Source organism: Paraburkholderia sp. (assembly GCF_050742655.1).
GTDB lineage: Bacteria > Pseudomonadota > Gammaproteobacteria > Burkholderiales > Burkholderiaceae > Paraburkholderia.
Genome location: NZ_JBOIGG010000009.1, coordinates 172,646 through 265,926 on the forward strand (window position 1 = coordinate 172,646; position 93,281 = coordinate 265,926).

General features: G+C 64.5%; 81 protein-coding genes and 2 pseudogenes (1 of these 83 cut by a window edge). 44 read left to right on the forward strand and 39 right to left on the reverse strand.

Translation table 11 applies throughout. The features are described from left to right. Positions 1 to 1,802, forward strand: the 3' portion of a protein-coding gene (locus ACREXZ_RS15070) for an adenosylcobalamin-dependent ribonucleoside-diphosphate reductase (protein WP_431764887.1). Its footprint begins 748 nt before the window's first position; the window shows 1,802 of its 2,550 coding nt (coding positions 749-2,550); its start codon lies beyond the left edge, outside the window; the stop codon is at positions 1,800 to 1,802. A gap of 15 nt (positions 1,803 to 1,817) precedes the next feature. On the opposite strand, the gene fdhA is transcribed toward ACREXZ_RS15070, so the two are convergent. Then, entirely contained in the window at positions 1,818 to 3,017 is a 1,200-nt protein-coding gene (gene fdhA, locus ACREXZ_RS15075) for a formaldehyde dehydrogenase, glutathione-independent (RefSeq protein WP_431764888.1), read from the reverse strand. Positions 3,018 to 3,275: 258 nt separating this feature from the next. On the opposite strand from fdhA, the gene betI reads away from it, so the two are divergent. The 4 genes from betI (at position 3,276) to ACREXZ_RS15095 (ending at position 8,706) form a co-directional block, all read left to right on the forward strand. Continuing rightward, the gene (gene betI / locus ACREXZ_RS15080) at positions 3,276 to 3,863 is read left to right on the forward strand and encodes a transcriptional regulator BetI (protein ID WP_431764889.1); all 588 of its coding nucleotides are present in this window, start codon (positions 3,276 to 3,278) and stop codon (positions 3,861 to 3,863) included. A 44-nt stretch (positions 3,864 to 3,907) separates the two neighbouring features. Next, positions 3,908 to 5,377, forward strand: a complete 1,470-nt coding sequence (gene betB, locus ACREXZ_RS15085; protein ID WP_431764890.1) for a betaine-aldehyde dehydrogenase — start codon at positions 3,908 to 3,910, stop codon at positions 5,375 to 5,377. 11 nt (positions 5,378 to 5,388) lie between these two features. Further along, entirely contained in the window at positions 5,389 to 7,110 is a 1,722-nt protein-coding gene (gene betA, locus ACREXZ_RS15090) for a choline dehydrogenase (protein ID WP_431764891.1), read from the forward strand. Between the two features lie 156 nt (positions 7,111 to 7,266). Further along, entirely contained in the window at positions 7,267 to 8,706 is a 1,440-nt protein-coding gene (locus ACREXZ_RS15095) for an MFS transporter (protein WP_431764892.1), read from the forward strand. A 75-nt stretch (positions 8,707 to 8,781) separates the two neighbouring features. Here ACREXZ_RS15095 and ACREXZ_RS15100 read toward each other — a convergent pair whose 3' ends face one another. Then, the gene (locus ACREXZ_RS15100) at positions 8,782 to 9,717 is read right to left on the reverse strand and encodes a 2-hydroxyacid dehydrogenase (protein ID WP_431764893.1); all 936 of its coding nucleotides are present in this window, start codon (positions 9,715 to 9,717) and stop codon (positions 8,782 to 8,784) included. Positions 9,718 to 9,904: 187 nt separating this feature from the next. Between ACREXZ_RS15100 and ACREXZ_RS15105 the strand changes: the two genes are divergently transcribed. Continuing rightward, a complete protein-coding gene (locus ACREXZ_RS15105; RefSeq protein ID WP_431764894.1) occupies positions 9,905 to 11,395 on the forward strand; it encodes a diguanylate cyclase domain-containing protein in 1,491 nt (496 codons plus the stop codon). 6 nt (positions 11,396 to 11,401) lie between these two features. Here ACREXZ_RS15105 and ACREXZ_RS15110 read toward each other — a convergent pair whose 3' ends face one another. Beyond that, complete coding sequence (locus ACREXZ_RS15110; protein ID WP_431764895.1) at positions 11,402 to 12,820, reverse strand: heavy metal sensor histidine kinase; 1,419 nt, start codon at positions 12,818 to 12,820, stop codon at positions 11,402 to 11,404. Beyond that, positions 12,817 to 13,488 carry a heavy metal response regulator transcription factor gene (locus ACREXZ_RS15115; RefSeq protein ID WP_431764896.1) on the reverse strand — a complete coding sequence of 224 codons (672 nt, stop codon included), beginning with the start codon at positions 13,486 to 13,488 and terminating at the stop codon, positions 12,817 to 12,819. The genes ACREXZ_RS15110 and ACREXZ_RS15115 overlap by 4 nt, the downstream gene beginning before the upstream one ends. Before the next feature lie 189 nt (positions 13,489 to 13,677). On the opposite strand from ACREXZ_RS15115, the gene ACREXZ_RS15120 reads away from it, so the two are divergent. From ACREXZ_RS15120 to ACREXZ_RS15130, 3 genes are read left to right on the forward strand one after another with little or no spacing between them, the layout of a single operon-like run. Beyond that, positions 13,678 to 14,307 carry a hypothetical protein gene (locus ACREXZ_RS15120; protein WP_431764897.1) on the forward strand — a complete coding sequence of 210 codons (630 nt, stop codon included), beginning with the start codon at positions 13,678 to 13,680 and terminating at the stop codon, positions 14,305 to 14,307. 53 nt (positions 14,308 to 14,360) lie between these two features. Then, on the forward strand, positions 14,361 to 15,011 hold the full coding sequence (locus ACREXZ_RS15125) for a cytochrome b/b6 domain-containing protein (protein ID WP_431764898.1): 651 nt from the start codon (positions 14,361 to 14,363) through the stop codon (positions 15,009 to 15,011). Then, a complete protein-coding gene (locus ACREXZ_RS15130) occupies positions 15,008 to 15,838 on the forward strand; it encodes a molybdopterin-dependent oxidoreductase (protein ID WP_431764899.1) in 831 nt (276 codons plus the stop codon). Before ACREXZ_RS15125 ends, ACREXZ_RS15130 begins: the two co-directional genes overlap by 4 nt. Before the next feature lie 31 nt (positions 15,839 to 15,869). On the opposite strand, the gene ACREXZ_RS15135 is transcribed toward ACREXZ_RS15130, so the two are convergent. Continuing rightward, on the reverse strand, positions 15,870 to 16,841 hold the full coding sequence (locus ACREXZ_RS15135; protein WP_431764900.1) for an AraC family transcriptional regulator N-terminal domain-containing protein: 972 nt from the start codon (positions 16,839 to 16,841) through the stop codon (positions 15,870 to 15,872). 294 nt (positions 16,842 to 17,135) lie between these two features. On the opposite strand from ACREXZ_RS15135, the gene ACREXZ_RS15140 reads away from it, so the two are divergent. Together ACREXZ_RS15140 and ACREXZ_RS15145 are read left to right on the forward strand one after the other, a co-directional pair. Next, a complete protein-coding gene (locus tag ACREXZ_RS15140) occupies positions 17,136 to 18,188 on the forward strand; it encodes an NAD(P)-dependent alcohol dehydrogenase (protein WP_431764901.1) in 1,053 nt (350 codons plus the stop codon). Between the two features lie 276 nt (positions 18,189 to 18,464). Next, positions 18,465 to 19,424 (forward strand): LysR family transcriptional regulator, encoded by a 960-nt coding sequence (locus tag ACREXZ_RS15145; RefSeq protein ID WP_431764902.1) that lies wholly within the window; start codon positions 18,465 to 18,467, stop codon positions 19,422 to 19,424. Between the two features lie 75 nt (positions 19,425 to 19,499). Here ACREXZ_RS15145 and ACREXZ_RS15150 read toward each other — a convergent pair whose 3' ends face one another. Together ACREXZ_RS15150 and ACREXZ_RS15155 are read right to left on the reverse strand one after the other, a co-directional pair. Next, entirely contained in the window at positions 19,500 to 20,585 is a 1,086-nt protein-coding gene (locus ACREXZ_RS15150; protein WP_431764972.1) for a nucleoside hydrolase, read from the reverse strand. Positions 20,586 to 20,925: 340 nt separating this feature from the next. After that, positions 20,926 to 21,894, reverse strand: coding sequence for a hypothetical protein (locus tag ACREXZ_RS15155; protein ID WP_431764903.1), 969 nt, complete (start codon positions 21,892 to 21,894; stop codon positions 20,926 to 20,928). Between the two features lie 139 nt (positions 21,895 to 22,033). Here ACREXZ_RS15155 and ACREXZ_RS15160 point away from each other — a divergent pair, with 139 nt between their 5' ends. The 4 genes from ACREXZ_RS15160 (at position 22,034) to ACREXZ_RS15175 (ending at position 29,103) form a co-directional block, all read left to right on the forward strand. Continuing rightward, a complete protein-coding gene (locus ACREXZ_RS15160) occupies positions 22,034 to 22,879 on the forward strand; it encodes a M15 family metallopeptidase (protein ID WP_431764904.1) in 846 nt (281 codons plus the stop codon). A gap of 446 nt (positions 22,880 to 23,325) precedes the next feature. Continuing rightward, positions 23,326 to 27,177, forward strand: a complete 3,852-nt coding sequence (tssM, locus tag ACREXZ_RS15165) for a type VI secretion system membrane subunit TssM (RefSeq protein WP_431764905.1) — start codon at positions 23,326 to 23,328, stop codon at positions 27,175 to 27,177. Then, a complete protein-coding gene (gene tagF / locus ACREXZ_RS15170; RefSeq protein ID WP_431764906.1) occupies positions 27,174 to 28,163 on the forward strand; it encodes a type VI secretion system-associated protein TagF in 990 nt (329 codons plus the stop codon). Before tssM ends, tagF begins: the two co-directional genes overlap by 4 nt. Positions 28,164 to 28,167: 4 nt before the next feature. Further along, positions 28,168 to 29,103 (forward strand): OmpA family protein, encoded by a 936-nt coding sequence (locus ACREXZ_RS15175; RefSeq protein ID WP_431764907.1) that lies wholly within the window; start codon positions 28,168 to 28,170, stop codon positions 29,101 to 29,103. Between the two features lie 24 nt (positions 29,104 to 29,127). Here the strand turns inward: ACREXZ_RS15175 and tssA are convergent, their stop codons facing one another. The 10 genes from tssA to ACREXZ_RS15225 form a co-directional block, all read right to left on the reverse strand. Further along, a complete protein-coding gene (tssA, locus tag ACREXZ_RS15180; protein ID WP_431764908.1) occupies positions 29,128 to 30,252 on the reverse strand; it encodes a type VI secretion system protein TssA in 1,125 nt (374 codons plus the stop codon). Between the two features lie 46 nt (positions 30,253 to 30,298). Further along, positions 30,299 to 32,980, reverse strand: a complete 2,682-nt coding sequence (tssH, locus tag ACREXZ_RS15185) for a type VI secretion system ATPase TssH (protein WP_431764909.1) — start codon at positions 32,978 to 32,980, stop codon at positions 30,299 to 30,301. 33 nt (positions 32,981 to 33,013) lie between these two features. Further along, complete coding sequence (gene tssG, locus ACREXZ_RS15190) at positions 33,014 to 34,099, reverse strand: type VI secretion system baseplate subunit TssG (RefSeq protein ID WP_431764910.1); 1,086 nt, start codon at positions 34,097 to 34,099, stop codon at positions 33,014 to 33,016. Then, entirely contained in the window at positions 34,063 to 35,901 is a 1,839-nt protein-coding gene (tssF, locus tag ACREXZ_RS15195) for a type VI secretion system baseplate subunit TssF (RefSeq protein WP_431764911.1), read from the reverse strand. The genes tssG and tssF overlap by 37 nt, the downstream gene beginning before the upstream one ends. A 76-nt stretch (positions 35,902 to 35,977) precedes the next feature. Further along, a complete protein-coding gene (gene tssE / locus ACREXZ_RS15200) occupies positions 35,978 to 36,457 on the reverse strand; it encodes a type VI secretion system baseplate subunit TssE (RefSeq protein ID WP_431764912.1) in 480 nt (159 codons plus the stop codon). A gap of 73 nt (positions 36,458 to 36,530) precedes the next feature. Beyond that, positions 36,531 to 37,034: an Hcp family type VI secretion system effector gene (locus ACREXZ_RS15205; protein WP_133645289.1), complete on the reverse strand. Its 504-nt coding sequence runs from the start codon at positions 37,032 to 37,034 to the stop codon at positions 36,531 to 36,533. An 82-nt stretch (positions 37,035 to 37,116) separates the two neighbouring features. Continuing rightward, complete coding sequence (gene tssC / locus ACREXZ_RS15210; RefSeq protein ID WP_431764913.1) at positions 37,117 to 38,610, reverse strand: type VI secretion system contractile sheath large subunit; 1,494 nt, start codon at positions 38,608 to 38,610, stop codon at positions 37,117 to 37,119. A 14-nt stretch (positions 38,611 to 38,624) separates the two neighbouring features. Beyond that, positions 38,625 to 39,173: a type VI secretion system contractile sheath small subunit gene (tssB, locus tag ACREXZ_RS15215; RefSeq protein ID WP_431764914.1), complete on the reverse strand. Its 549-nt coding sequence runs from the start codon at positions 39,171 to 39,173 to the stop codon at positions 38,625 to 38,627. Between the two features lie 48 nt (positions 39,174 to 39,221). After that, on the reverse strand, positions 39,222 to 39,923 hold the full coding sequence (locus ACREXZ_RS15220) for a tetratricopeptide repeat protein (RefSeq protein WP_431764915.1): 702 nt from the start codon (positions 39,921 to 39,923) through the stop codon (positions 39,222 to 39,224). Positions 39,924 to 39,947: 24 nt separating this feature from the next. Continuing rightward, entirely contained in the window at positions 39,948 to 40,241 is a 294-nt protein-coding gene (locus ACREXZ_RS15225) for a hypothetical protein (RefSeq protein WP_431764916.1), read from the reverse strand. Positions 40,242 to 40,290: 49 nt separating this feature from the next. Here ACREXZ_RS15225 and tssJ point away from each other — a divergent pair, with 49 nt between their 5' ends. The 4 genes from tssJ (at position 40,291) to ACREXZ_RS15245 (ending at position 44,020) form a co-directional block, all read left to right on the forward strand. Further along, on the forward strand, positions 40,291 to 40,920 hold the full coding sequence (gene tssJ, locus ACREXZ_RS15230) for a type VI secretion system lipoprotein TssJ (protein ID WP_431764917.1): 630 nt from the start codon (positions 40,291 to 40,293) through the stop codon (positions 40,918 to 40,920). Positions 40,921 to 41,018: 98 nt separating this feature from the next. After that, entirely contained in the window at positions 41,019 to 42,365 is a 1,347-nt protein-coding gene (gene tssK, locus ACREXZ_RS15235; protein WP_431764918.1) for a type VI secretion system baseplate subunit TssK, read from the forward strand. Continuing rightward, a complete protein-coding gene (gene icmH / locus ACREXZ_RS15240; RefSeq protein WP_431764919.1) occupies positions 42,362 to 43,150 on the forward strand; it encodes a type IVB secretion system protein IcmH/DotU in 789 nt (262 codons plus the stop codon). The genes tssK and icmH overlap by 4 nt, the downstream gene beginning before the upstream one ends. Before the next feature lie 177 nt (positions 43,151 to 43,327). Further along, positions 43,328 to 44,020, forward strand: a complete 693-nt coding sequence (locus ACREXZ_RS15245; RefSeq protein ID WP_431764920.1) for a glutathione binding-like protein — start codon at positions 43,328 to 43,330, stop codon at positions 44,018 to 44,020. Positions 44,021 to 44,219: 199 nt separating this feature from the next. On the opposite strand, the pseudogene ACREXZ_RS15250 reads toward ACREXZ_RS15245, so the two are convergent. From ACREXZ_RS15250 to ACREXZ_RS15280, 7 genes and pseudogenes are all read right to left on the reverse strand, one after another. After that, positions 44,220 to 44,465, reverse strand: a pseudogene (locus ACREXZ_RS15250) (hypothetical protein); the annotation flags it as partial. An 8-nt stretch (positions 44,466 to 44,473) separates the two neighbouring features. Further along, entirely contained in the window at positions 44,474 to 44,950 is a 477-nt protein-coding gene (locus ACREXZ_RS15255; RefSeq protein WP_431764921.1) for a dihydroneopterin aldolase, read from the reverse strand. Further along, on the reverse strand, positions 44,947 to 45,582 hold the full coding sequence (locus tag ACREXZ_RS15260) for a sarcosine oxidase subunit gamma (RefSeq protein WP_431764922.1): 636 nt from the start codon (positions 45,580 to 45,582) through the stop codon (positions 44,947 to 44,949). The genes ACREXZ_RS15255 and ACREXZ_RS15260 overlap by 4 nt, the downstream gene beginning before the upstream one ends. Beyond that, a complete protein-coding gene (locus ACREXZ_RS15265) occupies positions 45,572 to 48,583 on the reverse strand; it encodes a sarcosine oxidase subunit alpha family protein (RefSeq protein WP_431764923.1) in 3,012 nt (1,003 codons plus the stop codon). The genes ACREXZ_RS15260 and ACREXZ_RS15265 overlap by 11 nt, the downstream gene beginning before the upstream one ends. Continuing rightward, entirely contained in the window at positions 48,580 to 48,888 is a 309-nt protein-coding gene (locus ACREXZ_RS15270) for a sarcosine oxidase subunit delta (RefSeq protein WP_431764924.1), read from the reverse strand. Before ACREXZ_RS15270 ends, ACREXZ_RS15265 begins: the two co-directional genes overlap by 4 nt. A gap of 25 nt (positions 48,889 to 48,913) precedes the next feature. Further along, entirely contained in the window at positions 48,914 to 50,158 is a 1,245-nt protein-coding gene (locus ACREXZ_RS15275) for a sarcosine oxidase subunit beta family protein (protein ID WP_431764925.1), read from the reverse strand. Positions 50,159 to 50,174: 16 nt separating this feature from the next. Beyond that, complete coding sequence (locus ACREXZ_RS15280) at positions 50,175 to 51,560, reverse strand: L-serine ammonia-lyase (RefSeq protein WP_431764926.1); 1,386 nt, start codon at positions 51,558 to 51,560, stop codon at positions 50,175 to 50,177. 336 nt (positions 51,561 to 51,896) lie between these two features. Here ACREXZ_RS15280 and ACREXZ_RS15285 point away from each other — a divergent pair, with 336 nt between their 5' ends. After that, positions 51,897 to 52,976: a GlxA family transcriptional regulator gene (locus ACREXZ_RS15285; RefSeq protein WP_431764927.1), complete on the forward strand. Its 1,080-nt coding sequence runs from the start codon at positions 51,897 to 51,899 to the stop codon at positions 52,974 to 52,976. A 4-nt stretch (positions 52,977 to 52,980) separates the two neighbouring features. Here the strand turns inward: ACREXZ_RS15285 and ACREXZ_RS15290 are convergent, their stop codons facing one another. From ACREXZ_RS15290 to lhpH, 5 genes are all read right to left on the reverse strand, one after another. Continuing rightward, on the reverse strand, positions 52,981 to 55,899 hold the full coding sequence (locus ACREXZ_RS15290) for a putative bifunctional diguanylate cyclase/phosphodiesterase (protein WP_431764928.1): 2,919 nt from the start codon (positions 55,897 to 55,899) through the stop codon (positions 52,981 to 52,983). Positions 55,900 to 56,050: 151 nt separating this feature from the next. Then, a complete protein-coding gene (locus tag ACREXZ_RS15295) occupies positions 56,051 to 56,818 on the reverse strand; it encodes an N-acyl amino acid synthase FeeM domain-containing protein (protein WP_431764929.1) in 768 nt (255 codons plus the stop codon). 327 nt (positions 56,819 to 57,145) lie between these two features. Continuing rightward, a complete protein-coding gene (gene zwf / locus ACREXZ_RS15300) occupies positions 57,146 to 58,621 on the reverse strand; it encodes a glucose-6-phosphate dehydrogenase (protein ID WP_431764930.1) in 1,476 nt (491 codons plus the stop codon). 215 nt (positions 58,622 to 58,836) lie between these two features. Then, entirely contained in the window at positions 58,837 to 59,790 is a 954-nt protein-coding gene (lhpI, locus tag ACREXZ_RS15305) for a bifunctional Delta(1)-pyrroline-2-carboxylate/Delta(1)-piperideine-2-carboxylate reductase (protein ID WP_431764931.1), read from the reverse strand. Between the two features lie 90 nt (positions 59,791 to 59,880). Next, positions 59,881 to 60,888: a trans-3-hydroxy-L-proline dehydratase gene (gene lhpH, locus ACREXZ_RS15310; protein WP_431764932.1), complete on the reverse strand. Its 1,008-nt coding sequence runs from the start codon at positions 60,886 to 60,888 to the stop codon at positions 59,881 to 59,883. Between the two features lie 169 nt (positions 60,889 to 61,057). Here lhpH and ACREXZ_RS15315 point away from each other — a divergent pair, with 169 nt between their 5' ends. Continuing rightward, positions 61,058 to 61,795 (forward strand): FadR/GntR family transcriptional regulator, encoded by a 738-nt coding sequence (locus ACREXZ_RS15315; protein WP_431764933.1) that lies wholly within the window; start codon positions 61,058 to 61,060, stop codon positions 61,793 to 61,795. A 97-nt stretch (positions 61,796 to 61,892) separates the two neighbouring features. Continuing rightward, positions 61,893 to 62,084, forward strand: a complete 192-nt coding sequence (locus ACREXZ_RS15320; protein WP_431764934.1) for a hypothetical protein — start codon at positions 61,893 to 61,895, stop codon at positions 62,082 to 62,084. Between the two features lie 19 nt (positions 62,085 to 62,103). Here ACREXZ_RS15320 and ACREXZ_RS15325 read toward each other — a convergent pair whose 3' ends face one another. After that, a complete protein-coding gene (locus ACREXZ_RS15325; protein ID WP_431764935.1) occupies positions 62,104 to 62,766 on the reverse strand; it encodes a C39 family peptidase in 663 nt (220 codons plus the stop codon). Between the two features lie 524 nt (positions 62,767 to 63,290). Here ACREXZ_RS15325 and ACREXZ_RS15330 point away from each other — a divergent pair. Beyond that, a complete protein-coding gene (locus tag ACREXZ_RS15330; protein WP_431764936.1) occupies positions 63,291 to 64,145 on the forward strand; it encodes a helix-turn-helix domain-containing protein in 855 nt (284 codons plus the stop codon). Here ACREXZ_RS15330 and ACREXZ_RS15335 read toward each other — a convergent pair. Together ACREXZ_RS15335 and ACREXZ_RS15340 are read right to left on the reverse strand one after the other, a co-directional pair. Further along, positions 64,132 to 66,015, reverse strand: a complete 1,884-nt coding sequence (locus ACREXZ_RS15335) for an ATP-binding response regulator (RefSeq protein ID WP_431764937.1) — start codon at positions 66,013 to 66,015, stop codon at positions 64,132 to 64,134. The two genes, ACREXZ_RS15330 and ACREXZ_RS15335, sit on opposite strands and share 14 nt — an antisense overlap. After that, a complete protein-coding gene (locus ACREXZ_RS15340; RefSeq protein ID WP_431764938.1) occupies positions 65,985 to 66,482 on the reverse strand; it encodes a molybdopterin-dependent oxidoreductase in 498 nt (165 codons plus the stop codon). Before ACREXZ_RS15340 ends, ACREXZ_RS15335 begins: the two co-directional genes overlap by 31 nt. A 192-nt stretch (positions 66,483 to 66,674) precedes the next feature. Here ACREXZ_RS15340 and ACREXZ_RS15345 point away from each other — a divergent pair, with 192 nt between their 5' ends. Continuing rightward, positions 66,675 to 67,631 (forward strand): phosphoribosyltransferase family protein, encoded by a 957-nt coding sequence (locus ACREXZ_RS15345; protein WP_431764939.1) that lies wholly within the window; start codon positions 66,675 to 66,677, stop codon positions 67,629 to 67,631. 25 nt (positions 67,632 to 67,656) lie between these two features. Here ACREXZ_RS15345 and ACREXZ_RS15350 read toward each other — a convergent pair whose 3' ends face one another. Beyond that, a complete protein-coding gene (locus ACREXZ_RS15350) occupies positions 67,657 to 69,312 on the reverse strand; it encodes an ATP-binding domain-containing protein (protein WP_431764940.1) in 1,656 nt (551 codons plus the stop codon). Between the two features lie 185 nt (positions 69,313 to 69,497). On the opposite strand from ACREXZ_RS15350, the gene ACREXZ_RS15355 reads away from it, so the two are divergent. Genes ACREXZ_RS15355 through ACREXZ_RS15365 form a run of 3 tightly spaced genes read left to right on the forward strand, consistent with a single transcriptional unit; the run spans position 69,498 to position 71,414 of the window. Further along, on the forward strand, positions 69,498 to 70,124 hold the full coding sequence (locus ACREXZ_RS15355) for a glutathione S-transferase family protein (protein WP_431764941.1): 627 nt from the start codon (positions 69,498 to 69,500) through the stop codon (positions 70,122 to 70,124). Between the two features lie 21 nt (positions 70,125 to 70,145). Next, complete coding sequence (locus tag ACREXZ_RS15360) at positions 70,146 to 70,772, forward strand: glutathione S-transferase family protein (protein ID WP_431764942.1); 627 nt, start codon at positions 70,146 to 70,148, stop codon at positions 70,770 to 70,772. Positions 70,773 to 70,829: 57 nt separating this feature from the next. Next, the gene (locus ACREXZ_RS15365) at positions 70,830 to 71,414 is read left to right on the forward strand and encodes a Fur family transcriptional regulator (protein ID WP_431764943.1); all 585 of its coding nucleotides are present in this window, start codon (positions 70,830 to 70,832) and stop codon (positions 71,412 to 71,414) included. A 60-nt stretch (positions 71,415 to 71,474) separates the two neighbouring features. Here ACREXZ_RS15365 and ACREXZ_RS15370 read toward each other — a convergent pair whose 3' ends face one another. The 3 genes and pseudogenes from ACREXZ_RS15370 to ACREXZ_RS15380 all read right to left on the reverse strand — a co-directional run bounded on the left by ACREXZ_RS15370 (position 71,475) and on the right by ACREXZ_RS15380 (position 73,540). Next, positions 71,475 to 71,921, reverse strand: coding sequence for a response regulator (locus ACREXZ_RS15370; RefSeq protein WP_431764973.1), 447 nt, complete (start codon positions 71,919 to 71,921; stop codon positions 71,475 to 71,477). Positions 71,922 to 72,175: 254 nt separating this feature from the next. Continuing rightward, positions 72,176 to 72,578, reverse strand: a pseudogene (locus ACREXZ_RS15375) (IclR family transcriptional regulator domain-containing protein); the annotation flags it as partial. Further along, positions 72,566 to 73,540, reverse strand: coding sequence for an AraC family transcriptional regulator N-terminal domain-containing protein (locus ACREXZ_RS15380; protein WP_431764944.1), 975 nt, complete (start codon positions 73,538 to 73,540; stop codon positions 72,566 to 72,568). The pseudogene ACREXZ_RS15375 and the gene ACREXZ_RS15380, both read right to left, overlap by 13 nt. A 197-nt stretch (positions 73,541 to 73,737) precedes the next feature. Here ACREXZ_RS15380 and ACREXZ_RS15385 point away from each other — a divergent pair, with 197 nt between their 5' ends. From ACREXZ_RS15385 to ACREXZ_RS15400, 4 genes are all read left to right on the forward strand, one after another. Next, positions 73,738 to 74,577 carry an oxidoreductase gene (locus ACREXZ_RS15385; protein WP_431764945.1) on the forward strand — a complete coding sequence of 280 codons (840 nt, stop codon included), beginning with the start codon at positions 73,738 to 73,740 and terminating at the stop codon, positions 74,575 to 74,577. 181 nt (positions 74,578 to 74,758) lie between these two features. Further along, on the forward strand, positions 74,759 to 75,370 hold the full coding sequence (locus tag ACREXZ_RS15390; protein WP_431764946.1) for a ribosome-inactivating family protein: 612 nt from the start codon (positions 74,759 to 74,761) through the stop codon (positions 75,368 to 75,370). Positions 75,371 to 75,466: 96 nt separating this feature from the next. Further along, positions 75,467 to 76,645: a hypothetical protein gene (locus ACREXZ_RS15395; protein WP_431764947.1), complete on the forward strand. Its 1,179-nt coding sequence runs from the start codon at positions 75,467 to 75,469 to the stop codon at positions 76,643 to 76,645. Between the two features lie 70 nt (positions 76,646 to 76,715). Then, entirely contained in the window at positions 76,716 to 77,762 is a 1,047-nt protein-coding gene (locus tag ACREXZ_RS15400; protein ID WP_431764974.1) for a hypothetical protein, read from the forward strand. 198 nt (positions 77,763 to 77,960) lie between these two features. Here the strand turns inward: ACREXZ_RS15400 and ACREXZ_RS15405 are convergent, their stop codons facing one another. After that, a complete protein-coding gene (locus ACREXZ_RS15405; protein ID WP_431764948.1) occupies positions 77,961 to 78,647 on the reverse strand; it encodes a response regulator transcription factor in 687 nt (228 codons plus the stop codon). Positions 78,648 to 78,920: 273 nt separating this feature from the next. Here ACREXZ_RS15405 and ACREXZ_RS15410 point away from each other — a divergent pair, with 273 nt between their 5' ends. From ACREXZ_RS15410 to ACREXZ_RS15445, 8 genes are all read left to right on the forward strand, one after another. Next, positions 78,921 to 79,610, forward strand: coding sequence for a DUF2589 domain-containing protein (locus ACREXZ_RS15410; RefSeq protein WP_431764949.1), 690 nt, complete (start codon positions 78,921 to 78,923; stop codon positions 79,608 to 79,610). Positions 79,611 to 79,637: 27 nt separating this feature from the next. Next, positions 79,638 to 80,465 carry a DUF2589 domain-containing protein gene (locus ACREXZ_RS15415; RefSeq protein WP_431764950.1) on the forward strand — a complete coding sequence of 276 codons (828 nt, stop codon included), beginning with the start codon at positions 79,638 to 79,640 and terminating at the stop codon, positions 80,463 to 80,465. Further along, the gene (locus ACREXZ_RS15420; protein ID WP_431764951.1) at positions 80,458 to 80,904 is read left to right on the forward strand and encodes a lysozyme; all 447 of its coding nucleotides are present in this window, start codon (positions 80,458 to 80,460) and stop codon (positions 80,902 to 80,904) included. The genes ACREXZ_RS15415 and ACREXZ_RS15420 overlap by 8 nt, the downstream gene beginning before the upstream one ends. A 288-nt stretch (positions 80,905 to 81,192) precedes the next feature. Further along, complete coding sequence (locus ACREXZ_RS15425; RefSeq protein ID WP_431764975.1) at positions 81,193 to 82,272, forward strand: extracellular catalytic domain type 2 short-chain-length polyhydroxyalkanoate depolymerase; 1,080 nt, start codon at positions 81,193 to 81,195, stop codon at positions 82,270 to 82,272. A gap of 47 nt (positions 82,273 to 82,319) precedes the next feature. Then, positions 82,320 to 82,862, forward strand: a complete 543-nt coding sequence (locus ACREXZ_RS15430; RefSeq protein ID WP_431764952.1) for a hypothetical protein — start codon at positions 82,320 to 82,322, stop codon at positions 82,860 to 82,862. Beyond that, on the forward strand, positions 82,859 to 83,488 hold the full coding sequence (locus ACREXZ_RS15435; RefSeq protein ID WP_431764953.1) for a hypothetical protein: 630 nt from the start codon (positions 82,859 to 82,861) through the stop codon (positions 83,486 to 83,488). Before ACREXZ_RS15430 ends, ACREXZ_RS15435 begins: the two co-directional genes overlap by 4 nt. Positions 83,489 to 83,638: 150 nt before the next feature. Beyond that, complete coding sequence (locus ACREXZ_RS15440) at positions 83,639 to 84,256, forward strand: hypothetical protein (protein WP_431764954.1); 618 nt, start codon at positions 83,639 to 83,641, stop codon at positions 84,254 to 84,256. A 63-nt stretch (positions 84,257 to 84,319) separates the two neighbouring features. Continuing rightward, complete coding sequence (locus ACREXZ_RS15445; protein ID WP_431764955.1) at positions 84,320 to 84,937, forward strand: hypothetical protein; 618 nt, start codon at positions 84,320 to 84,322, stop codon at positions 84,935 to 84,937. A 421-nt stretch (positions 84,938 to 85,358) separates the two neighbouring features. Here the strand turns inward: ACREXZ_RS15445 and ACREXZ_RS15450 are convergent, their stop codons facing one another. Beyond that, a complete protein-coding gene (locus tag ACREXZ_RS15450; RefSeq protein WP_431764956.1) occupies positions 85,359 to 86,174 on the reverse strand; it encodes an IclR family transcriptional regulator in 816 nt (271 codons plus the stop codon). A 171-nt stretch (positions 86,175 to 86,345) separates the two neighbouring features. Here ACREXZ_RS15450 and ACREXZ_RS15455 point away from each other — a divergent pair, with 171 nt between their 5' ends. The 5 genes from ACREXZ_RS15455 to ACREXZ_RS15475 all read left to right on the forward strand — a co-directional run bounded on the left by ACREXZ_RS15455 (position 86,346) and on the right by ACREXZ_RS15475 (position 91,483). Next, entirely contained in the window at positions 86,346 to 87,116 is a 771-nt protein-coding gene (locus ACREXZ_RS15455) for an ABC transporter substrate-binding protein (protein ID WP_431764957.1), read from the forward strand. A 28-nt stretch (positions 87,117 to 87,144) separates the two neighbouring features. Next, positions 87,145 to 87,801, forward strand: a complete 657-nt coding sequence (locus ACREXZ_RS15460) for an amino acid ABC transporter permease (RefSeq protein WP_431764958.1) — start codon at positions 87,145 to 87,147, stop codon at positions 87,799 to 87,801. Beyond that, on the forward strand, positions 87,798 to 88,562 hold the full coding sequence (locus ACREXZ_RS15465) for an amino acid ABC transporter ATP-binding protein (protein ID WP_431764959.1): 765 nt from the start codon (positions 87,798 to 87,800) through the stop codon (positions 88,560 to 88,562). The genes ACREXZ_RS15460 and ACREXZ_RS15465 overlap by 4 nt, the downstream gene beginning before the upstream one ends. Before the next feature lie 11 nt (positions 88,563 to 88,573). After that, positions 88,574 to 89,917 (forward strand): NAD(P)/FAD-dependent oxidoreductase, encoded by a 1,344-nt coding sequence (locus tag ACREXZ_RS15470; RefSeq protein WP_431764960.1) that lies wholly within the window; start codon positions 88,574 to 88,576, stop codon positions 89,915 to 89,917. A gap of 123 nt (positions 89,918 to 90,040) precedes the next feature. After that, positions 90,041 to 91,483 carry a metallophosphoesterase family protein gene (locus ACREXZ_RS15475; protein ID WP_431764961.1) on the forward strand — a complete coding sequence of 481 codons (1,443 nt, stop codon included), beginning with the start codon at positions 90,041 to 90,043 and terminating at the stop codon, positions 91,481 to 91,483. 30 nt (positions 91,484 to 91,513) lie between these two features. Here ACREXZ_RS15475 and ACREXZ_RS15480 read toward each other — a convergent pair whose 3' ends face one another. Beyond that, positions 91,514 to 93,151, reverse strand: coding sequence for a tannase/feruloyl esterase family alpha/beta hydrolase (locus tag ACREXZ_RS15480; protein ID WP_431764962.1), 1,638 nt, complete (start codon positions 93,149 to 93,151; stop codon positions 91,514 to 91,516). Between the last annotated feature and the right edge of the window lie 130 nt (positions 93,152 to 93,281).

Consider the following 93,281-nt stretch of genomic DNA (forward strand, 5'->3'; position numbering starts at 1 on the left):
TGTGGGTGTATGCGGAAAAACGCGCCCGCGCGATCTGGGAGCGCATCATGCGCTCGACCTACGACGTCGCGGAGCCCGGCGTCGTGTTCATCTCGCGGATGAACGAGGACAACAACCTGCGTGCGGTCGAATCGATCCGCGCGACCAATCCGTGCGGCGAGCAGCCGCTGCCCGCCTACGGCTGCTGCAATCTCGGGCCGCTGAATCTGACGCGTTTCGTCGTCGATCCGTTCGCACAGCGGCACGGCGGCACGCCGTCGTTCGACTGGAACGCGCTCGCCGAAGCCACGCGCACGCAGGTACGTTTTCTCGACGACGTGCTCGACGTGACGCTATGGCCGCTCGACGAACAGCTTGCCGAAGCGCGCGCGAAGCGTCGCATCGGTGTGGGCCTGACCGGCCTCGGCGATACGCTCGTGATGCTCGGTCTGCGCTATGACCACGCGGAAGGCCGCGATTTCGCGGCACGCATCGCGCGGCTGATGCGCGACGAGGCGTACCGCGCGTCGGTCGAACTTGCGCGCGAACGCGGCGCGTTCCCGCTCTTCGATGCCGCGCAGTATCTGGAAGACGGCACGTTCGCGTCGCGCCTGCCCGACGACATCCAGGACGCGATCCGCCTCGACGGCATCCGCAACAGCCATCTGCTGTCGATCGCGCCGACCGGCACCGTGAGCCTCGCGTTCGCGGACAACGCGTCGAACGGCGTCGAGCCCGCGTTCTCGTGGACCTACACGCGGATGAAGATGATGCCCGACGGCAGCCGCGAATCGTTCGCGGTCGAGGACCACGCATACCGCATCTATCGTGCGCTTGGCGGCGACGTCGAGGCGCTGCCCGACTATTTCGTCAGCGCGCTCGACATGTCCGCGCGCGACCATCTCGACATGATGGCCGCGGTGCAGCCGTTCGTCGACACGTCGATCTCGAAGACCGTCAACGTGCCCGCCGACTATCCGTTCGACGCGTTCGAAAACCTCTACTTCGATGCATGGAAAAGCGGTCTGAAGGGACTCGCGACCTATCGCCCGAACGAGACTCTGGGTGCGGTGCTGAGCGTGACGCCCTCGTCGGCCGCCGACGATGCGCTGTCCGAAACCGACGTCGACCCATTGCGCGTCGCGATCGACCATCGTCCGAGGGGCGAACTGCCCGCGATCATCGAAAAGGTCGAATACCTGACGCAGGCCGGCAAGAAATCGCTGTACGTCGCAGTGTCGTTCATCGAGGTGACCGGACGGGTCGGCGGCGAGGATCTGACGATCGAACGGCCGATCGAGTTTTTCATCCCGGTCGGTCAACGCGATGAGTCGCAGCAATGGATCACCGCGACGATGCGTTCGCTGTCGCTTGCTGCGCGTGGCGGTTTTGTCGCGCGCAATCTGCAGGATCTGCGCAAGGTGTCGTGGGATCGCGGTCAGGTGCGGCTCGGCGACGTGCAGCGGCTCGACGGTCACCGCACGCCGCGCTGGCACGATTCGGAAGTCGCCGCGCTCGCGTATGCAATCCAGCAGATTCTGCACCGGCGCGGCTTTCTGGATTCGGAAGGCAACCAGGTGCCGTCGCGGCTGCTTGCGAGTCTGCCGCGTGGGCAGCTTGTCGCACCGACTCCGGTTGCTTCTGCAATGACGGACGATAGCGTTTCCTCTGAGCACGAAGCAACGCCCTCGCCAGCCGCAGGCCCGCTCGAACTACGCACGATGCTCGGCCGCAAGTGCGGCACGTGCGGCGCAAACGCGGTGATCCGCAAGGACGGCTGCGATTTCTGCACCGCATGCGGCGAAATCGGCGCATGCGGGTAGCAGAAATCGCGCTGCTTAAGCCGCCTTCAGCAGCCCATGCGGGTCGATCACGAATTTACGCGGTGCACCGCCGTCGAACTTGCGATAACCGTCGGGCGCTTCGTCGAGCGACACCACCGTTACGTTGACGATGTCCGCAATCGGCAGGCGGTCCCACAAAATCGCCTGCATCAGGTTGCGGTTGTACTTCATCACCGGCGTCTGCCCGGTGTGCAGCGAATGCGACTTCGCCCAGCCGAGTCCGAAGCGGATGCTCAGGCTGCCCTTGCGCGCAGCGGGATCAGTCGCGCCCGGATCGTCGGTCACGTAAAGGCCCGGAATGCCGATCGCGCCGGCCACGCGCGTGATGTCCATCAGCGAATTCAGCACGGTCGCGGGCGCTTCTTCCTGGCTGCCGTGACTGCCGTGGCCGTGCGCCTCGAAGCCCACGCAGTCCACCGCACAATCCACTTCCGGTTTACCCAGGATCGCCGCAATCTGTTCGCCGAGCGTCGCATCGCGCGACAGGTCGACTGTTTCGAAACCGACCGCGCGCGCATGTGCGAGACGCTCCGCGTTCATGTCGCCGACGATCGTGCATGCTGCACCCAGCAGTCGCGCCGACGCGGCCGCCGCCATTCCGACCGGACCCGCGCCGGCGATGTACACCGTCGAGCCCGGCTTCACGCCGGCCATCACGGCGCCGTGATAACCGGTCGGCAGAATGTCGGACAGGCAGGTCAGGTCGCGGATCTTGTCCATCGCGCGATCTCGGTCCGGGAATTTCAGCAGATTGAAATCCGCATACGGCACGAGCACGTATTCGGCCTGCCCGCCGATCCAGCCGCCCATGTCGACGTAGCCGTACGCGCCGCCCGCGCGTGACGGGTTCACGTTCAGGCACACGCCGGTGTGCTGTTCCTTGCAGGTCTGACAGCGTCCGCACGCCACATTGAACGGTACCGACACGAGATCGCCGACCATCAGCGTCTCGACGTCGCGGCCCACCTCGATCACTTCGCCGGTAATTTCGTGGCCCAGCACGAGGCCGACTTCAGCGGTCGTGCGGCCGCGCACCATGTGCTGGTCGGAGCCGCAGATGTTGGTCGACACCACTTTCAGGATCACACCGTGACCGATCGCGCGTCCGCGCGGATCGACCATCTTCGGATAGTCGATTGACTGGACTTCGACCTTGCCCTGCCCCAGATAAACGACACCGCGATTGCTGCTCATTGTTTCGTCTCCATGTTCGTCTGACGTCACGCATTGCGCCACGGCATTCGGCGAACGCCGCTCTTTCGAGCGTAGCCCGCGAGCGGGCGCCCCCAATGTGTAAAACCCGACATCGACCTGGCTCAAACCGACATCGCGCTGAAAACAAGTCATTGCCCGGTTTTTGTTGATTGAACGATCAATAAAAAATCGCTAAGCTGCGGTTTTCCGGCCGCTTGAGACAGCTCGAGGCCGCTCGACATCACAGGGTTCGACACCATGCCCAAACTCGGCATGCGCGAAGTGCGCCGCGCGCAACTGATCGACGCGACGCTGCTCACGATCGATCAGGCGGGCCTGTCGGGCACGACGCTCGCTTCGGTTGCACAACGCGCGAATATTTCGACGGGCATCGTCAGCCACTATTTCGGCGACAAGGACGGGCTGCTCGAAGCGACGATGCGCCACATCCTGCGCGACCTGTGGGCCGCGACGACGCGTCGCCGCATCGCCGCTAAATCGCCGCCGCGCGCCCGATTGCGCGCGATCGTCGCCGCCAATTTCGATGTGTCGCAGGTCAGCGGCCCCGTGATGAAGACATGGCTCGCGTTCTGGACCGAAAGCATGCACGAGCCTGCGCTGCGCCGGCTACAGCGCGTCAATACGCGGCGCCTGTATTCGAACCTGTGTGCCGAATTCGCGAAAGAATTGCCGCGTGGCGCAGCACGACGCGCGGCCAGCGGCCTTGCCGCGATGATCGACGGGTTGTGGCTGCGCGGTGCGTTGTCCGGCGACCCGTTCGACACGCGCGCGGCACTGCGGCTCGCGAACGATTACATCGACATGCTGCTGGCGCGCACCGCCTGATGCGCGTGCCCATCAACCCGAATTCAAGTTCAAGGAGCTCCACGATGTCCGTCTACGACCTGCAACGTCTTTACATCGGCGGCGAATACGTCGACGCCACCGGCGGCGACACGTTCGATACCTTCGATCCCGCCACGGGCGAAAAGCTCGCCACCGTGCAGCAGGCGAGTGCAGCCGACATCGACCGCGCAGTCGACAGCGCACGCGAAGGCCAGCGCGCGTGGGCGGCACTCACCGCGATGCAGCGCTCACGCATCCTGCGTCGCGCGGTCGACCTGCTGCGCGAGCGCAACGACGCGCTCGCGGAACTCGAAATGCGCGACACCGGCAAGCCGATCGCCGAGACGCGCGCGGTCGACATCGTCACCGGCGCGGACGTAATCGAGTATTACGCGGGTCTCGCGACCGCGATCGAAGGTCAGCAGATTCCGCTGCGCGCCGATTCGTTCGTCTATACGCGGCGCGAGCCGCTCGGCGTGACGGCCGGCATCGGCGCATGGAATTACCCCGTCCAGATCGCGTGCTGGAAATCGGCACCCGCGCTCGCGGCCGGCAACGCGATGATCTTCAAGCCAAGCGAAGTGACACCGCTGTCCGCGTCGAAGCTCGCGGAAATCTACGTCGAAGCCGGCGTGCCGCCGGGCGTGTTCAACGTCGTGCAGGGCGATGGCCGCGTCGGCGCGCTGCTCGCGAATCATCCGGGCATCGCGAAGCTGTCGTTCACCGGCGGCGTCGAGACCGGCAAGAAAGTGATGGCGGCCGCGGGCGGCTCGACGCTGAAGGAAGTGACGATGGAACTCGGTGGCAAGTCGCCGCTGATCGTCTTCGACGACGCCGACCTCGACCGCGCCGCCGACATCGCCGTCACCGCGAACTTCTTCAGCGCGGGCCAGGTGTGCACGAACGGCACCCGCGTGTTCGTCCATCGTTCGGTTCAGCAGGCGTTCGAGGCGCGCATCGTCGAACGCGTGAAACGCTTCCGCATCGGCAAGCCGTCCGATCCGTCGACCAACTTCGGCCCGCTCGCGAGCGCCGCGCAACTCGACAAGGTGCTCGGCTACATCGACAGCGGCAAGCGCGAAGGCGCGCGGCTCGTCGCGGGCGGCGCACGGATCGTCGACGGCGAATTCGCACGCGGCCAGTACGTCGAGCCTACTGTGTTCGCCGACTGCCGCGACGACATGAAGATCGTCCGCGAAGAAATCTTCGGCCCCGTGATGAGCCTGCTCACGTTCACCGACGAAGACGAAGCGATCGCGCGCGCGAACGACACGGTCTACGGCCTCGCCGCGGGCGTCGTCACCGAGAATCTGTCGCGTGCGCATCGCGTGATCCATCGGCTCGAAGCGGGCATCTGCTGGATCAACACGTGGGGCGAATCGCCGGCCGAAATGCCGGTGGGCGGCTACAAGCAGTCGGGCGTCGGCCGCGAAAACGGCATCACGACGCTCGAGCACTACACGCGTATCAAGTCGATTCAGGTCGAGCTCGGCCCGTATCAACCGGTATTCTGAAGGAGGCCAGCATGGCGGCGAACGAGTACGACTACATCATCATCGGCGCGGGGTCGGCGGGCAACGTGCTCGCGACACGGCTCACCGAAGACCGCGACGCGACCGTGCTGCTGCTCGAAGCGGGCGGCCCAGACTACCGGTTCGATTTCCGCACGCAGATGCCCGCGGCACTCGCGTACCCGTTGCAAGGCCGGCGCTATAACTGGGCGTACGAAACCGAGCCCGAGCCGCACATGAACAACCGGCGGATGGAATGCGGCCGCGGCAAGGGGCTCGGTGGGTCGTCGCTGATCAACGGCATGTGCTACATCCGCGGCAATGCGCTCGACTACGACGGCTGGGCGCAGCGTAAAGGCCTCGAGGACTGGGGCTACCTGGACTGCCTGCCGTATTTCCGCAAGGCCGAAACGCGCGACGCCGGCCCGAACGACTATCACGGCGGCGACGGCCCCGTGCACGTGACGACCAGCAAGCCAGGCACGAACCCGCTATTCGAAGCGATGATCGACGCCGGTGTGCAGGCAGGCTACCCGCGCACCGACGATCTGAACGGCTACCAGCAGGAAGGCTTCGGGCCGATGGACCGCACGGTCACCGCGCACGGCCGGCGTGCGAGCACCGCGCGCGGCTACCTCGATCAGGCGCGCGCGCGACCGAACCTCACGATCGTCACGCACGCGACCACCGACCGCATCCTGTTCTCCGGCAAACGCGCGAACGGCGTCGCCTACCTGCACGGCAGCAAGGCCATTACCGCGCACGCGCGTCGCGAGGTACTGCTGTGCGGCGGCGCGATCGCATCGCCGCAGATCCTGCAGCGCTCCGGCGTCGGTCCGGGTGCGTGGCTGCGCGCACTCGACATCCCCGTCGTGCTCGATCTGCCCGGTGTCGGGCAGAACCTGCAGGACCACCTCGAGATGTACATGCAGTACGCGTGCAAGGAGCCGGTGTCGCTCTACCCGGCGCTGTTGCTGCGCAACCAGCCTGCCATCGGACTCGAATGGATGCTGCGCGGCACCGGCATCGGCGCGAGCAATCATTTCGAGGCGGGCGGCTTTATCCGCACACGCGACGACGATCTGTGGCCGAACATCCAGTATCACTTTCTGCCGGTGGCGATCAACTACAACGGCACCAACGCGATCAAGATGCATGGTTTTCAGGCGCACGTCGGCTCGATGCGCTCGCCGAGCCGCGGCCGCGTGAAGCTGCGTTCGCGCAATCCGCACGAACATCCGTCGATCCTGTTCAACTACATGGCTGAAGCGCTCGACTGGCGCGAGTTCCGCGACGCGATCCGGATCACGCGCGAGATCATCCAGCAGCCTGCGCTCGACCGGTTCCGCGGCGACGAGCTGAGTCCTGGCGCGGCGCTGCAGAGCGATGCGGAAATCGACGCGTTCGTGCGGGCCCGCGCGGAAACCGCGTACCACCCGTCGTGCTCGTGCGCGATGGGCTACGACGACATGGCGGTGGTGGACGGCGAAGGCCGCGTGCATGGGATCGACGGGCTGCGCGTCGTCGATGCGTCGATCATGCCGCTGATCACGACCGGCAACCTGAACGCACCGACGATCATGCTCGCGGAGAAGATCGCCGACCGCATCCGCGGACGCACGCCGCTTTCGCGCCCGGATGCACGGTATTACGTCGCGAATGGGGCGCCGGCACGGGGAAGCGCGACGAGGCAGGGCATGCCGCGGCGGGCGGGAGAGCCGGCTCACACGAGCTGACCTGATGTAGCCACAAGGGGGCGTGCATGGCGCCCCCATACCATCCCGATGCCGGTTCCGTTCTATGTCGGCAAATAATGGTCGCATCTACTGAATGGACCTGAGCCCCGACGCGACCTGCGTTCGCGGCCCGTCTCACGTCCATCAGAGGATGCCATGCCCACCGCCGCTCCCCCGCCTGCTCCCGTTCCTCGCGCCAGTGCCGCCGCGCGGCTCGAACGCCTGCCGTTTTCGGGCTATCACCGCACCATTTTCCTGATCATCGCAGTCGCGTTCTTCTTCGACTCGGTCGATCTCGGCACGATGACCTTCGTGCTCGGCTCGATCCGCACGGAGTTCGGACTGTCGAGCGCGGCCGCCGGCCTCGTCGCGAGCGCGAGCTTCTTCGGGATGGTGATCGGTGCCGCGGTCGCGGGTCTGCTCGCCGACCGCTTCGGACGACGTCCCGTGTTCCAGTGGAGCATGGTGTTGTGGGGTCTCGCGTCGTACCTGTGCTCGACCGCGCATTCGGTCGAGGCACTGATCGTCTACCGCGTGTTGCTCGGCATCGGCATGGGGATGGAATTCCCGATCGCGCAGACGCTGTTGTCCGAGTTCGTGCCCACCGCCTCGCGTGGCCGGCTCGTCGCGTTGATGGACGGCTTCTGGCCGCTCGGTTTCATCACGGCGGGCGTCGTGTCGTATTTCGTGCTGCCGCAGTTCGGCTGGCGCAGCGTGTTCGCGCTGCTCGCGATCCCTGCGGTATTCGTGTTGATCGTGCGCCGCATCGTGCCGGAATCGCCGCGCTGGCTCGAACATCGCGGCCGGCTGCATCAGGCCGATTCGGTGCTCGCGCAGATCGAGGCGAAGGTGATGAAGTCAGCGGGTATAGCATCGCTGCCCGCGCCGTCGATGCTTGCCGAAGCCGTCGTCGTGCGGACGCGCGGCGCGTTCCGCGAAATCTGGAGCGCCGCGTACCGGCAACGGACGATCATGGTGTGGGCGTTGTGGTTCTTCGCGCTGCTCGGCTTCTACGGCCTCACGTCGTGGCTCGGCGCACTGATGCAGCAGGCGGGCGTCGCGGTGACGAAATCGGTGCTGTACACGGTGCTGATCTCACTCGGCGGCATTCCCGGCTTTCTGTGCGCGGCGTGGCTCGTCGAACGCTGGGGCCGCAAGCCGACCTGCATCGCATCGCTCCTGGGCGGCGGTGCAATGGCCTATCTGTACGGCCAGACCGCGCTGCACGGTGACAGCGTCGCGCTGCTGATCTGCACCGGCCTCGTGATGCAGTTCTTCCTGTTCGGCATGTGGGCCGCGCTCTATACGTACACGCCCGAACTGTACGGCACCGGTGCACGCGCGACGGGTTCGGGGTTCGCGTCGGCAATCGGGCGGATCGGTTCGCTGATCGGGCCATATGCGGTCGGCGTCGTGCTGCCGGTGTTCGGCCAGGGCGGCGTGTTCACGCTCGGCGCGCTGTCGTTCGCGGTGGCCGCGCTCGCGGTGTGGATGTTCGGGATTGAAACGAAGGGGCTTGCGCTGGAATCGCTGGCGTCGGATGCGCTCGTGGACGAGGCGCCCGTGTATCAGGTCGCAGTCGATGAAGCGCGTTGATTGAGAAACACGGGCCACGCACGCTGCGTGGCCCAAGACGTGGTACCCGTTCGCAACGCGCGAATGGAGAGGCGCTCAGATCGGCGTCAGCACCGGCTCGCCCGCAAAATGCCGCTGCGCATTCGCGAGAAAATGGCGCACCGATGCGCCGACCGCTTCCGGTGACGTCCCGCCCATATGAGGCGTGAGCACGACGTTCTTCAGATGCAGCAGCGGCTGCGGCGGATGCGGCTCGCTTTCGTACACGTCGAGCCCGGCACCACCGAGCGTGCCCGCTTCGAGCGCCGCGGCCAGCGCCGCCGTATCGACAACACTGCCCCTCGACACGTTCACCAGAAACCCCTGCGGACCGAGCGCATCGAGTACTGCACGGTCGATCAGATGCTGCGTACCGGCGCCACCTGGCGTAGAGATCACAAGGAAGTCGCTCCACTCCGCAAGGTCGCGCACATTGTCGAAATAGTGCAGCAGCGAGCCTTCGCGCGGCTTGCGGTTGTGATAGCCGGTTTCGATGTCGAAGCCCGCCGCACGACGCGCAACCTTCATCCCGATGTTGCCGAGACCGACCACACCGAGCCGCTTGCCCGACACATTGGGCCGCAGCGGCAGCTTATCGCGCCAGATGCCGTCGCGGGTTGCACGGTCGCGTTGCGGGATGTCGCGCACGACGGCCAGCAACAGTGCGAACGCGTGATCGGCGACGCAATCGTCGTTGGTGCCGGCGCCGTTCACGAGGACGATGCCGCGCGTCCGCGCATGATCGACTGCAATGTTCTCGTAACCCGCGCCGAGCGCACTGACAAATTCGAGCGCGGGCAACCGGTCGATCTCCGCGGCCGTCAGACCGTTCGTTCCGTTGGTCAGCACCGCACGGACCGGCACGCCATCGAGCGTGTCGAACACCTGCGCGCGCTGCTCGGGCGTCGGTGCGTAGTGGATGTCGTACGCGGCGTCGACGCTCGCGTAGCTGTCTTCTTTCAGGGGGATCAGGACCAGCAGGGAGGGTTTCATGACGTGGACACGCTAACCGGAAGAAAGCAAAAGGAAGGAACGGCGGCGCTCGTCAGTGTAGCAAGGCGGCGCTTCATTGTGCTTTCATCCGGTGCGGGTCCGCAGGGTGATTGCGCGTTTGCACCGATTCCCGGGCAGTGGCGAACGCGCCTTAAAATGGGCGACCTTCCCTTCCCCGGAGCGCGCCATGCCCGATACCTCCTCCGCCGGACGCGAACCGCCTGCACGATCGGCGGCCGGCGACGACTCCGAGATGTTCGATCTCGCGCCCGTTTCGCTGTGGCTCGAAGATTTCAGCGGCGTACGGGCGCTGTTCGACGTATGGCGGGCCGACGGCGTGACCGATCTGCGCGCGGCGATCGTGCAGGAGCCGCATCGCGCGGTCGAATGCGCGAGCCGCATCGGCGTCGTGAAGGTCAACCAGAAAACGCTGTCGCTGTTCGAGGCCGCGAGTCTGGATGTGCTCACGGCTAATCTCGCCGCGGTATTCCGCGACGACATGCTGGTCACGCATCTCGAAGAACTCTGTCAGCTGTGGGACGGTGCATCGCACTTCACGAGCCAGACCGTCAACTACACGCTCGGCGGCCGACGGCTCGACGTGCTGCTGAAAGGCCACGTGCTGCCCGGCCACGAAGCGCAATGGGGCCGCGTGCTGGTATCGGTCGAGGACATCACTGAGTTAGAGGGTGCGCGGCGCCGCATCGGGCACGCGGAGCAATACACGCGCGGGCTCTTCGAGAACTCGCCGGTGTCGCTATGGGTCGAGGATTTCAGTCCGATCAAGCGGCTGCTCGACGATGCGCGCGCGGCTGGCATCGCCGATTTTCGCGTGTTTACCGACGTGCATCCTGAATTCGTCGATCGCTGCATGCAGGAGATTCACGTGGTCGACGTGAACCAGCACACGCTGCAGATGTTCGCCGCACCCGACAAAAAGACGCTGCTCGCGCGGCTGCCCGAGATTTTCCGCGACGAAATGCGCCCGCACTTTCGCGAGCAGCTGATCGATCTGTGGGACGGCAAGCTGTTCCAGCAGCGCGAGGTGCTGAACTATTCGCTCGAAGGCCACGAGGTCTACGTGCATCTGCAGTTCTCGGTGATGCCCGGCCACGAGCGCACGTGGGACCTCGTGCTGGTCGCACTTACCGACATCACCGCGCGCAAGAAGGCCGAGGCGTACCTCGAATACCTCGGCAAGCACGATGTACTGACGAAGCTGCGCAACCGCTCGTTCTACGTCGACGAACTGAACCGGCTGGAGCGCAAGGGGCCGTTTCCGGTCACCGTGATCATGGCCGATCTCGACGGGCTGAAGCGCGTCAACGATCAGCTCGGTCACGCGGCCGGCGACACGCTGCTGCGGCGCGCGGGCGAAGTGCTGGCGAAAGCGATCGAGGCGCCGGTCCAGGCCGCGCGGATCGGCGGCGACGAATTCGCGCTGCTGCTGCCGGCCACCGACGAACGCGGCGGCGCCGCGATGATCGACACGATCCGTCAGCTGGTCGACCTCAACAACCAGTTTTATCCGGGCGCGCCGTTGAGTTTTTCGATGGGTGCCGCGACCTGTCAGCGCGGCGACCGGCTGGAGCACGTCGTGCAACAGGCCGACATGCTGATGTACGACGAAAAACGCAGCCGTTACGCGGACGGCGCATCGCCCGCTGCCGATGCGTGACTGTGGTTACGCCGATTGCGCCGGTTGCGTCGGAAACCGCAGCTCGAAGCGCGTCACACCCGCTCGCGGACACGACACGTGCGCGCTGCCGCGATGCAGGTTCATGATCGCCTTCACGATCGCAAGGCCAAGACCGCTCGATTCGGTGAACTGGCTGCGCGCGGAGTCCGCGCGATAGAAGCGGTCGAAGAGCCGCTGTAGTTGTCCGGGCGGAACCGGCAAACCGTCGTCGTTCTCGACGACGACCGTCGCGCCCTGTGCATCCTGCGTGCCGGTCAGGCGCACGACGGTATCGCGTGCGCCGTAGCGCACCGCGTTCACGACGAGGTTGTTGATCGCGCGCCGGCACAGCATCGGGTTGGCCCATGCAGTGCCGTCGGCGGTCACGGCGAAACGCATGCCGCGCTCGTCGGCGAGCCCTTCGAAGTAGTCCGCAATCTTGTTCAGTTCGTCGCCGAGCGCGACCGGCGCACAGTCGACCGACAGTGCCGCGTCGTCGGCCTGCGCGAGAAACAGGATGTTCTCCGCGATGTGGCCAAGCCGGTTCAGTTCCTCAAGATTCGATTCGAGCACGTGCTGATACTCGGCGACGTCACGCGCCTGCGCGAGCGTCACCTGGGTCTGGCCGATCAGCACGCCGACTGGCGTGCGAATTTCATGCGCGAGATCGGCGGAAAACTGCGACAGCCGCTGATAACCATCAGCAAGCCGGTCGAGCATCGCGTTGAACGCGTGCGTAAGTTGCCGCAGTTCGACGGGTGCGTCGTCGCTGTTCAACCGTACCGCGAGATTCGCCGGGCTGATCTGCGCCGCGTGCGATGCGATGTGCCTGATGGGCCGCAGGCCGCGCCGCAGTACCGCATACGCGAGCAGCGTCGCGGCCAGCATGCCCGCGAGCGTCGAGAAGACGATGCGGTCGCGATACGCAGCGAGCATGCGCACTTCCTTCGCCATCGGATGGCCGGCGATCACCTCGACCTGGGTACCGTCCTCGCGCGCCGACGCGGACGCGACCGCCCAGTGCACGACAACGCCATCTGGCAGTTTTGTGTACTGGATGTCGGCCAACGTCGGCGAGCGGTTCGCGGCCAACGCTCGCAGCGGTGGCACCGCGATACCCCCTGGGTTCACATCGATGAACGGCTGCTCGCCGGGCCGGCGAAACAGCAGCACGTCCTGCTCCGCACCGAGCATCGTCTCGAACAGCAGCGGCCGGTCCTTCAGCTCGCTGACCGTGTACATCTCGCGCACGAGCCGGCTGAAATGCTCGACACGGCCAAGCAGCATGACGTCCGCGTAGCGCTCGAGCGACAGTTGCGCCGAGCGGTAGAAGTACGCGCCGAGCATGCCCGTCACGACGCACGCGATCGCCGCGAACAGGATGGTGGTGCGCGTCGTCAGCGAGCGCGACGTCCACAGTTTCATACGTCAGGACCGAATGTGTAGCCGATGCTGCGCACCGTGTGGATCAGCTTCTTCTCGAATGGATGATCGATCTTTGCGCGCAGCCGTTTGATTGCGACGTCGACGACGTTCGTATCGCTGTCGAAATTCATGTCCCACACTTCCGACGCGATCTGCGTGCGCGACAGCGCTTCGCCCTGCCGTTTCACCAGTAGATGCAGCAGCATGAATTCCTTGTTGGTCAGCGCAATCTCGATGCCTTCGCGCGTCACGCGGCGACGCAGCACGTCTAGCTTCAGGTCGGCGATTTCGAATACGTCGGCTTCGCGCACGACGCCACGGCGTAGCAGCGTGCGAATGCGCAGCACGAGTTCGGTAAACGAGAATGGCTTGACGAGGTAGTCGTCCGCGCCAAGTTCGAGGCCGTGAATGCGATCGCTGACGTGATCGCGCGCGGTCAGAAAAATCACCGGCAGGTCGCGCCGCGTGCGCAGCGTGCGCATGATTTCCCAGCCGTCGATGCCGGGCAGCATCACGTCGAGCACGACCAGTTCGTACGGGTGCTCGAGCGCCATATGCAAGCCGTCCGTGCCGGTGCGCGCGAGATCGACTGCATAGCCGCTCTCGCGTAGCCCTTTTTTCAGGTAGTCGCCAGTCTTCGGATCGTCTTCAATGACGAGAATGCTCATGGTGCCAAACCGTTCGGGAGACGCGCCGTCGCGGCGCGCGTTTGTGTGTGCTGTTTCAACATGCTTCGCCGCATTCTAGCCGCTGGCACGCGGAGTCCGGCAATTCTGACTTTTTTGTCATCCAGTCGTCAGACGCACGAGCCATTTCGCGCACTACGCTTGAGCAGTCCTCCACCACCTGGAAACACCATGAAGCCTGCTGTACGTCATTTTCTGCGCGCAGTCGCCGCCCCCGCACTCGTCGCCGCCGCTTTTGTCGCCACCTCGCCCGCGGCTTTCGCCCAGGCCAAGCCGACCGGCGTGCGCGGCACCGTCACCGCGCTGAGCGGCGACACGCTCAAGGTCCACGAGAACAGCGGCCAGGACGTCGACGTGAAGCTCGCGAAGGACACGCCGATCCGCGGCGTGACGCTCGCGAACATCGCGGACATCAAGTCGGACAGCTACATCGGCACGGCAGCGATCCCGCAGGCCGACGGCTCGCTTAAGGCGCTCGAAGTGCACGTATTCCCGGCCAGCATGCGCGGCTCTGGCGAAGGCCACCGTCCGTGGGATCTGGGCGCGAACAGCTCGATGACGAACGGCACCGTGGGCAACGTCGTGGTCAGCAATGGCCGCACGGTCACCATCAAGTACAAGGATGGCGAAAAGAAGGTCGTGATTCCGCAGGACGTGCCGATCGTCAACCTGACGGAAGGTGATCGTTCGCTGCTCGTGCCGGGCGCGCACGTCGTGCTGTTCGCACACAAGGAAGCGGATGGCTCGATGGCGGCGAACTTCATCTCCGCCGGCAAGAACGGCATCGTCCCGCCGATGTAATGCACAGCGCCGCCGCATTCCGCGGTGGCGCATCTGACTTTCCCGATTCCGTCATGGCCGTTCCCACAGAGCGCTTCGTCGCGCATCCACTCGTCGTCCGGATCACGCACTGGATCAACGCGTTCGCGATGGTCTGCATGATCGCGAGCGGCTGGGCGATCTATAACGCGTCGCCGATCTTTCCGTTTCGGTTTCCGGTGTGGGCAACCGTCGGTGGCTGGCTCGGCGGGTCGATCGCGTGGCATTTCGCCGCGATGTGGCTGCTGTGCGCAAACGGGCTCGTGTACCTGACGTACGGGCTCCTGAGCCGGCATCTGCAGCACCAGCTATTGCCAGTGTCCCCGCGCGACGTCGCACGCGACGCGCTGCTTGCGTTGCGCTTCCGGCTGCCGCACGAAGCGGGCCGCTATAACGCCGTGCAGCGCGCGCTGTATCTGTTCGTGCTGCTGCTCGGTGTGCTGCTCGTCGCGTCGGGTCTGTCGATCTGGAAGCCGGTGCAGTTCTCGTGGCTCACTTCGCTGTTCGGCGGTTACGACTTCGCGCGGCGTGTGCATTTCTGCGCGATGGCGGGCATCGTGGGCTTCGTCGTCGTGCATCTCGCGCTCGTCATGCTGGTGCCGCGCACGCTGCTGCCGATGTTCACCGGCCGTGCGAAACGTCACGCGCCGACGCACCCCGACACGCAACAGGAACACCGGGCATGAGCGAACGCAATACTCCCCCTGTCGTCGAACCCGCCGAACCCACCGAGTCCACCGAACTCGTGACAGACGCCGCTTCGATCCGCAGCACGCGCATCTCGCTCGCCGAACATCGTCCGCAGCTCGAACGCCTGCAACGGCGGCTTTTTCTGCGCTCGACGCTGTCAGCCGGCGCGCTCGCGATGCTGTCGGGCTGCAACATGCAGGACGGCGATTCGGTCGACAAGGTACTGTGGGCGATGTCGCGCTGGAACGATCGCGTGCAGGCCTGGCTCTTCAGCGGCACGCGGCTCGCACCGACCTATGCGGCAAGCCAGATCACGAAGCCGTTTCCGTTCAACGCGTTCTACCAGGAATTCGACGTCCCCGACATAGACGGCGCATCGTTCGCGCTCGAAGTGTCGGGACTCGTCGCCGACCGGCAACCGTGGTCGCTCGCGCGACTGCGCACGCTGCCGCAGGTTTCGCAGATCACGCGGCACATCTGCATCGAAGGATGGAGTGCGATCGGCGAGTGGCGCGGCGTGCCGTTCCGTACATTCCTCGAGCGGATCGGCGCGGACACGACGGCGCGTTACGTTGGCTTCAAATGTGCGGACCGCTATTACTCGAGCCTCGACATGGCGACCGCGCTGCACCCGCAGACGCAGCTCACACTCGACTTCGGCAACGCACCGCTGCCGCCGAAATACGGTTACCCGCTGAAGCTGCGCGTACCGACCAAGCTTGGTTTCAAGAACCCGAAGCACATCGCCGCGATCTTCGTGACGAACACGAATCCCGGCGGCTACTGGGAAGACCAGGGCTACAACTGGTTCAGCGGACTATAGAGCGCCATGAACGCCATCCGCTGCCGACGCTTCAGGCCGCCGTCACGAACGGTCGCTGGGACGTTACGCTGCGCAGCGACGGCGTTTCGATCACGGTGCGCACGCGCCGCACTTCGTCGACCGGGCTCCGGCCGAACAGCCGTTTAAACTCGCGGCTGAACTGCGACGCGCTTTCATAACCGACGCGTGCCGCGGCTGCACCCGCATTCAAACCGTCCTGCACCATCAGCAGCCGCGCATGATGCAGACGGGTCGTCTTCACGTACTGCATCGGCGACGTCGCCGTCACGGTCTTGAACTGCGCATGAAATACGGCGACGCTCATACCCGCTTCGCGCGCGAGCAGGTCGACGTCGAGATCGCCTTCGTAATCCGCGTGAATGCGCCGCAGCGCCTTCGCGATGCGGCCAAAATGATGCTGATGCGTGAGCGCCGCGCGAATCGCGTCGCCCTGCTCGCCCGTCAATACGCGGTAACAGATCTCACGCACAATGCCCGGGCCGAGGATGCGTGCATCGAGTGGCGACACGAGCGCTTCGAGCAGCCGTTGTACCGTGTCGCCGAGCGTCGGGTCGAGCGGCGTCGAATAGATGCCGCGCGGCTCGTCATGCGCCGCGCCGCGCGTGTCGTTGAGCATCAGCAGCAGTTCGGCGACCACGCCGAGATCGACGCGGATCGAGATGGCGAGAAACGGTTCGTCGGGCGTTGCGTCGGTTTCGCATTCGAACGGCAGTGGCACCGACATCACGAGGTACTGCTGCGCGTCGTAGTGGAACGTCTTGCCACCAAGATAACCGCGCTTGCGTCCCTGGCACACGATCACGATGCTCGGCTCGTACATGACCGGCATGCGCGGCAGCGGCCGGTTCGAACGCATGAGGCGGACGCCGTCGAGGCACGCATGCGTGGAACCTTCGGTGGGCGCGAGCGTGTCGAACAGCTTGACCATCCGCTGCTGCGCGGCGGCTGTGGGCGAAAGGCTGGAGGAAGGGATCGAGGTCATTGCTAAATCTTCGGGTGCGGAGAAACAGGCTTGAAATCTAGCATTAAATGCGTTGCGGTGCCGCGCCACCGTAGAAATAGGCAAATCTTCGAGACATTCAGGTATTTCCCTGGTGGGACCCGCTCCCTACAATGGGAACCCTGTTGAGAAGCAGTTTTCCACGCGCCGCCTACCAGGCTCACCCGCGCTTACCGCGCACCTACCGATAACCGACGTTCATTTCGAACGCCGACGCTGATGCGTCCGGTGCGGCTCGCCTACGCCCTTTCCTCTCACTCATCTGTCGGAGCGATCATGACCACAACCCTGGCCTACGCGGCCCAAGACCCGAAATCGAAGCTGGCACCGTTCACTTTCGAGCGCCGCGCGCTTCGCGAACATGACATGCAGATGGAAGTGCTGTTCTGCGGCGTCTGCCACTCGGACCTTCACCAGGCCCGCAACGAATGGAAGAACTCGGTGTACCCGGTGGTGCCGGGCCATGAAATCGTCGGCCGCGTGACGGCGGTCGGCTCAGGCGTCACGCATCACCGCACGGGCGATCTCGTCGGCGTCGGCTGTCTCGTCGACTCGTGCCGCACCTGCGCGAGCTGTGAAGAAGGGCTTGAGCAGTATTGCGAGAACGGTTGGGTCGGCACGTACAACGGCGTCGACCGCGTGAACGGCGACATCACGCTCGGTGGCTATTCGACGAACCTGGTGGTTGACGAAGCGTTCGTGCTCGGCGTGCCGGACAACCTCGATCCGGCCGGTGTCGCGCCCCTGCTGTGTGCGGGCATCACGACGTACTCGCCGCTGCGTCAATGGAAGGTCGGTCCGGGCCAGAAGGTCGGCATCGTCGGGCTCGGCGGTCTCGGGCACATGGGCGTGAAGTTCGCCCGCGCGCTCGGTGCGCACGTCGTGCTGTTCACGACGTCGCCGTCGAAGATCGAGGATGCGAAGCGACTCGGCGCGCACGAGGTGGTGATTTCGAAGAACCCGGAAGAGATGGAAGCCCATGCAAACAGCTTCGATTTCATCCTCAACACGGTTGCCGCGCAGCACGACCTGAATCCGTTTCTCAACCTGCTCAAACGCGACGGCACGATGACGCTCGTCGGCGCGCCCGAGCACGATCACCCGTCGCCGCAGGTGTTCAACCTGATTTTCAAGCGCCGCCGGCTTGCCGGTTCGCTGATCGGCGGTATCGCGGAAACGCAGGAGATGCTCGATTTCTGCGGTGAGCACGGCATTACGTCGGACATTGAAATCATTCCGATGCAGCAGATCAACGACGCCTACGAACGGATGTTGAAGAGCGACGTGAAATATCGCTTCGTGATCGACCTCGATTCGCTCAGGCAGTAGCTCAGGTGGTAACTTAGGCAGCAGGACACCGCAACATTTTCTTTCCCGGCAGGCCGTGTACTCGCGCGGCTTGCGTCCCGCTCCCCGCCTTTACGTTGACTGCTGCGCCGGCGCACCTCCCTGAAGGGACGGTCCGTCGGCCGCAGGCCGTGTTCCTTTCGCTGGATGGCGCGACCGATTCGCGCCGCGCGCCCGATGCTGCGACGTCGCGCGCGTGCCGTTCCGCATTTCGATGACTTACTTATTGTCTGTTTCCGTTCGCACAGGAGATGTCCCGTGATCGACCGCATTCAGGCGATGCGCACGTTTGTCCGCATCGTCGACACTCATAGTTTTACCCGCGCCGCCCAGTCGCTCGACATGCCGCGCGCGACTGCCACAACGATTGTCCAGAACCTCGAGGCACTGCTCGGTACCGCGCTGCTCACGCGCACGACGCGCAGTCTTAGCCTCACGACCGAAGGTGCCGCGTATTACGAACGCTGCGCGCAGATTCTCGCCGACATCGACGAACTCGAAGCCGGCCTGCGCGGCACGACCGATGCGATCAGCGGACGTCTGCGCATCGAAATGCCGGGGGCCGTGGCCAATGCGCTGGTGTTGCCCGCACTCGACGATTTCCATCTGCGCTATCCGCAGGTCGATCTCGCGATCGGCATCGCCAACCGCAACGTGGATCTCGTCGCCGAGGCCGTCGACTGCAGCATCCAGCTCGGCGAGCTGCCCGACTCCGGGCTCGTCGCGCGGCGTCTCGGCACGCTCGATCACGTGACGTGCGCGAGCCCGGCGTATCTCGAACGCCGCGGCATGCCCGTCGAACTCGACGATCTCGCGACGCACGTCGCGGTGAACTGGCTGTCGCGGCACAACGGCCGCGCAGTCGACTTCGATTTCGAGGTCGGCGACAGCGCGATCCGCGTGAAGGTGGATGGCTTCGTGAAGGTCAGCGACGAGCAGGCCTATCTGACCGGCGGGCTGCAGGGCCTCGGGTTGATCCAGCCGTCGCGCATCGCCGCGCAGCCGTACCTCGATTCGGGCCAGCTGGTCGAGGTACTGCCGCAATGGTCGCCGGTGCCGATGGCCGTGTCGGTTGCGTACGTGAAGAGCCGGCGCGTGTCGCCGCGCGTGCGCGCGTTCGTCGACTGGCTCGTCGAGCTGTTCGACCAGGCTGGGCACGTCGAGCGGGACATGTCGCGCGTACGGCAGTTGATGCGCGGCGGGCTGCATGCGGCTTGAGGGCCGTTTGAATACCGCTTGATTGCGGATTGAGGTTCACGCGCCGCACTTCGTGCGCGGCGCGTGTGGTCCCGCTTAATTCGACGGCTTGACCGGAACGGGCCGCGTCAGCAGATCGACGTAATAGTCGAAGAAGCGTGCGTTGTCGAAGCGCTTCACGATCGTCATTTTCTGCAGACCTGCCGGCGGGTTGCTCGCGTAGCCGGTGGCCTTGCCGTCGTTCGCACCGAAGCTCGTATCGACGTCGACCCATTCGTCGACGGTCTGCGTCGCGAACGTAGAGTCCATCAGGTACGCGATGGTCAGCGTGTCCCAGATGCTGGTGGTGTAGTTGGGATTCGTTTCAAAACCATTCTTGCCGTCGAACCCATAACCGTTCAGTTGCTTGAAGATCTGCGTGACGATGGTCTGCTTCGACGGATCGTGCGTGATGCGATCGTAGGTGGCTTTGTTCATCTTCACGGTATCGGTCACGTCGAGCGGCACGACGACCTGTTTGATCGGCAAACGCAGCACCGTGTGCGCCGCTTCCGGATCGAACCACCAGTTGAATTCGGCAGTCGGCGTAGTGTTGCCGGGCACATCGATCGCGCCGCCCATGTAGATGATCTGCTTGATCATCGGCACGATCTCCGGATGCTGCCGCGTCGCGAGCGCGATGTTGGTCAGCGGACCGATCGCGAGAATCGTTATCTCTCCCGGATGCTGCTTCACGCTGTCGACAATGAAGTCGACCGCGCTCCTGTCCTGCACTTTCGTATGCGTCGCGAAGCCATCGGGTGGCGCGACGAGATCGGCATCGGACTTAGGCTCCGGCGAACTCCACGCACCGAGGTAACCGTCGCCGCCGGGGAACTGCGCGAGCTCGCGCTGGATCGTCGCGTAGTCGTGCGACAGCGCGTAATTCGCGCCCGCGTACACGCCGATGCGATCGCCGACGCCGAGCCGCTCGACCGATTTCAGCGCATCCGCGACACCCTGCTTCAGCCATTGATTGCCGGACACGACCGTGATGCCGAGCACTTCGATCTGCCCTTGCGCCTGCAGCTGCGCGGCCATCACGCCGAGCTGACCGTCGTCGCTCATCGTGTTGTAGTCGCTGTCGATGATGATCTTCGGCGCAGTCGTCGTTTGCAGCGTGCCGCCGCATCCCGCCACCATCGCCGTCAATCCCGCCACGCACGTCAACGTCACGATCAATTGCCTCACTCACGCCTCCCAGGTTGTCGTTGCTGTTTGCTGTTCGCCGCACACCGGGCATCGAGCCGTTCGAAACGAAACGTATGCGCGCGACAGGGGGCGTCCATCATAGACGTAATCGTTGCGCAAGCAAATCGTCATGCGATAGACATCGATGACATCGAAGGCGTCGCGACACGTCGCATCGCACACGCGATGGACGCAGATTTCGATGCAAGCGGGAAGACAGCGAAGCAACGGAACATGCGCACGAACGGCGCAAAGAAGAAAAGCGTGAGGTAACGCAGGTAAGTCGAGTCGATCAGGGTTGACGCGTCTGCGACGCGTTCGGGCATGCGGGGTCCTTGCCCCAATGCCCATCGCACACGCGCCAGCGGCAGAACTGCTCTTCGAAGAAGCCCTGCTCGCTGCACTCCTTCACGCGCTGCGCGAGTTGGGTGCCGGCCGGCGTACCAGGCGTGGCGGGCGCACCGGTACGCGACGCATGCGGTGCCGATTTGCTCGTCGCTGTGTTGCCGGTTTTTGCGGGAGCAGCTTGCGCGTCCGCGGGTTTGGTGCGCGCGACGAGTGCCGCGAGCAGGTCCGCATCCGAATCGTCACGCGAACCCGCCCTGGTGTCGTGCGCAGACTTCTTCGCCTGCGCGACCGTGGTCGATGCGCCGGCATGACGCGCGTTCGCGGCTTCGTGCTTCGCATGCGCCGCGTCGTGCTTCGTCGCATTGCTCGCGACCGTCGACGTCTCCTGCCTTGTCGATGCGATAGCTGCAGCGGACGCGGCCGGCGCGGTACCGCTCGCATCCTGTGCACCGCTCGCAAGCGCACGCGACAGGCGGCTGTCATCGCTTGCACCGGACGCTGCATCGGCGGAAGTTTTCGTGTCCTTATCGGTGGTGTCGTCGGCGATGATCGTCGCTGTCTGCGGCGCGGAAGCGACGCTATCAGCGGCTTTCGCCGCGACCTGCGCAGTACCGCTGGCCGGTGTCGCGACAGCATTGCTTGCCGCGTTTTGCGCAGGCGCCGCAGTACTCGCGACAACCTCGCTGTGACCGGCGCGATGCTGAAGCTGCCATGCACCCCAGCCGCCCGCGGCGATCACCAGCAACGCGACGATCGCGACCGGTGCACGCGAACGGCGCGGCTTGTCCGACGGCGGTGCGACGCGGCCCTCCAGATTCGCGAGGATGCGCGAGCCGTTGGCTTGCGCGCCTTTCTCCGTATCGGAAAGCAGGCTAGGCGGGGCTTTGGAATTTGAGTTGTCCGGCTCACTCATTCACTGTCTCTTTGAAACCTGCTCATTGAATTCAGGCTTATTTCGCCGCGATAATAGCGCAACGCCCAACTTTGGGCTGGCCTGATTCTAAGAGCAAGCATTACAAAATACAATTGTTTCGAATTCTTCCGGGGGCCCTTTGATTGCTGTAGCACTCGTCGCTTATTTTGCCATTGCCGTCGCGGTGGCAGCCATTCTGCTATTACCGGCGGTGCGGGCATCGCTTTTCGGCGGCGTACTCAACCTGCATAATTTGATCTCGAGGCGCGCGTCGAAAGGCGCCGCGCAGGCGCGCAGTCAATTAGCGAAGTCGGCAAGAATTTCGCAATCGACACTCGGCGATATGCAAAATTTACTGGTGCGCCGGCGCTTGCTGATTTTTACGACCACAGGTATTCTTGCGACGCCGCCATTAGTGGCCATTGCATTACGCGGCAGACAGTTGTTATTTCAATATGACGACACCATCAGAGTACCCGACGAAAAAATCGCCGCACTGTTGAACGGCGAGCAGCTCGTCCCGCCGCCGCCACTGCCGCCTGAGGTTTTCGCGACTCAGGAGGTCGAGCAGGTTCGGCCCGCACTGAAAGATGCGAGCCGCGACTGGAACCTGCTGGACGCCGACTTCAGGACGCGTTTATTGCTCGTGTACAAAATGATGCGCGAGCAATACGGCTATGAAATGGCTTTGCTGGAAGGTTATCGCAGTCCGGAGCGGCAAAACCGGCTGGCGCAAATGGGGGGAGTAACCAATGCCGCCGCGTTTCAGAGCTATCACCAATACGGGCTTGCGGCAGACAACGCGTTTCTGCGCGACGGCAAGCTCGTCATTTCCGAAAAAGATCCCTGGGCCATGCGAGGCTATCAGTTATACGGGCAGTGTGCCGAGCGGGTCGGCCTCGTTTGGGGCGGCCGCTGGAAATTGATGGACCTCGGCCACGTCGAATATCACAAACCCGGCTTCGTAATGGGACGTAAAGGTTAAATGTCAAATCATCCGAAGCGGACAATAATGAGGTGAACATGGGGCGTTCATTCATTTTCGCCGGCGACGCGTGCAGCGCGATCGCGACACCCACCCTTCGCAGATCCACTTGACGATGGCCGCCCATTCCGACGTCCACGCAGCCAGCAGACTTCTGTCTGCGCACGCTTGCCGACATCCATTTGTGGCCGGCACACTCTCCGGCATTCCATATTCGCGTTGCACGCTCGTCTTTACGCTACGCGTGTCGCGTACGTCATGCGCATGCAGGCACTTAGGTACACGCGCAACGAGCCGTCACGACATGCCGCCCGGACACGCATTCGCCACGCAAACCGGCTACGCTCGCGCGCGGGCCCACGCGGCAATGCAGCCGCGGGCAGCCGCAGTACCCAGCGCCATCAAGAACAGCAACAGCACTCCCAGCACCAGGACCTGAACGGCATATGCGACGCTTCCTCAACGTGTTGACCCACACCCGCACGCTTTCGATCATCGGCTTGCTTGCGCTCGCGGCCGTACTGTTCATCGCGGCCGATGCGATGGAAATTCCGCCCTTCTGGCCTGCCGTGATCCTCGCGGCGATCATCGCGCTGTGGGTGCTGGTGTGGATCGTCAAGCGGCTGCGCACGAGGCGCGCGAACCGCAAGCTCGGCGACATGCTCGAGCAGCAGGCTGAAACCGCGAAGGCCGCGCCCGCCGCGGACGGCAAGCAGGCGGAACTCGACGTGCTGCGCACGCACCTCATCGACGCGGTGAAAACGATCAAGACGTCGAAGATCGGTCAGATGTCCGGCGGCTCCGCGCTGTACGAACTGCCGTGGTACATCGTGATCGGCAACCCGGCCGCGGGCAAGAGCAGCGCGGTGCTGAACTCGGGCCTGCAGTTTCCGTTCGCGGACAAGAACAGCGCGGTGATCCACGGCATCGGCGGGACGCGTAACTGCGACTGGTTCTTCACGACCGAAGGCATCCTGCTCGACACCGCCGGCCGCTATTCGGTGCACGAGGAAGACCGCAGCGAATGGCTCGGCTTTCTCGGGCTGCTCAAGCGTCACCGGCCGAAAGCGCCGATCAACGGCATCATCGTCACCGCGAGCATCGCGGAACTGACCGGCAATCGTCCTGAGTTCGCGATCAATCTCGCGAAGAACCTGCGCCAGCGCGTGCAGGAACTGACCGAAAAGCTCGAAGTGTTCGCGCCGGTCTACGTGATGTTCACGAAGGTCGACCTGATCACTGGCTTCACTGAATTTTTCAGCGGCAACGATCGCCAGGAATACGACCGTGTGTGGGGCGCCACCCTGCCCTACGAGTCCGACGAGCGGCGCGACGTCGTCGCGCTGTTCGACGATCGCTTCGAGGAACTGTACGAAGGGCTGAAGGAAATCAGCATCGCGCAGATGTCGATCAACCGCGGCAGCAAACTGTCGCCGGGGCAACTGAGCTTCCCGCTCGAATTCTCGACGATCAAGCCGGCGCTGCGCGCATTCCTCGCCACCCTGTTCGAGACCAACCCGTTCCAGTACAAGCCGATTTTCCGCGGCTTCTATTTCACGAGCGCATTGCAGGAAGGCGAAACCAACAGCGCCGCCGCGCAGCGCATCGCCACGCGTTTCAGCCTGTCGACCGACAGCCTGCCGAAAGGGAACGCCACGTTTTCGAAGAACGGCTTCTTCCTGCGCGATCTATTCTCGAAAGTGATCTTCGCCGACCGGCAAACGGTCAGGCAGTTCGCGAGCCCCGCGAAGACACGCATGCGCTACGCGACCTTCTTCGGTTTCGTCGCGGCGCTCGCACTCGCGCTCGGCGGCTGGACGTGGTCGACGATCGGCAACCAGCAGCTCACGGCGAACGTGCAGGCCGATCTCGACAACGTCGTGCGTCTGCAGCAGAACCGCAACGATCTGCAATCGCGTCTGCAGGCCATGGACATTCTCGAGGACCGCATCGAACAGCTCGAGCAGTTCCGCCGCGACAGACCGCTGTCGGTGTCGCTCGGGCTGTATCAGGGCGATCGGCTCGAGCAGCATCTGCTGACGCAGTACTACAGCGGCGTGAAGCAGATCATGCTGACGCCCGTATCGCAGAACCTCGCGTCGTTCCTGAAGGACGTCAACACGCATCCCGACCAGCTCGCGCCGATGACGCACACGCCCGATTCGGGCGCGGTGCAGGTGTCCGCGCATGCGGCAATGTCCGCGAACAACCAGGGCGGCCTCTATAGCGACGCGTCGCCGACCAATGTCGAGGACGCGTACAACGCACTGAAAACCTACCTGATGCTGTCGGACAAGCGCCACGTCGAAACCGCGCATCTGACCGACCAGGTCGCGCGCTTCTGGCGCGGCTGGCTTGAAACGAATCGCGGCAACATGCCGCGCGACGAGATGATCAAGAGCGCGGAACGGATGATCACGTTCTACCTGTCGCGCGTCTCCGACGACGACTGGCCGATGATCGACGCGAATCTCGCGCTGGTCGACCAGACCCGCGAAAACCTGCGCCACGTCGTGCGCGGCATGCCGGCCCGGCAGCGCGTCTACGAGGAAATCAAGGCGCGCGCATCGACCCGCTTCGCGCCGATGACGATCGCGCGCATCGTCGGCGAAGGCAATACGTCGCTGATCGCGGGCAGCTACGCGATCCCCGGCACGTTCACGCGCGATGCGTGGTTCAGCTACGTGCAGCCGGCGATCCGCGACGCGGCGACGAAGGAACTGCAGGCGAAGGACTGGGTGCTCAACACCTCGGCGACCGACGACCTGACGCTCGAAGGCAGCCCCGAGCAGATCCAGAAGGCGCTCGTCGCGATGTACAAGACCGAGTACGCGCAGCACTGGCAGAAGTTCATGCAGGGCATAGCGGTGCAGAGCTTCGGCAGCTTCAATCAGGCGGTCGATGCGATGAACCGCCTCGGCGATCCGCAGGATTCGCCGATCCGCAAGGTGCTCGAAACCGCCTACGACCAGACGTCGTGGGACAACCCATCGCTCGCGAACGCCACGCTCAAGCGCGCGCAGAGCGGCATGACGAACTGGTTCAAGCAGTGGTTCTCGCGTGCGCCGACCGGCCAGTTGAACGCGAACATCGACATCAACGGCAATCCGGTCGAGCTGCCGGTCGGGCCGATCGGCCAGGAGTTCGCGGGTCTCGGGCGGATTGTCGCGGTACGCGACAACGCGTCGCTGCTGCGCGGCTACATGGATTCGCTGTCGAAGGTCCGCACGCGCTTCAACGTGCTGAAGAATCAGGGCGACCCCGGTCCCGGCGCGCGTCAGCTGATGCAGCAGACGCTCGACGGCAGCGGCTCCGAACTGTCCGATTCGCTGAAGTTCGTCGACGAACAGATGCTGACCGGCCTCACCGATTCGCAACGCAAGGCGCTGCGTCCGCTGCTCGTGCGGCCGCTGATGCAGGCGTACGCCGTCGTGATCCAGCCGGCCAGTGTCGAAGTCAACAAGGTGTGGAACGCGCAGGTCTATCAGACGTTCCAGGGCTCGCTTGCGAACAAGTACCCGTTCTCGGGCGACGCGAAGGTCGAAGCCGGCTCGAGTGAAATCGGGCAGGTGTTCGGCCCGGACGGCTCGATCGCGAAGTTCGTCGGCACGACGCTCGGACCGCTCGCCGTGCGCCGCGGCGATACGCTGACCGCGCGCACGTGGGGCGACATGGGCCTGCAGCTGACGCCGGACTTCACGAGCGGCTTCGCGCGCTGGGTCGCGCCGCTCGCGGGCGGCGCGGCAAGCGGCGGCGGCCAGGGCGGCTCGAGCGAACCGCAGACCGTGTTCCAGATCCTGCCGCAGCCGAGCAGCGGCACGACCGAATACACGATCGCGATCGACGGCCAGCAACTGCGCTACCGCAACACGCCACCGCAATGGACCAACTTCGTGTGGCCGAACCCGCAAGGCACACCGGGTGCGACGCTGTCGGCGGTCACGTTCGACGGCCGCACGATCCAGCTCGTCAACGAGCCGGGTCGCTACGGTCTCGAGAAGCTGATCAATTCGGCGCAGCGCAAGCGCCGTCCTGACGGCACGTTCGATCTCGTGTGGACGCAGGGCAACGTCACCATCGAGGCCAGCATGCGCATCATCAGTACATCGCAGGCCACGGGCAGTGGCAGCAGCGGGGACGCACCGCAGCAGCAGAGCCTGCGCGGCGTGCGCCTGCCGTCGTCGGTCGCGGACGTGAGCGCCGCGGCGAATGCAGCGAACGCGACGCCAATGAGTGCCGCGCCGGGCATGGTGCCGGCACCGTCCAATACCGCTGCAACCTCAGGGAGCGCGCAATGACGCAGACCGTTCAGGCGCAGATCGCCTACTTCGGCAAGATCCCGTCGCGCGGCGACTTCGTGAAAAGCGCGCACAACCCGCAGCTGTTGCAGACGCTCGACCGCTGGATCGCGCAGGCAATGGAAATGCTCACCGACGACCCGCGCTGGAAGATCGTCTACGAGAATGCCAAGCCGATGCACTTCGCGTTCCTCGGTTCGCGCAGCAAGCTGGCGATCGCGGGCCACATGGTGGCGAGCCACGACCTGTCGTCGCGGCGCTTTCCGTTCCTCGCCGCGACCGCGCTCGAAGTGGACAAGCCGCTCGCGTTCCTCGCGCGCAGCCCGCTCGCGTTCGCGCGGCTCTGGTCGCGCGTTGCATCGCAGATGCGCCCGCTGCTCGGCGCCTCTGAGCCGCCCGGCGCGCTGCAGGCGCTCGGCGACACGCAGGTGCCGATCGACATCGGCGGCGCGGGTAATCCGCACGACGGCACGTTCAACGATTTCGTCGAACACCAGACGCTGTCGGGTCTCGAACAGATGCTGCTCAACAGCGGTCATCCGGTACGGCTGCGCGGCGCGATGCTCGCGCTCGGTTCGCTGCTGCGGCCGGTGATGCAAAGCGGCTCGTCGCATCTCGAACGCGGCCTCACACTGCCACTGCCGGTCGATCCGTTCTATCGCAGCCTCGTCGCCGCGTTCTGGCTCGAACTGATCGCGCCGTTCGTGTCGCAGGCCGATTTCGAACTGGCGATCTTCATCGGCACGATCGCGGAACGCGAGCGCCTCATCATCGGCTTCAACGGCGCATCCGCGAAGACGCTGCACAGCGTGGTCGATCCGCAGGCATACGCGGCCCACAACATCGATATCGACGACCCCGAGTGGGTCCACGCTCACGCACAGAACGACCATGGCATCAGCAAGCTCGTCAGCTACCTCGATCAACCGCAACTGTCGCTGCGCGTCAGCATCGACACGTTCCGCGAAGTCTTCATCGGAGAGTGACGCGATGCCGATCTATCGACACGGCACGATCCGCCGCTCGCTGCCACTGACCGTTGCGCTGCTCGTCGCGGGCCTTTTTGCAAGCGGTGCAGTCTTCGCCGACGACGCCGGCCCAGCCCGCGTCACGCCAGTCGACAACAGCGGCGTGCAGGTGCATACGACAATCCTGCCCGCGACGCCCGCCCCCGCTGCGGCGAACCCACGGACGACTACCGCAACCGACGTTCCGCCCGCGGCGAATGCGGTGCCCGGTCAGGTCGTGGTTGGCGGCAAGGTGCCCGACGAAGCGACCAAGGCCGCTGTGCTTTCGCGGCTGCGCGACACGTACGGCGCAGGCAATGTGGTCGACCAGATCGAGGTCGGCGATGTCGCGACGCCGCCGAACTGGGCCAGCAACGTGCAGAAGCTGATCGGTCCTCAGCTCAAACAGATCAGCAAGGGACAGCTGAAGATCGACGGCACGTCGATCGAGGTGAAGGGCGAGGTGCATAACGAGTCGCAGCGTCAGCAGCTCGCGAGCGACATGGCGAATGCGCTGAACCCGACCTACACGATCCGCAACGGCCTGCGCGTGAGCGCGTCCGAACAGGGAGTACTCGACCAGACGCTTGCGAACCGCACGATCGAATTCGAAACCGGCAGCGCGACGCTGACACCGCAGGGCCGCGCGATTCTCGACCAGATGGCCGCCGTGCTCGCGAAGCTGACGACGAGGACCGTCGAGATCATCGGTCACACCGACAACGCGGGGAACCGCACGTCGAACATCACGCTGAGTCAGGCGCGCGCCGATGCAGTCAAGGGGTATCTGGTCGCGAGGGGTATTTCGCCGCAGCAGTTGACGACGACCGGCGTCGGTCCCGACCAGCCGATCGCATCGAACGATACGACCGACGGTCGCGCACGCAACCGTCGCATTGAATTCCGCGCGGGGTCGTAAGATCGTAAGCGGGCCTTCGCCCGCTCAGGTCTTCTCGTCCGGCTTCACGCCGAGCAGTTCGCGGATGTGCGCGAGCGAGCCGCCGTCCTTCACCACCGTCGACAGCCACTGGTCCAGCGGCATGCCGGCCCACTCGGCGGCCTTGTCGGCGAGATACGCAACCGGGCTGTGCGGCTCGGTTGCGCGAAAGAACTTCGCCACTGCGCGCAACTGGTCGACAGCCTGCGCGCGGGTCTGAATGCCGGCCACGGTCACCGACGGCGTGGCGGCAGGTGCATGCGAAGCGGGTGTGTGCACGGGTTCCGCCGCGAGCGGCGTCTTGAAGCTGGGCTCGTTGCGCTCCACAGCCTCGGGTTGCTTCGGCGCTGCCTTCGTTACCGCGTTTGCATCGACGCCGACATCGCGTGCAAAACGCTCGGCGAGCCGGTAGACGCCGTCGTACGCGTCCTTGATCTGACGGAAGCTCGGTGCGGCATCGCCGGCACGCCGGTCCAGTTCCTGTTCGAGCGCCAGCACCGCCGCTTCGAAGCTCTTCAGGTCGGTGAGCAGCGTCGTGTAGAACGCCGGAGGTGTCGCGCGTTTCGACGACTCAATCTGTTCGACAGACGGCTTGCCGCGCGCGATGTCGTCGGCGTGCTCTGGATCGCGCTTCACCGCCTGCGCGACGTGCGTCGCCACTTCCCAGTCGATCGTGCTGTACAGCGCGCCGGACGCCTGCGTCACCGGCATCGCGCGCAGCAGTTCAGCCGAACGGCCCGCGAGCCACGCAACATTGCCGAGCCGGTATTCGGTGTCCTCGCCTTCGGGCAGCGGATGCACCTGCTCCCAGAAGCGTTCGCACAGGCCGGTCAGCAGCGCATAGCCCTGCGTGAGTCCGCCCACACCGTCCTCGATCGCCCACGCCTCCGTGAGCCATACCGCGAGCCGCAGGTCTTTGGTCTGTGTGCGCAGCAGCGCGGTCCCGCGCTCGGCGACGAACGACCAGTCCGCTTCCTTGATGTCGGTCACCCACTCGCCCTGATCGAGCGACGGGTCTTCGAAACGCCGCGCGTTCTGGATCGCGTCGAAATCGGATGAGAACAACAGATCGTCACCGCACGGCGACGCTTCGTTGATGGGCGCGAGTAGCGCAGTCAGGTCGGTCGTCATGACGAAGGCCATAGAAATCGGTTGAAACGTCGGGCCGGCGCGTGCATCAGGCCACCGTGTACTGGAACGCGCCGAACTCGTCCGCGCGCACGGTGATCCGCTCGATCGCCACGCCATCCGCGATCCGCTCCAGCACCTGCTGCGCCACTTCCGGCAGCAGCGTGCCGTTCAGGATGTGATCGACATTGCGCGCGCCCGAATCGACTTCCGTGCAGCGCGCGAGCACTGCGTCGACGAGCGACTCGTCCCAGTCGAACACCGCCTTGTGGTTCGCCTCGATGCGGCGGCGAATCCGTTCGAGCTTCAGTTCGATGATCTCGACGAGCACGTCGTCGGAAATCGGATAATACGGCACGACCTTCATGCGGCCGAGAAACGCGGGCTTGAACGCCTTGTACAGTTGCGGCCGCAGTGTCTCCGTCAACTCATCGGCGTCGGGCAATTCCTCGCCGCTCTTGTTCAGACACGCCTGCATGATCGCCTGCGAGCCTACGTTCGACGTGAGGATGATCAGCGTGTTGCGAAAGTCGATCTCGCGCCCTTCGGCATCGTCCATCGACCCCTTGTCGAACACCTGGAAGAACATTTCAAGCACATCCGGGTGCGCCTTTTCGACTTCGTCGAGCAGTACGACCGAATACGGATTGCGCCGCACCGCTTCGGTCAGCACACCGCCCTCGCCGTACCCAACATAGCCCGGCGGCGAACCCTTCAGCCCCGACACGCTGTGCGCTTCCTGGTACTCGCTCATGTTGATCGTCACGAGCTTGCGTTCGCCGCCGTACAGGATGTCGGCGAGCGCGAGCGCGGTTTCGGTCTTGCCGACACCCGATGGTCCGACGAACATGAACACGCCGCGCGGTTTGTTCGGATCTTCGAGGTTCGCGCTCGCGGTCCGCACCCGCTGCCCGATCGCTTCGAGCGCATGGTCCTGACCGATCACACGCGCAGACAGCAGCGACTGCAGGTTCAGCACGGTCTGGATTTCGTCCTTCACCATCCGGCCGAGCGGAATACCGGTCCACGATGCGACGATTTCCGCCACCACGAGGCCGTCCACCTGCAGCGGCACCATCGGCTGGCCCGCCTGCAATGTCTGCAATTCGGCGACGCGCGCCGCCAGCGTTTCGCGCGCACGCTCCGCCTTCTGTGCGGCTTCAGCATCGGCACTGCCGCCGCGCACTGCATCGATGTCCGCGCGCAGCGAACCAATTTCGGTCACCAGCGCGCGCTCCTTGTCGTAGCGTGCTTCGTCGGCCGCCACTTTCTGCAGGTCGGCTTCGCGCAGCGTGCGCAGTTCGGTCAACCGTTCATCGTGTGCCGCTCCGCTCGCCGCTTCGCGTTCGAGCGCGGCAATTTCCGCATCGATGCGCTCGATGCGCTTTTTCGTGTCGTCGATCGCGCCCGGCGTCGAACTGTGCGCAAGCGCGACTTTCGCGCACGCGGTATCGAGCACGCTGATCGCCTTGTCCGGCAGTTGCCGGCCACTGATGTAGCGATGCGACAGACGCACGGCCTCGGTAATCGCATCGTCGAGCACGCGCACGTTGAAGTGCTTCTCCATCAGCCCGGCCATGCCACGCAGCATCGCGGCCGCGAGCGTTTCGTTCGGCTCCTCGATCTTGACGACCTGAAAACGCCGCGCGAGCGCCGCGTCTTTCTCGAAGTACTTCTTGTATTCGCTCCACGTCGTCGCCGCGATCGTGCGCAGTTCGCCGCGCGCGAGCGCCGGCTTCAGCAGGTTGGCCGCATCGTTCTGTCCGGCCTGGCCGCCGGCGCCGATGATCGTATGCGCTTCGTCGATGAAGAGAATGATCGGATGCGCGCTCTTCTTCACTTCGTCGATCACGGTTTTCAAACGGTTTTCGAACTCGCCCTTCACGCTCGCGCCCGCCTGCAGCAGCCCCATGTCGAGCACGTGCAACGCGACGCCGCGCAGCGGCGTGGGCACGTCGTCGGCAGCGATGCGCAGCGCGAGTCCTTCGACGACCGCGGTTTTACCGACACCGGCTTCGCCGGTCATGATCGGATTGTTCTGGCGACGGCGCATCAGGATGTCGACGGCCTGACGAATTTCCGCTTCGCGGCCGATTACCGGATCGATCTTGCCTTCGCGCGCACGTTGCGTGAGATTCGTCGTATAGGTGTCGAGCGCCGGCGTCTTCGACGGTCCTTTCTGCGCGGCATTTTCGCCAGTGGGCACTGCCTGGTCGTCGCCTCCTGCGGTGCTATTCGCGTTGCCGCTGCGTTCGACTTCGGCGGAACCGGCCGTCAGATCGTCGAACTTGTGCTTCAGATCGGTCACGCGCACGCGGGTCAGCAGAGGCGACATACGCTGCGCGAATTGCGCGAGATCGGGCGCGGTCAGCAACGCGAGCAGCAGATGCCCCGAACGGATGCGACCGATCTGCGAATCGAGCGACGCGATCAACCAGGCCTGTTCGAACAGCGCGATCAGATGCACGGAAAATACCGGCGTGCGCGTATTGCCGGTTTTCAGGTGTTCGAGTTCTCGTTCAAGGTCGGCACGCAGCGCGTGCGCGTCGATGCCGCTGGCGGCGATCACAAGCGATGCGTCGCTCGCGGGCTGGTCGAGCAGCGTCAGCAGCAGATGTTCGAGATCGACCTCGTAATGTCCGCGCGACAGGCACAGACTTGCCGCCCGTTCGGCGGCCTGCCGGCACGTGGTGTTCAGTTTCGCGATCAGGGTTTTCAGCGGCGTGCTCATGTCGTGCGATCCAGGTCCAGTTCAACTTGAAGATCAGTGAATGACGTGCAGTTCGTAGCGCGCATCGGCGCGGTCGCGATCAGCGTCCTGCGTGCATAGAAACGCATCCCAGCCAAGCCGCGCACCGGCGCCCAGATGACTCGGTCCGACTTCCGCGCGCCGCAGCACCAGCGATACTTCATATTCGAGCGTCACGCCGGCGAGCAGCGTCAGCATGCGCTCCAGTGCGACCGCACGCTCCGCGCCCGGCAGGAACGCCTCGTAGTCCTTCTTCGACAGCGGGCCGATCACGAGCCGTGCGCGCATGTCGCGCTGCCATACGCGCTCGCCCGCCAGCGCGGTCGCACCCAGCACCGCGTTCACCTGGCCGAGCACAGTCAACTGGTCTTTCGGCACTTCGTACCATTTGCCAACGAACTGATCGACGCGCACCGGCACCGTGAAATAGTCGGACAGCGTGCGTTGCAGATAGGCAGCCGATACCGGCCGATGCCGGGCCGCGAGTGCGTAGCCGGCGATCGCCTCGTCGAAGAGCGCACCGGTGCCCTCCTGCAGGCTGTCGCGTGATTCGTCGTTCGCGACACCCGCGAGCGACAGCAGGAGCGGCAGATAGCGCTCGTCGCGATCGAGCTCGTAGTGAAACGGCAAGCGGTACTTCTTCCACGCGGCGTAGAACAGCGCGGTCGCGCGGTTCGAGAAGATATCGAAGAATTCGCGTGCGGCACGGTCGCGCTTCAACTGCTCGCGCGCGACGACCTGCTCGGTGTAATGCAGTGGCAGCGCGCCCTGCCCGCCCAGCAAACCGAAGAATGCCGGCGTCAGATCGACGCGCACGATCTTGTCTTCTTCGAGCGCTGCGACGCGTTTGTCACGGTCTTTCAGCGCGATGCCGTCGCCGTCGTAGGACTGCGCGTTCTCGATCTCGCTCGGCGGAAAACCGAGCGAGATCGAATTGCGAAACGCGATGCGCCGCGCGACGACGTCGCCGGGCCGTGTCTGCGTGTTGTCGGTGAACCAGCGCTCGAGCATCCGCACCGCCTGAAAAAATTCGAAGCGGTACGGCTCGTCGAGCAGCCGCTCGATTACGCCAGGATCGATTCGCCGCTGCGCGGTTTGCATCTCAGGATTTCCTCGCCGGTGCGTTGGGATAGCACGACCAGTTGCACAAAACTGTTGAGGTGCACATACAGCCCAAAGAACATATCGATCACACGCACGAACGCGCCGAGACTCGTGCCGACGAAATGTTCCTCGTCGATCGTCAGGCGAATTTCGATGCCGCGCACGAAGGTGGCAAACGGTTTGCCCGGCAGCCACTGCACGGCCGCATGCTGCTCGATGCCGGTGATGCCGTCGATGTGCCGCGCGGACACCGCGGTGCGCCGCAGGTCGTATAGCACGAGCATTTCCCGCAAGGCAGCCAGGCCGCTGCTCGCGAGCGACACGTGATTCAGTGCGAGATGCGAAATCAGCCGCCAGTGCGCGGCGCGGCCGCGCTCGAAGCGCACGCTCGGCGTGGGCCGACGCAGCATGGAGATGCTGCCGGTCAGCGAGCCGCCTTCGAGGAACAGGTCCCCACCTTCGAGACCCACCGCGAGCCCCGCGGGCAGATCGCGATTCGTGCAGGTCAGGTCGATACTCAGCGTGTCGGTTTGCGGTAACGACGGTTCGAAATCGATGTCGACAATCGAAATTTCCGTCTCGTAGCCGGGGCTTTTCTGCGCAACCCAGTCGTTCCGACGCGCGAACCAGTAATGACCCGCGCGCGATGCTTCGCCATGATGCAGCGAGTAGAACGGCCGGAACTCGATCACCGATTCTTCATGCGCCTGCTGCCGCACGAGCTTCACTGAATCGATCGAATAGACTTCGTACGCAAATGCGCGACGCGCCTCGGCGACGACCGGGTACGAGATAGCCTGATGGCTCACGCGGATCGGCTCGCCGTGTTGCCTGAACAGATTGACGACCGGCGTGCAGAAGAGCCGGAAATGATGCGCCGACAACGCATCGAGCAGCCGCGCGACGTGCGAGTCGCTGCGTACTTCCTTCAGCACGATATGCAGTGTGACGCGCTGGCAGCGGCCGCTCGCACGGGTTATCGCGGGCAGGTCGAAATCGATGAAATTAAACTTGTCGGGAAACGCGAAGTACTCGGTCAGCAGACGGTACGCGGGATGCGACTTCGCCGGATAGTCGATCAGCGCATCGGCCTCGTCGTAGCCGGCCTGCGTGAACGGCAACGCGCGCAGCGGCGTCCACTGACCGCGCCGGTCGCCTTCCACGTACGCGGCCAGCGCGTTGACGAACAGGCAGTCCGACAGTGCAGCGATGAACGACTGCTCGCCGTGCAGATGGGTGCGCAACATGTCCACTTTCATCGCGGACAGATCGAGTTGCGGTGACGTCGATTCGAACGTGATGGAGACGATCGCAGTCGCGTTGGCAGGCAGCACCGTCGCGCTCGGGGCCATCGCGACCGACGTGTACTTCGCCTCGGAAATGCGGATCGGCGCCAGCGTCACGTCGTACGCGGTGCGGAAGCGGCACTGCACGCCGCGGATCGGCCGCGACTTGAATTCGGTGCCGCGCTCGATCGTCACGGGTTCGGTGAGATGACTCAGCGCCGCCGACGTGCCGAGCTGCGCGATCGAACACGACGGAAACGGCCGCAGATAGTGCGGATACAGCACCTCGAGCAACGCTTCGGTGAACTCCGGGTAGTCGTCGTCGAGCTTCTTGTTGATGCGTGCACCGAGCAGCGCGAACGATTCGATCATCCGTTCGACGTGCGGGTCCTCGCAGTGCTCGCCGGACATCGCGAGGCGTGCCGCGATCTTCGGATAGCGTTCGGCGAAATCGCGCGAATAGCGGCGCAGAAAGGCCAGTTCGCGCTCGTAATACGGCAGCAGTTCTTCCATCAGTCGTCCCCGAACCCCCGATACTTCCCGGTCGAACCCGCCGCCGCTGCCGTGGCGCGGAGTACAACCGGCGGAATTAAAGCTTCGCGCGCGCGCGCGTCACCGAATACTGCAGCGTCGACGGTTGCAGCATCGCGTCGAAACTGACCGGCTCTTCCGCCGGATGTACGACCAGCAGCGCCTGGATCGCGAAATTCAGCGCGTTGGTGGACTGCTCGTTCAGCTCGAGCGTCACCGCGACCTGCTGCAGCCGCGGCTCGTGCCGCTCGATGGCCTGCTGGATCGACTTGCAGATGAACGTGCGGTCATAGTGACTCGCAAGGCTCAGTCCGGCGAAATCGTTCAATCCGTAGGTCAGCACCGAACGCCGGCACTCGGGCAATTCCGCCAGATCGTGCTCGGTCAGCGAGATCCGCGTGTTGAGGATCGCTTCGACGTCGCGAGCGACGGTGCCCTTCAATTCTTCCAGCGACAATTGCCGCATGGCCGGGGATGCCGGCAGATGCGGTTCATCGTCGAACAGCTTGTCGAGAAAACTCGGTTCGAATCGCTTCATCGGATGGAGCAGAACCGGTGCGACACAATACGGCCGCGATGCACTGCGAGTGTGCGCCGCGGCCGCCTATGCATCAGACCGCGTAGGTCTTGTCGTTCTTCGTGAGGCTCCACGCGCCTTGCGCGTTGCCGCCCTGGTTGCCGCCGATCTTCTGCTGCGTGTACTTCCACTGAACCGCGGCGTACTTCAGCGCGAATTCCTCGGACGGCAGTCCTTCGCCGACAACGCTCGGCGCGATGCTCGAAATGATCACGTATTTCAGCTTCACTTCGAGGTACTTGATGCGATTGCCTTCGCCGTCCGAGCGCATGAAATCGATCGTCACTTCGTCGAACGTCGTGCCGCCGGACGCATGCTGATACATCAGCGGGCTGACCACGTCGATGTCTTTCGTGAAGCGCATGTCGCTGTGTTCGCAGCGCTCGGCCGTGTGACCACCTGCCGTCGACGCGGTAGCGGAACGCGGCTGCAGGATCAGATGGCTAAACGAATCGAGTTCGATCCAGCCTGCGTGGTCCTTATCCTGCGACTCGCCCTTGATAGCCGGATTGCCGAATTTTAAGTAGAGATCCTTCATAATGCATCGACTCCCCAAAGAGGTGGTTTTGACAGCCCGCCCGGGCGGCCGGCCCGGGCATATTGACTTCGTTTAACAACTATCAGGCGTTGGCCGATTTCGGCAGATCAGCGACGAGCCGTAGCGAAATCGACAGCTCGTCGAGCTGGAAATGCGGCCGCAGGAACGCAACCGACCGGTAAGAACCGGGCTTGCCCGGAATTTCCGATACCTGAATCGACGCCTCGCGCAGCGGGAATTGCGCCTTCTGCTCCTGCGTCGCGTTGTCGTCGAGCAGAACGTATTGCGAAATCCAGCGGTTGAGGAACACCTCGACGTTCTGCGCGGACGCAAAACTGCCGATCTTGTCGCGCATCATCGCCTTCAGATAATGCGCAACACGCGACACCGAGAAAATGTATTGCAACTGCGCGGACAGCACCGCATTCGCGTTCGCGCTGTCGGTGCTGTACTTCTTCGGCTTCTGCACCGACTGCGCGGCGAAGAACGCGGCATAGTCCGAGTTCTTGCAGTGCACGAGCGGAATGAAGCCGAGATCGGCGAGTTCCTTTTCGCGGCGGTCGGTGATCGCAATTTCGGTCGGGCACTTCAGCGCGATCTCGCCGTCGTCGGTCTTGAACGTATGGGTAGGCAGATCCTCGACGAGACCGCCGCCTTCGACGCCACGAATTGCTGCGCACCAGCCGAAGTCGTCGAACGCCGCTGTCAGACGCGCGGCAAATGCCCAGGCCGCGTTGCACCACAGGTATTTGCTGTGATCGGTGCCGTCGACGTCCTCGACGAAATTGAAGCCTTCCGCAGTCGCGCCGTCTTTCGGATTGAACGGCAGCCGGCCGAGGAAGCGCGGCAGCGTCAGGCCAACGTAGCGTGAATCTTCGGCATCGCGGAACGACTTCCACTTCGCGTATTCGACGGTATCGAAGACCTTGCCGAGATCGCGCGGCTTGCCGAGATCGGCGAACGTCTCGAGGCCGAGCAGTTCAGGCGAAGCGGCGCTGATGAACGGCGCGTGCGCAGCGGCCGCGACGTGCGACATCTGCTCGATGAAATAGACGTCTTCCGGCTGGCGCGTGATTTCGAAGTCGCCGATCAGCGCGCCGAACGGCGCACCGCCGAACGTGCCAAATTCTTCTTCGTACACCTTCTTGAACAGCGCGCTCTGGTCGAATTCGATCGCGGTCTTGAAGTCGCGCACGATGTCGCGCTTCGGCGCGTGCAGCGCCTTGATTTTCACGGTCGCGCCCGTGTTGCTTTCCTTGCACAGGTAATCAAGACCGCGCCACGTGCTTTCCAGTTTCTGGAATTGCGGCGCGTGCATGACCGCGCTCAGTTGCGCGGAGATCAGGCGGTCGAGTTCGGCGACACGTGCGTCGATCGTCGCCGACAGGTTGTCCGATACCACCACGGTGCCGTCCAGCACCTGATGCACGAGCTCACCGATCAGATCCTTCGCGCGCGCATGTTCGGAATCGGATTTCGCGACCTTGCTCTTCTCGACGATATCGTCGAGAAGCGAGGTTCCGGCGCTGGCTTCCTGTGCGCCAGCTGCCTGGGTTGCCGCCGTTTGCTGAGTCATCTCACACCCCGTGGCTATTCGCCCTGCTTGTCATGATCCGGCTTGTCGCCGTGCTGGTCGTCCGCGCCGGCGCCGCTTTTCGCGAGCGCCTGCAACTGCTGCGTATTCGACAGCACCTCGCTCAGCAGATCCTCGAGCTTGTCGTTGCCGGCGAGCTTGTTGCGCAGATCCGCGAGCTTCGAACGCGCGTCGAGCAAACGCTTCAGCGGTTCGATCTGCGATACGACTTCATCGGGGCTGAAATCGGCGACCGAGTGGAACCGCAGGTCCACCGCAAACTTGCCGCCGCCTTCGCTCAGGCGATTCTCGACCTGGAACGCGGCGCGCGGCTCGATGGCCTTCATCACGTCGTCGAAATTGTCGCGATCGATATTCACGAACTTGCGGTCGCGCAGTTTCGGCTGCTCGACCTCCGACTGCCCCGCCAGATCGGCAACCACGCCGACGACGAACGGCAGTTCCTTGATTTCGATCGCATCGCCGCGCTCGACCTCGTAGGTCAGTTGAACGCGGGGCGGACGCACTTTTTGCAAGCGCTTCTGAATGCTTTCTTTCTTCGCCATCGTCGGGTCCCCTGCAAATAAACTAGCGTGTGATATCAGCGATGAGACTCAACGAAGCGCGCTGAACGGATCAGAGGCACCGCTGCCTTGTGCCGCCCTCGAAGGCGGCGTGGGCGTCGGCGGAGCTGCCGGCGCGGTCACCGTGACGGCCGGTGCGGTGGTGGTCGTCGCGGCGGGCGTGGCGGCGGTGCTGTCAGTGCCCGCGTCGGGCTTCGCGCCTTTCACCACGTGACGCACGATACGGCGCTTCTTCACGACGGGCTTGTCGACCTGTTCAGGAGGGAACAGCGACGCTTCGCCGAGCGTGTCGCGCAGTTGCTTGGCGAGTGCCTGCGCATCCGACTTCGCATCGCCCGCAAGCGACGAGTCCTGACGCAGTTCACCGAGCGATTGCGTCGCGACCCTCAAACCGGCGACGGCCAGTACGCTCTTCGCCTGACGGTCGGTCTGGTCGCGCGACAGCGCTTCCTGTGCGGCGACGATCGCCTGCCCGTAATGACCTTGAGTGAACTGGATCTGCGCAATGCGCGACCACGGTTCTTCACGCGTGGGATCCGATTTTGCCAATTGCTGATAAAGCCCCATTGCCCGATCCTGGTCGCCGCCCTTCGCGACCGTATCGGCATCGGCGAGGCTCTTATTGAATGCCTCCGGTGTAGGTGGCGTATTGTTCCCCTGCGTTGCACACCCGGCGATCACCGCGCATGCCAACACTGCCCCAGATACTTTTACAAAGAGACGCTCTTTCATCGTTTTTCACCGACATGCGATTTTTTAATTCAAGGAAAAACCGGAGTTTTGCTTTGCTAGAAGTGCGCGGGTATAGTACAGGCCAATTTTTGATAATTCAACTTTCGTGTGAACCGGTCGAAAGCCGGAAAAAATCAGGTTCAGGTTAAGTGCCGATGTAAAGAAGAAATAGTTTCCGGAAACAGAACTCCGCGAATGCTGCTCGCGGAAAAATTTTCCGGCAACTTTACGGGGCGGCGATGCGTTGCATGCAAATCGCATGAAACCCTCCCTTTCCTTCTGCATGAAGACGAAGTTTTCCGCCTGCTTTTCTAACATTCTTTAACGCCTTGACGGGAGACGACGGGCGCGATGCCTGTCGATATAAATGAATCCGGCTTTAATCGTTTATAGAGCGCGTTATGCGGCAGTCGTAGTCGCGAGTGTACCGCTTCTCGCGGGCTGCGCCGCGGCCATTCCGGCGCTCGGCACCGCTGCGCAGGCAATCATGCAGGCAAGCGGTATCAGCAAGCCCGACCTGCCGGACGCGCAGAAGCCACCGCGCAATATAGGATTGACGCTCTATGCCGCGCCGAACCTGAACGCGGCCACCGATAACAAACCGCTTGCGCTGGTGGTCCGGCTGTACGCATTGAAAGATCCGACCTCGTTCCAGCAGGCGCCATTCGACACCTTTACCGATCCGAACAAGGAAAAGACCACGCTCGGCGCCGATCTGCTCAATGTCCGCGAGGTGACGCTGATACCCGGCCAGCGTTACAACGTGACCGAGAAAGTCTCGCGCGAGGCGCAGGCATTCGGCATCGTCGCGCTGTTCCGCGACCCTGCGATGCAGCGCTGGAAATTCGCTTTCGATCCTGCGAAGTCGGAGAAATCCGGCATAATGATCGGTCTGCATAACTGCGCAATGACCGTGACCAACGGCTCCGTGATACCGGCCGAACAGGGATTGCCCGCTCAACCGCTGAATTTGCTTTCTTCGGTCAGTTGCGGTTAAAGAGAAGATGTCGCTGCAATGTCATTTAACACTCTTTGTCGATTCAGCACGACTTTGTATGGATCGGCAGTTGGCCCGACGCATATAACAGGTTTGAGATGAGTTATTCAGCCAAGGTGCTCTGGGGGGAAGGCCTTTTTCTGAGGCCGCAGCATTTTCAGCGTCAGGACGCCTATCACGAGGCTCGCCTGTTCGAGTCGATCCAGGCGATCCAGCCGTACAACTGGGGCGTGCGTTCGGTCCGCCTCGACCGCGACGCGCTCGGCAGCAACGTGCTGCGCGTCAGCGAGCTGTCGCTGGTGTTTCCCGATGGGGCGCTCTACTCCGCGCCGCAGGCCGACGAGTTGCCGCCGCCCATCGCGCTCGACACGCTGCCCGACGGCATCAACGAATTCACGTTCTATCTGGCGCTGCATCCGGTGCGCGAGACCGGCGCGAATTATTCGGCCGATCCCAATGCCGGTTTCGTGTCGCGCTACGTGAGCGAGCAGTCGCCCGTCGCCGACCACTTCACCGATGCGGCCGAGGCCGACATCACGTTCCTCAAGACCCGCGTCAAGCTGATCGCGCACAGCGAGCCGCGCGACCAGCTGCTGTCGGTGCCGCTCGTACGCGTGCGCCGCACCGCGACGTCCGGCTTCGAGATCGACGAGACCTTCGTGCCGCCGTGCCTCGCGATCGACGCGTCGCCGATCCTGCATCAGCGCCTGCGTCAACTGATCGACGCGCTGCAGGCCAAGGTCAATGCGCTGTACGGCTTTCACCGCGAGCCGACAAAAAACATCATCGAGTTCCGCTCAGGCGACATCGCGTCGTTCTGGCTGCTGCACACCGCGAGCGCGGCGTTCGCGTCGCTCGCGCATCTGTACCAGCACGCGGCGCTGCATCCGGAGCGACTCTTCCAGGAACTGCTGCGCCTCGCCGGGCAGTTGATGACGTTCTCGAAAGGCTACGCGCTCGCCGATCTGCCGCCGTACCGGCACGACGATCCCGGCCCCGGTTTCGCGCGGCTCGACACGATCCTGCGCGACCTGCTCGAAACCGTGATCTCGACCCGCTACTTCGCGATCGCGCTGGAAGAAGTCCGGCCGTCGTTCCACGTCGGCCGCCTCGACTCCGGCAAGATCGACGACAAGACGATGTTCTATATCGCGGTGTCGGCGAACATGCCCACGGTCGAACTCGTCGAAGCGGTGCCCGCACGCTTCAAGGTCGGCGCACCAGACGACGTCGACAAGCTGGTGCTGTCCGCGATGCCCGGCGTGCGTCTCGTCTATACGCCGCAGGTGCCGCCGGCGATCCCGGTGCGGCCGGGCGCATGCTACTTCTCGTTCGAAACGCGCGGTGCGCTGTATGACCGCATGCTGCAGGCCCAGTCGGCGATGATCTACGCGCCGTCCGGAATCAACGATCTCAAACTCGAACTGATCGCGGTCACATCATGAGCTACGCGCCCTCCCTGTTCGGCGACAGCAACCAGCCGACCCCGAATCCTTCGTCCGCTCCGCTTGCCGAGCCGAGCTACCAGGTACGGTCGCTGCTCGACCTGCTGTACGACGGTTTCTTCATGCTGTTCCTGCTGAAAAACGGCCGCGAGCCAGGTGACGCCACCGAATTCGGCTCGCGCATCCAGCAGTTTCTCGGCGACTTCGAGCGCGGCGCGAAAAAGCTGAACGTCGCGGCCGAAGACGTCTACGCTGCGAAATTCGCGTTCTGTGCGGCCATCGACGAGTCCGTGCTGTCGTCGACGTTCCGCATCCGTACCGAATGGGAACGGCGTCCGCTGCAACTGGTTCTGTTCGGCGAGCAGCTGGCCGGTGAGAAGTTCTATCACTATCTCGAGGAATGCCGTGCGCAGGGCGCCGCGCGGTTGCAATCGCTCGAGGTGTTCCACATGTGCCTGCTGCTCGGGTTTCAGGGCAAGTATCTGCTCGAGGGACCGGAGAAGCTCGCTTACCTGACCGCGCGGCTCGGCGACGAAATCGCGCACATGAAGGGCAAGCGCGCGCCGTTCGCGCCGCACTGGCCGCTGCCCGATCAGGTCGCGCACCGGTTGAAGCGCGAAGTGCCGCTGTGGGCAATCGGCGCGGTGTTCGCGCTCGTCGGGCTGCTGGGCTATCTCGGGCTGAACACGTATCTGCGCGATTCGACATTGCGTGCGCTCGCGCCGTATTCGCAGGTCGTCAAGCTCGGACCGCAGTCCGCCAATCTCACGATTTCGCTGCCGTAAGAACATGAAGGCGATGCGCACGCCGCATCGCCTTCTTCCTCCGCATTACCCCGCGCGCCACACATCCCGCAGCACCGCGAGCCCCTCGCGAATCCCCGCCTCATCCACGCCACCGTAGTAGAGCCGTCACACAAGCCCTTCCCTTTCCATCGACCCACGCCGACTCAGGGTGCCGCCATGATCGACCTCTACTTCTCGCCGACGCCGAACGGCCTCAAGATCCGCCTCTTTCTCGAGGAAACCCGCCTGCCATACCGGATCGTGCCGGTCAGCCTGTCGCGCGGCGAGCAGTTCGAACAGTCATTTCTCGCGATCTCGCCGAACGGCAAGATGCCTGCGATCGTCGATCACGCTCCGGCAAGCGAAACTGGCACTGCAGCGCTACCAGTGTTCGAGTCCGGCGCGATCCTGCTGTACCTCGCGGAAAAGACCGGCTGCCTGCTCGGCTCGTCGGCGATGGAACGCGTCGAGATCGTTCAGTGGCTGTTCTGGCAGATGGCTGGACTCGGTCCGATGGCTGGCCAAAGCGGCTACTTCCGCGTCTATGCCGGCGAGCAGGTGCCCTTCGCGATCGAGCGCTACACGAAGGAAACCGCACGCCTGTATCGGGTGCTCGACACGCGGCTCGCGGACCGGCCATTCGTCGGCGGCAGCGAATATTCGATCGCCGATATCGCGTGCTATCCGTGGATCGTCCCGCACGACGCACACGGCCAGGATCTGCGCGAGTTCCCCCATCTGCAGCGCTGGTTCGAAACGGTCCGCGCACGCCCCGCGACGCAACGCGTCTACGAAGGCGTTGCCGACGTCTACACGAAACCCGGCGCCCCAGTGCAACCGGCGGCAACGTCACGCACGCAGCAGTCCTGATCCGTCGACAAGATTCCAGAATCGTGCTCATCGGCATCGCGTTGACGACCGGTGTGCTGCGCTCCACATTCGGCAAGCCCACGACCGCCAAACCCCGCGCACTGTGCGACGATCAGCCCGCCTGCCCCGCATCCGGCGCGTGAAACGTAGCGTGTCCAGTCTCGTCCCCTTCACACTCGACATCCCGCACGCGCCCCGCGCGCGTGCGCGCTTCACCGACCACGCGAGCCAGCGTCGCGGCACTCATCCGTGCAGCGACGCTGCGTACGTAATCGTGATGCCGCGCATCGAGCGGCGCATGCAGATGTTCGGCCTGCAGATAGCGGATCAGCGCGATCCGCCGATGGCCAAGCACCATACTCTGTTCGAGCAGTGCAATCGCGGCCTGCGCATCGCCGCCATCGTACGCACGCTTGACGAGTTCGGCGGTGCGGGCGCGCGGCATTGAGCGAATTAGTTCGATGACGGCGCCGAGCCGCGCGCGCCGCACCACGCATCGTAGTCGGCACGCGTCCAGTCAAGTTCGACGCCGAGCCGGCGCGTGCCCTCGCGAATCTTCGGCTTGTGCAGCGCGAGCGTCAGTGCATCGAGCGCGGGCCATTCGCGAAACGACAGCACCGCGAGTTCCACTACGAGCGTTTCCAGCAACCGCGTATGCGGCTTCGTCGCGAGAAACGCGGTGACGCGTTCGCAGTAGCGCTCGTAGTCGATCATCGCGTGCGCGCTGCGCTCCGACGGTTCACCCCGATAGGCAAGGCTCACGTCGAGCACGACAGGCTGCGGCGCCGCGTGCTCCTGCGGATAGAGGCCGACGCGAGTCGACACCTGAAGCTCGTCGACGAACACGCGCCAGCCGCGCCCACGCCCTGAAACAGACGTGAGCGAATCGCGCGACACCATCGCGACGAGCGGTGCGTCGACCGGCTTCACGACATCAGCGGCGCGGCCGCGTCGAGCATGATGCGCACGAAGTAGTCGGCGAAGCTGCGCCGCACGACGAGTTCATACGTATTCTCGCCAGCCGGAATCAGCACGATCGACGCCTTGAAGTAGTGGCTCTGCGCACACTGCCCCTGACCGAACACGCGCGGATGCAGGTCCAGCGGACAACCGCGCACGATCACGTCACGCACCTTTTCACCGCTCGCCTCGAGCACCGTGTAGCCGCTGCCGATATCGACCGCCGATGCGAACTGTCCAGCAAGTGCAGCGGCCAGCTTCTTCTCGAGCGTCGACGCCTGTTGCTGCTGCGACCGCACGAGCCATTCGTCCGGCCCGAGCCACAGGATGTCGTAGCCGTTGCCACGTGCCACGGTATTCGGTTTCGCGGGCGGCCGGCAACCGGTCACGCTCTCTACGGCGCTCGCGAACCCTTCGTCGGATGCATCGCCACGCAGGTTCACGAGATCGCGGAACGGCCGCTCGTCGAGACGGAATTTTTTCGATGCGGTCGCGTGATGCGCGTTCAACAGATCGTCCACGCCGACGAGCGGCGACTCCCCCCACACCTCGCCCGTCGCGCGCTGCACGCCGGGCGCGCTGCTTCTGGTTTCATTCCACATGTTGACGGACTCCTTCGGTGTCGTAGAAAACCGGGCTCGCGATCTTCGCGGTGACCTGCCGGCCGCTCGCGAGCGGAATCGTCACGCTCTCGCCCATCTTGTCGAGGCCGCCCTTCACGACGGCCAGTGCGATCGAACGCTTCAGGATCGGGCTGTAGTAGCTCGACGTCACGTGTCCGAGCATCGGCATCGTCCCGTTCGCGCCGCCCGCTCCCAGACCCTGTGGAACGATCTGGCTGCCTTCCGGGATCACGAACTGCGCGTCATCGGCGAGCAGCCCGACGAACTGCTTGCGCCCCGCCTTCGCGGTATCGGAACGCGCGAGCGAACGCTTGCCGAGGAAATCCTTCGACTTCGCGACGAGCCCGCCCATCCCGAGATCGTTCGGTGTGATCGAACCGTCGGTGTCCTGCCCGACGATGATGTAGCCCTTCTCCGCACGCAGCACGTGCATCGTTTCCGTGCCGTACGGCGTGATGTCGAACTCGGCACCCGCAGCCATCAACGCTTCCCATACGCCCCGGCCAAGATTCGCCGGCACGTTCACTTCGTACGCGAGTTCGCCCGAGAAGCTGATCCGCATCACGCGCGCGCCAACGCCCGCGACCGTGCCTTCGCGATACGACATGAACGGGAACGCGGCGTTCGCGAAGTCGATGTCGCTACACACTTTCTGCAGCACCTTGCGGCTCTTTGGTCCAACCACCGCGAACGTCGCCCAGTGATCGGTCACCGACGCGAGCCGTACCTTCAGGTTCGGCCACTCGGTCTGCAGCCAGCGTTCGAGCCACGTGAGCACGCGCGCGGCGCCACCCGTCGTGGTGGTCATCATGTAGTGCTGGTCCGCGAGCCGCACGGTCACACCGTCGTCGAACACCATACCGTTCTCGTCGAGCATCAGACCGTAGCGGCACTTGCCGACTTCGAGCTTGCTCCACGGATTCGTGTAGACCCAGTTCAGCAGTTGCGCCGCATCGGGGCCCTGAATGTCGATCTTGCCGAGCGTCGACGCATCGAGAATGCCAACGCCGTTGCGCACTGCGAGGCATTCGCGCGCGACCGCCGCGTGCAGGTCCTCGCTCGCCTGCGGGTAGTACCACGGCCGCTTCCAGTTGCCGACGTCCTCGAATGCCGCGCCGTGTTCGACATGCCATTCGTGAATGCAGGTCTTGCGGATCGGATCGAGCATATCGCCCAGCTCGCGACCCGCGAACGTGCCGAACGTGACCGGCGTGTAGTTCGGCCGGAATGTGGTCGTACCGGTTTCGGGGATCGTCTTGCCGAGTGCGTCGGCGAGAATCGCCATCCCGTTGATGTTGCCGAGCTTGCCCTGATCGGTGCCGAAGCCCATCGCCGTGTAGCGCTTTACGTGCTCGACCGATTCGAAGCCTTCGCGCGCGGCAAGCAAAATGTCCGCTGCCGACACGTCGTTCTGGAAATCGACGAACTGCTTCGGACCGCGCGGTGCTGCCTCGCGACTGCCGACGAGCCACAGCGGCAGCAACGGGGCTTCCGCGATTTCTGCCGCATGCGGCGCCTGCGGCCGAGGCGCATCGAAGCCGGTCGCCTTCGCCGCTTCGACGCCCGCGTCGACCGCGAGACGCAGTCCGCGTGCGAGACCGAACTCGCCCGCTGCCGCGCCGATGCTGGATTCGGCCTGCACCGCCTTGCCCGGCACGAAGCACACCTTGTCGTCGTTCCAGTGCGCCCTGCCGCCCGACTGCGCGAACAGGTGCAACACCGGGCTCCAGCCACCCGACATCGCGAGCAGATCGCACGGCAGGTCCGCTACGCGTGCACCGACCTTGCCGTTTGCATATGAGGCCACTTCCACCGCGGCGACCCGCAGCTTGCCGTGCGCAGTCGTGATCACGGAACCGTTCAGCACCTTCACGCCTTGACGCCGTGCAGCGGCCGGCAAAGCACCGTTGCCTTCAGCGCGCGGATCGACGACCGTGACCTGCGCACCGCACGCCTTCAGATCGAGCGCGCACTGATAGCCATCGTCGTTGTTGCTGAACACGACGGCCGTGCGGCCCGGCAGCACGCCGTAACGATGCACGTAGGTCGACACCGCCGACGCGAGCATCACGCCCGGCAGATCGTTGTTGCCGAAGACGATCGGACGCTCGTGTGCGCCGGTCGCGAGAATCACGCGCTTTGCGCGGATCTTCCACAGCAGTTCGCGCGTGCCCTTGCGCATCGACACCGGCAGATGATCGGTCAGACGCTGCGTGACGGTGACGAGGTTGTGATCCTGATAGCCGAACGCGTTGCTGCGGGAAAGGATCTTCACGTCGGGCATCTGCGACAGTTCCGACTCGATCTTCTCGACCCATTGCAGCGCGGGCCGTCCGTCGATCTCCGCGCGGCACGACAGCAAACTGCCGCCGAGTTCGCGCTGATCGTCGACGAGGATCACGCGCGCACCCGCCGTAGCCGCCGCATGCGCGGCCGCGAGTCCGGTCGGTCCGCCACCGACGACCAGCACGTCGCAATGCGCATAGCACTTGTCGTAGCGATCGGTGTCGAGCGCTTCGGGTGCTTTGCCGAGACCCGCGGCTTCGCGGATCTTCTCTTCGTATTTCGGCCACCATTTGCGCGGCCACATAAAGGTCTTGTAATAGAAACCGGCCGGCAGGAAGCGCGAGAACTTCTGGTTGATCGCCATGCGATCGTGCTCGAGGCTCGGCTCCGCGTTCACGCTGCTCGCGACGAGCCCCTGATACAGCTCGACTTCAGTCGCGCGCGCATTGGGCACCGTGTAGGCGCCGCGCTCCAGCTGCACGACCGCGTTCGGTTCCTCGACCCCCGCGGTGACGATGCCGCGCGGCCGGTGATACTTGAAGCTGCGCGCGACGAAATGCACGCCGTTCGCGAGCAACGCCGACGCGAGCGTGTCGCCCTGAAAGCCCTGATACGTGCGGCCGTTGAACGTGAACGTCAGCGGGATCGCGCGGTTGATGCGCCCGCCGGCGCCGAGGCGATCTTTCTGGCTCATGGTGTGTTGCCCTCGCGAGCGTCGTGAGTGGTGGAGCCTTCGGTGCCGCCGCCGAAAGTTTCATAGCCGTGGAACTGGTAGGACACCGTGTCGCGCGTCGCCATGAACCAGCGGCGGCAGCCCTGCGTGTGCAGCCATTGCTCGCGGTGCACGCCGCGCGGATTCTTGCGCATGAACAGGTAGTCGCCCCATTCCTGGTCGGTGAGCTTTTCCGGCTCGGGCGGACGCATGATGTCCGCTTCGCCGCCGCAGCTAAATTCGGATTCGGCGCGCGGCCCGCACCACGGGCATTCGATCAGCAGCATGTTGTTATCTCCGTTGTGCGTGGGGTTAGTGCGCGACCGCGGCCGCGCCGTGTTCGTCGATCAGATGGCCGGTGTAGAAACGGTCCAGCGAGAACGGCGCGTTCAGCGGATGCGGTTCATCGTGTGCGATCGTGTGCGCGAACACCCAGCCCGAGCCCGGCGTCGCCTTGAAGCCGCCGGTGCCCCAGCCGCAGTTGAAGTACAGGCCCTTCACGTCGGTCTTGCTGATGATCGGGCACGCGTCCGGCGATACGTCGACGATGCCACCCCACTGGCGGTTCATCCGCACGCGCGAGAACACCGGGAACATCTCGACGATCGCCTGCAGTGTCCCTTCGATGATGTTGAAGCTGCCGCGCTGGCCGAAGCCCGTGTACTGATCGACACCCGCGCCGATCACGAGATCGCCCTTGTCGGACTGGCTGATGTACGCGTGCACCGCGTTCGACATGATCACCGTGTTGACGACCGGCTTGATCGGCTCGGACACGAGCGCCTGCAGCGGGTGGCTTTCGAGCGGCAACCGTATGCCGGCCATGTCGGCCAGCGTCGACGTGTTGCCTGCCGCGACCACCGCGACCTTCTTCGCCTTGATGAAGCCCTTCACCGTATCGACGCCGGTCACCGCGCCGCCCGAACGACGGATGCCGGTGACCTGGCAGTTCTGGATGATGTCGACGCCATGCCGGTCCGCGCCGCGCGCGAAGCCCCATGCCACTGCATCGTGACGCGCGACGCCCGCGCGTCGCTGGATCGATGCGCCGAGCACCGGGTAGCGGCTGTTCAGGTTGATGGTCGGTTCGATCTCTTTGATCTGCGCGGGCGTGAGGAATTCGGCGTCGACGCCGTTGAGCCGGTTCGCGTTGACACGCCGCTCGGTGTCGCGCACGTCCTGCAGCGTGTGCGCGAGATTCATCACGCCGCGCTGGCTGAACATCACGTTGTAGTTGAGGTCCTGCGACAGGCCCTCCCACAGCTTCATCGCCTTCTCGTACAGCGCAGCCGATTCGTCCCACAGGTAGTTCGACCGCACGATCGTCGTGTTGCGTGCGGTGTTGCCGCCGCCGATCCAGCCTTTCTCGAGGATCGCGATGTTCTTCACGCCGTGTTCCTTCGCGAGGTAGTACGCAGTCGCGAGACCGTGCCCGCCGCCGCCGACGATCACCACGTCGTACTCCTTCTTCGGCTCGGGGCTGCGCCATTGCCGCTCCCAGTTCTCGTGATACGACAACCCGTTGCGGAACAGACTGAATATCGAATAGCGGCTCATGATGCACATCCTCTCTTTAGCATTCGATGACGTTCACGGCGAGACCGCCGCGCGACGTTTCCTTGTATTTCGTCTTCATGTCGGCGCCGGTTTCGCGCATCGTCTTGATCACGTTGTCGAGCGACACGTAGTGCTGGCCGTCGCCCTTCAGCGCCATCCGCGACGCGTTCAGCGCCTTGACCGCGCCCATCGCGTTACGCTCGATGCACGGAATCTGCACGAGCCCGCCGACCGGATCGCAGGTCATGCCGAGGTTGTGTTCCATGCCGATCTCGGCGGCGTTCTCGACCTGGGTCGGCGTGCCGCCCATCACGGCGGCGAGCGCGGCCGCGGCCATCGAACACGCGACGCCGACTTCGCCCTGGCAGCCCACCTCGGCACCGGAGATCGACGCGGTTTCCTTGTAGATGATGCCGATCGCCGCGGCGGTCAGCAGGAAGTCGACGATGCCGGCATCGTTCGAGCCGGGGACGAACTTCACGTAGTAATGCAGCACGGCCGGAATCACGCCGGCCGCGCCGTTGGTCGGCGCGGTGACGACCCGGCCGCCGGCCGCGTTTTCCTCGTTGACGGCCATCGCGTACAGGTTCACCCAGTCGAGCATCGACAGCGGGTCCCTCAGCGATTCCTCGGAACGCGAGCGCAACTGCGCCGACAGTTCGGCCGCACGGCGCTTCACGCGCATCGGACCCGGCAGTTCGCCGCGCTCCTTGCAGCCGCGCTCGACGCAGGCCGCCATCGTGCGCCAGATCGCGAGCAGCGCGTCGCGCACCTCCCGCTCCGGACGCGCCGTGCATTCGTTGCGCAGCGTAACCTCGGCGATCGACAGACCGCTGTCGCGGCACACGCGCATCAGGTCGTCGCCGGTGCGGAACGGGAACGGTACGTCGGCGCCGGTGCGCACCCCGTTCACGCGATCGCCGTCGCGGTTCACGACGAACCCGCCGCCCACCGAGTAATACTCTTTCTCGACCAGCAGCTGACCGTTCTCGTCGAATGCCTGGAAACGCATGCCGTTCGGGTGCACGATACCCGTGCCGGTCATCAGCTTGCGATAGAACGTCAGATGCTCGCGTTCTTCGAACCGCACCGGCTGCTGGCCGAGCAGCCGCAATGACTTCTGTTCACGGATCTGCGCGAGACGCGGCGCGATCAGGTCGGGATCGATCGTGTCCGGCAGATGCCCTTCGAGGCCCAGCAGTACCGCCTTGTCGGTGCCGTGGCCCTTGCCGGTCGCGCCGAGCGAGCCGTACAGCTCGATCTCGACGCGGTGCACGAACGCGAGCAGGTTCGCGTCTTCGACATGCGACGCGAAGCGGCACGCCGCGATCATCGGACCGACCGTATGCGAACTCGACGGCCCGATGCCGATCTTGAACAGATCGAAGACGCTGACGTTCATGGGAAACTGCCTCGCGAGTGGGGGTGGATCGGCGCTGCGGCGGGCGAGGTCGGGCAGCGCGCACGCATTTACCAATGTGGCGCCAGTACACCAAAGCGTAAAATCGGCTGATAGAACAAAAACGGCATCGGCGTGGGACGGCACCGCCACGGCGCGCTTGCAGCGACCCGGCGTTCGTTTCTGCGATGGTTCACGGCGGAAATGCGCAAGTCGCGGCGGGTCCGATCGGCGACGCTAGGCTTATCGCGCGCGCATACGTATCAGCGCGCGACGGCCCTGGCCCCGCCGCGGTTCGCTCCGATGCACCATTTGGTTCAACCCGGCCCTCGCTTCACGATGAAAACCGCAGAATCGCTACCGCTGACCTCGATCGACGCCACCCCGAAGGAGCGCATCCGCTTCGGCATCGTGCTGCTGCCGAACTTCACGCTGACCGCGTTCTCCGGTTTCGTCGACATGCTGCGGCTGTCCGCCGACGAAGGCGACTACAGCAAGCCCGTGCGCTGCTCGTGGAGCGTGATCGGCGACACGCTCGCGCCGGTCCGCGCGAGCTGCGGCATACAGATCACGCCGTGGGAAACCTTCGCGAACGCCGAGCCGTTCGATTACGTGGTGGTGGTCGGCGGGCTACTGCATTCGGGCCCGCAGGCCAATGACGAAACGCTGCAGTTCATCCGCCAGGCCGCGCGTACCGATGCGACGCTGGTCGGCATCTGTACCGGCGTGTTCGCGCTGATGCGCGCGGGCGTGCTGGACGGGCACCGCATCTGCGTGAGCTGGTTCCACTACTGGGATTTCGTCGAGCGCTTTCCGGCCGTGAATCCGGATGCGCTGATCGCGGACCGGCTGTTCGTGATCGACCGGCGGCGTATTACATGCTCGGGCGGACGCGCGTCGATCGACGTCGCCGCCGCGATCCTGCTGCGCCATTTCGAGCACGCGACCGTGCAGAAGGCGTTGCGCATCCTGCTCGTCGGCGAGATGCAGAAAGGCAATGCGCCGCAGCCGCATCCGCCGGGCCTCGAACCGGCCACGCACCCGAAGGTGAAGCGCGCGATCCTGCTGATGGAGCAGCACGTCGGCCGGTCGCTGCCGCTCGAGGAACTCGCGTACAAGCTCGATCTGTCGCCGCGGCAGCTCGAACGCCTGTTCAAGGCGGAAACCGGCAAGAGCCCGCAGACCTTCGCGAAGCAGGTGCGGCTGCGCACGGCGGCATGGCTGTTGACGAGTTCGGATCGCACGGTCGCCGACATCGCGTCCAGCTGCGGCTTTTCGGACGCGTCGCATCTGGGCCGCGAATTCCGCAAGCAGTTCGGTGTGCCACCGGTGATGTACCGCGAACAGCAAGGCGCCGCGTCTGTCGACGACGCCGCGGCGTTCAACGAGACATTTCCGGGACGCGTCGACGTGTATTGAGCGGTCAGCCGATGCCGGCGCTCGCCGTGTACGTGTGCTGGCCGCGTTCGGCGGGCACCATCAGGCTCTCGACAAAGCGTGCGATCTCCGGATCGGTGACGAAGCTTGCCGCCGACTGCGCCGCGAGAATCGCGCTGTTTTCCTGCGGCTTCGCGATCGCGTAACCCTGCACGTAATCGACGCCGATCTCCTTCAGCGCGCGCAGCGTGCCGATATCCTCGACCCATTCGGCGATGCTGCGCATGCCGAGATTGCGCGCGAGCGCGACGATCGCCTCGACGATCGCGGTGTCCGCCGGATGCGCGCACATCGTGCGGATGAACTCGCCGTCGATCTTCAGCGCATCGGCCGATAGCTCCTTCAGATAGCGGAACGACGTGTAGCCCGCACCGAAATCGTCGAGCGCGATCTTGCCGCCCATGTCGTGCACCCGCGCGATGAAGCGCTGCGTGTTCTCGAGATCGTGCAGCGCGACGCTCTCGGTGATTTCGAGGCACAGGTAATGCACGATCGAACTGTGGCGCGCGAACAGCGCGAAGATGTCCTCGACGAACTGCTCGTCGTTCAGCGACCCGCCGCTCAGATTCACGCACACGAAGCGTGTATTCGGGAGCCGCGCCTCGTTCGCATCGATCCATTCGAGCGTCGTCGTCATCACCCAGCGATCGATCGCCGCGATATTGCCCGACTCCTCGGCGGCGACGATTACCTTGGCCGCAGGCAGCGTCGTGCCGTCCTGCGCGCGCAGCCGCAACAGCACCTCGAAATTCAGCGAGGTCGTCGGCATACTCAGCGACATGATCGGCTGCATCACGAGAAAAAGCCCCGCGGGCACGCGGTTCTGTCCAAGCGATTCGACCAGCAGCCGCTCTTTCGCGCGTTCTTCGAACGCGGCGGCGCCCTTGCGGTACGTGACGAGCCGCGCATGCGCGACGCGCTTCGCCTCGCGGCACGCGCGATCCGCGTGCGACAGCGCATCCTGGACGCGCACGCCCGGCGAGCATTCGATCAGCCCGATCGATGCTTTCACCTGGAACGAGCGCCGCCCGACCTGATACGGTGCCGCGCTCAGCGCCGCGATCAGCTCGTGACACTGTGCAATCGCGTCGTCGATCGTCGTGTCGGTCATCACGCAGACGAACTCGTCGCCGCCGATGCGGCCAACCGGATAGCGGTTCTGGAACAGCGCGCGAGTGCGGGCGGTGACCTGCTTGAGCACTTCGTCGCCGGCGCGATGGCCGAAGAGATCGTTGATCAGCTTGAAGCGGTCGAGATCGATATATGCGAGCGCCCACGGCGTCGTGTGCGAGGCCTGCGCGGCGATCACCTTCTCGACACCGCGGCGGTTCAGCGACGCGGTCAACGAATCGTGCTCGGCGAGAAAGTGCAACTGCTCGATCGCCTTCGCGCGTTCGGTGACGTCCTGCAGCGATCCCTCGATCCAGCCGTTCGAACGCGTCGCCTTCAGCGAATAGCGGCGCGCCCCGTTGCCTCCCGCCGCCGCGCCGGCGAGTTCCAGTTCGCCTGCGCTACCTTGATAGGCGAGCGTCTGTAGCGCGGCCCACGCGCCCTCTTCGAAGTAATCGCCCCAGTGGCGCGTGCCGTAATCCGAGCGGCGCAGATCGAGCATCGTGCGCAGCGCCGGGTTCGCACGGACAAAACGGCCCTCGCCGTCGAGCGTGAAAAGGCCGATCGGCGTGACGTCGTAGGTATTGCGCAGTTCGGTCTGCATCTGCCGGCGGCGTTCGCGCTCGGCGCGCACCTGCTCGGCGATCGCGAACGCCGCCATCATGCTCGACGACAGCGCTGCGACGACCGGACTCAAGCCGCCGAACAACTGCTTGATGCCGAACGCGGCACTCAGCACTTCGGAAAACGTCGAGAACAGCACGACCGCCATCGACGCGACGTACCACAGCACCGTGCGCGAACGCGCCATCCATAGGAGCCGCCCGAGCAGGAAGATCAGCACGGCCATGCAGAGGCTGCCCAGCCCCCACAGCACTGGGATGAAGTGCGCATAGGTGAGCGTGAGCGACGCGGCGAGCAGCAGCAAGCCGTTGTACTGGATGACGCGCAGTGTCCCGCGGTAACCGACCCGCTTCAGTTCGCGCCGGAACAACTGACCGAACAGTGCAACCGTCAACAGGTAGTACACGGCGAAGGTAATCTGTCGCAGCATCTGCATCGCATCCGGCGCGATCGCACGGCCTAGCCACTCTGTGTCCCAGCCCATCGCGTTCGCACACAGCCGCAGGTTGCCGACGAGCCACGCGGCGAAGATCACATAGGTGAGTTCGCGATTGATCAGCGCGGTGACGAACACGAACACCGCGAGCGTCAGCAGGCCGCCTGCGATCAGTGCCGAACTTTCCTCAAAATCGAGTGCGGAGGTGGTGAGGCCGGCCCGGTCCCACGCGAGCGCATTAATGTAGGCTGGCCCCGAGAACGTGCCGCGACAGAGGATTGGCTCCGCACTCGCGAGCGTGCCAAGTTCGACGAAGAATCCGGCCTTCACCGGACGCATCTGGCCGCTGGTGGCTATGCGGCTGGCAGTGCCGAGCGGCGTCATTGTCGAGGCTGCCCAGCACGCCAATGTTTGCGCATGACGCGATGGAAATTCGATGAGCACAGGACGCGCCGGCTGCATGGCAGGCGCATCGACGGTGAACCAGATGGGGGTTTCGGCCAGCCGCGTGCTGTAGCGTCGCGTGCCAGGCGCCTGTCGCAGCAGTGCCATCGCTGCTGGCGGGGTGAGGGTTGCGTGGTTGTCGTGGATCGCGCGCAATGTGAGCGGCACCCCGCCGCTCGACTCGAATCGCTGCGGCGACCACAGCAGGACCGCGACGGTGGCAGCCGCAATCAGCACCGGCACGGCGTAGACCGAGAATGCATATAGCAACCGGTCGATGCCCGCGCGCATGTATCTTGACCGCGAAAATAGAGCCGCCGGTTCCATATGTAATTGTCCCCTGATGCACTACGGGCGTCGCGAAGGCGATGGCAAACGTACTACACATTCGCCATCGCCGTGCCGGACTAGCCGGTTTTTCGAAATATCTCTTTCTGATCGCCTAGGCAATTTGCGAATCTCTGGGGCATCCTACCGTTTCCGCCCCGAAAGATAAATGCGCAGGATTTAGATCGATATCCGGATGACAGGTTTGAAAAAAGAACCGGTATAGCGGATGCCGGACTTCTCCCCAGCGCTTTTGCACGAGCGCAACCGGCTTTGCCATCACTCGATGCGGCATTCCTCCGACATGCGCCATCGGCAAAAACTCCTCCTTACCGAAAACATCGACAAATAGCATGGCTTCGTATTCGCGGTCCAGCGGCGCGCGCGCAGTAATCACCATCCAGTCGATCTGTTCCTGTCCGCAATACAGAAACAGCGCCTTGCACAGCGCGATCTTGACCATCCTCCCGATACTACCGCCGGCCACGCCGAGCCGCGTCGCTTCCACGAGACGGGTACCGCGCAGCCAGTCGGGCAGCGTGACGGACTGCTCGAGCGCGAGCGGTGCGAACACGTTGCTCTGGATACGCATCGTCCCGAGCGGGCCGCCGTCGAGCTTCGACTCGGCGAGCAGTACGATCGTGCCGGGTTCGCGATCGCTCCGTTCGATCGCCATCTTTTCGGCGAAATCCGGAAGGTGACGGCTATAAGCGAGACGACGCATCTGCACTGCTTTTTCAAGACCGTTGTCGTCGGCGACGATGCGGACGGTGAACGGCATTCTTTCCTGGTGCAGTGACGCGTTCGGGGTTTCAAGCTCCTCGGCGTCGGCGTGTTCGCGACGAAATTCGGCAGGTAAAACTGCAGGATTAAGGCGATCCATTATGTGACCTCTTTTAAGTGACAAGATAGGGGAAATCGCCATGCCGGACGCAATAAAAACGCGTAAAGGCATGACAGGCCTAGCCTCTCACGAAGTCTGATAATCGGGTGAGCGCTACCGAATTTTTCCAGGCAGATTTCCACGCTTGCATAAAACGCGAAGTCCGTTATTCGCACTTAAAAACTGCCTGGATTAATGCGCTAAAAAGACGTGGATTAATCTGATGAAAGACGTGCGGGAATAAGAAATGGGACGCATCCGTCCGGCAGATCGGCCGGCGGCATGCGTCCCATAGTTGCGACAGACCGGCTGTGCGGCCCGTGTGCTTTAAGACTCCTCGGCCCAGACCGAGTTTTCGCGTGCCATCAGCGTGGTCGAGGCGGACGGCCCGAACGTGCCCGCCGTGTACGGACGCGGCCGGTCGCTCGACGCCTTCCAGCCTTCGAGAATCGGCTCGACCCACGCCCACGCCGCTTCCAGCTCGTCGCGGCGCATGAAGTGCGTGAGACGGCCGCGCACCACGTCGATCAGCAGACGCTCATACGCTTCGGCGCGCCGCTCGGTGAACGCCTGCTCGAGGTCGAGGTTCAGGTTCACGGGCAGCATGTGCATGCCGCTGCCGGGTTCCTTCGCCAGCATCTGCATCTGGATCGACTCGGCCGGCTGCAGCTGGATCACGAGCCGGTTGCCGTAATTGCGCGGACCGCTCGGGATGATCGAGAACGGCAGATCGGCGAATTCGATGACGATCTCCGAGACCTTCTTCTGCATCCGCTTGCCGGTGCGCAGGAAGAACGGTACGTGCGCCCAGCGCCAGTTGTTGATGTGCGCGCGCAGCGCGACGAAGGTTTCCGCGCGGCTGTCGGCCGGCACGTTGTCTTCCTGCAGATAGCCCTTCACCGGCTCGCCGCCGACCGCGCCCGCCGTGTACTGGCCGCGGACGGTATCGCGTGCGATGTCTTCCGGGGTCATCCGGCGCAGTGAGCGCAGCACTTTCAGCTTCTCGTCGCGGACCGCGTCCGGGTCGAGCGACACCGGCGGCTCCATGGCGACGATGCACAGCAGCTGCAGCAGGTGGTTCTGCACCATGTCGCGCAGCGCGCCGGTTTCGTCGTAGAAGCCCGCGCGGCTGCCGACGCCGACCGTCTCCGCGACCGTGATCTGCACGCTCTTGATGTACGGCGCCTGCCACAGCGGCCCGAAGATCGCGTTGCCGAAGCGCAGCACCATCAGGTTCTGCACCGTTTCCTTGCCGAGGTAGTGGTCGATCCGGTAGATCTGCGCTTCGTTGAAATGCTGGCCGACCGACGTGTTGATCGCCTGCGCGGACGCGAGATCCGAACCGAGCGGCTTTTCGAGCACGACACGCGAATGCTCGTCGACCAGCCCGGCGGCGGCGAGGTTGTCGCAGATCGTCGTGAACAGGTTCGGCGCCGTCGCGAGATAGAACACGCGCCGCACGCCGGGCCGCGATACCTGCGCGAGACGCGCGTAGTCTTCCGACGCGCCTACGTCCACCCGCACGTAGTCGAACAGCGCGAGAAAGCGGTCCCACGAGGCCGCGTCGAGCGCCTTGTCACCGACGAACGGCTTCGAATGCTCCTCCATGAAACCCACATAGTCGTCACGCGACCACGGCCGGCGGCCGATGGCGAGGATGCGGGTATCGGCCGGCAGGTTGCCGTGCAGGTGCGCCATGTACAGCGCGGGCAGCAGCTTGCGGGCTGACAGATCGCCGGCACCGCCGAAGATGATCATGTCGAGCGGCAGGTCGGGCGAAGCAGGAGCGGTCTGTTTGGTCATGGTGCGGTCGCAACGTCGTGGTAAAGGGCGGCGCAGAAACGGCCGCGCGCAGCCGCCACGGGTCGTTTTTGCAAGACGCCTATGGTGCAACGTTTTGGGAATGTTTGCACGGCACGCGACGCTGTTCGGGCGATACTTTTTGCTTGAGCAGCGCTTGCCTTTCTCTTTACGCCGAACCTCGCTCCGCCCTTTCCCCCTGTACCTCGGGTACCACTTCAGGCCGCGTCGGCCGCAAGCGTCACGTGCGCGACGCGGCATGCAGCGAGATCCCATGCCGCGCAGCCGACCGATTTGAAAACGACCGGCCGGTCGGCTGGTCGTGCGGCAGCGGCACCTGATCCGAGCGCGTCCGCGATGCCCGTCACCGTGTTCCAGTCGACGCCCGCCTGCAGAAAATCCCCGGCCTCGTGACGCGCACCGGCCAGATCGTCGACGAAAAGCGCGCTGCCGAGCACCGTGCGGGCGCCCAGTTCGATCATCTCGGGCGTGAACGCGCCGACGCCGATCACGAGCCGGCCGGCGCGCGGCGCCTCGTCGTAGACCGCGGCACGGCTCGTCGTCAGTGCGATGACCAGATCAACCGACGCCGGTGTCGCGGCACCATCGCCATCGCCATCGAGCGGTTCGAGGTTCGGCGCCTGCGCGCGATGCGCGTCGCAGAACGCCTTCGCGCGCGCCAGCGTGCGGCCGCGCACCCGGATGCGCGCATAGGGATACAGTTCGGCGAGCGCCGTCGCGTGATTCGCCGCCTGCGTACCGGTGCCGATCAGCAGCACGTCGCACGGCGCAGCCTCACCCAACGTCTCGATGCCGAGCATCGACATCGCCGCGGTGCGCCGCCCGGTGACCGTCGGACCGTCGAGAATGAAGCGCGTCGCGCCGGTGTCCGCATCGAACGCCATCACCTGACCGTGGATGGTCGGCAACGCACGCTCGCCATTGCGCGGGCACACGTTGACGAGCTTGTGGATCGCGAGATCGGGCGCAGTGGCCGGCATCGACAGCAGGATGCCGCCGTCGTTCAGCGGCACGACCAGACGCTCGGGACTGACGATGCGGCCATTCGCGTAATCGATCACGGCCACGCGCAGCGCGTCGACGAGCGCCGGGTACGGCGTGACACGCGCGGTCGCCGCGGCGTCGTGGATCTGGACGGTCTGAACGGTCATGCTGGGGTGCCTCCTATGTGTTGTGCAGTGGCGCGAACCAACGATGGGAATGCATCAACCGACGAACACCCATCCCCGTTACCCGTTCATTCAACGCACAAGAAACCCATACGTCAACGGATCCCGCTCATCGACGATCCAGTTCGCGAAGCCGCAAATGTGCGCGTCGCCTTCGATCTGCGGGATCACTGCGTCGAAGCGGTCGAGCTTCGTCTCACCCAGCACGCGACCGCGGAACACCGTACCGATCACCGACTCGTTGACGAGCGTCGCGCCCGCCGCAAGCTCGCCGCGCAGGTACAACTGCGCGACGCGGCCAGCAGTACCCGAACCGGTCGGCGAGCGGTCGACCTCACGGTCGGCAAAGATGCAGCAGTTCGCCTGCGTCGAGTCCGCGTGGCGCGGCGCATTGTCGACGATCGTGCCGTAGATGTGATTGATCTCGGGAATCAGCGGATGCTCGACCTTGAACGCTTCGTTCGCCGCGCGTTTCACTTCGGCGCCGAACTGGATCAGCCGGTCGACCATCGCTTCGCGGATCTCGAGTCCGAATGGCTTGCCGGACGTGTAGAAATAGAACGCGCCGCCGAACGCGATGTCGCCGCGCACCTCGCCGAACGTCGGCGTATTGACAGCCACGTCGCGCTGCCAGATGAACGACGGCACGTTGACAAAGCGCACGCCGCCCGTGTGATCGCCGTCCCAGCGAACGAATGCCTCGATGAATCCGCACGGCGCGTCGATGCCGACGCGCGTTTCCGGCTCGGTCCGCTCGACCCAGCCCAGCGCGACCGCCGCGGTCGCGAGCGCGATCACGCCGTGGCCGCAGTGATCGCTATAGCCTTCGTTGTGGATGAAGATGATGCCGAAATCGGCGCCTTCGCTGACCGGGTCGGTCAGGTAGCCGCCGTACATGTCGGCGTGACCGCGCGGCTCGAGCATCAACGCGCGGCGCAGATGGTCCGCGTGCTCCTTCAGCCACGTGCGCCGCTCGACGATGGTCTTGCCCGGCATTTTCGGCAACCCGCTCGTCACGATCCGGAACGGCTCGCCGCCGGTATGCACTTCCACCGTGCTGATCACGCGATTCAGTTTCATGCTGCCGCGCGCCCCCGCGATCCGATCATTCTTTTCTCCTCGCTGCTGTCTTATACTGGCCCAAAATCTAGACCACATTGGATTAAGCAGCAACCACTGCCAAAATAATTCCGGCTATCTGGTTTCAATCCGGATCAGCTGCCGTCCCCCGTTCCGCAAGCGAGGCGCCATGGTCACGACATCCTTCGCACCCGACGGCGCGTTTCGTCCGAAGCAGATCTACGAGCAGGTGTCGGAGCGTATTCGCGCCGACATCCGCAGCGGCCAGTTCGCGCCCGAAACGCGGCTGCCGTCCGAACGCGAGCTGGCTGCGCGCTTCGGCGTTGGCCGTCCGGCGGTGCGCGAAGCGATCGGCGCGCTGCAGAACGAAGGGCTCGTGCTGACACGGCGCAACTCCGGCACCTATGTCTGCGCGGACGCGCTGCAACGGCTCGCGGCCGCACCGCCCGACGGCTCGCCGACGGCCGATCCGGACTTCAGCCCGACGTCTACGCTCGACGTGCGGATGATCCTCGAGCCGGCGATCGCACGGCGCGCTGCTATGCAAGGCCGGCGCGATCCGCTCGCCGAGCACTACCTCGCACAGATGGATTCGATCGCCGACGTGTCCGACGCCGGGCAACGCGCGCTCTGGAACGACAGCGACCGGCTGTTCCACCGGCAGCTCGCGGTGATGACCGGCGACGCGTTGCTCGTGAAGATCGCCGACGAGGTCGCGAAAACGATGGACCAGCCGCTGTGGAAACGTCTGAAGGACGACGGCATCGACGACCCGGGTCGCATCCGGCTCTACGTGTCCGAGCATCGGCTGATCTACGAGGCGATTGTCGCCGGCGATGCGGACGCGGCCGCGTTCTACGTGGAGCAGCACATCATGCGGGTGCGGCGGGATATCGCGCCGAAGTAGGCGGTGCCTAGTGCCGCGGCGGCTTGCCGCATTGGGTGACGGATGTTTTTGGCCGGTTATAATGGTTATTACTTAGGTATTAACCATTAGGATTGTTATGTCCAGCCAACCCGCCTCGTCCACGCTCGTTCCTGCCCACCCTGCCAGAACATCGTTTTCAGTCACGCTGCGCAGGATTGCACGCGAAATGTGGCGTTCGTATCAGCGTCACAGCCAGTATCAGGTGATGCTGGCCGCAGGCCGCGACCACGGCGTGCCGGATGACGAAGTCCGCGGCCGCCGTCGTTGAATCTCGCAGGTCACACAGGTCACGTGCGCGTAAGCGTCATCCCGCGACGCGCGTAGAAGCGCGCGAACGTATCGAAGGGCAACCAGGCATCGGCCTGATGCGGCGCGACGCCGGACGGATTGTGAAACCACACGCCCTTCCGGTCGCGTCCGTGCAACAGAACCAGGTGCCCGCCGCGGCGCTCGTTCGGCCGCTCCGGATAACGGATTTCCGGGCTCACCGACACGATCGCCAGCGTGTCCCGATCGAGCCGCGCCGCGATCTCTTCGATCGACACTTCGGTCAGCACGTCCACCCGTACGCCGAACGCCGCGCCGACCCAACCGGCGAACGGGCGGTAGATCAGTCCGTCGACACCGCCGTCGTCGCGCATCTTGTAGACATCATGGCGCAGCGCGTCGTCGAGCAGCACCGCACGCGACGGGTGCGCGATGCCCCAGTAGTCCAGCGCCGATTCGAAACAGGTCAGCCCACACAGCCGGTCCGCCCAGAAACGGTAGCGCTCAGGGTCGGTGAAGCCGCTCCGCTGCCAGGTGGGATCGTCGCAGGGGTCGGCGCCATCATCGACGATCGGCCCTACCCAGTCGGGACTGCCCCACTGCGTGTGATAGGGCACGCCGGTGTGGCGCAGTTCGGCGTCCGCATCGTCTGCGGATGGGGACGCGTCCTTCCCTTCGTTCATCGCATTCTTCATTCGTCGTTGTGGTCCTGATTCGCTCTACGCAATCATGCATCGCGTCACGTTGCTCGCGCCGCAACGAGCATACATGAGCTTTGCCTGCGGCAATCCGCTCCTCGAACTGCCTCCGTGTCGTTCCGACGCCCACGTGGACAAATCGACCGGCATCACCTACCTCAACAGAGGATCGCGTCGCACGAGAAAGCATGCGACGGCGCATTCCGCGATGCCGAATGGGCGCCCCGATGCCCGCCCATCATGGAAACGGCGTGCCGGCGGGCAACCCCGCACCGCAGCATCGCCGCAGCGCCCGTTCGCGGACCGCAATCCCAGGACGATTGCCGCGCGAACCGGTGCCGTCCCACTATACGAATCCGGAATCCGCCGCGGGCACCAAAAAGCCGCAAGGGCATTTTTTTGCGGTACATTTGCTGTCCCCCAGGGCCGGCAGGTTCCGGGCAATGGCATCGCGCCGTCTCGAGCGGCTCATCGGATACCCTTTTACATCGACGGGCATTTTTCGCAGCATGGCCAACGAAGCAACCTCACCCGACTCCCTCGCGGTCGCCGAGCGCGTGCGCGAGTTGATGAGCCGACACGGCATCGGCAAACGCCAGCAGACCACCGAACTCTGCCGCATTCTCGACCTCAGTTTTTCGCAGGGGCACCGCAAACTACGCGGCAACAGCCCGTGGACGCTGTCGCAGATCAAGAAGGTCGCCGAGGTGTTCGGCGAGCCCGCCGCGCAGCTGTTCGGTGCGCAGTCGCTCGACCCCGGCATGGTCGGCGCGATCGCGCAGGAAGCGGTGTTCTCGGTCGGCGCGATCGACATGGCGTGCACCGCGTGGGTCGGCGCCGCGCTCGAGCCGGGCAGCCGCCCCGAGTTCGTCGCGTATTCGAAGCTCGGCCAGTGGCGTGTCGTGCGGCACGACGGCGCGCTCTACCAGAACGCGTACGAAGTCCACAAGATCGAGATCTATCCGCGCCGCGCGGAAACCGACAAGCCGCTGATCGCCGTCGTCGACGACGACCAGTCGTCCGCCGACAACCTGCGCGACTATCTCGAGCGCAGCGGCTTCGCCGCGCTCGCCATCTACGGTCTCGCCGCGTTCGCCGACGCATTGCAGACCCAGGTGTTCGACGGCATCGTGATCGACTGGCTGTTCGGCAACCAGACTTCGGCGGCCGCGATCCGCGCGGTACGCGCGTCCGAAAACCCCGATGCACCGATCCTCGTGCTGACCGGCGAACTGCTGACCGGCAAGGCGAGCGAATCGGAAATCAGCGCGGTTATCCGCACCTATGACGTCGCGTGCTACGAGAAGCCGGCGCGCATGGCGATCCTCGTCGCCGACCTGTCGAAGCGACTCAATCGCGCGTAGCGTCGAGCGGCGCGGGCTGCACTACGACGTGCTGCGCGAGCGCGCGCTGCACCGCGTCGCGCAACACGTCGTAGTGCAGTGGCTTCGCGAGACTGTCAAAGAACGCGTTGCGTCCCCCGCCTGATTCCCCCGACTCGTCCGGCGCATACGCACTGACGGCGATCACCGGTACGCCAGCCGACGGCCCGCTGCGAGCCCCGAAATCCGCGATGAACGCGTAGCCGTCGCGCTCCGGCATATGCAGATCGAGCAGCACGACGTCGCAGCGATGCACGTCGAGCCACGCGAGCGCATCGTCCGCATTGCCCGCCGTCGCCGCGTCGCAATCCATGTGCTCGAGCATTTCGCGCAGCGATTCGCGCACGAGTTCGTTGTCGTCGACGATCAGCACCTGCGTCCGCGCGTCGCCATGCCGCGCATGTGCGACCGGCTGCGGCGCGCGCGCCGGCGGCTCGACGCACCAGACCGGCAACGACACCGTGAACGTCGTGCCCTCCCCGAGCCGGCTGTCGATATCGACCGTCCCGCCGAACAGATCCACCAGCCCCTGCACGATCGCGAGCCCCATGCCCGCGCCTTCGAAACGCCGCGAGCGCGACGAATCGAGTTGCGTGAACTCCTTGAAGATCAGTGGAATCTGCGCATGCGGCACGCCCGGCCCGGTATCGGCGACGACGATCGACAGCCGCGCGGGCACGCTCATCGTGTCGAGCGCGAAGCGCAGGTGCACCGCGCCCTTTTCCGTGTAACGGATCGCGTTGGTCACGAGGTTGTTGACGATCTGCCGGATGCGGTGCGGATCGGAATCCACCTGCGCGGCAACGCCTTGCGCGTCGCCGTCGAGCGCGAGTCCCTTCGCGGCCGCACCGGTCTGATGTTCGTCGACGATCGATGCGAGCAGTTCGCGCGGATCGAAGTGTTCGTTGCGCAGTTCGAGCTTGCCCGCGCCGAGCCGCGCGTAATCGGTCAGGTCTTTCATCTGCGCTTCGAGATGACGCCCCGCTGTCTCGAGCCGCTGGATCACCTTGCGGTCGGCTTCCGAATGGAAGTTGAAGCCGAGCAGTTCGATCGACGACACGATCGCGTGCAACGGCGTACGCAGTTCGTGGCTGATCATGCCGAGAAACGCGTCTTTCGCGAGGCTCGCTTCGCGCGCAGCGCGGCTCGCCTGATGTTCGGCTTCGAGCGCCGCGTGCTGCTGACGGATCAGGTTCGTGCGGCGCCGGCCGTTCAGCACGAGCAATGCCGTCGATGCCGCCGACAGCAGCAGCAACACCAGCCCCGCGGCGAACAGCAGGCGCCGCTTGACGATGAAATCGCGGTTCAGCGCTTCGCGGTCCGCGACGTCGGCGAAGCGCCGGCTCAACGCGAGATCGTTCACCTCGCCCCAGTGCGCGCGCAGCAGCGTGATGATGCGCCCCGCGCGTTCCGGGTCCTGCGGCAGCGCGTCGAGGTCGGGCCCGATCGTGTCGAACACACCGCCGAGCGCGCGCAGTTCCTCCTGTTGCCGCTGCGCGAGCGCCTTCTGGCTGTCCAGCATGCGCGTCGACGCGGTCATCACGCCGACCTTCGACTGCACGACCTCGAAGCGCAGCTGCAGCGACGCATAGTCGTTGTCGACACCCGTCTCGTAGAGCAGCAACTGGTTCTCGAAACGCGCATATGCGATCTGCAGTTGCGCGGCGTCCCAGTAGAAGCCGTCGTACGTGGTCGTGAGCTGCTGGGTTTCGCGCGGATTGAGCAGGTTGGCGTACAGCAGGTAGCCGATCGCGGCCACCGGCGCGGCGAGCGCCGCGAGCCACACGATGACGTACAACGGGCGCCGCAACGGGCGCCGGATCATTTGACGATGAGCGACTTGATCTGCCATACGAACTTCGAGTCGGCGGACGCGCCCACCAGTTCAGGGAATGCGTCGCGTGGATAGATCAGGAAGAGCGGCCCGAAATCGCTGACCTTCAGGCGCTTGCCGTTCATGTCGTACGCGATGATTGCGCCGTAGTGGTCCGCGTCGGTGACGGGCACCGTGTACGTGTAGTCGTCGAGCGAGTGGATTTCAATCCGCGTGCCGGTCGCGCCGACCGCCTTCAGGATATCGCCGAGCAGCGGACCGGTGAAGGTCGACTTCGGCGTCCACGTGGTCGACGTCGTGATCGAATGCGCAGGCAGTGCGAGCAGATCGGCTTCGCTGAAGTGGAAGACCTGATGCGCCGGATCGTTGGTCCGCGCGATCTTGCCCCTCACGTCGAGCGACAGCGGCGCGGCCTGCGCGGAGGTCCATGCTGCGCACGCGAGAACCGCCCACAGCATCCACCCACCGCTTTTTCTGTTGTTCATGGGACCCATCCCTGTACTCGCTTCGGCGCGCATCGTATCGCTCCGCCCTCGTGATATCGCGACCGCGCCAGCGCAGACCGCCTCAACCGCATGCATAATATCGCCAATCCCGAACCGTCTCAAAAACGTAGCGCGGTCGTCCAGGCGGCCGCGGTGCGCTTTGCACTGAGTTTCGCACTGAGCCTACGAGTCATGAACAAGCCGGTCCTTCCTCTGACTTACGAACAGCTCGATCACTGGATCGAGTCGCTGCAGCCCGCGCTGGCGACGGAAAACTTCGCGGCGGTGGTCGGCATCCTGCGCGGCGGCGCGCCACTCGCGCTGATGGCGTCGTACGCGATGGACGTACCGGTCGCGTTCCTGCGCTACGACCGCCGCGCGCGCCACGCGATGTGGGACTCGTCGCTGCCGATCCCGCCGCACGGCTCGAAGGTGCTGCTGTGCGAGGACATCGCGGGGCGCGGCTTCACGCTGGTCGACTGCATCGCGTTTCTCGAACAGCACGGCCTCACCGTCAAGACACTGACCGGCGCATTCGACGGCGTGAGTCGCATGCGTCCCGACTACGGACGCGAAGCGCGCGGTTATTTCGCGCTGTTCCCATGGGAGCGTCAGGTCTATGCGCAGCGCTATCGCGCGGACTGGCGGCGCACCGAATCCGGCACTGGCGATGCGAGCGCGGATGAACCCGAATCCGCCGCGCAAACCGCCTATGCGCTCGATCTCGACGGCATCCTGCTGCCCGACATCCCGCCCGCGCACTACGAAGCCGATCTCGCGGCCGCGCTGAACGAACGCGACGCGCTGCAGCCCTACGCCGCGCTGCCGGGTGTCGATCTCGAACGGGTACGCGCGATCGTCACGGGGCGGCCGGTCCACGACCGCGAACGCACGGCCGCGTGGCTCGAACGGCACGGCTTCGGCCATCTCGAACTGCTGATGCGCGCGCCGGACGTACACGACGACACGCCTGCCGGCGCAGCCGCGCACAAGGCCGCGGCGGCGCTGCGCTACGGCGTCACGCATTTCGTCGAAAGCGACCCCGTGCAGGCGCTGCTGATCGCGCGCCAGGCGCCGTTGCTGCGCGTGATCTGGTGGGATGCCGCGACCCGCGTGGGCACGATGGTCGGTGCGTCGCCCTGGGGCTAAACGGCCACCCCGGCACGCTATTGCGTTACTCCCCCGCCCGCAGATGCGCGGCGGCCCGCTGCGATGCGACGACGATCAGCTTCATCGTCGCGCGTGTCGCACCGACGAACAGCTTGCGCGCGATCCGCTCGTCGAACGCATCGAAGTCGACTTCGCTCAGGATCACGCACGGCGCCGCCTGCCCCTTGAAACGGTAGATCGATTCGAGCAGCACGTCGCCTTCGCGATACTCCGGATTACCGAACAGATCGTACTTGCCCGTGAAGCTGCGCAGCCGATGCGGGCCGAGCTGGTCGAGCGACGTCAGCGCCGAACCCTCGCGGCCGCGAAACGACAGCACCGCGATGTCCTGACGGCGAAAGCCTAGCGCCAGCGCCTGGGTGATTGCGCGCTTGGTCGCTTCGATGCAGTTCTCCGCGGCGTTCGCTTCGTCGTACGCGGACACCGACACTGTCGAACCATCGAACGGACTGCCCGACGCGAGCGTCGCGGCCAGCGGCACCGACGCGCCGACGATATCGCGCACGTAGTCGAGAATGTCGCGCGGACTGCGATAGTTGGTCGTTTCCTTCAGCACGGTCCAGCCTGGTAACTCGACGGGTGGCCGCATATACAGGTTCTGCAGCGGATCTTCGAGCCACCACCACGCGGCGCCCGGCTTCAGCAACCGTTCGAGCGTCGCGACCCACGGCTGCTGGAAATCCTGCCCTTCGTCGACGATCAGCACGTCATATTGCCAACGTGCATCGATCGGCGTCTGCGCGAAGATCGTCTCCAGCTGCGCGAATACGTCGGGCGCATCGAAGTCCGGCGTGCGGCCCGCATCGCGCGCAATCCAGTCGCACAGCTGGTGATAGTTCGCGACCTTCGCTTCGGGCGGCGCGACGCGTGCGATGTGATCGGCGAGCGGCCGGTTGAAGCACACGTACAGCGGCTTGCGGCCCTGCGCAACCGCGTCCTTCATCACCTGCACCGCGAGCTGCGTCTTGCCCGAACCTGCGGTGCCGATCACGCGCAGCCGGAACGGCGTGAACTCGAGCCGGCGTGCCCACGTGGCGAGCCCGCCCGCGAGCCGCGTAACGAGCGTGCCCGCTTCGCCGACGAGCGCGCTCGCGTCGGGCGTCAGCGCGAGTTCGTCGGCGAGAAACGCGTGAATCTTCGCTGCGCACGGCAGCCGCGGTTCGTCGGCGGGCAACGCATCGCGAATGACCGAGATGAAGCGGCCCTTGCGCGTCGCGTCCACGATGCGCGCCGGATTCACGCCCGCGATCGCCGCGTCTTTCACGGCGTGGTCGGGACAGTACAGCAGTTCTTCGATGAAATAGGTGCCGGTGCCGAACGCGGCCGTAAAGCGCCGGTGCAGACCTTCGATCGTCCGCGCGAGCCCGATCGCGACGTTGCGCTCGGTCTGCAGATGCACCTTGACGAGACCCTTCGGCGTTTCGCGCAGGAACCCGGTGCGCTGCTCGACGATCATCGTGCGGCCGGACGGACCGACGATCACGAAGTCCGCTTCGCCGAAGATCGAGAAGCCTTCGTTGAGCCGGGTCCAGTGCACGCCGTGATAGACCGTGTAGCCGGCCGGCAGCGCGTCCCTGAACAGCGCGAGCGTCTCGCGTTCGCGTGCTGCGGCGCCGGTGGCGGCGAGATGCATCCAGTCGTCGGGGACAATACGGGCCATGCTGTGCCTCGTCACGTTCGGGTGCGCACATTGTACGCAACGGGTGTGACGCGCGGCGTGGCGGCGCCTGCGGGCTGCTTTCCCTGCATTCGACATGAAGCATTCGCCCGCATCGTGTATCTTTGTCCGTTGAACGCCGTGCCCACTGCGCGGCTTGCCAAACATTGCAACGGAGAACCTGCCGGATGATCACGATCTGGGGACGCGCCAATTCGGTCAACGTCCAGAAGCTCTTGTGGTGCTGCGACGAGCTCGCGCTACCTTACGAGCGCATCGATGCCGGACTGCAGTTCGGCCGCAACACCGAAACCGACTACCTGTCGATGAATCCCACCGGCCGCGTGCCGACGCTGGTCGATGGCGACTACGTGCTGTGGGAATCGAATTCGATCCTGCGCTATCTCGTGATGCAGTACGCGCCCGCGAGCTTTCTGTACCCAGCCGGCCCACGCGAACGGGCGAGCGTCGACCGTTGGCTCGACTGGTCGCTGTCCACGCTGCAACCCGCCGAGCGACCGGTGTTCTGGGCGCTGGTGCGCACGCCCGCAGCCGAACGCGACACGGCGAAGCTCGCCACCGACATCGACACCGTCACCGTTCTGTGGCGGCTGCTCGACTCGCATCTGCAAGGCCGCTTCTTCATCGAAAGCGAGCACTTCACGCTCGCCGACATCGTGCTCGGCGCGTATGCGAAGCGGTGGTTCGGCCTCGAAGGTGTCGAGCGGCCCGCGTTGCCGAATCTCGAGCGCTGGTATTCGCGGCTCGGTACGCGCACGGGCTTCAAAAAATATATCGACTTTCCGCTTACCTGAACCCACATCCCGACACACGCCATGACCATCACGTTTCACGCATGGGGCACGCCGAACGGCCGCAAGATCAGCGTCGCACTCGAAGAAATGGAATTGCCCTACACGGTCGTGCCGGTGAACATCGGCAAGGACGAGCAGTTCGCCCCCGGGTTCCTGCGTATCAGCCCGAACAACAAGATCCCGGCGATCGTCGATAGCGACGGTCCCGACGGTCAGCCGATCAGCGTGTTCGAATCGGGCGCAATCCTGCTCTATCTCGGCGAGAAGACCGGCCGCTTTTTACCGAAGTCGCTGCGCGAACGCGTGCCCGTGCTCGAATGGCTGATGTGGCAGATGGGCGGCTTCGGCCCGATGCCCGGCCAGGTGCATCACTTCGCAGCGCTCGAATCGGAAACCGACCGGCGCTACGGGCTTAAGCGCTATTCCGACGAAACGCGCCGGCTGTACGGCGTGCTCGACCGGCGGCTCGCGCAACACGAATTCGTCGCGGGTGACCTGTCGGTGGCGGATTTCGCGATTCTCGGCTGGGCATGGCGCCACGAGCGTCATAAGGTCGACCTCGCCGAGTACCCGCACGTGAAGCGCTGGTACGACGCACTGTTCGCGCGGCCCGGCGTGCAGCGCGGCTTCGCAGCGAAGCTGGACTAACACCGCCGCCGCGACGAACCCGCGTTCGACCTCCGCGTTCGACCTTATAATCACCGCATGAAGAACGCCAAACCCGCCGCGGCCGCGCCCCAGTCTCACAGCACTCATGACGCTCACGATCATGGCGCGCATGCGCACGCCGGCTCCGGTTCACAGGAGAAGGCGCTGGCGCTCGCCGATGACTATTGCCGCGAACGCGGTGAAAAGCTCACGCCGATCCGTCGCAAGGTGCTCGAACTGCTGCTCGAATCGGGCCGCGCGACCAAGGCCTATTCGCTGCTCGACGAGATGCGCCAGATCCATCCCGGCTCCGCGCCGCCGACGGTTTATCGCGCGCTGGACTTCCTGTTGTCCGCGGGGCTCGTGCACCGGATCGAATCGATCAACGCGTTCACCGTGTGCCACGACCTGACGCAATGTCAGCACGGCATTCTCGTCGTGTGCCAGCAGTGCGGCAACGTTACCGAACTGCATCAGCCGAAGCTGCGTCAGGCGCTCGTCGCGCAGATCGAGGACGCGGGCTACCGGCTCGCCAGCGATGAAATCGAATTGAAGGGTTTGTGCGCCGCATGCGAAGCGGCGCAGGCCACGGCTGCCGCATCGCAGACAGCGGGCAAGGCACAGCCGGTCGCGGGCCGCTAAACGCAGCCCGCGCCACGCTCGGTTCTAACGTGCGGCGTTCATGCGCCCGCAAAACCCACTTCAGTGCAATCCCGCCGCACGGGCGTCGATCGCGTCGTGCAGCAACGTCACGAGTTCGTCGGGTTGCGCCGGTTTGATCATGAAGTGCTGGAACCCCTCGCCGATGCTGCGCAGGCGGTAGGTATCGTCGGTGTGGCCAGTCAGCGCAATCGCGATCGACGGTGCGTGGTCGCTGCGGATCTCATGATCGCGTAGCCGCTGGATCAGGTAGAAGCCGTCCATCGTAGGCAGATCGAGGTCGCAGATCACCGCATCGGGCAATTCGCGAACCGCCGCTTCGACCCCTTCCTCCGCATCCGCGACCGCGACGACGCGGGCCCCTTCCGATTCGAGTAGCGAAGTCAAGGACGCCCGGCTGTGCGGGTCATCTTCCACCAGGACTATCGTTGTCCGATCGAGTCTCAACTCACCGTTCATTTTGTTGCGTTGTTGCATTCGTTGTTGCATGGTGTATTGCGCAATGCGCCGTGAAGGCCGCGGTTTCGCTGCGCGCGCGGCAAGCGTGAGCAGCAGGCCGGTAAGGCCCGGTAAGTGCCAATAAGAGCCGATCCGTTCCGGGTGCAGTCTATGTTCTCGGACCCGATTCCGCGCGCCGAGTTGCAATTAGGTCACGCCGCGCAGGCTAGCCGCGGAACAAGGCACACACATGAAAAACGGCGCCACCGGCGCCGTTTTATACGGGGTCCGGACACATCAGGCAGCTAGCTGGTACCGTCCGCCGAATCGTGATAACCAGGCTGCATCGAAATCGCACGACCGGCCTCTTTCAACAGCCCGACATAGTGCGATTTCGTATCGGCCCCGCAGCGCATGCCCGGGAACGACACTGCGATGCACTGCAGGCCTTCTTCCTGCTCGTCGTTATCCTCGCCGTAGCCCTGCTCGCGCACAGGCGCGCAGAATGCTGAGCACGGCGTCCGCGGAACCCTGCGTCTTTCGCGTCGACTTCCGGAGCACGAACGTAGATAGCACGTGGCGTGCCTCGTCCGGTGCCATCCACGCGAGCAGCACCTTGCCGATCGCGCTGTACAGCGGATTGCGCGGCCCGATCCGCGACTGCATCCGCAGATCGTAGTCAGCATCGACCGTGCCTAGTGCGACGACACGTAAAGCGACGGCGGCCCGGCATCCGGCAGCGCGAAATTGCGCTTCATCCGCGCGACCTCTTCGGTCGGACTGCCGCCGAATAGCCGCTTGAACTCGCGGCTGAACTGCGACGGACTCTCGTAGCCGACCTGCGCACTCGCCGCTGCCGCGGTCAACCCGTTGCGCGCCATCAGCAGACGTGCCTGATGCAGCCGCGTCGATTTGATGTACTGGATCGGCGACGTGTTCGTCACGCTTCGGAAGTGCGCATGAAACGTCGGCACACTCATGCTCGCTTCAGCCGCGAGCGTCTCGACGCTCAGCGTCTGCGCGAAGCCCGCGTGAATCCGCTGGAGCGCACGCGCGATCCGGCCGAAATGCCCATGCTGGTTCAACGCGGCGCGCAGCGAGCCGCCCTGCTCGCCGATGAACACCCGAAAGTAAATCTCCCGCACGAGCGCCGGACCGAGCATCTTCGCCTCGAGCGGATCGCGCATGGTCTGCAGGAAGCGCAGCACGCTGTGCGCGAGCGGCGCATCGAGCCGGGTCGACGCCATCCCGCGCGGCGGCGCCGTCACGCCGTCGCCATGCCGTTCGAGCTGCAGCAGCAGATCGGCCGCGACATTGAAGTCGAGCCGCAGATAAATCGCGAGCAGCGGTTCGCGCTCGCTCGCATCGGTCTCCATCGAAAACGGCAGCGGTACCGACACCGCGAGATAGTGCTGCGCGTCGTACAGGTAGAGCTCGTCGCCGAGATAACCGCGTTTGCGCCCCTGGCAGACGATTACGATGCCCGGATCGTAGAGCACCGGCGTGCGCGTGAGCGGCCGGTTCGAGCGCAGGAAACGCACATCCGGCAGCAGGCACAGGTTGTAGCCCTCCAGCGGCGCGAGTTCCAGCAACCGCGCGATCGTCTCGCGCCGGACGTCGGCGGGTACATCGGAGGCGGAGCAGGCGTCGATCAGGGAATGGGTAGACATCGTGCAGGCGCGAGCAAACGAAAACGTAAGAATGCGCCGAGTGTGACACGCACCCGCACCGTTTTCCAGCCGCTCATAGGATCAGGCAAGCATCGCAGACGAACGGATATTCGCACGCGCACCGCACCCGGTCATGATGCGTCGCATGTTCAGCATGTTCGAGCATGTCCGAGCTTGTCCAATACGGAGCCAATCTGATGAACGCATCCCCTCGCAAGACTTTCCTGATCACCGGCGTGAGTTCCGGTTTCGGCCGCGCGTTCGCGCGCGCCGCGCTGGCCGACGGCCATACCGTCGTCGGTACCGTGCGCAACGAAGCCGCGGCGCACGAGTTCGTTTCGCTCGACGCGGCACGCGCGCACGCAGCCGTGCTCGACGTCACCGCATTCGATGCAATCGCGCCGTGCGTCAAGCGCATCGAACGCGAACACGGCCAAATCGACGTGCTCGTCAACAATGCGGGCTATGGCCACGAAGGGATTCTCGAAGAATCGCCGCTCGACGCGATGCGCCGGCAGTTCGACGTCAACGTCTTCGGCGCAGTCGCGATGATCAAGGCCGTGCTGCCCGCGATGCGGCAACGGCGCAGCGGGCACATCGTCAACATCACGTCGATGGGCGGCTACATCACGATGCCTGGCATCGCGTACTACTGCGGCAGCAAGTTCGCGCTCGAAGGCATCTCCGGCGCGCTCGCGCAGGAAGTCGAAGGCTTCGGCATCAAGGTCACCGCGGTTGCGCCGGGCTCGTTCCGCACCGACTGGGCCGGCCGCTCGATGGTCCGCAGCGAACGCAGCATCGCGGACTACGATGCGTTGTTCGAGCCGGTACGCGCGGCCCGCGAGGCGAAAAGCGGCAAGCAGGCAGGCGACCCCGACAAGGCCGCCCGTGCGCTGCTAAGCGTGATCGATGCGCCGAATCCGCCGGTGCATCTGCTGCTCGGCAGCGACGCGCTCGGGCTCGTGCGTAGCGGACTCGCGAAGCGCGAGGCGGACATCGCGCAGTGGGAAGCACTGACCCGCTCGACCGACTACTAAACCACCACCCTCCCGCCTCTTCCCCACGGAACGCCTGACAGGGGCGTTCCGTTGCATTTCGTCCGTGACTTCTGCCGCATTGTTCGAGCCGTGCGCGCGCCGCACAGTGAGGGCACCTCTTTCGCGAAGCCCTTACTCTGCTGCGCGCGAACGTCCCCACACTTTTCGACAGAAGCCCGACATGTCTACCCGGTCTCTCCGACTCTCACACGGTCGCGCGTATCGCGCGGACATCGCAACGCTGCGTCGCACCGCACGCGAAAACGGTGCATGCGCGAATCCGTTCGACGTGCCCGTCGATATCCCGAACGCCCCGCGCGGGTACGCGTTCTCGCTGATCGTCAATCTCGCGTGCGAGCCGGATCGCGCACATCACTCGCCCGCCGGATCGCTCGACCTGCTCGGCTTCGCGAACCGGCACGGCGCGTTCCGTTTCCGCCGCGATCCGCCGCTGTGGGCGCCGCCGGCATCGGCCTTCGATCTCGGCATCGACGGTTCGTACCGTCTGCTCGGCTACGCGGACGCACCGCTGCCCGGAATCTCGTCGGCCAACCTGATCGGCTCGGCGATCCTGCTGAGCCGCTTCACCGGACCGATGCCGATCGGACCCGGCATCGTCGCCGACGCGCTCGCGCGGCTCTCGATCGCCGTGTCGGAAGCGCTCCGCTTCGTCGCGACCGAAAGCGCAGTCGCCGCAGCACTCGACAACGGCGTCGGCTATCACCCGAGTGCGTCGGGCCATCGCCGCCGCTTCGACGGGTGGGCCACCGACGGGCATCCGCTCGCCCTCTGAATCTGAATCTGAGTCCCGCCCGCAGCAGCCGCACGACACGGTGACGCCAACGCTGCGTCGTCCGCGCGGCGGCACGCATCGTTCAAGGAGATCACGATGAAACTCTTCCGTGTCATTTCGGTTCGCTCCGACTGCGGCGCGAAGCCGCCACGTCTCGCGCAGGAAACGCTCGCCACTTACACCACGCGTCTGCAGAAAGTCCAGCGCTGGCATCTGCATCGCGCGACGCTGACCGCACTCGACGCGATCGCGAAAGAAGCGGCTGAAAACGAGTCCAGCGAACGCGAAGCCGCTGTCACGTTCGTCACCGCGCCCGAGTTCTACTGGAGCGCGCCGTGGCATGCGCTGCGCAACGTCTGCGAAGTGCGTGAGCTGTCCGCGCTGCAGATCGATCCGGTGCGCCGCTGCGTCGCGAAGGTGGCCGCGCAGTTTCCGCCCGAACGCTACGGCAAGCTGCTGTTTCTGCCCGGCACCGCAGCGATGCTGTTCGAGACACCGCGCGTGGACGAAGCGGACCCAATCGACCCCACGCACGAAACGCACGCGGCGTCGCACCGGCGACACCCTGTCGAACCGTTGTTCGAATCGCTTAACTACCTGTACGCGGTGACGAATTTTCTCGCGCCGCTCGCGGCGCACGGACCCGATGCGGACTTGCCGCAAGCGGTCGCGTGGCCGAAGCGATACACGTCGTGGATCGACTACGGTGTCCACGAACGCGAACTTGAAACACCGCGCACGTGGACCTTCCGGCTCGGCGACGGCACGCGGATCGAGGTGCTCAAACAGTCGGACATCGGGCCGCAAAGCCACACGCAGGCCCACGACAACCGCGTCGCGGACATGTTCGACAACCGGCTCGGCGGCGTGCCGCCGTTCGGCGTCGACATCTGCCTCGACTTCTACAAATGGATGGGCGACGCCCACCACGCCGGTGGCGATTTCAAGGCGCCGCATCTCGACGCGCCGCATTACGCGCTCGATTTCGTGCTGTCCTATGGCGTCGATCTCGACTACCACCGGTTCGACGTGCCGCGGTCGCTGCGCTACATCGTCCACAACGACGGCCGCCGGCTGAAGGAGACCGCGGTGCTCGCGATCGACGAGCGGGACGGCACCTGGAGCTGGTTGCCCGACGCGCCTGCCACACGGCATCTGACGCTCGGCGAACGCAGCCATGTGTCGATTCACGAGTTCCGGCTCGACGTTCCAGATGAAGCGACGTCCAGCCCCGAAGCATTGGCATTGCATCGAGAACCCGCGACGGACCGCTGACATGCGCACGCATCCATTTCTTGCATTGCTTGCGGCGCCATTCCGCGGGATATCACACGTGGCGCACGTGTTGTCCCGTGGCCGCGCAACACCTCACCCAGTCGCGCACGCGGATGCGGACACGCACGCCGCACCCGGCGCGCTGAGCATGCAGCTATGCGAGGAATGCGAGGCGATGGCGCGCTACGCCTTGCATCACGGGTTGCCGGTCGCGCCGGAGACCATCGCGCAACTGGGCGTGCTGATCGAACGAGCGACCCGGCGAACGGGAAACGGTACGCATGGTGCACATACTGCACACGGCTCGCACGCAACCCAGCACGCGCTCGCCGCGATTCATCGCAAGCTCGCGTCGGCGATCGCGCCAGCCACGCCGCAGGCGGTCACGCTGCTCGATACCGAGCATCGCAGCGGTCATCCTTTCGCGTGGCTTGGACCGGTGCCGCTGATCCGGCTGCTGACGGTGTCGTCGATCGCGTTTCTGGTCGCGGTCGTTGCGACCGGGTTGTCGCCTGACGTCACGTCAGAAAACATCGACCACGGCTTCCTGCAGGAGCACGGCACGCGGCTGCTGTGGAACGCGCTGTTCCTGCTGTTCTGCGCGGGGCTCGGCGCATCGTTCGCTACGCTCTTCCAGGCGCACCGCTACGTCGCCGCGACGACCTACGATCCGAAGTACGACGCGTCGTACGGCGCGCGATTGATCCTCGGCGTGATGGCCGGGCTGATTCTCGTCGAGATGCTGCCGCCGCACATGTTCGACCAGGGCAGCATGCACAGCTTCGGCAAGCCCGCGCTCGCGATGCTCGGCGGCTTCTCCGCGACGGCCGTGCATCGCGTGTTGCAGCGGCTCGTCGAGACGCTTGAAACAGTCGTACGGGGCGACCGTTCGCGCGACGCCGATGCCGCGCTGCGCGCGCATCGCGCACAGGCCGCCACCGATCGTGCGCAGTGGCAAGGCGAACTCGCGGCGAGCCTGCTCGAGCTGCAGCAGTCGGCCGACGGCGACGCATCCGCGGACGTGCTGCGGCGGCGCCTCGCCGATTTCACGCGTGCGATGCTGGCCGCCGAACCGGCGCGCGGGCCGTCCGGCGACCTGGACCACGCGCAGGAGTGACGCGAACGCATGCAGCACCATCGCGATCGAACGAAGCGCGGCGTGCGGGCGCATGCGCAGGTCACGCACGGTCTCCTCCCACACCACGCTCCGCCGCGACCACCCACTCATCGGCCGATGGCACGATCCACACGATCAGTACGCTTCACGCACTTCACGCGAGGCCCACGAACGCCACCGCATGGGCCCCAGCCCGACTCAGTGATGCACCGCGGTGCACAGCGGGACCACCGGCGTGCGCGTCGCTTCGGCGCCCATCTGCCGCGACAGCCACAACGCGGCTTCGGTGCGGTTGCTCACGCCGATCTGCCGGAACAGCGCGTACAGATGGTTCTTGATCGTGCCTTCCGCGACGTTCAGCACGCGGCAGATCTGCTTGTTCGACTTGCCCTCCGCGAGCAGTCGCAGCACTTCGCGCTGTCGCGGCGTCAGTCGTTCAAACGCACGTTCGTCTCCCACCGGTCCGTGCGCGGGTCCCGACTGCGCACCGATCGCGTAACTCGGCGGCACGTAGATCGCGCCCGACGCGACACGCGCGAGCGCATCGGCGAATTCGTCGGCACTCGCGTGCCGGTCGACGATACCCGCCGCGCCCGTGAGCAGCGCATCGGCGATCGCCTGTCGACACACCGTGCGCACGACGAACAGCCAGGGCACCGTGCCAAGCGCATCCTGCAGCACCTTCGGCCAACCAACCTGAGCGGCGCGCTCGTCCCACTCGATCGTCACGGCACCGACCGTACCCGCGGGTAAATCCGTACGAATCCGGTAAATATCCTCAGGGTGCTGTGCGGACCAGACCTGCCAGCTCGAATCGCGTTTCCATAACACATCGGCTACTCCTGCAACGAACAGCGGCGGACTATCGATCATCAGGACGTTCATTTGCGCATTTCCCCTCGGTGGCGAGACGCTGGATTGGGTTTATTCACGTCTCTTCGGCTCGCTTTTACCGCCGTTTCAAGAGCGGCGCACTAGGCCCGTCGATCCGTGACGAATGTTCTATTACGGGCAACCGGTCATTTCTTCCAGAATTTCGGTACCGTTTTCATCGGCCGCCAGGCATGACTGATGGGCTCTCCCTGCCCACGCGGAGTGTATGTAATTTGAATAAAGACAGCGAATCCACGTTGTTAAATTTCGATATGGAGTTTTTTTATGGACGCGAATTTTATCGGTTCTGTGATTAACGCTTTGCCGATGGATCAAATGATTGCAGGCCCATTGAAAGCGATGATTACCGCGCAGACTCAGGCAGCGAAAAGTTACGCCGATTTTTTGATGCAAGTGTGCATTCAGGACGGCAAGGCTGTCGCGGTGCAATTCGATTACGACGAGACGCTGGTCGACGAAGGCGGCGTGTCGAAGGGCGTCGTGCAGAAGACGATGCGCATCCCGCTGCTCGCCGCGATCGTGCATCCGATCATCGCGATCGAGGAAGGCACGATCGACTTCGAGATGGAGATCACGCAGTCCGAGAAATCGTCGTCGGCGACCGAAGGCAGCGGCGAGTTCCAGGCGAAGCTCGGCTGGGGTCCGGTGAGCATCAGCATCTCGGGCCGCGTGTCGCACAAGTCCGAGCAGACACGCAGCACCGATACGCGCGCGAAGTATTCGATTCACACGCAGGTGAAGCGTCAGCCGCCGCCCGAAGCGCTGATGCGCGTGATCGATTTCCTCACGGAGGCCGCGACAAAACCGGTCGTCACCGACGCGAAGCAGAAGGACGTGAAGCCGCTGCCCGCGACACCGACCGACGGCACGCTGATCGGCGAGAAGCAGGACGGCAAGGGCGCTGCGGCTGCGCAGTCCACTTCGCAGACCGCTTCACAGACCGCCACGCAGTAAGCGCGGCGCACCGACGCGGACCTCACCATGTTCAGCTTCCTCAGGCGGCGGCGCGAAGCGCGCGCCGCACCCGCCTCCGATGCATCGCACGCGGGCGGCACACAGGCCGCGGCGGTGCCGCCCGCTTCTTCGAACGCAACGGCTGCGGCTTCGAGCGATGTCGCCGACGACGCACGAGAGACACGGGAGACACGGGACACGCACGCACCCGAAGCGCCCGCGAGCGATCCTCCCGCGCCGCCTCCGCCCTCACCGCCGTCTCCACCACCGAACGATCCGACGCCCACGAGTGCGGACCATCCGCCGCCGCGCGGTCTCGCACTCGACGAAATCGCGCGTGGCATGCAGCACGCGGCGGCGGCCGCGAACCAGCTGCTCGCGCATCAGTACACCGCGATGCTCGACCAGTTCTTCGAGGCACGCGAAGACGGACTGCTCGCGCCACGCGCGGTCGAAGTCGCACTCGACGCCGAACACACGATGCCGATACCGCTCGTCGCGCTTGCAACACCGCGCGGTCTCGCGCTCGACCGCATGGTCGTGCATCTGACGGTGCGCGGCGATTTCACCGAGGCTTTGCCGGCGGGCGGACCCATCGCGGGCGACGATCAGCGCGGTCGCTTCTACGTGACACTCGCGCCGCCGTCGACGCGCAAGGACGATCAGGGCAATGCCGGTCGACGCGACAGCGAGCACATCGACATCGAGATGCAGTTCGTGGCGCTCGCGCCACCCGAAGCGATCATGCGCGTGATCGACGAATACACGCACCGGCTCGTACCACGCGCACGACACGGCAACAGCGACAGCAGCAATACGGGCAACGACAGCGACAAGGAGCCTTCCGATGACTAACCGTCCCACGTGTACCGGTTCCGCCGGCATCGAACTGATCAAGCACTTCGAGGGATTGCGGCTTAACCGCTACCTCGATGCGGTCGGCAAGCCGACGATCGGCTACGGTCACCTGATCCTGCCGCACGAACGCTTCGATCGCCCGATCGAAGCGGGCGCCGCCGAGGCGCTACTGAAACGCGATCTGCGCAGCGCCGAGGTTCAGCTCGTGAAGCTGCTGCGCGTCGCCGTCACGCAGCAGCAGTTCGACGCGTTGATGGCGTTCGTCTTCAACCTCGGCGCGGGACGCCTGCGTTCGTCGACGCTGCTGCGCTACCTGAACGCGGGTGCGAGCGCGCGCGCGGCGGACGAGTTTCTCGTCTGGAACAAGGCCGGCGGCAAGCCGCTCGCCGGTCTCACTCGACGGCGCCAGGCCGAACGCAAGCTGTTCCTCTCGTAACGCTCTCTTCGTCTTTTCTACCGCGCGCCGCGCCCTTCATCGGGCGCGGCGTTTTTGTTTGCGGATGTGCTTTCGCCTGCACATGCGGCAGGCCAGGCCGTCGGACACGGGTCGTCGTCCGTACCGTCCTCCCTATTCTTCGCGCGACGGCCCGCACGTACGCTGCAAGCACGCTCTTCACTCAAACCAGAACACACGACAACATACGACAGGAGTCTTCACATGAACGCGGCAGCCGTCCCGAACGAAGCATCGCTGACCTTGCACGATCGACTGCGCGCCACTCGCATGCGCGGATGGACCCGGCGCCTGCGCGCGATCGCATTGGGCGCCGTATGCGTGTGCGGTGCACTGTCCGCATCGCTCGCACATGCAGCAGATGCAGCCGACGCAGAACCGCTGCCCGCATACGGCGCCGATCTGCAACGCACGTCCGTATCGGGACTGTCGTCGGGTGCGTTCATGGCCGCGCAGTTCGACGTCGCGTATTCGAGCCAGCTGATCGGTGCGGGCATCGTCGCGGGCGGTGCGTTTCGCTGCGCGGTCGAGTCGTCGATGACCGCACCCGCGGTCGCTGCGATGACGCTGTGCATGCAGCCGCTCGGTCCTGCGCCCGACGCGACGTCGTCATGGAAATACGCCCAGGCGCTCGCGAAAACCGGCGACATCGACGATGTCGCGAACCTGCGCAAGCAACGCATCTACCTGTTCAACGGCGGGCATGACGCGGTCGTGTCGACGAGCGTCGTCGACGAAGCGAGGCACTTCTACGATCTGGCCGGTGTGCCGAAAGCGAACGTCTCGTATCGCAAGGACCCGAACGCGGGACACGCGCTGATCACGAATCACGGCATCGACGCATCGTGCGGCACGAACGCGATGCCGTACATCAACAACTGCGGATTCGATCAGGCCGACGACATCCTCAACTGGATCTACGCGAGCCCCGACACGAAGCTCAATCCGCCCGCCGTGCAGGCCGGCGGCAACCTGCTCGCATTCGATCAGCGCGAGTTCGACCGCGACCGCCGCGCATCGCTCGCGGACACCGGCTACGTCTATCTGCCAGTCGCTTGCGCAAGCGCGGCGTGCGCGGTGCACGTCGTCTTTCACGGCTGCGAACAGGGCGCGTCGTTCGTCGGCGAACGCTTCGTGCGCGGGGCCGGCTACAACGAAACCGCCGACACCAATCGCGTGATCGTGCTGTATCCGCAGGTCGATAAATCCGTGGCCAACCCGATCGGCTGCTGGGACTTCTGGGGCTATACGAGCGCCAACGCGAACGTCCCCGACTTCTATGCGCACGACGCGCCGCAGATGGTCGCCGTGAAACAGATGATCGAGCGCCTCGGCCAGCCGCGTCCATAACGATGCAACCGCCGCGCCCCTGTACTCAACCCGCACAAGGAATCGACATGCTCTCCAACTTCATCGCGCAGTGGGAAAACGCCAATCTCGCTGCATTCCAGCTGTTCGGCAAGGTCGTCGCCCAGTCGGCGAATCCGGCAGGCCTCGCCGGTGCCGCCGCCGACGTCGGCGCGTGGCGCGCGTTGGTGCGCACCGTGCTGCAGACCAGCCAGCAGTATGCCAATGCGGCCCAGAGCGCCGGCGACGAAAGCTGGCGCACGCAGCGCGACCGGCTCGGCCTGAAGAATTCGGCGACCGCAGTGAAGGAACTGGCCGCAATACATGCGGATCTCGCGACGCGCATCGCGCAGGGTCACGTGCAGCACGCAGGCGCGCTCGCCGACGCGACCGCGCAGTACCTCGACAACGTGAGCCGCAGCCGCAACAGCAACGACGCGTCGATGGCGCTCGGCACGCTCGCGCAGGACGTCCAGGCGCAGGGCCGCTCGCACGCGCTGCATGTCGCGATGCTGGCCGGCGGCCTGCAGCCCGCGCTCGTGCAATGGGCCGAGAAGCATCTCGCCGACGACACGACGGAGCAACAGGCATGAACATCCCGCTGCGTTTCATCAACCGCTCGAAGGATCTCGGTGCGAGCGAAGTCGTGCTGTTCCAGCGCAACGTGATCCCCGACTTCGACGAACTCGCGATTGCGTGGAAAGTAATCCGCTATTGCGGCCACGGCTGTCTGCATCCGTTCGTCTACTCGACCGAGACCGAAGTGTCGATCGGCGACGACTACGGCAACTACTCGCCGCGTCTGTCCGCCGACGACGGCGACTGCTTCACGGTCAGCGCGCATCCAACCGGCCGCGGCCGGATCACCCGCGACCCCGTCCCCGCGCACGGCCCCACGGGCTCCGACATCGAGGTCGCGAACCGGATGCGGCGCGGCGCGGTGAACGTCAACGCGTACAGCGCGGGCCGGCTGATCGCCGCAAAGCAGGCGGTAGCTCCTGGTCAGAAAGCGGTGTTCCGCTTCACGCCGATGCTGTGGATCGCCGCGGTTTCGCAGGTGCAGGAAGGCCACGCGCTGAACTCCGCGGTGCTGTCGAGCGAGAACACGGAGTTCGTGCTGAGCGGCGTGACATCGGCGGACATCGTGATGACCGGCGGCGGCGGCGGCGCCGAGGCCGAACCGCTGCGCTTCGCGCTCGAGAACGTCGTGCGCCGCTAGCGTCCGTCGCGCCACGTCAAGCCTGACCTGACCGCGCCGAAACACGGCGCCCTCTTCTTCGAATTGCTTTCACGACCCGTTCATCCGGATGGGCCGGTGGCAAGGTGCGCGGCAAACCGATTGCCGTCTTTCAACTCAAGGAGCAAGCAAGTGGACATCCAGCTGAACTTCGTGAATCGATCCAACGATGCCAACAACTCGAGCATCGTGATCTTCCAGAAAAACGTCGCGACGGATTTCGACGAACTGGCGATCGCATGGAAGGTGATCCGCAACTGCGGTCAGGGCGATAACCATCCGTTCAAGTTCCCGATGACGATGACCGTCAGCGCGAGCGACAGCTATGGCAACTACATGCCGCAGCAGACGGCGACGAACGGCCAGGTTTTCCAGGTCGTGCGCTCGACGTCGGGCGACGTGCTGACGCTCGGAAGCGACCCGGGCAGCAGCTCGGAAGTGCAGGTGCGCAACGACCTGCCGGCCGGCGCCGCGAACGCGACCATCTACAAGGATGGCAGCCCGCTCGCGACGAAGACGTCGATCGCGCCGGGACAGAAAGCCGTGTTCCAGTTCAAGCCGACGCTGTGGATCGGCGTCGCGTCGCAGATCGAACAGGGCCAGTTGCTGAATTCGGCGGTGATCTCGGACATCAACACGGAACTGTCGCTGCTCGGCATCGCGAGCGCCGACATCGTGCTGACCGGCGGCGGCCCCGGCCCCCGCTCGCTGCCGTTCACGTTCCGGCTCGAAAACGTCTTGATGGCGTAAGCCGCACGAACCAGCGGCGGCAGCGTGTCTGCCGCTGCTCACTCCATTCGGTAAGGGTAAGTCATGGACATCAAACTGAACTTCATCAATCTGTCGAACGACGTGAACAACAGCCAGATCGTGCTGTTCCAGAAAAACGTATCGACCAGCTTCGACGAGCTTTCCGTCGCCTGGAAAGTGATCAGCAACTGCGGTCGCGGCGACAACCATCCGTTCGTGTTCCCGATGCACACCGGCGTCACCGCGAGCGATTCCGACGGCAACTACATGCCGCAAAAGGCCGCGCAGAACGGTCAGATGTTCAGCGTGTCACGCGCGACGTCGGGCAACGTGCTCGCGCTCGCCGGCGCGTCGACCAGCTCGCGCGAGATCCAGCTGCGCAACGACCTGCGCGCGGGTGCGATCACCGCGTCCGTGTTCAAGGACAACCGGCTGCTCGCGAAGAAGACCGGCGTCGTCCCGGGGCAAAAGGCCGTGTTCGAGTTCAAGCCGACGCTGTGGGTCGGCACCGCGTCGCAGATCGAACAGGGCCAGGTGATGAACTCGGCAGTGATCTCGGACATCAACACGGAACTGTCGCTGCTCGGCATCGCGAGCGCCGACATCGTGATGACGGGTGGCGGTGCGGGTACCGCTTCGGCGGCGTATCAGTTCCGCCTCGCGAACGTGATCATGGGTTGAACCGGGCGGCGGACATCACCGCCGCTTTTCCGCTGTGCTTTCCCCCGCCGCCGCCGGCCCGCTTGCCGGATCGGGCGGCTTTTTTTATGGAAAACCCCTATCGGGTTCGCGACGCTCGACGCGGCTGTCCGAGCGGCAACGCTAGATGAATTTCAACTAAACAAGCAGGTAAATCCAGCTAAACAAACTGGACAAAAAAAAGCCGGCTTGCGGCCGGCTTAAGGGTTCTGGTTATTCCGAGGGCTACCAGAACCTGAGAGACAGTACTGCGTAGGTTCGATGCGGCGTTCGCTCGACGTACAGCGGTTCGCGCTTCGGGGCAAAGTATATCCGTGCTGCATGAATTAGTTAAGCTACAAACCTTTCTGGTCATTTCCCGGGGCAGATTGCCTGGGTCGAATGGCCCGGAGTTCAAGGCCCCCTACGACAGCGTGCGGATCGAATTGCTGATGCCGCGCGCGCAGTCGATCACCGCGGGCGCGAGACGCTGCTGCGCGTCCGCGAAGGTCCAGCGGCTCGTCGGTGCGACCACGTGCACCGACGCGACCGGACGGCGTTCGCTGTCGAGCACGGGCGCCGCCACCGTCATGTCGCCGATGAACAGTTCCTCGCGGTTCGATGCGTAGCCGTTGCGGCGCGCCTGCAGCAGGAGCGCCTCGATCTTCTCGAGATCGGTGGTGGTGTGCTGCGTGTGAGCGACGCGCTCGCTCGCCTCGAGCAGCGTGCGTGCATCCGGCTCGGGCAACGCGCTCAGATACGCGCGGCCTGATGCCGTGCAATACATTGGGATGCGGCTGCCGATCGGCATGTGGATCGGCACGAACTTCATGCACACGAAGCGCGCGACGTACACCATCTCGTTGCCGTCCGGCTCGGTGAGATTGGTGGTTTCGCCAGTGACGTTGGTCAGTTCCGACAGGAATGGATTCGCGACGTCGATCAGCGTATCGGCGGCGAGATAGTTGAAACCGATCTGCATCACGTGCGGCGTCAGCTGATAGCGCTTCGTACGCGGATGCTTGCGCACGAAGCCGAGTTTTTCGAGCGTGTAGATCATCCGCTGCGCGGAGCTCTTCGTGATCGACGTGGCCTGCGCGACCTCCGGCAGCGTCATGGTCCTGCGCTGTGCGCTGAATGCGCGCAGCACCGCAATGCCCTTCTCCAGCGACTGGTTGAACAGCACGTCCGCCGCTTCACCGTTATCGGTGTCTTGCGGCTCGTTGTTCCCGACGCTCATGGCGCTCATGGAAATACCCAATTGTGGTTCGATCGCCCCGAGTCTATCGTATCGAATATCGATACGCAAATAATCCATATCGATATTTTTGACTCGAATATGATCAGTGCACGGCAACGTGGCTTACCGCCCGAGTTGTCCTCATCGCCCTCATTCCACGCGGAGAGTTTCATGATCCACCTCGTCAAACGCTGCGCCGCCACGCTTGCTGCCATCGCGGTCGCCGTCATCACGCTGGCTCCGGCCAGCGCGGTCGCCGCGCCCACCTACACGGTCGGCGCGACTGCCACCGGCGTGCCGTTCACGTTCCTCGACGTAAAGACCAATTCGATCGAAGGGCTGATGGTCGATGCGATCACCGCGACCGGCAAAGCCGCCGGCTTCGACGTGACAATCCAGCAGACCACCTTCTCCGCGCTGATCCCGTCGCTGACGACGAAGAAGATCGACATCGTGTCCGCGGCGATGCTGAAGACCCCCGCGCGCGAACAGGTCGTCGATTTCTCCGACACGGTCTATTCGTACGGCGAAGGGTTGGTCGTGCGCGCGGACGACAAGGGCCGCTATGCGTCGATGGACGACCTGAAGGGCGAAGTGGTCGGCGCACAGGTGGGCACCGCGTTCGTCGACGCGCTGAACAAGAAAGGCATCTTCAAGGAAGTGCGCACCTACGATTCGGTGTCGGACATCCTGCGCGACGTCGCGCTCGGCCGCATCAAGGCCGGTTTCGGCGACCACCCGATCATCGCGTACCAGTTGCAGAAGAACCCCAACCCGCAGCTGCGTCTCGTCGCCGAATATCAGCCGAGCGTGAAGGGCCAGGTGTGCTTCGTCGTGCGCAAGGGCGACACCGGGACGCTCGAGAAACTCAACGCAGGCATCCGCAAGATCAAGGCCGATGGCTCGCTCAGCGAGATCGTCAAGAAATGGCAGGTCGAATGACGCGGCCAGCACGCTAAGGAGGTTCGTCATGTTCGTGCAGAACGCCATCGAGTTCCTGCCGATCCTGCTGAAGGGCGCAGTCGTCACCGTCGAGATCACCGTCTGCTCGTTCGTGCTGAGCACTCTGCTCGGCCTCGCGCTCGCGCTGCTGCGCGTGTCCGCGAACCGGCTGCTGTCGAACGCGGCGGCGACGGTGATCAACGTGATCCGCGGCCTGCCGATCATCGTGCAGCTGTTCTACATCTACTTCGTGCTGCCCGATCTCGGCGTGCAACTGTCCGCGTTCCAGGCGGGTTTCATCGGCCTCGGCGTCGCGTATTCGGCGTACCAGGCGGAGAACTTCCGCGCGGGTATCGAAGCGATCGACCGCGGACAGATCGAAGCCGCGCAGTCGATCGGCATGCGCGGCCCGCTGATCATGCGCCGCGTCGTGCTGCCGCAGGCGTTTCGCATCGCGTTGCCGCCGTACGGCAACACGCTCGTGATGATGTTGAAGGACTCGTCGCTCGCCTCGACGATCACCGTCGCCGAGATGACGCGCGCGGGTCAGCTGATCGCGTCGTCCACGTTCCAGAACATGACGGTGTTCACGCTCGTCGCGCTGCTGTATCTCGCGCTGAGCCTGCCGCTCGTCTATGCGCTGCGGCGGCTCGAACGCCGTCTCGGCATGAAGGGGAAACGATGATCCGCGTCGATTCGATCCACAAAAGCTTCGGCGACCAGCCCGTGCTCAAGGGCGTGAGCCTGCACGTCGATGCCGGCGAAGTGGTGTGTCTGATCGGACCGTCGGGCTCCGGCAAGTCGACGCTGCTGCGCTGTATCAACGGGCTCGAAACGCATGATGCGGGCACGATCTCTATCGAAGGTGTAGCGGTCGATGCAAAGTCCGATGCGATTCACGCGCTGCGCGCGCAGGTCGGTATGGTGTTCCAGCGCTTCAATCTGTTCCCGCATCGCACGGCGCTCGAGAACGTCTGCGAAGGACCGGTGTACGTGAAACGCGAAACCCGCGCGGCGGCACGCGAACGCGCCCGCGCACTGCTCGACCGGGTCGGCCTCGCGCATCGTGCGGATGCGTACCCGTCCGAGCTGTCGGGCGGTCAGCAGCAGCGCGTCGCGATTGCACGCGCGCTCGCGATGCAACCGAAGGCGATCCTGTTCGACGAACCGACGTCCGCGCTCGATCCCGAACTCGTCGGCGAAGTGCTCGGCGTGATGCGCCGCCTCGCCGCCGACGGCATGACGATGATCGTCGTCACGCACGAAATGGGCTTCGCGCGCGAAGTGGCCGACCGCGTGTGCTTCCTGCACGACGGCACGATCTGCGAAACCGGCAGCGCCGCCGATCTGTTCGAACGGCCCTCGCATCCGCGCACGCGCGACTTCCTGCGTCGACTCTCTTCTCACTCGTCCAGCGAAAACGGCACCGCCGTCGCCTCACTCTGACTTCGAACACCATGAAACCGATTGACGTGGCCAATGTGGCTAACGTGGCACGTGCGCTGCCGCCGTCGCTCTGGGCCGCGACGGCCGAACCCGCAGTCGATGCACCGCCGCTCGCGGCATCGGTCGCGGTCGATGTCGCGATCGTCGGCGCGGGCTACACCGGGTTGTCCGCGGCGCTGCATCTCGCGGGACAGGGCCGCAGCGTGTGCGTGATCGATGCGCACGAACCCGGCTGGGGCGCGTCCGGCCGCAACGGCGGCCAGGTGATTCCCGGGCTCAAGTACGACCCCGACGAACTGGTGCGCCGCTACGGCAGCACCGACGGCGAAGCGCTCGCGCGCACCGTGGGTCACGCGGCCGACACCGTGTTCGATCTGATCGCGCGATACGGCATCGAATGCGACGCGACGCGCGCAGGCTGGATTCAACCGACTCACTCGACCGCGCTGCTGCACACGCTCCACGCACGCGCGCGGCAATGGGAGGCGCGCGGCGCGCACGTCGAAGTACTCGACCGCGCGCAGACCGTCGCGCGGCTCGGCACCGACGCGTTTATCGGCGGCTGGGTAGACCGGCGTGCCGGCAGCGTGCAGCCGTTGAGCTATGCGCGCGGCCTCGCGCGGGCTGCGCTCGAGCATGGCACGCACGGTGTTGCGATTCACGGCGGCACGCGCGCGGTTGGGCTCGAACGGCAGCGCGCGGGCTGGCGCATCCGCACCGCGACGCACGAGCGGCCCGACGGTCCCACGATCGATGCAGCACAGGTATTGATCGCGACCAACGGCTACAGCGACGCGCTGTGGCCGGGGCTCGCGCAGTCGGTGATCGCGGCGAACAGCTTCATCGTCGCGACGAAACCGCTCGATGCGAAAACCGGTGCCGCGATTCTGCCAGGGCGCGAGGTCGCATCGGATTCGCGGCGCCTGTTGCTGTATTTCCGTCGCGACTCGACGGGCCGTCTGCTGATGGGTGGCCGCGGACCGTTTCGCGAGCCGCGCGATGCACCCGATTCGCGCGACTGGGCGCATCTCGAACGCGCGGCGCGGCTGATGTATCCGCAACTCGAAGATGTCGAGTACGAATACCGTTGGGCCGGACGCATCGCGATCACGCGCGATTTCCTGCCGCACGTGCATCTGCCCGCGCCCGGCGTGACGATCGCGCTCGGCTACAACGGCCGCGGCATCGCGATGGCAACGACGCTCGGCAAACACCTGGCGGCGCATCTGCTCGGCACGTCGAGGGGTCTGCCGCTGCCGCCCGCCGCGATCCGGCCGATTCCGCTGCATGCGCTGCAGCGCTGGTACATCAACGCGGGCGTCGCGTGGTACGGGCTGCTCGACGCATTGTCATAATTCTGACGGCACTTTCCTGGTACGTGTGAGTCACAAGGTTCGGCTGCGGGTTCAAGCGACCTTCACCGCAGCCTGTCTTGCGTCCCCACGCGCGCATTGCGCGCCTTCGATCAGGAGCTTCGCATGCCCACGCCGTCGAAATCGAAACCTCGCAAGAAGGTGAATGAAACCAACAAGAAAGACTCGCGTAAAACAGCGAACACGACACGCGATGTGCCGGCCACGGCGCTCGTCCCCAACTTCGCCAGCCCACGCATGCCGCTTGGCATCCGCAGCCTGAGCGCACCGGTATTCTCACAGCCGCAACCCACCGCCGACCCCACCGTGTTTCGCGTGCAGCACGCATCGGACACGACCGCGTACAAGGAAATCGACAAGCTCAACGCCGAACACAAGCTGTTCCCGCTGCCGTTTCCGGCGCCACGTGGCGGCGTCGAGCCGCAACTGTCGCTCGCGGACGTGCTCGGCGGCAACACGGCGGCCGTCAAGCGGATGACCGCAGCCGGGCAACTCGTGTTTCATGCGATGGGCGACTGCGGCAACACGAGCGGCCCGTCGACGCAGAACGAAGTCGCCGACAAGATGACCGCCGATTTCGTCGAAGCCGATGCGGCCGAAGTGCCGCAGTTCGCGCTGCTGCTCGGTGACGTCGTTTACAGCTTCGGCGAAGCGCGCTACTACTACGACCAGTTCTACGAGCCGTATCGCAACTACCCGGCACCGATCCTGTCGTGCGCGGGCAATCACGACGGCATGGTATCGCCGGAAACGCATGCAACGAGCCTCACCGCATGGCTCGCGAACTTCTGCTCGGAGAGCTTCACCGTCACGCCCGATGCAGGCGGCCTGTCGCGCACCGCGCAGGTCCAGCCCGGTGTGTTCTTCACGTTCGACGCGCCGTTCGTACGCATCCTCGTGCTGTACAGCAATACGCTCGAGGATCCCGGCGTGATCTCGAGCCCGCAGATCGGCAAAAGCCAGCTCGACTACCTCGATGCGGCGTTCGCGCGCGTGAAGGCCGAGAAGTACCAGGGTGCGCTGCTGATCGCGGACCATCATCCGCCGTATGCGCTCGGGCAGCATGGATCGAGCGTGGACATGCTTGCGCAGATCGACGCACTAAGCAGCAAGTACGGTGTGTGGCCGCACGCGTTCCTGTCGGGTCACGCGCACAACTATCAGCGCTACACGCGCACGCGCAACGCGGACGGTACGCAGATTCCGTACGTCGTGTGCGGTAACGGCGGTCATGGCCTCATCAAGCTGACGGCGAAGAACGCAGCGCCGCTGCGCGCACCGCAGGTTATCCAGGCCGCGTCCGGCAGCAAGGATCAGGTCGTGCTGGAAAACTACGACGACACCAACTACGGCTATCTGCGCATCGCGGCGACGGCGTCGCAACTACGCATCGAATATCACTCGGCCACCGACGGCGCATCGACCAAGGCACCGAACGACTACGTGAACATCGATCTCACGCAGCGCAAGATCGCGCATTTCGAGGCGCGCGATCATGGACGGCCCGCACAGGCGAAGGCCGTGCGGGCGATGATGCGGAAGAAGTAACAGGCGCCGTGACAGGCGGCGCGCTCACGATCAAGAAGGCGCGCCGCACGTGAAGTTGGCCGCCTGGTTGATATCGCCGCTACCTTTATATTTTTCCACCATGGGATACGGACACAACGGGCGACTCCTCGGTACTCCATTGAGCGTCCCCGTTCCGACAATCGTCGAAGCGGAACCGGTTGCGTCCGGCGCGATGCCCTTGCCCGCCCAGTTATCGATCGCGGTGAGCCAGTCCGCGGTGCCGATCGGTCCGCCGCCGCAGTGAGCCATGTCGGGCACCATGAAAAGACGCGCAAACTGGGCGACCTGGCTTTGCCCCATCTCGTCCTGCATGCGGCCCCAGGCCGCGACAGACAGGTACGGCGAAATGAGCGGATCGGCCCAGCCGTGATACATGATCAGTTTTCCGTTGTTCGCCTTGAACTGCGACAGGTCGGGATCGACCGCATCGTAGATGTCGCCGTAGTTCGCTCTGCCCGAATCGATATCCGTGTTCCAGTCGAGCGTCAGAATGTCGAAGTTCGGATCGTTCTTAAGGATCAACCGGAAGAAATCATAGTAGCTGCCGCTCTGCAATTGAGTCGTCGCGTTCCAGGTCGTGCTCCAGTTTCCCTCGCTGCCTAGCGCATACCCAGGAGACACGGAAGCCCCCGTGTCGGTACGTTTCGGACCGGCATAGATATCTTTTGCGGACTGAACCTGCGCAGCACTCAGGCAGGTCGCCGGATCCGCTCCAGTGGCGCCGCATTGCAGCGTGGCCGGGTCGAAGCTGCACTTCCGCGGGTCGTCGATCTGCCCATCGACAATCCCGTCTTTAGCATCGCAGGAATGGACGACCGCAGCATTCAATGCGGTTAGCTGCGCAGTCGTCATGCCGCCCGCACGATTGTTCTTTAGAACGGACACCCCCGCCCAGGCCTCCGAGGACATCATCCCTAGCCAGTCCCCTCCGTGAGATCCGGAAACGATTCCGTCGTAGTCGGTCGGGTACCGCTGCGCCTCCATCATCCCGTGATGGCCACCCTGCGAACAGCCGACGTAGTACGAATGCGCCGGCTGGTCGCCAAAGAATGCGTTCGTCAACTCCTTGCTGACGACGGTCACGACATGTTCCGCACGATAACCAAAGTCGACGATCTGATCGGTCTTTACCGTATCGGTCGATAAATCAAACGCCCACGACTGCTCGAAGACGGTCGTGCTGGTGTGGCCGTTGTCGTGTCCCATCACCGCGTAACCGCGCTGAAGCGCATCGACCATCGACGAATACTCAATGGCACCCGTCGACCCGCCGTCCGCTCCGCCAACAAACTTCGTGTTCCAGCTATCCCTGTTCAACGGCAACCACACTTCAAAGCCGATGTTCGAATTGCTAACAGGCTTGATCACACCGGTGACCCGGCAGAATGGCGTCGTGACGACCAGATTCCCCGGTGTGAGCAGATTCGATGGCACCTGCCACGGCGAAGTCGTGCTCGCGGCGATCGATGTAGCACTCGTGATCGTGGTGGGAATCGAACCTTGATAGTTCATTAAGGTCGAGCAACTTCCCGATACAACCTTGCTTTCTGCCGTAGCTGAAATACCGCTTGAGCCTGCGCCACATGCTGAGAGTGTGGCGCTGGCGATCAAGGCCAGAGCGCATTGTGCGTGACTCGTCTTTGTCATCGTTGTCTCCTTATATCTTGCTTTTGATTCAGAATTCAGTGGGTAGCAAGCCATTAATGGTTTGCCACCAAGCCGGTTGGCAGCCGTGGCGCAGCTTGTGTCTCCTGCGAGTTTCAAGCTCCGTCGACAG

Bases quoted from the DNA above. Each gene is read 5' to 3' on its own strand.
- ACREXZ_RS15135 (WP_431764900.1), bottom strand. From the start codon at position 16,841: ATGACCTCGATCCCTTCCTCCAGCCTTTCGCCCACAGCCGCCGCGCAG.
- betA (WP_431764891.1), top strand. From the start codon at position 5,389: ATGGCGGCGAACGAGTACGACTACATCATCATCGGCGCGGGGTCGGCG.
- zwf (WP_431764930.1), bottom strand. From the start codon at position 58,621: ATGACCAAACAGACCGCTCCTGCTTCGCCCGACCTGCCGCTCGACATG.
- ACREXZ_RS15405 (WP_431764948.1), bottom strand. From the start codon at position 78,647: ATGAACGTCCTGATGATCGATAGTCCGCCGCTGTTCGTTGCAGGAGTA.
- ACREXZ_RS15095 (WP_431764892.1), top strand. From the start codon at position 7,267: ATGCCCACCGCCGCTCCCCCGCCTGCTCCCGTTCCTCGCGCCAGTGCC.
- ACREXZ_RS15395 (WP_431764947.1), top strand. From the start codon at position 75,467: ATGAAACTCTTCCGTGTCATTTCGGTTCGCTCCGACTGCGGCGCGAAG.
- ACREXZ_RS15265 (WP_431764923.1), bottom strand. From the start codon at position 48,583: ATGAGCCAGAAAGATCGCCTCGGCGCCGGCGGGCGCATCAACCGCGCG.
- ACREXZ_RS15340 (WP_431764938.1), bottom strand. From the start codon at position 66,482: ATGAACAACAGAAAAAGCGGTGGGTGGATGCTGTGGGCGGTTCTCGCG.
- ACREXZ_RS15460 (WP_431764958.1), top strand. From the start codon at position 87,145: ATGTTCGTGCAGAACGCCATCGAGTTCCTGCCGATCCTGCTGAAGGGC.
- ACREXZ_RS15320 (WP_431764934.1), top strand. From the start codon at position 61,893: ATGTCCAGCCAACCCGCCTCGTCCACGCTCGTTCCTGCCCACCCTGCC.
- tssH (WP_431764909.1), bottom strand. From the start codon at position 32,980: ATGAGCACGCCGCTGAAAACCCTGATCGCGAAACTGAACACCACGTGC.
- ACREXZ_RS15125 (WP_431764898.1), top strand. From the start codon at position 14,361: ATGGCCGTTCCCACAGAGCGCTTCGTCGCGCATCCACTCGTCGTCCGG.
- ACREXZ_RS15435 (WP_431764953.1), top strand. From the start codon at position 82,859: ATGAACATCCCGCTGCGTTTCATCAACCGCTCGAAGGATCTCGGTGCG.
- tssJ (WP_431764917.1), top strand. From the start codon at position 40,291: ATGAATCCGGCTTTAATCGTTTATAGAGCGCGTTATGCGGCAGTCGTA.
- ACREXZ_RS15295 (WP_431764929.1), bottom strand. From the start codon at position 56,818: ATGGATCGCCTTAATCCTGCAGTTTTACCTGCCGAATTTCGTCGCGAA.
- tssG (WP_431764910.1), bottom strand. From the start codon at position 34,099: ATGCAAACCGCGCAGCGGCGAATCGATCCTGGCGTAATCGAGCGGCTG.
- ACREXZ_RS15120 (WP_431764897.1), top strand. From the start codon at position 13,678: ATGAAGCCTGCTGTACGTCATTTTCTGCGCGCAGTCGCCGCCCCCGCA.
- ACREXZ_RS15455 (WP_431764957.1), top strand. From the start codon at position 86,346: ATGATCCACCTCGTCAAACGCTGCGCCGCCACGCTTGCTGCCATCGCG.
- ACREXZ_RS15285 (WP_431764927.1), top strand. From the start codon at position 51,897: ATGAAAACCGCAGAATCGCTACCGCTGACCTCGATCGACGCCACCCCG.
- tssA (WP_431764908.1), bottom strand. From the start codon at position 30,252: ATGACGACCGACCTGACTGCGCTACTCGCGCCCATCAACGAAGCGTCG.
- icmH (WP_431764919.1), top strand. From the start codon at position 42,362: ATGAGCTACGCGCCCTCCCTGTTCGGCGACAGCAACCAGCCGACCCCG.
- ACREXZ_RS15280 (WP_431764926.1), bottom strand. From the start codon at position 51,560: ATGAACGTCAGCGTCTTCGATCTGTTCAAGATCGGCATCGGGCCGTCG.
- ACREXZ_RS15100 (WP_431764893.1), bottom strand. From the start codon at position 9,717: ATGAAACCCTCCCTGCTGGTCCTGATCCCCCTGAAAGAAGACAGCTAC.
- tssM (WP_431764905.1), top strand. From the start codon at position 23,326: ATGCGACGCTTCCTCAACGTGTTGACCCACACCCGCACGCTTTCGATC.
- ACREXZ_RS15345 (WP_431764939.1), top strand. From the start codon at position 66,675: ATGAACAAGCCGGTCCTTCCTCTGACTTACGAACAGCTCGATCACTGG.
- ACREXZ_RS15475 (WP_431764961.1), top strand. From the start codon at position 90,041: ATGCCCACGCCGTCGAAATCGAAACCTCGCAAGAAGGTGAATGAAACC.
- ACREXZ_RS15325 (WP_431764935.1), bottom strand. From the start codon at position 62,766: ATGAACGAAGGGAAGGACGCGTCCCCATCCGCAGACGATGCGGACGCC.
- ACREXZ_RS15465 (WP_431764959.1), top strand. From the start codon at position 87,798: ATGATCCGCGTCGATTCGATCCACAAAAGCTTCGGCGACCAGCCCGTG.
- betI (WP_431764889.1), top strand. From the start codon at position 3,276: ATGCCCAAACTCGGCATGCGCGAAGTGCGCCGCGCGCAACTGATCGAC.
- ACREXZ_RS15205 (WP_133645289.1), bottom strand. From the start codon at position 37,034: ATGAAGGATCTCTACTTAAAATTCGGCAATCCGGCTATCAAGGGCGAG.
- ACREXZ_RS15315 (WP_431764933.1), top strand. From the start codon at position 61,058: ATGGTCACGACATCCTTCGCACCCGACGGCGCGTTTCGTCCGAAGCAG.
- ACREXZ_RS15220 (WP_431764915.1), bottom strand. From the start codon at position 39,923: ATGAAAGAGCGTCTCTTTGTAAAAGTATCTGGGGCAGTGTTGGCATGC.
- ACREXZ_RS15350 (WP_431764940.1), bottom strand. From the start codon at position 69,312: ATGGCCCGTATTGTCCCCGACGACTGGATGCATCTCGCCGCCACCGGC.
- ACREXZ_RS15365 (WP_431764943.1), top strand. From the start codon at position 70,830: ATGAAGAACGCCAAACCCGCCGCGGCCGCGCCCCAGTCTCACAGCACT.
- ACREXZ_RS15385 (WP_431764945.1), top strand. From the start codon at position 73,738: ATGAACGCATCCCCTCGCAAGACTTTCCTGATCACCGGCGTGAGTTCC.
- ACREXZ_RS15105 (WP_431764894.1), top strand. From the start codon at position 9,905: ATGCCCGATACCTCCTCCGCCGGACGCGAACCGCCTGCACGATCGGCG.
- ACREXZ_RS15260 (WP_431764922.1), bottom strand. From the start codon at position 45,582: ATGTGGAATGAAACCAGAAGCAGCGCGCCCGGCGTGCAGCGCGCGACG.
- ACREXZ_RS15425 (WP_431764975.1), top strand. From the start codon at position 81,193: ATGCGCGGATGGACCCGGCGCCTGCGCGCGATCGCATTGGGCGCCGTA.
- lhpH (WP_431764932.1), bottom strand. From the start codon at position 60,888: ATGAAACTGAATCGCGTGATCAGCACGGTGGAAGTGCATACCGGCGGC.
- tssB (WP_431764914.1), bottom strand. From the start codon at position 39,173: ATGGCGAAGAAAGAAAGCATTCAGAAGCGCTTGCAAAAAGTGCGTCCG.
- ACREXZ_RS15110 (WP_431764895.1), bottom strand. From the start codon at position 12,820: ATGAAACTGTGGACGTCGCGCTCGCTGACGACGCGCACCACCATCCTG.
- ACREXZ_RS15155 (WP_431764903.1), bottom strand. From the start codon at position 21,894: ATGAGTGAGCCGGACAACTCAAATTCCAAAGCCCCGCCTAGCCTGCTT.
- ACREXZ_RS15140 (WP_431764901.1), top strand. From the start codon at position 17,136: ATGACCACAACCCTGGCCTACGCGGCCCAAGACCCGAAATCGAAGCTG.
- ACREXZ_RS15330 (WP_431764936.1), top strand. From the start codon at position 63,291: ATGGCCAACGAAGCAACCTCACCCGACTCCCTCGCGGTCGCCGAGCGC.
- ACREXZ_RS15445 (WP_431764955.1), top strand. From the start codon at position 84,320: ATGGACATCAAACTGAACTTCATCAATCTGTCGAACGACGTGAACAAC.
- ACREXZ_RS15415 (WP_431764950.1), top strand. From the start codon at position 79,638: ATGTTCAGCTTCCTCAGGCGGCGGCGCGAAGCGCGCGCCGCACCCGCC.
- ACREXZ_RS15380 (WP_431764944.1), bottom strand. From the start codon at position 73,540: ATGTCTACCCATTCCCTGATCGACGCCTGCTCCGCCTCCGATGTACCC.
- ACREXZ_RS15390 (WP_431764946.1), top strand. From the start codon at position 74,759: ATGTCTACCCGGTCTCTCCGACTCTCACACGGTCGCGCGTATCGCGCG.
- tssE (WP_431764912.1), bottom strand. From the start codon at position 36,457: ATGAAGCGATTCGAACCGAGTTTTCTCGACAAGCTGTTCGACGATGAA.
- ACREXZ_RS15420 (WP_431764951.1), top strand. From the start codon at position 80,458: ATGACTAACCGTCCCACGTGTACCGGTTCCGCCGGCATCGAACTGATC.
- tagF (WP_431764906.1), top strand. From the start codon at position 27,174: ATGACGCAGACCGTTCAGGCGCAGATCGCCTACTTCGGCAAGATCCCG.
- ACREXZ_RS15430 (WP_431764952.1), top strand. From the start codon at position 82,320: ATGCTCTCCAACTTCATCGCGCAGTGGGAAAACGCCAATCTCGCTGCA.
- tssF (WP_431764911.1), bottom strand. From the start codon at position 35,901: ATGGAAGAACTGCTGCCGTATTACGAGCGCGAACTGGCCTTTCTGCGC.
- ACREXZ_RS15355 (WP_431764941.1), top strand. From the start codon at position 69,498: ATGATCACGATCTGGGGACGCGCCAATTCGGTCAACGTCCAGAAGCTC.
- tssC (WP_431764913.1), bottom strand. From the start codon at position 38,610: ATGACTCAGCAAACGGCGGCAACCCAGGCAGCTGGCGCACAGGAAGCC.
- ACREXZ_RS15290 (WP_431764928.1), bottom strand. From the start codon at position 55,899: ATGCGCGCGGGCATCGACCGGTTGCTATATGCATTCTCGGTCTACGCC.
- tssK (WP_431764918.1), top strand. From the start codon at position 41,019: ATGAGTTATTCAGCCAAGGTGCTCTGGGGGGAAGGCCTTTTTCTGAGG.
- ACREXZ_RS15275 (WP_431764925.1), bottom strand. From the start codon at position 50,158: ATGAGCCGCTATTCGATATTCAGTCTGTTCCGCAACGGGTTGTCGTAT.
- ACREXZ_RS15225 (WP_431764916.1), bottom strand. From the start codon at position 40,241: ATGTTAGAAAAGCAGGCGGAAAACTTCGTCTTCATGCAGAAGGAAAGG.
- ACREXZ_RS15175 (WP_431764907.1), top strand. From the start codon at position 28,168: ATGCCGATCTATCGACACGGCACGATCCGCCGCTCGCTGCCACTGACC.
- ACREXZ_RS15335 (WP_431764937.1), bottom strand. From the start codon at position 66,015: ATGGCAGATCAAGTCGCTCATCGTCAAATGATCCGGCGCCCGTTGCGG.
- ACREXZ_RS15115 (WP_431764896.1), bottom strand. From the start codon at position 13,488: ATGAGCATTCTCGTCATTGAAGACGATCCGAAGACTGGCGACTACCTG.
- ACREXZ_RS15130 (WP_431764899.1), top strand. From the start codon at position 15,008: ATGAGCGAACGCAATACTCCCCCTGTCGTCGAACCCGCCGAACCCACC.
- ACREXZ_RS15245 (WP_431764920.1), top strand. From the start codon at position 43,328: ATGATCGACCTCTACTTCTCGCCGACGCCGAACGGCCTCAAGATCCGC.
- ACREXZ_RS15360 (WP_431764942.1), top strand. From the start codon at position 70,146: ATGACCATCACGTTTCACGCATGGGGCACGCCGAACGGCCGCAAGATC.
- ACREXZ_RS15480 (WP_431764962.1), bottom strand. From the start codon at position 93,151: ATGACAAAGACGAGTCACGCACAATGCGCTCTGGCCTTGATCGCCAGC.
- betB (WP_431764890.1), top strand. From the start codon at position 3,908: ATGTCCGTCTACGACCTGCAACGTCTTTACATCGGCGGCGAATACGTC.
- ACREXZ_RS15150 (WP_431764972.1), bottom strand. From the start codon at position 20,585: ATGGTGGCGGGATGCGGCGGCACGCTGCAAACGACGACTGCGCCGAAG.
- fdhA (WP_431764888.1), bottom strand. From the start codon at position 3,017: ATGAGCAGCAATCGCGGTGTCGTTTATCTGGGGCAGGGCAAGGTCGAA.
- ACREXZ_RS15450 (WP_431764956.1), bottom strand. From the start codon at position 86,174: ATGAGCGTCGGGAACAACGAGCCGCAAGACACCGATAACGGTGAAGCG.
- ACREXZ_RS15410 (WP_431764949.1), top strand. From the start codon at position 78,921: ATGGACGCGAATTTTATCGGTTCTGTGATTAACGCTTTGCCGATGGAT.
- ACREXZ_RS15370 (WP_431764973.1), bottom strand. From the start codon at position 71,921: ATGCAACAACGAATGCAACAACGCAACAAAATGAACGGTGAGTTGAGA.
- ACREXZ_RS15470 (WP_431764960.1), top strand. From the start codon at position 88,574: ATGAAACCGATTGACGTGGCCAATGTGGCTAACGTGGCACGTGCGCTG.
- ACREXZ_RS15270 (WP_431764924.1), bottom strand. From the start codon at position 48,888: ATGCTGCTGATCGAATGCCCGTGGTGCGGGCCGCGCGCCGAATCCGAA.
- lhpI (WP_431764931.1), bottom strand. From the start codon at position 59,790: ATGACCGTTCAGACCGTCCAGATCCACGACGCCGCGGCGACCGCGCGT.